Annotated in this window: 101 protein-coding genes and 1 riboswitch (1 of these 102 running past the window's edge); of the genes, 26 read left to right on the top strand and 75 right to left on the bottom strand. The window is 53.4% G+C overall.

Annotated elements, in window-relative coordinates; translation table 11 throughout:
- On the bottom strand, positions 1–1,270 hold the 5' portion of the coding sequence (locus AAC086_RS04340) for an FGGY-family carbohydrate kinase (RefSeq protein WP_339775736.1). The gene continues 320 nt to the left of window position 1, outside the view; 1,270 of the gene's 1,590 nt are visible here — the first part of the coding sequence; the start codon lies at positions 1,268–1,270; its stop codon lies beyond the left edge, outside the window.
- 211 nt (positions 1,271–1,481) lie between these two features.
- Between AAC086_RS04340 and AAC086_RS04335 the strand changes: the two genes are divergently transcribed.
- The gene (locus AAC086_RS04335) at positions 1,482–2,201 is read left to right on the top strand and encodes an HAD family phosphatase (RefSeq protein ID WP_339775734.1); all 720 of its coding nucleotides are present in this window, start codon (positions 1,482–1,484) and stop codon (positions 2,199–2,201) included.
- Between the two features lie 75 nt (positions 2,202–2,276).
- Here the strand turns inward: AAC086_RS04335 and AAC086_RS04330 are convergent, their stop codons facing one another.
- The 15 genes from AAC086_RS04330 to AAC086_RS04260 all read right to left on the bottom strand — a co-directional run bounded on the left by AAC086_RS04330 (position 2,277) and on the right by AAC086_RS04260 (position 20,992).
- On the bottom strand, positions 2,277–3,071 hold the full coding sequence (locus AAC086_RS04330) for an alpha/beta hydrolase (RefSeq protein ID WP_339775731.1): 795 nt from the start codon (positions 3,069–3,071) through the stop codon (positions 2,277–2,279).
- A gap of 297 nt (positions 3,072–3,368) precedes the next feature.
- Positions 3,369–3,905: a TRAP transporter small permease subunit gene (locus tag AAC086_RS04325; RefSeq protein WP_339775729.1), complete on the bottom strand. Its 537-nt coding sequence runs from the start codon at positions 3,903–3,905 to the stop codon at positions 3,369–3,371.
- 56 nt (positions 3,906–3,961) lie between these two features.
- Entirely contained in the window at positions 3,962–4,936 is a 975-nt protein-coding gene (locus AAC086_RS04320) for a TRAP transporter substrate-binding protein (protein ID WP_339775728.1), read from the bottom strand.
- Positions 4,937–4,963: 27 nt separating this feature from the next.
- Positions 4,964–6,247: a TRAP transporter large permease gene (locus tag AAC086_RS04315; RefSeq protein WP_339775727.1), complete on the bottom strand. Its 1,284-nt coding sequence runs from the start codon at positions 6,245–6,247 to the stop codon at positions 4,964–4,966.
- A gap of 12 nt (positions 6,248–6,259) precedes the next feature.
- Positions 6,260–7,789: an amidase gene (locus tag AAC086_RS04310; RefSeq protein WP_339775726.1), complete on the bottom strand. Its 1,530-nt coding sequence runs from the start codon at positions 7,787–7,789 to the stop codon at positions 6,260–6,262.
- 116 nt (positions 7,790–7,905) lie between these two features.
- The gene (locus tag AAC086_RS04305; RefSeq protein ID WP_339775722.1) at positions 7,906–8,853 is read right to left on the bottom strand and encodes a LysR substrate-binding domain-containing protein; all 948 of its coding nucleotides are present in this window, start codon (positions 8,851–8,853) and stop codon (positions 7,906–7,908) included.
- Positions 8,854–9,518: 665 nt separating this feature from the next.
- Complete coding sequence (locus AAC086_RS04300) at positions 9,519–10,652, bottom strand: ribonucleotide-diphosphate reductase subunit beta (protein ID WP_339775720.1); 1,134 nt, start codon at positions 10,650–10,652, stop codon at positions 9,519–9,521.
- A 38-nt stretch (positions 10,653–10,690) separates the two neighbouring features.
- Positions 10,691–13,690 (bottom strand): ribonucleoside-diphosphate reductase subunit alpha, encoded by a 3,000-nt coding sequence (locus AAC086_RS04295; RefSeq protein WP_339775719.1) that lies wholly within the window; start codon positions 13,688–13,690, stop codon positions 10,691–10,693.
- Positions 13,677–13,894, bottom strand: a riboswitch (cobalamin riboswitch). Its footprint overlaps the gene before it by 14 nt.
- Before the next feature lie 129 nt (positions 13,895–14,023).
- Positions 14,024–14,854 carry a phosphodiesterase gene (locus tag AAC086_RS04290; protein ID WP_339775717.1) on the bottom strand — a complete coding sequence of 277 codons (831 nt, stop codon included), beginning with the start codon at positions 14,852–14,854 and terminating at the stop codon, positions 14,024–14,026.
- 20 nt (positions 14,855–14,874) lie between these two features.
- Complete coding sequence (locus tag AAC086_RS04285) at positions 14,875–15,978, bottom strand: ABC transporter ATP-binding protein (RefSeq protein WP_339775715.1); 1,104 nt, start codon at positions 15,976–15,978, stop codon at positions 14,875–14,877.
- Positions 15,975–16,799 carry an ABC transporter permease subunit gene (locus AAC086_RS04280; RefSeq protein WP_339775713.1) on the bottom strand — a complete coding sequence of 275 codons (825 nt, stop codon included), beginning with the start codon at positions 16,797–16,799 and terminating at the stop codon, positions 15,975–15,977. The genes AAC086_RS04285 and AAC086_RS04280 overlap by 4 nt, the downstream gene beginning before the upstream one ends.
- A complete protein-coding gene (locus AAC086_RS04275; RefSeq protein WP_339775711.1) occupies positions 16,796–17,581 on the bottom strand; it encodes an ABC transporter permease in 786 nt (261 codons plus the stop codon). The genes AAC086_RS04280 and AAC086_RS04275 overlap by 4 nt, the downstream gene beginning before the upstream one ends.
- Before the next feature lie 123 nt (positions 17,582–17,704).
- The gene (locus AAC086_RS04270) at positions 17,705–18,709 is read right to left on the bottom strand and encodes an ABC transporter substrate-binding protein (protein ID WP_339775709.1); all 1,005 of its coding nucleotides are present in this window, start codon (positions 18,707–18,709) and stop codon (positions 17,705–17,707) included.
- An 11-nt stretch (positions 18,710–18,720) separates the two neighbouring features.
- Positions 18,721–19,749, bottom strand: coding sequence for a LacI family DNA-binding transcriptional regulator (locus tag AAC086_RS04265; protein ID WP_339775707.1), 1,029 nt, complete (start codon positions 19,747–19,749; stop codon positions 18,721–18,723).
- A gap of 511 nt (positions 19,750–20,260) precedes the next feature.
- Positions 20,261–20,992 (bottom strand): FadR/GntR family transcriptional regulator, encoded by a 732-nt coding sequence (locus tag AAC086_RS04260; protein ID WP_339775706.1) that lies wholly within the window; start codon positions 20,990–20,992, stop codon positions 20,261–20,263.
- Between the two features lie 121 nt (positions 20,993–21,113).
- Here AAC086_RS04260 and AAC086_RS04255 point away from each other — a divergent pair, with 121 nt between their 5' ends.
- Positions 21,114–22,031, top strand: coding sequence for an aldose 1-epimerase (locus AAC086_RS04255; protein ID WP_339775703.1), 918 nt, complete (start codon positions 21,114–21,116; stop codon positions 22,029–22,031).
- 83 nt (positions 22,032–22,114) lie between these two features.
- On the opposite strand, the gene araD is transcribed toward AAC086_RS04255, so the two are convergent.
- The gene (gene araD, locus AAC086_RS04250; protein ID WP_339775701.1) at positions 22,115–23,842 is read right to left on the bottom strand and encodes an L-arabinonate dehydratase; all 1,728 of its coding nucleotides are present in this window, start codon (positions 23,840–23,842) and stop codon (positions 22,115–22,117) included.
- Between the two features lie 214 nt (positions 23,843–24,056).
- Here araD and AAC086_RS04245 point away from each other — a divergent pair, with 214 nt between their 5' ends.
- Complete coding sequence (locus tag AAC086_RS04245; protein WP_339775698.1) at positions 24,057–24,773, top strand: FadR/GntR family transcriptional regulator; 717 nt, start codon at positions 24,057–24,059, stop codon at positions 24,771–24,773.
- 146 nt (positions 24,774–24,919) lie between these two features.
- Here AAC086_RS04245 and AAC086_RS04240 read toward each other — a convergent pair whose 3' ends face one another.
- A complete protein-coding gene (locus AAC086_RS04240) occupies positions 24,920–25,843 on the bottom strand; it encodes a dihydrodipicolinate synthase family protein (RefSeq protein ID WP_339775697.1) in 924 nt (307 codons plus the stop codon).
- A 288-nt stretch (positions 25,844–26,131) separates the two neighbouring features.
- Between AAC086_RS04240 and AAC086_RS04235 the strand changes: the two genes are divergently transcribed.
- From AAC086_RS04235 to AAC086_RS04210, 6 genes are all read left to right on the top strand, one after another.
- The gene (locus AAC086_RS04235; RefSeq protein WP_339775695.1) at positions 26,132–27,034 is read left to right on the top strand and encodes an SMP-30/gluconolactonase/LRE family protein; all 903 of its coding nucleotides are present in this window, start codon (positions 26,132–26,134) and stop codon (positions 27,032–27,034) included.
- 431 nt (positions 27,035–27,465) lie between these two features.
- Positions 27,466–28,395: a 5-dehydro-4-deoxyglucarate dehydratase gene (kdgD, locus tag AAC086_RS04230; RefSeq protein WP_339775694.1), complete on the top strand. Its 930-nt coding sequence runs from the start codon at positions 27,466–27,468 to the stop codon at positions 28,393–28,395.
- A gap of 199 nt (positions 28,396–28,594) precedes the next feature.
- Positions 28,595–29,590 (top strand): TRAP transporter substrate-binding protein, encoded by a 996-nt coding sequence (locus AAC086_RS04225; protein WP_339775692.1) that lies wholly within the window; start codon positions 28,595–28,597, stop codon positions 29,588–29,590.
- 87 nt (positions 29,591–29,677) lie between these two features.
- Positions 29,678–30,223, top strand: coding sequence for a TRAP transporter small permease (locus tag AAC086_RS04220; RefSeq protein ID WP_339775690.1), 546 nt, complete (start codon positions 29,678–29,680; stop codon positions 30,221–30,223).
- The gene (locus tag AAC086_RS04215; protein ID WP_339775689.1) at positions 30,224–31,510 is read left to right on the top strand and encodes a TRAP transporter large permease; all 1,287 of its coding nucleotides are present in this window, start codon (positions 30,224–30,226) and stop codon (positions 31,508–31,510) included.
- A 44-nt stretch (positions 31,511–31,554) separates the two neighbouring features.
- Positions 31,555–32,349 carry an NAD(P)-dependent oxidoreductase gene (locus AAC086_RS04210; RefSeq protein WP_339775687.1) on the top strand — a complete coding sequence of 265 codons (795 nt, stop codon included), beginning with the start codon at positions 31,555–31,557 and terminating at the stop codon, positions 32,347–32,349.
- Between the two features lie 127 nt (positions 32,350–32,476).
- Here AAC086_RS04210 and AAC086_RS04205 read toward each other — a convergent pair whose 3' ends face one another.
- The 3 genes from AAC086_RS04205 to AAC086_RS04195 all read right to left on the bottom strand — a co-directional run bounded on the left by AAC086_RS04205 (position 32,477) and on the right by AAC086_RS04195 (position 34,963).
- On the bottom strand, positions 32,477–33,223 hold the full coding sequence (locus tag AAC086_RS04205; protein WP_339775685.1) for an SUMF1/EgtB/PvdO family nonheme iron enzyme: 747 nt from the start codon (positions 33,221–33,223) through the stop codon (positions 32,477–32,479).
- A 22-nt stretch (positions 33,224–33,245) separates the two neighbouring features.
- On the bottom strand, positions 33,246–34,469 hold the full coding sequence (gene nirK / locus AAC086_RS04200) for a copper-containing nitrite reductase (RefSeq protein ID WP_339775682.1): 1,224 nt from the start codon (positions 34,467–34,469) through the stop codon (positions 33,246–33,248).
- 62 nt (positions 34,470–34,531) lie between these two features.
- Complete coding sequence (locus tag AAC086_RS04195; RefSeq protein ID WP_339775681.1) at positions 34,532–34,963, bottom strand: pseudoazurin; 432 nt, start codon at positions 34,961–34,963, stop codon at positions 34,532–34,534.
- A gap of 154 nt (positions 34,964–35,117) precedes the next feature.
- On the opposite strand from AAC086_RS04195, the gene AAC086_RS04190 reads away from it, so the two are divergent.
- Complete coding sequence (locus AAC086_RS04190; protein WP_339775679.1) at positions 35,118–35,840, top strand: Crp/Fnr family transcriptional regulator; 723 nt, start codon at positions 35,118–35,120, stop codon at positions 35,838–35,840.
- 42 nt (positions 35,841–35,882) lie between these two features.
- Here the strand turns inward: AAC086_RS04190 and fhuB are convergent, their stop codons facing one another.
- Genes fhuB through AAC086_RS04175 form a run of 3 tightly spaced genes read right to left on the bottom strand, consistent with a single transcriptional unit; the run spans position 35,883 to position 39,592 of the window.
- Positions 35,883–37,883 carry a Fe(3+)-hydroxamate ABC transporter permease FhuB gene (gene fhuB / locus AAC086_RS04185; protein ID WP_339775676.1) on the bottom strand — a complete coding sequence of 667 codons (2,001 nt, stop codon included), beginning with the start codon at positions 37,881–37,883 and terminating at the stop codon, positions 35,883–35,885.
- Complete coding sequence (locus AAC086_RS04180) at positions 37,880–38,806, bottom strand: iron-siderophore ABC transporter substrate-binding protein (RefSeq protein ID WP_339775674.1); 927 nt, start codon at positions 38,804–38,806, stop codon at positions 37,880–37,882. The genes fhuB and AAC086_RS04180 overlap by 4 nt, the downstream gene beginning before the upstream one ends.
- Before the next feature lie 9 nt (positions 38,807–38,815).
- Positions 38,816–39,592 carry an ABC transporter ATP-binding protein gene (locus AAC086_RS04175; RefSeq protein WP_339775671.1) on the bottom strand — a complete coding sequence of 259 codons (777 nt, stop codon included), beginning with the start codon at positions 39,590–39,592 and terminating at the stop codon, positions 38,816–38,818.
- A gap of 289 nt (positions 39,593–39,881) precedes the next feature.
- On the opposite strand from AAC086_RS04175, the gene AAC086_RS04170 reads away from it, so the two are divergent.
- Together AAC086_RS04170 and AAC086_RS04165 are read left to right on the top strand one after the other, a co-directional pair.
- Positions 39,882–40,769: an SMP-30/gluconolactonase/LRE family protein gene (locus tag AAC086_RS04170; RefSeq protein ID WP_339775669.1), complete on the top strand. Its 888-nt coding sequence runs from the start codon at positions 39,882–39,884 to the stop codon at positions 40,767–40,769.
- A gap of 187 nt (positions 40,770–40,956) precedes the next feature.
- Positions 40,957–42,546: a YbaY family lipoprotein gene (locus AAC086_RS04165; RefSeq protein ID WP_339775666.1), complete on the top strand. Its 1,590-nt coding sequence runs from the start codon at positions 40,957–40,959 to the stop codon at positions 42,544–42,546.
- A gap of 78 nt (positions 42,547–42,624) precedes the next feature.
- On the opposite strand, the gene AAC086_RS04160 is transcribed toward AAC086_RS04165, so the two are convergent.
- From AAC086_RS04160 to AAC086_RS04145, 4 genes are all read right to left on the bottom strand, one after another.
- Entirely contained in the window at positions 42,625–42,858 is a 234-nt protein-coding gene (locus AAC086_RS04160; protein ID WP_339775664.1) for a hypothetical protein, read from the bottom strand.
- A gap of 67 nt (positions 42,859–42,925) precedes the next feature.
- Positions 42,926–43,375, bottom strand: a complete 450-nt coding sequence (locus tag AAC086_RS04155) for a hypothetical protein (RefSeq protein WP_339775661.1) — start codon at positions 43,373–43,375, stop codon at positions 42,926–42,928.
- 271 nt (positions 43,376–43,646) lie between these two features.
- On the bottom strand, positions 43,647–44,432 hold the full coding sequence (locus tag AAC086_RS04150) for an IS630 family transposase (RefSeq protein ID WP_339775658.1): 786 nt from the start codon (positions 44,430–44,432) through the stop codon (positions 43,647–43,649).
- Positions 44,433–44,452: 20 nt separating this feature from the next.
- A complete protein-coding gene (locus AAC086_RS04145; protein ID WP_339775655.1) occupies positions 44,453–44,707 on the bottom strand; it encodes a helix-turn-helix domain-containing protein in 255 nt (84 codons plus the stop codon).
- On the opposite strand from AAC086_RS04145, the gene AAC086_RS04140 reads away from it, so the two are divergent.
- Positions 44,706–45,737, top strand: a complete 1,032-nt coding sequence (locus AAC086_RS04140; RefSeq protein ID WP_339775653.1) for a GntR family transcriptional regulator — start codon at positions 44,706–44,708, stop codon at positions 45,735–45,737. The genes AAC086_RS04145 and AAC086_RS04140 overlap by 2 nt on opposite strands.
- On the opposite strand, the gene AAC086_RS04135 is transcribed toward AAC086_RS04140, so the two are convergent.
- From AAC086_RS04135 to AAC086_RS04045, 19 genes are all read right to left on the bottom strand, one after another.
- Positions 45,734–46,549, bottom strand: coding sequence for an alpha/beta hydrolase (locus AAC086_RS04135; protein ID WP_339775651.1), 816 nt, complete (start codon positions 46,547–46,549; stop codon positions 45,734–45,736). The genes AAC086_RS04140 and AAC086_RS04135 overlap by 4 nt on opposite strands.
- Complete coding sequence (locus AAC086_RS04130) at positions 46,549–47,445, bottom strand: N-formylglutamate amidohydrolase (protein WP_339775650.1); 897 nt, start codon at positions 47,443–47,445, stop codon at positions 46,549–46,551. The genes AAC086_RS04135 and AAC086_RS04130 overlap by 1 nt, the downstream gene beginning before the upstream one ends.
- Positions 47,442–48,143: an RraA family protein gene (locus AAC086_RS04125; RefSeq protein ID WP_339775649.1), complete on the bottom strand. Its 702-nt coding sequence runs from the start codon at positions 48,141–48,143 to the stop codon at positions 47,442–47,444. Before AAC086_RS04125 ends, AAC086_RS04130 begins: the two co-directional genes overlap by 4 nt.
- On the bottom strand, positions 48,140–48,952 hold the full coding sequence (locus AAC086_RS04120) for a creatininase family protein (protein ID WP_339775647.1): 813 nt from the start codon (positions 48,950–48,952) through the stop codon (positions 48,140–48,142). Before AAC086_RS04120 ends, AAC086_RS04125 begins: the two co-directional genes overlap by 4 nt.
- Positions 48,949–50,487: a serine hydrolase domain-containing protein gene (locus tag AAC086_RS04115; RefSeq protein ID WP_339775644.1), complete on the bottom strand. Its 1,539-nt coding sequence runs from the start codon at positions 50,485–50,487 to the stop codon at positions 48,949–48,951. The genes AAC086_RS04120 and AAC086_RS04115 overlap by 4 nt, the downstream gene beginning before the upstream one ends.
- Positions 50,484–52,151: an ABC transporter ATP-binding protein gene (locus AAC086_RS04110; protein WP_339775641.1), complete on the bottom strand. Its 1,668-nt coding sequence runs from the start codon at positions 52,149–52,151 to the stop codon at positions 50,484–50,486. The genes AAC086_RS04115 and AAC086_RS04110 overlap by 4 nt, the downstream gene beginning before the upstream one ends.
- Positions 52,151–52,966, bottom strand: a complete 816-nt coding sequence (locus AAC086_RS04105) for an ABC transporter permease (protein ID WP_339775639.1) — start codon at positions 52,964–52,966, stop codon at positions 52,151–52,153. Before AAC086_RS04105 ends, AAC086_RS04110 begins: the two co-directional genes overlap by 1 nt.
- Positions 52,963–53,907, bottom strand: coding sequence for an ABC transporter permease (locus tag AAC086_RS04100; RefSeq protein WP_339775636.1), 945 nt, complete (start codon positions 53,905–53,907; stop codon positions 52,963–52,965). Before AAC086_RS04100 ends, AAC086_RS04105 begins: the two co-directional genes overlap by 4 nt.
- Positions 53,908–54,012: 105 nt before the next feature.
- Positions 54,013–55,407, bottom strand: a complete 1,395-nt coding sequence (locus AAC086_RS04095; RefSeq protein ID WP_339775633.1) for an ABC transporter substrate-binding protein — start codon at positions 55,405–55,407, stop codon at positions 54,013–54,015.
- 593 nt (positions 55,408–56,000) lie between these two features.
- Positions 56,001–56,393 (bottom strand): DoxX family protein, encoded by a 393-nt coding sequence (locus AAC086_RS04090; RefSeq protein ID WP_339775630.1) that lies wholly within the window; start codon positions 56,391–56,393, stop codon positions 56,001–56,003.
- The gene (locus tag AAC086_RS04085; protein ID WP_339775627.1) at positions 56,390–56,584 is read right to left on the bottom strand and encodes a DUF1427 family protein; all 195 of its coding nucleotides are present in this window, start codon (positions 56,582–56,584) and stop codon (positions 56,390–56,392) included. The genes AAC086_RS04090 and AAC086_RS04085 overlap by 4 nt, the downstream gene beginning before the upstream one ends.
- Positions 56,581–56,808 (bottom strand): DUF1427 family protein, encoded by a 228-nt coding sequence (locus tag AAC086_RS04080; RefSeq protein ID WP_339775625.1) that lies wholly within the window; start codon positions 56,806–56,808, stop codon positions 56,581–56,583. The genes AAC086_RS04085 and AAC086_RS04080 overlap by 4 nt, the downstream gene beginning before the upstream one ends.
- Complete coding sequence (locus AAC086_RS04075) at positions 56,805–58,469, bottom strand: MFS transporter (RefSeq protein WP_339775623.1); 1,665 nt, start codon at positions 58,467–58,469, stop codon at positions 56,805–56,807. Before AAC086_RS04075 ends, AAC086_RS04080 begins: the two co-directional genes overlap by 4 nt.
- Positions 58,470–58,473: 4 nt before the next feature.
- Positions 58,474–60,342 carry an amidohydrolase gene (locus AAC086_RS04070; RefSeq protein ID WP_339775621.1) on the bottom strand — a complete coding sequence of 623 codons (1,869 nt, stop codon included), beginning with the start codon at positions 60,340–60,342 and terminating at the stop codon, positions 58,474–58,476.
- A gap of 123 nt (positions 60,343–60,465) precedes the next feature.
- Positions 60,466–61,143, bottom strand: a complete 678-nt coding sequence (locus AAC086_RS04065; RefSeq protein WP_339775619.1) for a hydrolase — start codon at positions 61,141–61,143, stop codon at positions 60,466–60,468.
- 260 nt (positions 61,144–61,403) lie between these two features.
- Entirely contained in the window at positions 61,404–62,240 is an 837-nt protein-coding gene (locus AAC086_RS04060) for an alpha/beta hydrolase (RefSeq protein ID WP_339775617.1), read from the bottom strand.
- A gap of 57 nt (positions 62,241–62,297) precedes the next feature.
- A complete protein-coding gene (locus tag AAC086_RS04055) occupies positions 62,298–63,269 on the bottom strand; it encodes an alpha/beta hydrolase fold domain-containing protein (protein ID WP_339775615.1) in 972 nt (323 codons plus the stop codon).
- Positions 63,269–63,826, bottom strand: a complete 558-nt coding sequence (locus AAC086_RS04050; RefSeq protein WP_339775614.1) for an AraC family transcriptional regulator — start codon at positions 63,824–63,826, stop codon at positions 63,269–63,271. The genes AAC086_RS04055 and AAC086_RS04050 overlap by 1 nt, the downstream gene beginning before the upstream one ends.
- Positions 63,827–63,908: 82 nt before the next feature.
- A complete protein-coding gene (locus AAC086_RS04045) occupies positions 63,909–66,413 on the bottom strand; it encodes a winged helix-turn-helix domain-containing protein (RefSeq protein ID WP_339775612.1) in 2,505 nt (834 codons plus the stop codon).
- Between the two features lie 350 nt (positions 66,414–66,763).
- On the opposite strand from AAC086_RS04045, the gene AAC086_RS04040 reads away from it, so the two are divergent.
- The gene (locus tag AAC086_RS04040) at positions 66,764–67,585 is read left to right on the top strand and encodes a M55 family metallopeptidase (protein WP_339775609.1); all 822 of its coding nucleotides are present in this window, start codon (positions 66,764–66,766) and stop codon (positions 67,583–67,585) included.
- 64 nt (positions 67,586–67,649) lie between these two features.
- Here AAC086_RS04040 and AAC086_RS04035 read toward each other — a convergent pair whose 3' ends face one another.
- The 5 genes from AAC086_RS04035 to AAC086_RS04015 all read right to left on the bottom strand — a co-directional run bounded on the left by AAC086_RS04035 (position 67,650) and on the right by AAC086_RS04015 (position 74,103).
- Positions 67,650–68,714 (bottom strand): P1 family peptidase, encoded by a 1,065-nt coding sequence (locus AAC086_RS04035; RefSeq protein ID WP_339775607.1) that lies wholly within the window; start codon positions 68,712–68,714, stop codon positions 67,650–67,652.
- A 23-nt stretch (positions 68,715–68,737) separates the two neighbouring features.
- A complete protein-coding gene (locus AAC086_RS04030; RefSeq protein ID WP_339775604.1) occupies positions 68,738–69,640 on the bottom strand; it encodes an ABC transporter permease subunit in 903 nt (300 codons plus the stop codon).
- A gap of 9 nt (positions 69,641–69,649) precedes the next feature.
- Positions 69,650–70,570, bottom strand: a complete 921-nt coding sequence (locus tag AAC086_RS04025; RefSeq protein WP_339775602.1) for an ABC transporter permease subunit — start codon at positions 70,568–70,570, stop codon at positions 69,650–69,652.
- Between the two features lie 69 nt (positions 70,571–70,639).
- Positions 70,640–72,184, bottom strand: a complete 1,545-nt coding sequence (locus tag AAC086_RS04020) for a glutathione ABC transporter substrate-binding protein (protein ID WP_339775600.1) — start codon at positions 72,182–72,184, stop codon at positions 70,640–70,642.
- 74 nt (positions 72,185–72,258) lie between these two features.
- A complete protein-coding gene (locus AAC086_RS04015) occupies positions 72,259–74,103 on the bottom strand; it encodes a dipeptide ABC transporter ATP-binding protein (RefSeq protein WP_339775598.1) in 1,845 nt (614 codons plus the stop codon).
- Positions 74,104–74,453: 350 nt separating this feature from the next.
- Here AAC086_RS04015 and AAC086_RS04010 point away from each other — a divergent pair, with 350 nt between their 5' ends.
- The gene (locus AAC086_RS04010) at positions 74,454–75,389 is read left to right on the top strand and encodes an isoaspartyl peptidase/L-asparaginase (RefSeq protein ID WP_339775595.1); all 936 of its coding nucleotides are present in this window, start codon (positions 74,454–74,456) and stop codon (positions 75,387–75,389) included.
- 18 nt (positions 75,390–75,407) lie between these two features.
- Here AAC086_RS04010 and AAC086_RS04005 read toward each other — a convergent pair whose 3' ends face one another.
- From AAC086_RS04005 to AAC086_RS03980, 6 genes are all read right to left on the bottom strand, one after another.
- On the bottom strand, positions 75,408–76,307 hold the full coding sequence (locus tag AAC086_RS04005; protein WP_339775592.1) for a LysR family transcriptional regulator: 900 nt from the start codon (positions 76,305–76,307) through the stop codon (positions 75,408–75,410).
- A 219-nt stretch (positions 76,308–76,526) separates the two neighbouring features.
- Positions 76,527–77,681, bottom strand: coding sequence for an iron-containing alcohol dehydrogenase (locus AAC086_RS04000; RefSeq protein ID WP_339775589.1), 1,155 nt, complete (start codon positions 77,679–77,681; stop codon positions 76,527–76,529).
- 302 nt (positions 77,682–77,983) lie between these two features.
- The gene (locus AAC086_RS03995) at positions 77,984–79,039 is read right to left on the bottom strand and encodes an isocitrate/isopropylmalate family dehydrogenase (protein ID WP_339775587.1); all 1,056 of its coding nucleotides are present in this window, start codon (positions 79,037–79,039) and stop codon (positions 77,984–77,986) included.
- The gene (locus tag AAC086_RS03990; protein ID WP_339775584.1) at positions 79,039–80,157 is read right to left on the bottom strand and encodes a 4-oxalomesaconate tautomerase; all 1,119 of its coding nucleotides are present in this window, start codon (positions 80,155–80,157) and stop codon (positions 79,039–79,041) included. The genes AAC086_RS03995 and AAC086_RS03990 overlap by 1 nt, the downstream gene beginning before the upstream one ends.
- 5 nt (positions 80,158–80,162) lie before the next feature.
- Complete coding sequence (locus tag AAC086_RS03985) at positions 80,163–82,142, bottom strand: tripartite tricarboxylate transporter permease (protein WP_339775582.1); 1,980 nt, start codon at positions 82,140–82,142, stop codon at positions 80,163–80,165.
- A 131-nt stretch (positions 82,143–82,273) separates the two neighbouring features.
- Entirely contained in the window at positions 82,274–83,290 is a 1,017-nt protein-coding gene (locus tag AAC086_RS03980) for a tricarboxylate transporter (protein WP_339775579.1), read from the bottom strand.
- A gap of 320 nt (positions 83,291–83,610) precedes the next feature.
- Between AAC086_RS03980 and AAC086_RS03975 the strand changes: the two genes are divergently transcribed.
- Complete coding sequence (locus AAC086_RS03975; protein ID WP_085595825.1) at positions 83,611–84,273, top strand: response regulator transcription factor; 663 nt, start codon at positions 83,611–83,613, stop codon at positions 84,271–84,273.
- Positions 84,270–85,670 carry a sensor histidine kinase gene (locus tag AAC086_RS03970; protein WP_339775576.1) on the top strand — a complete coding sequence of 467 codons (1,401 nt, stop codon included), beginning with the start codon at positions 84,270–84,272 and terminating at the stop codon, positions 85,668–85,670. Before AAC086_RS03975 ends, AAC086_RS03970 begins: the two co-directional genes overlap by 4 nt.
- A gap of 62 nt (positions 85,671–85,732) precedes the next feature.
- On the opposite strand, the gene tcuB is transcribed toward AAC086_RS03970, so the two are convergent.
- Together tcuB and tcuA are read right to left on the bottom strand one after the other, a co-directional pair.
- Positions 85,733–86,863, bottom strand: a complete 1,131-nt coding sequence (gene tcuB / locus AAC086_RS03965; RefSeq protein WP_339775574.1) for a tricarballylate utilization 4Fe-4S protein TcuB — start codon at positions 86,861–86,863, stop codon at positions 85,733–85,735.
- The gene (tcuA, locus tag AAC086_RS03960; RefSeq protein ID WP_339775572.1) at positions 86,847–88,235 is read right to left on the bottom strand and encodes an FAD-dependent tricarballylate dehydrogenase TcuA; all 1,389 of its coding nucleotides are present in this window, start codon (positions 88,233–88,235) and stop codon (positions 86,847–86,849) included. Before tcuA ends, tcuB begins: the two co-directional genes overlap by 17 nt.
- Before the next feature lie 118 nt (positions 88,236–88,353).
- Between tcuA and AAC086_RS03955 the strand changes: the two genes are divergently transcribed.
- Positions 88,354–89,034: a GntR family transcriptional regulator gene (locus AAC086_RS03955; protein ID WP_339775570.1), complete on the top strand. Its 681-nt coding sequence runs from the start codon at positions 88,354–88,356 to the stop codon at positions 89,032–89,034.
- A 95-nt stretch (positions 89,035–89,129) separates the two neighbouring features.
- On the opposite strand, the gene dmpG is transcribed toward AAC086_RS03955, so the two are convergent.
- The 5 genes from dmpG to AAC086_RS03930 form a co-directional block, all read right to left on the bottom strand.
- Positions 89,130–90,149 carry a 4-hydroxy-2-oxovalerate aldolase gene (gene dmpG, locus AAC086_RS03950; RefSeq protein WP_339775568.1) on the bottom strand — a complete coding sequence of 340 codons (1,020 nt, stop codon included), beginning with the start codon at positions 90,147–90,149 and terminating at the stop codon, positions 89,130–89,132.
- Between the two features lie 10 nt (positions 90,150–90,159).
- A complete protein-coding gene (locus tag AAC086_RS03945; protein ID WP_339775566.1) occupies positions 90,160–91,071 on the bottom strand; it encodes an acetaldehyde dehydrogenase (acetylating) in 912 nt (303 codons plus the stop codon).
- Positions 91,072–91,094: 23 nt separating this feature from the next.
- Positions 91,095–92,378 carry a TRAP transporter large permease gene (locus AAC086_RS03940; protein ID WP_339775562.1) on the bottom strand — a complete coding sequence of 428 codons (1,284 nt, stop codon included), beginning with the start codon at positions 92,376–92,378 and terminating at the stop codon, positions 91,095–91,097.
- Complete coding sequence (locus AAC086_RS03935) at positions 92,375–92,857, bottom strand: TRAP transporter small permease (RefSeq protein ID WP_085595653.1); 483 nt, start codon at positions 92,855–92,857, stop codon at positions 92,375–92,377. The genes AAC086_RS03940 and AAC086_RS03935 overlap by 4 nt, the downstream gene beginning before the upstream one ends.
- A 132-nt stretch (positions 92,858–92,989) precedes the next feature.
- Positions 92,990–93,997: a TRAP transporter substrate-binding protein gene (locus AAC086_RS03930; RefSeq protein ID WP_339775559.1), complete on the bottom strand. Its 1,008-nt coding sequence runs from the start codon at positions 93,995–93,997 to the stop codon at positions 92,990–92,992.
- A 212-nt stretch (positions 93,998–94,209) separates the two neighbouring features.
- Between AAC086_RS03930 and AAC086_RS03925 the strand changes: the two genes are divergently transcribed.
- On the top strand, positions 94,210–95,619 hold the full coding sequence (locus tag AAC086_RS03925; protein WP_339775556.1) for an FAD-binding oxidoreductase: 1,410 nt from the start codon (positions 94,210–94,212) through the stop codon (positions 95,617–95,619).
- Positions 95,620–95,703: 84 nt separating this feature from the next.
- On the opposite strand, the gene AAC086_RS03920 is transcribed toward AAC086_RS03925, so the two are convergent.
- Positions 95,704–96,483, bottom strand: a complete 780-nt coding sequence (locus tag AAC086_RS03920; protein ID WP_339775554.1) for an IclR family transcriptional regulator — start codon at positions 96,481–96,483, stop codon at positions 95,704–95,706.
- 117 nt (positions 96,484–96,600) lie between these two features.
- Positions 96,601–97,383: an IclR family transcriptional regulator C-terminal domain-containing protein gene (locus AAC086_RS03915; protein ID WP_339775552.1), complete on the bottom strand. Its 783-nt coding sequence runs from the start codon at positions 97,381–97,383 to the stop codon at positions 96,601–96,603.
- 166 nt (positions 97,384–97,549) lie between these two features.
- Here AAC086_RS03915 and AAC086_RS03910 point away from each other — a divergent pair, with 166 nt between their 5' ends.
- Genes AAC086_RS03910 through AAC086_RS03880 form a run of 7 tightly spaced genes read left to right on the top strand, consistent with a single transcriptional unit; the run spans position 97,550 to position 105,972 of the window.
- Positions 97,550–99,070, top strand: coding sequence for an ABC transporter substrate-binding protein (locus AAC086_RS03910; RefSeq protein WP_339775550.1), 1,521 nt, complete (start codon positions 97,550–97,552; stop codon positions 99,068–99,070).
- Between the two features lie 32 nt (positions 99,071–99,102).
- Positions 99,103–100,020, top strand: a complete 918-nt coding sequence (locus AAC086_RS03905; RefSeq protein WP_339775547.1) for an ABC transporter permease — start codon at positions 99,103–99,105, stop codon at positions 100,018–100,020.
- 1 nt (position 100,021) lies between these two features.
- Complete coding sequence (locus tag AAC086_RS03900) at positions 100,022–100,921, top strand: ABC transporter permease (protein ID WP_339775546.1); 900 nt, start codon at positions 100,022–100,024, stop codon at positions 100,919–100,921.
- A 16-nt stretch (positions 100,922–100,937) separates the two neighbouring features.
- Positions 100,938–101,966, top strand: a complete 1,029-nt coding sequence (locus AAC086_RS03895) for an ABC transporter ATP-binding protein (protein WP_339775544.1) — start codon at positions 100,938–100,940, stop codon at positions 101,964–101,966.
- The gene (locus tag AAC086_RS03890) at positions 101,963–102,934 is read left to right on the top strand and encodes an oligopeptide/dipeptide ABC transporter ATP-binding protein (protein WP_339775541.1); all 972 of its coding nucleotides are present in this window, start codon (positions 101,963–101,965) and stop codon (positions 102,932–102,934) included. Before AAC086_RS03895 ends, AAC086_RS03890 begins: the two co-directional genes overlap by 4 nt.
- A gap of 51 nt (positions 102,935–102,985) precedes the next feature.
- Positions 102,986–104,557: a gamma-glutamyltransferase gene (locus AAC086_RS03885; RefSeq protein WP_339775539.1), complete on the top strand. Its 1,572-nt coding sequence runs from the start codon at positions 102,986–102,988 to the stop codon at positions 104,555–104,557.
- A 17-nt stretch (positions 104,558–104,574) separates the two neighbouring features.
- Entirely contained in the window at positions 104,575–105,972 is a 1,398-nt protein-coding gene (locus AAC086_RS03880) for a M20 family metallopeptidase (RefSeq protein WP_339775537.1), read from the top strand.
- A 163-nt stretch (positions 105,973–106,135) separates the two neighbouring features.
- Here AAC086_RS03880 and AAC086_RS03875 read toward each other — a convergent pair whose 3' ends face one another.
- The 8 genes from AAC086_RS03875 to AAC086_RS03840 all read right to left on the bottom strand — a co-directional run bounded on the left by AAC086_RS03875 (position 106,136) and on the right by AAC086_RS03840 (position 114,772).
- Entirely contained in the window at positions 106,136–108,136 is a 2,001-nt protein-coding gene (locus AAC086_RS03875; protein WP_339775535.1) for a sigma-54-dependent Fis family transcriptional regulator, read from the bottom strand.
- Positions 108,137–108,235: 99 nt separating this feature from the next.
- A complete protein-coding gene (locus AAC086_RS03870; RefSeq protein ID WP_339775533.1) occupies positions 108,236–109,309 on the bottom strand; it encodes a 2,3-butanediol dehydrogenase in 1,074 nt (357 codons plus the stop codon).
- Entirely contained in the window at positions 109,306–109,674 is a 369-nt protein-coding gene (locus AAC086_RS03865; RefSeq protein ID WP_339775530.1) for a carboxymuconolactone decarboxylase family protein, read from the bottom strand. The genes AAC086_RS03870 and AAC086_RS03865 overlap by 4 nt, the downstream gene beginning before the upstream one ends.
- Positions 109,674–110,462 (bottom strand): glucose 1-dehydrogenase, encoded by a 789-nt coding sequence (locus AAC086_RS03860; RefSeq protein WP_339775527.1) that lies wholly within the window; start codon positions 110,460–110,462, stop codon positions 109,674–109,676. The genes AAC086_RS03865 and AAC086_RS03860 overlap by 1 nt, the downstream gene beginning before the upstream one ends.
- A gap of 98 nt (positions 110,463–110,560) precedes the next feature.
- Positions 110,561–111,673 carry an acetoin dehydrogenase dihydrolipoyllysine-residue acetyltransferase subunit gene (locus AAC086_RS03855; RefSeq protein WP_339775524.1) on the bottom strand — a complete coding sequence of 371 codons (1,113 nt, stop codon included), beginning with the start codon at positions 111,671–111,673 and terminating at the stop codon, positions 110,561–110,563.
- A gap of 2 nt (positions 111,674–111,675) precedes the next feature.
- Positions 111,676–112,683, bottom strand: a complete 1,008-nt coding sequence (locus AAC086_RS03850; protein WP_339775521.1) for an alpha-ketoacid dehydrogenase subunit beta — start codon at positions 112,681–112,683, stop codon at positions 111,676–111,678.
- A 72-nt stretch (positions 112,684–112,755) separates the two neighbouring features.
- On the bottom strand, positions 112,756–113,733 hold the full coding sequence (locus AAC086_RS03845; RefSeq protein ID WP_339775518.1) for a thiamine pyrophosphate-dependent dehydrogenase E1 component subunit alpha: 978 nt from the start codon (positions 113,731–113,733) through the stop codon (positions 112,756–112,758).
- Positions 113,734–113,758: 25 nt separating this feature from the next.
- Positions 113,759–114,772, bottom strand: coding sequence for an NAD(+)/NADH kinase (locus AAC086_RS03840; protein WP_339775516.1), 1,014 nt, complete (start codon positions 114,770–114,772; stop codon positions 113,759–113,761).
- Positions 114,773–115,343: the final 571 nt, after the last annotated feature.

The following is a 115,343-nucleotide window of genomic DNA, read 5'->3' as shown; positions in this document are numbered from 1 at the left end:
TCGCATTAAGCGCGTCAATGATATGGCGGGTGCCATAGGCGATGGCGCAGGCGGTGGCCCAGTACAGGTCCAGAAAGCTGTCTTCGCTTTGATCCAGCGTCAAGCCACTGATAACCCCTAATGCTTCCGGGTCGGCCAGCGGCGACCGGTTGCCGTGAAAATCGGGCAACAGGTGCAGGCGCGGGGCCAGATCGGCCTTTTCCATCATACGGGGGAGCAGCTTTTCCCCGGCCAGCCGGTGGGCATCGCGGCCGAGGTTGCGGGCGAAGGGGTGCAGGGCGCAAATATGGTCCAGCAAGGCGCCGGTTGCCGATTGCCCGCCTTCGTTGAGCCACAAGCCCGGTGCGACCGCGCCAAAATATGGCCCCCAAACCCCTTTGATAAAGCGCGGTTCGGCTGATAACGCCATGTGGCAGGTTGATGTGCCTGCGATCATGGCAAAGCGTTGATCAAGGTTACCGCCCAGATGTGCGCCCAACGTGCCAAGCGCCCCGGCATGGGCATCGATCAGGCCCGCACCGACCATACAATTGGGTGTAAGGCCAAGGTCGCGGGCGGCGTTGGCCGAAAGTTTGCCGACCGGGGCCCCAACGGCAACCGCAGGGCCATCTATGCCGACTTTTTCAATAAAATCATCCAGACCAACCTTGGTCAGAAATTCCTGGTTCCAGGGGGTGTCTTCGTGGGCAAGGTGCGTCCATTTACATGTTACTGTGCAGCATGACCGGGCATTGTCGCCAGTGGCGCGGAAGGCCAGAAAATCGGCCAGATCATAAGCCGCCGTCATTTTACCCCAAACCGTCGGGTTATGGCGTTTTAGCCACATCAGTTTGGGAATTTCCATTTCCGGTGACATGGTGCCACCGATATATTCCAGAACTTTTGATCCGGTGGCGGTGCATTGTTCGGCTTCACGGGTGGCGCGATGGTCCATCCACACAATGACATCCCAGTTTGCCGGGCCATCGGGCGATACGGGCAGGGGTTGGTCGTTCGCACCCCGAATAACAAGCGAGCAGGTGGCATCAAAACCAATGGCTGAGACCTTGCTGCCATCAACGCCAGATTTGATGAGTGCATCCTGAACCGACTTGCAGACCGATTGCCAGATATTTTCAGAATCCTGTTCGACAAAATCCGGGCGCGGGCGATTCATGGCAATCGGGTGGGATGCGCTGCCCAAAAGTTTGCCGGTGCCATCAAATATCCCGGCGCGTGCGCTGCCGGTTCCGACGTCGACACCAATAATTGCTGTATCTTTCAGGGTCATGGCGATATTTCCTCCCGCCTTTTGACATTGTTTTCTCAAACCGGCTTATAGCCGATTTAAGGCGCCCAACAGAAGGCCAGTGTGCTTTCATGCGCAATCGGGATGCAAAATGAACAAAAGATCGACTTCTGGTCAAATACTCATTTTTGTTGACGCCAATATTCTCGATTAGATAGGGTCTTGGGATTAAAAAATAACGTCCGAGAAACAAATGCAAACCAAACCCGTAGCGTCTGCGTTGCGTATTGAATGGCCCGCCGCGATCAAGGCGGTTCTGTTTGATTGCGATGGTGTGCTGGTTAATAGTGAACCGATCTCACTATCGACCCTGGTGGACGTTCTTGCCCATTTTGGCGCGCCGTTATCGCTCGAGGACGTGGCTCGCCGATTTACCGGGCGATCGAGTGCTGCGCCGATTGACCATATCCGCGCCGAAACGGGCCGCGATGTCAGTGCTGATTTCAAGCCCTATTTTTATGACCGCCTGTTTGTACGTTATGAAACCGAATTGCACAAGATTTCCAATATTGATGATGTTTTGGTGGTCCTGAAACAACGCGATATACCGTTCTGCATTTCATCAAGCAGTTCAGTGCGAAGGCTTGAAACCACCATGCGCATCACGGGGTTGGGGCACTGGTTTGACGGGCATATTTACAGCGCTGATTTTGTCAAGAAGGGCAAACCCGCACCGGACCTGTTTTTATATGCCGCAGGCGATATGGGGTTTGACCCGTCTATGTGTTTGGTGGTTGAGGATTCCGTTGCCGGTGTGCAGGCCGCGATTGCGGCGGGCATGATGTGTTGGGGGTTTGTTGGCGGCGGGCATTATGATGGTGCCCGCAATGATGCGCAACAACGCCTGATCGATGCCGGTGCCCATCAGGTATTTGATAATATGGCCGATCTTGCCGCAGTAATGACCTGCTAAAGTATGTACCAGGCGCACAACATGTGTTGTGTACCTGGTGGGGCAGGTGGCGGTGGCGACGTTGCCGTATTTTTTTTATGCCAGAAAATCCGCCACCAGATTGCCCCAGTTGCGAACGTCATTTACATGTTTGGCAACATGCAGTTTTGCCCCGGGAATAAGCTCGGCCAGGCGTTCGGCCGAGGCAATGGGGTGGGTAGGGTCGCTTTCCCATGCCAGTATCAGGACGGGTAAATCCAACTGGCGGATGGCATCGGGGCTTGGCAGGTCCGATTGGCCCGCCCCGCGCAGGATCGAGGGCAGCAGGTTGATATTTACCTCGACCGGGAATTCGGGCAGGTCGGTGAATATTGGCGGTGGTGCCATATTGGCAACCAGCGCATCAAGGGCGGGCTGGCCGTCGTGGTCAATGGTGGTGGCGGATTTTTCGTAAAGATATGCCTGCGCGCGACGGGTTTTCCATGCCGTTGGCGGTGCGGTTAAAACCAGTTTGGCAAAGCGGGCGGGGGCGGCGGTTGCCGCGTGCAGAATGGTGCCTGTGCCCATTGAACATCCCATGGCGCTGACAGGCTGGTCGGCGGATGTTTGATCGGCGATGGCTAAAAGGTCGCCCGCCAGATGCGACCAGGTAAAATGTGACGGGACGGCCTCTGCCATCGACCGGCCATGCCCGCGCGCATCATAGCGCACCAGGCGCGACCCCGCAGCGATAACCGGTCCGAAATCGTAAATGTTTTTTTGTTCCAATGAATAACTGTTCGACATAAGCCCGTGCGCCCAGATCAGGGTAGGCCCGCAGCCTTCTTCGGTCCATGCAAGGGTTGCATCATCGCGTGCAAGGCGGTGTTGAGCAATGCGTTCGGGTTTCATCGGGGCTGGTTCCGTAAGTGGGAAGAAGATATGGCCAAACAAAATGGGTCATATTAAAGGAAAAATGCTTGATCAAGACGGATACTTTAAGCACGCAGGCGGGATGAGGGCCATTATCATCTGCGATTGTTGTGGTTAAAACAACGCCAGATCGGTGTGCATGGACCAAATTCTGTCAGCAGGGGGTAAAAGTGCTGGATGCTTTCATATCTTCCGCTCCTTTTTCCAATCAGGAATCTAGCGCGGAAAACTCCAATTATAAACATTCCAGTTCAAAGGGTGCAGAGCCGTGACAGGTTAATCTAACTGTGTTTCGCTGCTGTCGTTATCTGTTTCTTCCTCATTTTGTGCCCAGCGGGCGGCAAGATGCAGGAGGATAATGATCATCGCCAGGGGAACCGAAATCGAAATCCATGCCATCGGAATGCCCAAGGTATCGGCTGTCAGCCCTGCCTGGCGGGCAATATATCCTTTGGCAAAACCGCCGCGCAAACCGACGAAACAGAAATAGAGTACCGGCAGGATAAAGGTGAGCACAGCTGCACTTTGCAGGGCTTCGGCAAACAGGCCCAGAATATGGGGGCGTTTGGGAAATATGCTGTGCATTAAAATGGCATCGGATCGGGTTTTGAACGACAAAGTCGCCCCTAACAGCCCGGTCCAGACCATGGCATAACGCGCGACGTCTTCGGTCCAGGCTGGCGGGGATGAGAAAATATAGCGTGCGACGATTTGAACCATTACGGTTAAAAACATCAGCCCAACGGCCATCACCGCGATACGGCGCACCGACATATGCACGGCGTTGCTGGTTTTTATGACAAACTGACGCATGTCAGATTTTTCCTCGGATCAATCGCGGGCTGCAGATGCAGCCCGCTTGTGTGCGTTTAGCGGTTGTCGTCAGACAAGTCGGTCCAGGTTTTGATGTCTTTTGGCGGCATCAGGCCGGAATCGTAAACCGGCAACGAGGCTTTGCGAAAGACGGCCCGTTCTTCCGGGGTGAGCCGCTGAACGGTTACACCTTTTGCTTCCAGCGCCTTTAGCCCGTCGACGGATGCCTCTTTGAGCCATACGCGTGCGGCTTTGTCGCCAGCCTTGACGGCGGCATCAACGGTGCTGCGATCTGCGTCGGACAAATCATCGTACCATGTTTTTGATACGAGAACGGCCCGCAAAGGCCATATCACGCGTGCATCCGAGTAGTTTTTCACAAAGTCGGTCTGGCCGAACATAACAGGTACCTGCGGCGAATTCAGATAGCCGTCAATCACGCCGGTTTGCAGGCTGGCGGGGACTTCGCCCCAGGGAACGATCGTTCCGTTTGATCCCCAGGCGTTATACATGGAGATCTGTGCATCATCCAGGGCACGCATGCGTAAACCGGCCATATCGGCAGGAGAGCGGACCGCTTTGGTGGTCGTGATGATGCCGGAAGCCGGCCCAAGGGGGACCAGAGACAACAGAAGCACATCCTGGCTGGCCATATTCCGGTTTACCTTCGCAAACACTTTTCCGGCGTCCAGTGCGCGATCCAGGTGGTCGATGCTGTCAAACAGATAGGGCAGGCGGACGCCGTAAATGAACGGGTCAACCTGGGCAATCGTGCGGACATCTGAAAGCGATACTTCCAAAAGCCCTGTCGAGAGCTGGTCGAATTTTTCGGCTTCGTTGCCGATGGCGCCGACGGGCATCTCGCGCGGGTCCATACCCCCGGCTTTCAAGGCATTGCTAAAGGTATTGATCCAGTTATATGAACCCGATGTTTTCAGATCAGGTTTGGTATCAAGGGCAATTTTTACCTCTGCCGAGGCTGCGGTCGTCATCGCCAGCAGGGCGACCAGCGAAAGAGCTTTGAGTTTCATAAAATTTCCTCCCGGTTTTTAAGATTTCTAATTGACGGAAAGGCCGAAGAAAGTCGGCACAGTCAGGCTGATTGCGGGCCAATAGACCAATGCCAACAGCAAAAGAATTTGGACAATGATGAATGGAAGTGCCGCATAAGCCAGCCGCCAATAGCTCAGTGATGTTAACGCCGAGACCACAACAAGGCATTTGCCGAGCGGCGGTGTTATTAACCCGACACAGAGATTGAAGCACAGCACAATCCCCAGATGGACCGGGCTGATCCCCTGTGCCATTGCCTGCGGGGCAAATAACGGGATCAGGAGTGTGAGTGCCACCGGCGTGTCCATGAACATGCCGGCTACCAGAAAAACGCCAACCAGAAAGAACAGATATTTTGTACCTGTCAGGCCAAAGGCATCAACCCAACTGGCTAAGGCCTGCGACCAGCCCATTTGACCTGCCAGATAACCCAACACCGAGATTGCCGCCAGAATGATAAAGATCGTTCCCGTCATGCGGGCGGTGGTCTCCAGGGCGTCAAAGAGCATTTTGCGGGTCAGCCCTTTGTAATAGTGCCCTGAGACAAGCGCGAACAGCACGGCAATGGCCGCCCCTTCTGTCGGGGTTGCCAACCCGAAAACCAGCGAGCCCAGGATCACCACCGGCAGACATAGGGCCGGGGCGGCACGGCGCAAACTTGGCCAGAATGCAGGCAGATCGTCGGTTTTACCACCGGGATGGCCTTTAACCTTGGCAATCCCGGCATTGAGAAACAGCAGTACCACGGCAAGCAACAGCCCAGGTAAAATGCCCGCTGCAAAAAGTGATGCCACCGAGACGCCGGTTAAACCGCCATAAATTATCATGATGATGGAGGGGGGAATGATCGGCCCGATCATTGAAGAGGCAGCCGTGATTGCGCCTGCATAATAGGGATCATATCCGCGTGCGCGCATTTCGGGCACAAAAGTGCGCGATAATGCGGAACAATCGGCAATGGCCGACCCGGAAATTCCGGCAAAGAAAACGCTGGTCAGAATGTTGACATGTCCCAGCCCGCCGCGAAAGCGACCGACGACTGACATGGCAAGGTCGATGAGGCAGCGCGTTACGCCTGCGCGGCTCATGATTTCGGCTGTCAGGATAAACAGCGGCATTGCCATAAACGAGAAAACATCGAGCTGCGCGAAAATACGTTGCGGCAGGATCGATAGAAACTGATCTTTGCCGACAGCGATAAAACTCAGCACCGACACCGCGCCCATCAAATAGGCAAATGTCGTGCCGCTGACCAGCAGGATGATAAAAATTATCGGGATGAACCACATCTTCGTTTCCTGTTACACCGCTGTAGGCATCGATGACGAGGCTACCCGTGCCGCACTGTTAAAAATCGGCGGATGCGTGACAATTGATCGCAGGTCCACGGTGGATTTGACGATGTTTTTCAAATCTGGTTGCGGGCGCGCAGTAAGCGGGTTTTGGGCGAAATGAGCCTCGATTGTTTTGGCGGCGGCCAACAGGCGTTCGTCTGCGCGTGTGGCCCCCAGCATTTGCAGACCAAAAGGCATGTTGTTGCTATCTCGCCCGCAGGGAAGCGTGATCGATGGTCCGCCAGCCATGGATCCGCGATAGGTCAGCGCGAGCCAGCGATAGTAAATATCCATTTCTTGCGCGTCGATGCGCGACGGATGTGATTGCGTCCAGGGGAACGGCGAGACCGGCGATGTTGGCAAAATGATAACGTCAAAATCATGCATCAGGGCATTGAACCGGCGCAAGATTATTGTTTGTTCTTTGTGCGCCCACGCGCGGTCCGCCAACGTCATTTCCATCCCGAGTGCGACGTTACGGGCAATGTGATCGCCGAAACTTTCGGGTGTTTCAGAAAGTGCCTTTCCAAAAGCGGCGACAAAGCTTTCGGCGCGCAAAATGTCAAAAGTACGGTCCATTTGGCCAAGGTTAAGATCGACAGCCTGGCATTCTTTGACATAGGGACGCAGCGTTTCGACACGGTCGCGCAAACAGGCGCGAATGTCCTGATCTACTGGCGCACCCCCGAAATCTTCGCTGTATCCAACGCGCAAATCTTCCAATTCGATTGCCGGGAGCGTGTCAAACCGTGCCGGGTCGGCCGGGGAGGAAAGAGGATCATTGGCGTCAAAACCATGACAGACACGCAGCATCAGGATCAAATCATCCATATTGCGTGCCATTGGGCCCAGTACCGAAATACCGGACCAGCCGAGCGGGCGTGTTGGATGAGCCACGACATCGACCGAGGGACGATAGCCCACCACCCCGCAAAGTGCTGCTGGCAGACGCAGCGATCCGCCGGTATCGGACCCGGTGCATAATGGCAAAAGATTTGCTGCCAGCGCGGCGGCCGATCCGCCCGAGGATCCGCCTGCGATCAGGTTCGGGTTAAACGGGTTGCCCGTTGCGCCCCAAACCGGGTTGCGGCTGTTGCCGCCAGCACCCAGTTCGGGCACGTTGGTTTTGGCTAAAATAATCGCCCCGGCATTGCGCAGTCGCGCAACCATTGGCAAATCCTGATCTGGAATATTGGCGCGGTTCAGGATGTTTCCGTGCGTCGTTAGCAGGCCCTTTGTGTCTTGCAAATCTTTTACGCCAATCGGCAGGCCATCCAACGGCCCCTTGGGCGTTCCGGCCTGCCAGCGCCGTGTGGCCAGGGCTGCTTCTGGTACGGCATGCTCGGCATCAATGGCTGTGAGCGCGTTAATTTTTGGATTGTTTTGTGAAATATGGTCCAGGCAAGCGTCAAGGTAATCGCTTGGTGTTACGCTACCTTTCGCAAATCCGTCCAGAACGGCACTGGCGGACAAAGAAACAAGCGCTGAATTACCCATGCGAACAGTCCATTTCATATCTGTATGCAAAAAACACGTAAGCCCTCCCAAACTATGCGTTGGATGAGGCTATACGGGCTCCTGCACCTGGAACAGTGAGAAATAATACTGTAACATTAACCAAAAGGAATGATTTTGAGATCATCGGTGGCCTGTTGCAGGCATTTCAGGAACAATGAAAGCGTCCCGTTTTGGGCCGTTTGATCCGTACGCCAAAAACAGCGAACCTCGGAGAGGAAGCCGCGCGTGTCCAATGGCAGAATCACCACATCGCCGCGCCCGGCGTAGGTTTGTGCCAGGCTGAAGGGCAAAAGGCCAAAGGCAGGCATGAGGCGCAAAATTTCCAGATTCAGCGTTAATGACGATGACGCAATGGTATTGCCGGGCGGCGTCAATCCGTTTTCGGCAAACAGGGCATCCATGGCCCTGCGTGCAACAGAGTTGGCCTGCGGCATGACCCAGGGTGATGATACGACATCGCCCCATGCAAGGTCAGGTTTGCGCGCCAATGGATTGTTGCGCCCGGTCACAATGACAACGGCCTCTGAATACAGCGTCATTTGCGAAATTTCGGCCAATTCCTGTGGTTGCCAAATGCGGGCAATTAACAAATCAAGCGCACCGCCTTCCAGTTCGGGAAACAGCTCGACAAAATGCCCTTCAGACACAACGACAGAAGCCATCGGCGCGCTGTTTTTCAGCAAGGCGATGGCGCCGGGCAACAAAACCGATGAAACAGAACTGACCGCCCCGATTGATACCGAGCCCGATACGCCGCTTGCCATGGCTTCTATGTCAAAGGCGGCCCGGTTTAACTGGTTCAGGACCTGTCTGGCATGTTCGGCCAGCCTTTTGCCCGCTGGCGTCAGATACAGTCTGTTGCGGTTGCGCGTCACCAGCGGCACGTCAACAATTCGTTCAATTTCGGTAATTTGTTTGGAGATAGCGGGCTGGGTGACATTTAAGGCTTCTGATACCCGCGCGATCAGCTTCAGATCTGCCAAAGCCGCAATGATGCGCAAGTGGCGCATGGTGATTGCGTTGTTGAACTCCTTTGCCGTCACCACCCGTCCTTCATTGTACTGTATTGAGGTCAAAGTGCCATACTGGCCTGAAAATTTATATTCATATCAGTCCTGTTTTTACATCAAAGGACCCGATTATTGTTTAATTTAACCCCGATTCAAATCGATTGCGAACTGTAATCAGCCTTTTTTCGCAGTGGTTTCGTGCTGATTTTGTCTGCTCGGGGTTGATTCCCGGGCGCGGCCCGGGCCATATTGGTGTCGCGCAGCGCGTGCAGGCGATGCCGGGTCATCAGCACATAGCGTCCGGACCCATTAAAGGGCTTTCCCAGTCGGTTTTGCGTGATTCACTGTCTCCAGCGAGGCCGCCGATGCCCTGGTGCGCGGGGTGCGCCACGGTCTGGACGAGGCCGGGAACCCGGAAATTGCGCGTGTGGTGTCCGGACACGTGCGATTGCCGACCTTACGCCACATGGATATTGCTGCTACTAGCCTGAGGGTCAGCACTCAGGGCTGGCGAGTTTCACCTGAATTTCCGGCAACCGCGCAAGAATTATATTTGGAATTCCAAAAAAGTCCAGGGACAGTTTGTGTGCTGCTGGTTGACCGTTTCAATCTGCATTGATGCGGGCAGGGTGTGCGGACTCAAAGGCGGCTGGCAAGGACTTTGTGCCAACCGCTTCTTTTTTCAGGCCAAACAGGGATCAATCCCAGCTTAGCGCCCCGCCATTCTGATATTCGATGACGCGGGTTTCAAAGAAGTTCTTTTCCTTCTTCAAATCCATTGCCTCGGACATCCAGGGGAACGGGTTTTCAACTTCGGCAAAGACCGGGGCAAGGCCAAGCTGACCACACCGACGGTTGGCGATGAAATGCATATACTGTTCGCACAGTTCGGCATTCAGGCCCAAAAAGCCATTGGGGATGGTATCGCGGCCATAGGCGGCTTCAAGTGCGGCCGCGTTGCGTAACATATCGCGGATTTCATCCCGAAATTCTGCTGTCCACAGATGCGGGTTTTCCGCCTTGATCTGGTTGATGACATCGATCCCGAAATTGAGATGGATGCTCTCGTCGCGCAGGATGTACTGATATTGTTCGGCAATACCGACCATTTTGTTGCGCCGCCCCAGCGACAGGATTTGCGCAAAGCCGGTATAAAACCACATCCCTTCAAACACCACATAGAACGCCACCAGATCACGCAGGAAATCCTGATCGCGGTTCGGGGTGCCCGTCGCAAAGCTCGGATCGTCCAGATGTTTGGTATAGTCAAGCGCCCAGGCCGCCTTGTCGGTGATCGAAGGCACTTCGCGATACATGTTGAAAAGCTCGCCCTCGTCAAGGCCGAGGCTTTCGACGATATACTGGAAAGTATGGGTATGGACCGCTTCCTCGAATGCCTGGCGCAAAAGGTATTGGCGGCATTCCGGGTTGGTCAGATGGCGATAGATCGCCAGCACGATATTGTTTGCAACCAGACTTTCCGACGCAGCAAAGAAGCCAAGGTTGCGTTTGAGCATCCTGCGTTCATCCTCGGTCAATCCGTCGCGCGATTTCCAGAGTGCGATATCAGCCTGCATGGAAACCTCGGTCGGCATCCAGTGATTGTTGCACCCCGCAAGGTACTTTTCCCAGGCCCATCCGTATTTCAGTGGCAAAAGCTGGTTCACATCTGCGCGCGAATTGATCATCGCCTTGTCGCTGACCGTCACACGGGCGGCCCCGCGATCAATCGTGCCAAGGCCGGTGGCATCCGGTGTCCGGGCATTATTGGATGCCATGGTGTCGGTTGTATTGCTGGTGGTGGGGGCGTTACTTTTTACCCAGTCAAGCATGGCTCTCGTTCCCGATTTTGATATTGTTTGCGCAGGTTCTATTGGCAGGCTTCGCATTCCGGATCATCGATCAGACAGGCTTTTCCCCATGTCGGGCTTTCGGGAATTGCACCGGTCGGTGCGGTTGAAACAGCATTAAGCCTGCCGTCTGTGCCCTTTAAGGTGGATTTTTCAACATGGGTGGCGGCACTGGATCGCAGGTAATAGGTGGTTTTAAGCCCGCGCAACCACGCCAGACGATAAAGATCATCCAGCTTCTTGCCCGACGGGTTGGCGATATAAAGGTTCAGCGACTGCGCCTGATCGAGCCATTTCTGACGACGTGATGCCGCTTCGATCAGCCATGCTGAATCGATTTCAAACGCAGTGGCATAAAGCTTTTTCAGTTCATCAGGGATACGGTTGATCTGACCCACACTGCCATCATAATATTTAAGGTCGGAAATCATCACCTCGTCCCAGATGCCGCGTGCCTTTAAATCGCGGACAAGGGCGGCATTGACCACGGTAAAATCGCCCGACATGTTCGATTTGACAAACAGGTTGCGATAAGCCGGTTCAATCGACTGGCTGACACCGCAAATGTTGGAAATCGTTGCTGTCGGAGCAATCGCCATGGTGTTGGAATTGCGCATGCCGATGGTTTTGACCCGTTCGCGCAAGCCATCCCAATTCAGTCGCGTGGTGCGATCAACATCAAACTCGGAGCGGGTAGCCGCCAACAATTCAAGGGAATCAATAGGAAGAATGCCTTGCGACCATAGCGACCCGTCAAAGCTTTCATACCGGCCGCGTTCCGCTGCCAGATCGACCGAGGCGGCAATTGCATGAAACGCAATGGCTTCCATGCTTTCATCGGCAAAGGCAATGGCCGCATCCGATGCATAGGGGATTTTCATCGTCTGCAACGCATCCTGAAAACCCATCAGGCCAAGGCCGACCGGGCGATGGCGCAGGTTGGAGTAACGTGCTTCGGGGATGGTATAGAAATTAATGTCGATGACGTTATCAAGCATGCGCATCGCGGTTTTGACCGTCTTGGCAAGCTTGTCGTGATCAATGCCGTTTTCGGTAACATGGGCGGCCAGATTGACCGAACCGAGGTTGCAGACCGCGACTTCGTCCTGCGACGTATTTAGCGTGATTTCCGTGCACAGGTTGGATGAATGCACCACCCCGCGATGGCCTTGCGGGGACCGGATATTGCATGGGTCCTTGAAGGTGATCCACGGGTGACCGGTTTCAAACAGCATGGTCAGCATGCGCCGCCAAAGGTCAACCGCCCGAACGGTTTTGCAATTGGTGATGTCGCCGCGGGCCGCTTTTTCTTCGTATGCCTGATAGGCCGTCTTGAACGCCTTGCCATAAAGATCATGCAGGTCCGGTGTATCGTCGGGTGAAAACAGGGTCCATGCCCCGTCATCGATTACCCGTTCCATGAACAGATCCGGCACCCAGTTGGCGGTGTTCATGTCATGCGTGCGGCGGCGGTCATCACCGGTGTTTTTACGCAGATCAAGGAATTCCTCGATATCGATATGCCAGGTTTCAAGATAGGCACAGACTGCCCCCTTGCGCTTGCCACCCTGATTAACCGCAATGGCGGTATCGTTGGCGACTTTCAGGAATGGCACAACACCCTGGCTTTCGCCGTTTGTTCCCTTGATATGTGCGCCAAGGCCGCGCACCGGGGTCCAGTCATTGCCAAGACCGCCGGAATATTTCGCCAGCAACGCATTGTCCTTTATCGACTTGAAAATGCCGTCTAGATCGTCGGGCACGGTGGTCAGGAAGCAGGATGACAATTGTGGGCGCAATGTGCCGGAATTAAACAGCGTCGGGGTCGATGCCATGAAGACGAAGCTTGAAAGCTGATTGTAAAATTCGATCGCCTTGGCTTCGCGGTTGATTTCGCGGACCGCAAGCCCCATCGCAACCCGCATGAAGAAGGCCTGTGGCAATTCGAAGCGGGTGCCTTTGATATGCAGAAAATAACGGTCATAAAGTGTTTGAAGACCCAGATATTGGAAATTCAGGTCGCGTTCCGGTTTGATCGCGGCACTGATTTTTTTTAAATCAAAGCGGGCCAGTTCGGGGTCGATCAGGTCGGCTTTGATCCCGGCTTTCAGGGCGGCGGGGAAATAAGTCGCGTAACGATCTTTCATTTCGGCCTGTGTTGCCTGATCCGGGCGACCGGTGATGAAACTGAGTGCTTCGAACCGCAATTTGTCGAGCAAAAGCCGTGCGCTGACAAAGGCATAATTCGGTTCGCGTTCGACAAAGGTACGTGCCGCCATGATCGGTGCCAAAGCCAGTTCCGCGATTGAAACGCCGTCATACAGATTGCGTTTGGTTTCTTCAAAAACCGGATCGGGAGAAACGCCTTCAAGGTTGCTGCATGCTTCATCGATCACAGTCGCCAGACGATCAAAATCAAGCGGGGCAAGTATGCCATCGGCCTGTTTGATATTCAGCGTCGGCTGATCGGCTTTCTTCTTTTTCTTGCGGGAATCAAGTTTGGCGCGTTCGCGCGCGCGGTCTTCACGATACAAAACATAGGCGCGTGCGACCTTGTGATGTTCGCTACGCATCAGGGCCAGTTCGACCTGATCCTGAATATCTTCGATCTGAAGGGTATGGCCGGGGGCCGCACGGCGCAGAAGAACCGATGTGACCTGTTCTGTCATGGCATCGACAATGTCATGAACCCGGTGCGATCCTGATGCTGTTTCTCCTTCGGTCGCCAGAAACGCCTTGGTCAGGGCATTCTTGATTTTTGCCGGGTTGAAGTCGGTCACCGATCCGTTGCGTCGGATGACCTGATGGCCGCCCGATGTGACATTTGCCGGTTTGGATACAGATTGGGAAACGACAGGATCGGAGGCGTCATCGCGCTCCGTTTCGAGAGTAAGAGACATCTTTAACCCCAAATAGTTGGGGGCAAAGGCCAAGCGGACGCGTGCGGCAATAAATGGCGGAATACCATCAGATTGCAAGCGTTCCACCGGGGCACCCCGCCCGAGAACGTAAAATATCAATCACGGCAGGTCTCCTGGCTTGCGGCTATGGCGCTGTCATCCGGCCTTCCCGAAACGCAAAATCGCTTCAGTGACCATTTGTGGATGCCAGCTCGCCGCTTACAGTTGCGGGGGCAGCTCCGGCATTGCCGCAGAAATCTGCAGCGCACCGTATTCCCTCTTAGCCTTCGAAAATTTCGAAGGACCGTGATGTCTATATTTTGGGGTCAATTAGCCTTAGGCGTCAATATATATGTTTTGTTGACAGCTTCGGGAGAGGGACCACCCATTTGTTGGGTTCTTTTACTTTCTTGTTTGGGTTGAGTGAAAATCCCGTCCCGAAAAATCCGTTATTTAAACAATCAGTTTGCCATCCGGCCCAAAAAACGGGTGCGGCCCGTCATATTGGTCAAGATAGACCAGGTGGGTCATTAAATTATGCTGCTCTGGATTCCAGATATGGAGATTGATCGCAGGCGGTTCCATGACAAATGCCGATGGACCGTCGGGGCGTAAGTCAAACGCGACCTGATGGGCAACTGATGGCCCGATAATGAGCGGTACCCCGGCCCAGATTGTGTGGATTGGACGATGCACATGACCACAGAAAATCGCCCGGATGTGGTCGCGATGTTCTGATATAACAGTTTCCAGTTTGGCCGATCCTCGACCCAGATTTTGTAGATCCATATGTCTGATTCCGGTCTGGATCGGTGGATGGTGCATGAAAATTACACAATTCCTGTCTTTCGCATCCACGAGTGTCTTACGCAACCATTCGAGTTGTTCTGTGCCTAACACCCCCCCGGGTTTGCCTTCATCAAGCGTGTCCAGCGCAATCAGACGCAGGGGGAAATCATCTACTATATAGTTGACGAACCCGGTGGCATCGATCACTGGCGTCGCATCGGGAAATGCAGCCCGAAGTGGCCCGCGACGATCATGATTGCCCGGCACCATGAAATAGGGGATTGTTAATTTCTCAAGGATTTCCGCCACCAGCGCATATTCATCCGATGACCCAAGGTCGCCAATATCCCCGGTAAACAGCACCACATCCGGTCGCGGTATCATTGTCATGACATGATCAACCGCTTTTTCGAGCGCACGGGCTGTATCTACCTTGCGATAGGCAAGCCGACGGCCCGCCCCGATATGCAGGTCGGTCAATTGTGCAATCAGCATTGTTATTCTGTCTTTCCCGATTAAATGGTACCAGTACCAGCCACTGCCGCAAAACGGGCTTTCGTTGCCGGAAATATCGTTAGCCGCGAGACATTGACCCGGCAATGCACATCCGACCCGACTTCTGTCAGATCATCGGCATGCGTATCGATCATTAGCGTATGTGCGCCAATCCCGGAAACTGTCAGACGCAGCTTTTCGCCCAAATAGGCAATCGCCTCGACGCGACCGGTGAAATGAGCATCTTTCAGATCACAGACTGACAGGCCATCCGCCCGGAAAAACACGTCTACCGAACCCGAATTGCAAATAATATCTCCAAGCGGTTCCGATATCACGGCTGGCTCTAAAATGTGGGGGCCAATATGCAACTTTCCCCCGTGCATATGCCCCGCAAGCTGGTTGGCTGCCCCGACAAAATCGGCAACAAACGGGTTTTGTGGCGTGCGGTAAATTTCGCGAGGGGTTCCGATCTGGGCAATTTCACCCTTTTGCATCACCACAATCCGGTCGCCCAGCGCCAGGGCTTCTTCCTGATCATGGGTAACATAAATCGCCGTAATGCCAAGTTGGCGCAATAGCGCATTAATTTCGGTTCGCAACCGCACACGCAATTTTGCATCCAGCGCGGTTAGCGGTTCGTCAAGCAATAAAACACGCGGTTGCACCGCAATAGCACGTGCCAGTGCCACACGTTGCCGTTGCCCGCCCGATAACTGGTCAATGCGCCGGTCAGCCAACATGTCAATGTGCATCATTCCAAGCATTGCATCCACACGTGCCTGGCGTTCAGGGCCGGAAACCCCGTTGACCTTAAGACCATAGGCAACATTTTGCGCCACTGTCATATTGGGAAACAGCGCATAGGATTGAAACACCATACCCACCCGGCGTTTTTCTATCGACTGGCGGGTTACGTCATCGCCGTCAAAGGTAATCATTCCCCCGACATCGGGAAATTCGAGCCCGGCAATCATGCGCAAAATCGTGGTTTTGCCGCATCCCGACGGGCCAAGCAGAACAATCGTTTCGCCACCCTCAATCGTCAAATCAAAGGGTGCCAGCGCGCGCGTGCCATCGGCAAAGGTTTTCGCGCAATTGCGCAGTTTGATTTGCGTACTCATAACGTATCCTCCGCCGTGTCAACGCGTTTGGGCCGGTGTTTGCCCCGTTCGGCAAGGGCCTGCATCGCGATAAGCAACGGCATGATCAAAACAAAGAAAATCAGGGTATAGGCACTGCCGATCTCAAGGCGCATCGAGGCATAGGCATCGGCAAGGCCAACCGGCAGTGTTTTGGTAAGGGGGGTATGCAACATCCAGGTCAGGTTGAATTCGCCGATTGATAATGTCACCACCATCAGCGCCCCGGCCAGAATGCCCGGCCTGGCATTGGGAATAATCACGGTAAAGAACCGCCGCCAAAAACCGGCCCCCAGGCTGGCCGCCCCTTCTTCGAGCATTTTTATGTTCATCGCCGCCATGACGGCTGCAACCGACCGCACCATGAAGGGCAGGGTAAACAAGACATGCCCGGTTAGAATGAAAAGCCAGCTTGACCGATAACCGCTGACCCCGCCATAGGTGATCAGCAAGGCCAGCGCCAATGCCAACCCCGGTATCGCCACCGGCAAGGTCAGCAATTCTTCAAACAGGCGTGTCATCCGGCCCGGTCTGCGCACCAGCACATAAGCCAGCGGCACACCCGCCACCAGGGTTACCGCCAGACATGTCAGTGCGATAATAACCGATAACAGGATGCTTGGAGCATAAAGGTCCCAAACCTCGAATATCCAGCGTAACGTCAATCCCGATGACAGTCCCTTGAACACATTGACGGTCACCCCGGCCAGGGCAGACATCACAATCGGTACGACGATAAAAAGACACAGCACAATTGTCAGGAAAAGCTGGGCGTAAAATTTCCAGTCACGCTGCATTTTCATGCTCCTCCACCGGTGCCTGGCGTTGCGGCATTCCCGACAAGGCATCGAACGGCGGTCAACACCACCCAGGTCAGAATGCCCAACGCAATGCTAAGTGCGGCGGCAACCGCCACGTTGGCGTTCCGGGTAAATTCGGTATAAATCACCATCGGCAAAACATCGATGTCGGTGGCAAGTGTAAAGGCGGTGCCAAATGCCCCCATTGCGGTGGCAAAGCAAATCGCCCCGGATGAAATCAGGCCGGGCATCAGACCGGGCAAAATAACATCCTTGACCACCCGCCAGGTTGGCGCCCCCAGGGATCGGGCGGCTTCTTCAAGCTGCGGGTCAAGTTTCTCGGCCGATGCCATCACCGCCAAAATCACCCGCGGGATCGAAAAATAAAGATAACCGATAAACAACCCGCTGATGTTATAGGCAAAGACAAGTTTTTCATCAAATAGCGCATCGGTTATGCTGCCAATAACACCCTGGCGCCCCGCCAGCATAATCACCATAAAGCCGACAACCGTACCGGGAAATGACAATGGCAGTGTTAACATTGCTGTAATGACATTACGTCCGGCAAACCGGTTGCGCACCAGAAACAACCCGCAAACTCCGCATAAAACGAGTGCGGAGATCGTTACTCCGGCCGACATTACAAGGGTTTGCACCAGACTGGCCAGGTACCGCCCGTTGGTGAGAATGACGAAATAGGTTGCCAGACCGTCCGGCCCGTCTGCCACCCGTATTGCCACAAATGCCATCGGGATCAAAAAAAATGCGGCGACAATGATCATGCCTGGTGTCAGCAATAGCGCCAGAATGGCAGGGCTCCCGACGCCCGGGTTTGCGGGCCTGAAAACAAAAGATAGAAAAGAAGGGCGCGAACGCCCCCCTTTTATAGGATGAGCCGACGACACTTATCGTACCTCGGACAGATAACGTTCGCTAAAACCGGCCTGGACTTTGGCCATTTTGGCGTAATCAACCGGCTGGGAACGTGCGTATTCGGATGCAGGCAGGAATTTGGCGGATGCTTCGGGTGACAGGGCCGATGCAATCACCGGGCGCAAAAATGCATTTGCCCAGTGGGCCTGACCGGCATCCGACATTACGTAATCCAGAACCATTTTGCCATTTTCCGGATGCGGCCCGTTTTTAACCAGGCTCATGACATAGGGAACCGCAACCGTACCTTCGGTCGGAATGACAAAGGCGATATCGGCTTTATCTTTGTATTTTGCACGATAGGCATTGAAATCGTAATCGATCAGGATCGGAATTTCGCCTGACAGAACACGGGCATAAGCCGTTTGTTTGGGTACAATCGGATCATTTTCTTTGAGTTTCTTGAAAAATTCGATCCCCGGCGTGAAATCATCCAGCGTACCACCCATCGCCCGGTTAATCGCAACAGCCCCGGCATAACCGACAAAAGCGCTTGAGGGATCAAGATACCCGACCATGCCTTTATATTCCGGCTTTAACAAATCCGACCAGCTTTGCGGCACTGCGGCACCGTCGAGTGCTGCGGTATTGACGAACAGACCAATGGTGCCGGAATGAATGGCAAACCACGCACCGTCTTTATCTTTCAGACCGTCCGGGATTTTATCAAAATTGGCCGGTTTGTAGTTGGCAACCACACCTTCCTGTTTTGCCTTGATACCAAACGAAACACCGTAATAGGCGACATCGGCAACCGGGTTGTCCTTTTCCGCCAAAAGCTGGGATAATGTCTGACCGGAATTTTTGTTGTCCTGGGGCACATCGATCTTGAGGTCGCGAGCAATATTTTTAAGCTGCCCGCCCCAATCGGCCCATTCCGGCGGACAGTTATAACAAATCGCAACATCATTTGCGAAGGCGGGCTGGGTGGCGGCAACAGCAAATGCCATACCCATGACAAGTTGTTTGAAACGCACTTTTGATCTTCCTATACTCGGGTTGATGAACGGCGCCGGAAGGGTCCAATGGATTCTCCGTCGCTTAGACGATGAGGCAGCAACAAACTTCGCGGGTTTGACTGCCCCGTAATCAGGCCGCGCAGGAATGCAAGCGCCTGCCGGCCCATCTCCTGGGTGGGCTGAACTGCCGAACACAATTTTGGCGTGATCAGCCCACCCACCGAAATTCCGTCAATTCCGCCAACCGAAACATCGCCAGGAACAGATAATCCATGTGCGCGACAGGCGTTAATCGCTGCAATTGCCAGCATATCGGTTGAACAGACAAGTCCGGTGACCGCATCCGGCCCGGACAACAAGCAGCGCAGTGGCTCGATCAAATCGGTTTCACCAAATGGCACCTGGACCAGATGCGGCGGTGCAATGTCGGCATCCTTAAGGGCATGGCAAAATCCGGCATAACGCTGGCGGGACCGGTCCGAACTTTCAAACCGGCCCGCGACCATTGCCAGCGACCGGTGTCCCTGGGCAATCATTGCACTGGCAATGTCATAGGCCGATTGCGCATTATCAACGCTGATCGCGGCAATATCGGCGCGGCTTGGCTGGTTGAACAACAATACGAACGGGATTTTTTCCGCCAGCAATAAATCCACCACAGGATTGTCATCGGCATTTGCCAGCGTGAGGATCAGCCCATCGACACGATTGTCCAAAAGAGCGGAAACCGCACCCATTTCTCGTTCCGGGTCATAATTTGAGGATGTCAACAGAACGGTCAGGTCTTCGGCATGTGCTTCCTGCTCGATTCCCTGTACCGATGTTGCAAAAACGGGGTTGGCAAGTGTTGGCACCAAAACCCCGACCGTGCGGGTATGACTCATCTTCAACCGTCGGCCATTGATATTGGGCCGGTAATTCAGATAGCGCATGGCTGCATTCACAATTTCAGCCGTTTGCTCGGGAACGTCATCAGGAAAATTGATGACCCGCGATACCGTTGCAATGGATAAACCGGATTTTCGCGCGACATCGCGCATGGTGGGTTTGGGTGACATGGGGAAACTCCTGTAACGTCCCCACAATACGGAAATTATAAGTCACTCTGATAACGCATTTGTTGCAATTTAATGAAGCTTTGAAACGTTTACATTGGCAGAAAACCAAGGTTTCCTGAAAACGTGATTGCATCAAAATTCCGCTTTTCCGTCGTATCGGGTGGCGCGTTTGGACAATGCCGGACAGGCAGGCGGTCGCGGCGGTATCGGCTTGCTAGGTAGAATGAAACAAGTCCGCGAAAACATTCTTTACGGGAAAATTTGCCTTTTTAGCCATCCCTCACACCTTTCGGGAAATAGGGTTCCTGATCGGCGTCGGGCGAATTATCGGTCTCTTTGATCTGTGCTCTGCGCCCGGAAAACTCTAATCTCCGGCACTCCAACGTTGGGTCTTAGAGCAAGTCTTGCAGAATGATTAAATGGCGAGGGGCAGGCACATAAAAACTACCTGTGCCCGATTCGATGGAAGGCAGGGAACGGTTTTTTCGGTGATCGGCAGGATAGTACCTGATCAGCGGTTGCGTAACAGGCTTTGATAGCGGGCCTGGCTTTGGCTCAGATGTTCGCGCATGGCTTCGCGCGCACCTTCGGCATCGCGTAGCGATATGGCATCATAAATACGGTGATGTTCCGCCAGAATTTTGTCCATATAGGCTTTCAGGTCTTCGACCTCGGCCGGTTTGCGGCGCAGCTGGGCACGCGGAATGGTTTTATCGCCCAGATATTCCAAAAATTCGCCATAGCGGCGGTTATTGGTGGCATCGGCAATGGCGCGGTGAAATTCGTAATCGGCCTTTTCTGCCGGGCTGCCAGACTGAACCTGAAATTCCATTTCGCGCAGGGCTTCGTAAATTTTTGCCTGTTGCGCCACCGAGCTTCGCGCGCAGGCAAGGCCCGCAGCTTCGATTTCAACGGCCATACGCAATTCCAGAATTTCCAGCACATCGGAAATCTGGGCAAAATCAACATCAAAGATCGACCCGCTGTTTTTACGCGGCACTGGTGCCAGCACAAAAACACCGGCCCCCTGGCGCGGTTCAAGCAAACCGTCGGCCTTAAGGGCGGCAATGGCTTCGCGCACAACGGTACGGCTAACCCCGAACTGTTCGGTCAGGGCCGGTTCGGTGGGCAGTTTTGACCCCGGCGTCAGATTGCCACTTTCAATTTCCCGACGCAGGCTGGAAATAACCTTTTCGGTCAATGAAACTTTACGGTGTGTTTTTTGCGGCGCACTATTGTTCATGGAATCTCTTTAACTGACATTTGCCGACCATCTGATTGGCAGGCGGTCTTTTGCCAAAACGGGGTAAATCGTTTATGGCTAAAGTCATCGTATGATTTAACGATATATGGGAACGATTACCATGCAAAAAAAGCCAATACAGGAATTGTTTTGGGAAAATGGCGATTTTCATGTGGGGTTCCTACCTTTTGGCGGGGCGATTACCCGGCTGGAATGGCGGCGCCCCGATGAGCTTGGATACGCACATTTGTTGCGGCCGTCTGACCAATCTGCGCTGGAATCGGGTAATCCATCATATCTTGGCTGTTTTCCCATGGTGCCGTTCGCCAATCGTATGGCATTTTCGCAGTTTCCATTTGATAACCGCACCATAAGTGTTCCGGCAAACCGCCCACCGGGGCCACATGCCATTCACGGGTTTTCATCGCGTGAGGACTGGGATGTGACCCAAAGCGATGAGGGTGCCCTGCGCTTTGAAACCCGCCATACCGATACGCACAATAACGGGTTTGATTATATTGCCTGGCAGGAACTGCGTGTGCAAGACGGGTTTCTGGAATGGGAAATTGGTGTGCGGCATCTGGCGCAGGGGGCCATGCCTTATGGCATTGGATTGCATCCGTGGTTTTATGCGACGGAAGATGTTGAAATCGAATTTATCGCCGAAGGTTGCTTTAATACGGACGGTGACATGCTGCCAGTCGCGGCTACGGTCGTTGATTTAAGCCGAGATTTCTCCGTGGCCGGGGCTGCGCGTCGGCATCGGGGGCTGGATTGCCATTATAGGGGTTGGGATGGGAGGGCGCGTATTTTCTGGCCCGAAGACGGTGTGGCTTTGTCGATTGGGGCATCAGAAACTTTGCGAAATTTACAGGTTTATTTGCCCAAAGATGGCGGTGCGGTGTGTCTGGAGCCGGTATCGCATGTGCCAAATGTACATAATCGACCGGAATTTAAAGAATTTGGCGATATTCTGGTGCTGGCAAAAGGACAAAACCTGATCGGCACCATAACATTGGCACCGAAACTTCTTGTGTAAAACCGATAGTGCGAAATGGACACTATTGGCAAGGCGTTCGCAAACAGGCCCGGTCTGGGGGGGGCCTGTTTGCGATGATCGGGTTAATGAATTTCAGGATCTTCGATGGGGGCGGTGCCGGTTAGAAAATCAAAATCGCAGCCTTCATCAGCCTGGGTAATATGGTTGGCATACATGCGGCCATAACCCCGGCCATAATCGCGGTTGGGCGGGTTCCATGTTGCAAGGCGGGCGGTGATTTCATCGTCGCCAAGATCCACATGAATGCTGCGGTTTTCGATATCGACCGATATCATATCGCCGGTCTGCACGGCGGCCAAGGGGCCGCCAATATAGCTTTCAGGGGCGACATGCAAAATGCAGGCACCATAGCTGGTGCCGCTCATGCGGGCATCGGATATGCGCAGCATGTCACGCACGCCTTGTTTCAACAGCTTTTTGGGGATCGGCAACATGCCCCATTCGGGCATGCCTGGCCCACCAACCGGTCCGGCATTTTGCAATACCAGAATATGGTCGGCGGTTACGTCAAGGTCATCACGGTTGATTTGGGCGTTCATTTCGTTGTAATCGCGAAAGACAAGGGCGGGGCCGGTGTGTTTTAACAGGCGCGGGTCGGCGGCACAGGGTTTCATTACGCAGCCGCGCGGGGCGATGTTACCGTATAAAACAGCGGTCGCACCGGCACTGTAAATGGCGTTTTCGACACCCCGAATCACATCGGCGTTATAAATGGGGGCACCGGAAATGTTATCGCCCAGGGTTTTGCCATTTACGGTCAGGCAATTGGTATCAAGGTGGCTTCGGATATTTTCCAGAAGGCCGATCAAACCGCCGGCATAAAAGAAATCTTCCATCAGAAATTCGCCCGATGGCCGCAAATTGGCAATAACGCCCATGCGCCGCGATGCTGCTTCAAAGTCTTTCAGGCCAATATCCAGCCCGGCCCGTTTTGACAGGGCGATCAAATGCGGGATGGCGTTGGTTGATCCGCCCAGCGCCATTTGCACGGTTAGTGCATTTTCAAACGATCCGCGGGTTAAAACATCGGACGGTTTGCGATCCTGCCAGATCATTTCAACAATCTGTTTGCCGGTATTGGCCGCCATGCGCGGATGGCCTGAATCCGGTGCCGGGATAGAGGATGCATTGGGCAGGGTGAAGCCCAGTGTTTCGGCAAGGGATGTCAGGGTGGATGCGGTGCCCATTGTCATGCAATGACCATAAGACCGGGCAATGCCAGCTTCCATTTCCTCCCATTGGGCCTGGCTGATATTGCCAGCTTCCTTTTCCGCCCAGTATTTCCACACATCCGAGCCACTGCCGAGTGTTTTACCCCCCCAATTGCCGCGCAACATTGGCCCGGCGGGCATCAGGATGGCGGGCAAATTCATGCTGATTGCGCCCATGAGCAGGGCCGGGGTGGTTTTATCGCAGCCGCCCATCAAAACAACCCCGTCCACCGGGTGGGATCGCAGCAATTCTTCGGTCTCCATCGCCAGCAGGTTGCGATAGAACATGGTGGTGGGTTTGACATAGGTTTCGGCCAGCGAAATTGCGGGCAGTTCCACCGGGAAGCCGCCAGCTTGCAAAATACCGCGTTTAACGTCTTCGACCCGGTTTTTGAAATGGGCGTGGCAGGGGTTTATGTCGCTCCAGGTGTTGATAATGGCGACAATCGGCTTGCCTTTGAAATCGTCAATCGAATAGCCCATTTGCAACATGCGCGAGCGATGACCAAAGGCGCGTAAATCCTCGGCCCCAAACCAGCGATGGCTTCTAAGCTGTTCGGGTGTTTTTTTCCTCTCCATGATCCCTCTCGATTCTTGTAAAATTTTGTAACAGGATGCTGATCGTCAAGGCGGTGTGGTTCAAGAAAAAACCGGTTAACAGGGCGTGAAATTATTTTAAATCCGGGCTTTGCACGCCGTTGACCTGGTTGTGGGGCCTTTACCCGCCTGTCATTTGGCGTTAACTTCCTGCAACGATAACTTACAAGATGACAAGTGGTGCGGGGGCTACGCCATGGCGGGGTTGAAACTTAAAATTCAGAAACGCGAAAAACTGGCAGATCAGCTATATGGGCAAATCCTTGAACAGATTGTATCGGGTAACCTTGCCGAGGGGGCCAAACTGCCGTCGGAAAACGAAATTTGCGCATCGTTTGGTGTCTCGCGCCCGGTGGTGCGCGAGGCCCTGCGCAAATTGCAAACCGATGGGCTGGTTTTTGCCCGCCAGGGGGTGGGGTCGTTTGTTAAAAAACGCCCGCCACAAGGCTTGATCGAATTTGCCCAGGCGGGCGATGTGGCTGGTTTGTTGCGCTGTTTTGAAGCCCGTATTGCCATTGAGGGCGAAACGGCCCGCCTTGCTGCCGAACGTGCCGGAACGCGCCATCACAAGGAAATCGAATTTGCCCTGCGCACGTTGGAACAGGGGATTGGCAGTGGCGGCATCGCCAATGAGGCCGATTTTGATTTTCACCTTGCCATTGCGCGGGCCAGTGGCAACGATATTTTTGTAACCATGCTGAATTCGCTTCATACCGTTATCGCCAGTTCGATGGGGGTTGCGCTCAGTATCACGCGGACGGGATCAAAGGAGCGGGCGCAAAAAGTGCTGAGCGAACACCAGCAAATTTTTGATGCCATCTTAAGCCGGGATTCCGCTGCCGCTGATTTGCTGATGCGGTATCATTTGATGCAGGCCCGCCAGCGCGTCACCGATCACGCCCGTGACAAATAAACCGTTTGGGGCGACATGACGCTTTCGCCGGGGCGATTGTCGTTAGCAAACCTTGCAGGCCCTGTTTTGATCGGGGGCGTTTTTAAGGAACCAATCCGCGTGCCGCCCCGCCGGTTGTTTGTCGTTGGGCACGCGGATTAAGGGTTTCAGGCCGCGTTATTGGCACGCAACAGTTTCTTTGCCGCCGTTTCCAGGTCGGCCAGGACATTGGGGTCGTCAATATTGGATAAAAACGGGTATATCGGCCCGGTATCGGCTATGCCTGCCAGCCGCACTGCTTCATGCAGGATGCGAAGCGGCGAATATGCGTCGCGCAAATCTTCCAGGGCGATAAATTTTTCGCGAATGTTGCTTGCCGTTGCAACATCGCCCGCCTGAAGGGCCTTGAGCATGGCGGTAGACAGGGCCGGTGCCACGCAAACCGAGCCAGAGGTAAAACCGCTTAATTTAAATTCCATCAAATGTTCAATTGCCGGGCGTTCGCCAATGCCCGAAATGATGCGGTCGGTGCCGACATAGCCCACCAGTTCGCTTAGGAAGGCATCAATCGACGGATTTTGGCGTACGACAGCATATTTGATGGCGCAGGCAACGCCGTCGGCCAAAAGGTCGGCGATCAGGCGCGGCGTTAGATAGGTGTCGGATTTTACATACACAATCAGCGGTTTGCCATAGGCATCGGCCAGGCGACGAACCCCCCCGGCAACCCCGGCAGGTGTCGCAGGGAAGTTTAGCGGCAGGGCCATGGCCGTTGGAAAGTCGCGATGTTTGAGGATGTTAACCTGATCAAGCGCTTTGCCGTAATCGGCACCGATGGAGGGGATGACCCAGTCATCTTCGCCAACCCAGCTTTCAAGCTGTGTCAGGACGCCGTCATATTCGCCAACTGAAATGTTATAAAAATTGGCATTACCCCCATACATGAAGGTGCTGACACCGCCCTGTTTCAGGTGGTTGACCAGTTTCCGGTTTTCCACGTCCGATACACTGAAATCAGCAGCACGCGCCAGTGGCGGGACGGAAAGGATCGATTTCCCCAGATCTGCCGAGGTAACGGCACTTGTTTTCATTGTAACCTCCGTGATGATTAGTTGTATTTTTAAATTACAAGTTAGCACTTGGCAATCCCTTTTCTGGCATTGGGGTGCCTGCTACATCATAATACGCGCTAACATGTTGAATTTACGTTTTATAAAAGTCATAGGGCATCGCGTCTTCACCAGCGGGAATTTTGCAATGCACGCGGATTTTTCTGTTTGGTTGTTAGAGATATACTAACAACATTGACAAGTGTTGGTACTAACGTCAGACATAAACGGATTTATTGTCTTATGATCTGATGAAAGCAGGAGGGCGGAATGTCGGTAACCAAACAGATGCAAATCCCCACGGTGGATTTTGCTGTGCGCGAACGCTTTGTGCTGGGTGAATGCCCGAACTGGGATGCTGACAATAACCGTTTATTATGGGCCGATATTGTTGATCAGAAAATCCATGCGCTGTCACTGGCCGATGGGGCACGGCAAAGCTGGAGCTTTGACAGTGAAGTGGGGTGTTTTGGCCTGACCGATAAGGGGCGATGGGTGGTGGCGCTGAAAAGTGACGTGATCCTGTTTGATCCGCAAACCGGTGCGCGCGAAAAGATTGCTTCGGTTGATGGCTGTAATCCGATGAGCCGCACCAATGACGGCAAAATTGGCCCGGACGGGGCGTTCTGGATCGGGACAATGGACCAGAATGCAGAAAAACAGCCTGTTGCAGGCTTGTACCGTGTTACCGGTGATGGCACCGTTGAGCACAAGGTGGGCGGGATTAAAATATCGAACGGGTTGGCATGGTCGCCCGATGGGCGGATAATGTATCATTCTGACTCGCGCGGGCCGTGGGTTAACCGGTGGCAATTTAACCCGCAAACCGGCGATATTTCGAAATGCACCCGTTTCCTGGACCTTGACGATACTTTGGGGCGCCCCGATGGTGCCGCCACCGATATTGAAGGATGTTATTGGAGTGCGGGGGTTTCAGCCGGGAATCTGAACCGTTTTGCCCCCGATGGCACTTTACTGATGTCAATTCCATTGCCGGTGCCAAGCCCGACCATGCCCTGTTTTGGCGGGCCGGACATGAAAACGATTTTCCTGACCAGTCTGACCGAAAATTATGATCAGCAAAAACGCGATGCTTATCCGCAGGCGGGCATGGTGTTGTCGTTACGCGTTGATGTGGCAGGTGTGCCGGTGAACAAGTTTCGCGAAGCATAATAATTATTTGCTCCCCGCAGCGGCGAATATCGTAGCCGCAACAACACCCAAACCGGACCAGAACGGCCAGCAGCCGGGCGACAAAGCGCCCTTGTTGCGGGCCGTTTTTAATTGGGCAGCGGCATAAGGGCAGGCGGGGCGGAATTGGCATGAGATTCAATGCAAAATTGATTGATGGTCGGGGTGTGTTGCGTTTCAAGGCCCCTGTCGGCAGGTTGTAAGCGATGTATCATCATACTATTTTACAAGATAATATGGGGGTTAGTCCTGTCATTGTGAGGATTAATGTTGTTAATATATTGATATATAATGGTAAATTTTGATTACTCGAACCCGGCGCAATTTTTTCGTCAAGATAATGATTGACATAAAGATATGATGAGTTGTTAAATTTGCCAACAAGAGCACAAAAACATTATCTGGGGATGGAAATGGATTTTTCCGAATTGAAATCGGCCATTGGTGCGGGGCTTTTGTCGTTTCCGGTGACAGCGTTTGATGCAGAACAGCGTCTCGACCTTGAGGGGTATCGCGCCCATGTGTCGTGGCTGGCGCAATATCGGGCTGCGGCCCTGTTTGCAGTGGGGGGAACGGGGGAGTTTTTTTCGCTCACACAGCGCGAAGTGGTCGAAACGGTGAAGGCGGCCAAAGATGTTGCCGGTAAAACGCCGATCATTGCCGGCTGTGGCTATGGCACCGCGATGGCAGTGGAGCTGGCCCGCGATTGCCAGGCGGCTGGTGCTGATGGATTACTGCTATTGCCGCAATATTTGATCGGGGCCGAGCAGGCCGGGCTGTTTGACCGGGTGAAAAAGGTGTGCCAGGCCGTCGATATTGGTGTGATTGTATATAATCGTGACAATTCGATCCTGAGCGCCGAAACCCTTGCGCGTTTGTGCGAAGAATGCCCAAATCTGGTTGGTTTTAAGGACGGGCATGGCAATGTTGAACTTGTAACCCGTGTTTGTACCCTGATGGGCGACCGGCTGAGTTATATTGGCGGGATGCCCACCGCCGAGGTCTATGCCAAGGCCTATAAAGCCGCAGGGGTTGCGACCTACTCATCAGCGATTTTCAACTTTTTGCCGACACAGGCACTGGCATTTTATGATGCGTTGTGCGCCGATGATGATGTGGCTATGCGCAAGATGTTGCGCGAATTTTTCTATCCTTATCTTGCCATTCGGGATCGCGGCAAGGGCTATGCCGTTTCCATCGTTAAGGCCGGTATGAAGGTTGTCGGCCGAGATGCAGGGCCGGTGCGGTCGCCGTTGACGGATTTGACGGCGGGTGAAGTTGCCATGCTGGCCGATGTCGTTGCATCGGCCTTTGGCAAGGATGTTGTTAATTATCAGCGATAGAAATTTGCCAGATGGCTGCTTGCGGTCCTCTGGCACCTGGCGGTGCCATAATAAAAATCCGGCACGTCATTTGTTTGGAAGACATAAAAACATCATCTTGTAATTACAAGTTACAAGTTGTACGCTTTTCTCACAACAAGAAGACCCTGAGCACGGGGAAGGTTAATCCGACGATGATCGTCACGGGAGGATTCCAGGAATGAACAACTTTCTTAAAACCACCACTTTAACTTTGGCGGCTGTTGCACTTGGTGCGACGCTTGCCGCTGGTTCGGCCTATGCCGGTGAATGGCGCGGATGGAACATTCACCCGCCGGGATACCCGGTAACCATCGGCATGGACAAGTTTGCCGAAATCATCAAGGAAAAGTCTGACGGTAAACTGACAGCAAAGGTTTATAACAATGGCGTTCTGGGCGACCAGCCCGACGCGATTCAGCAGGTGCGTCTTGGGGGCCTGGATTGGGCGGAATTTAACCTTGGCCCGCTTGGCGAAGTGGCACCAGAGGCCAATGTCGTTTCCTTGCCGTTTATTTTTAATAATATGGAGTCCATGCACAAGGTCATGGATGGTCCGGTGGGTGAAAAAATTTCGGCCGGTCTGGAAAAGGTCGGTTTGCAGCCGCTGGCATATTATGACTCGGGTGCGCGGTCATTTTACAATACCAAACACGCAATCGAGACCCCGGCCGATATGAAGGGGATGAAGTTCCGCGTTATGAGCAACGATTTGTATGTGCAGATGGTTGATGCCCTGGGCGGGAATGCAACGCCGATGCCTTATGGCGAAGTGTTTCAGTCGTTGAAACTCGGTGTTATCGACGGGGCGGAAAACAACTATCCGTCCTATGATTCCTCGGGGCACTATGAAGCGGCCAGGTATTATTCCGTTACCCAGCACCTGATCTTGCCAGAATGCCTGTGCATGAACAAAAAGCTTTATGACAGCCTGTCGGATGCCGACAAGAAAATTGTCAATGATGCGGCGGTTGAATCGGCAAAGGTTCAGCGCGTTGCCTGGGCGGAAGGGGCAGAAAAAGCCAGGAAGGAAGTTGAGGCTTCAGGTGTGAAGATCAATGAAATCAAGGACAAGTCTGCTTTTCAGGCGGCGATGAAGCCGATCTACGACAAGTTCATGAAAGAAAATCCTGACGTGGCACCGTTGGTCACGGCGATCCAGGAAGCTCAGAAATAAACGGGTTTATCTGATGCGGGCGGCGACAAAATCGCCGCCCCTTTTTGTCGATTTCCTGATTAATCCTCATTTCCAGATGGCGGCGCAATGCTGACGCAATGTACCCGGATGCTTGATCGCCTTGGGGCGGTTTTGTCAAAAATTTTCAATCTGATCGGCGGTATCGCACTGGTTTTGCTGATCCCCAGTTTTGCCTGGCTTGTCTATGGGCGCTATGTCCTGAACTCGACACCAACCTGGGTGGAGCAGGTTTCCCTTTTATTGATGGTTTTCATCACTTTTCCGGTTGCTGCCGCCGGGGTACGGGCAAATAACCATTTGGCCGTTACCTATATCCGCGATTCAATGCCGCCGCAGGTTTCGGCTGTTTTGGCGATTGTCAGTTATATCGGCATGGCGGTGTTTGGCTATTTCATGGCCGAAAGCGGCCTGATGCTGGCCCGTTTCAGCTGGACCAAAATCATTCCGATCATTCACATTTCGGATGGCTGGCGGTTCATCCCCATGATCATTTGCGGCATTGGCATGGTCTTCTTTTCGATTGTGCATATCCTGCGCATCCTGTGTGGCTGGCAGAAAATTTCCCAAAGTACGTTTTACAGTGACGACCTGCTTGACGAGGATGCGAATTAAATGGGCATGACACTTCTTTTAGGCCTGTTCGCGCTGGGCATTATTATTGGTATGCCGGTGGCCTTTGCCTTGGGGCTGGCGGCCTTGTCGGCGTTCTTTTACGAAGGATTGCCCCATTTTGTTGCCTTTCAGCGCCTTTCGTCGGGTGTGGGGACCTTTTCGCTGCTTGCCATTCCGTTTTTCATCTTTGCCGGTGAATTGATGTTGCATGGGGGGATTGCCAACCGTCTGGTGCAATTTGCCACGGCCCTTGTCGGCAGCCGACGTGGCGGGCTTGGCATTGTGAACGTGTTTTCATCCATGCTGTTTGGCGGCATTTCGGGGTCTGCCGTGGCCGATACATCGGCGCTGGGATCGATCCTTATTCCGATCATGAAAAAGGAAGGCTATCGGGCAGATTATGCGGTGAACGTCACCGTGACATCATCGATTGCCGGTATCATGATCCCGCCCAGCCATAATATGATTCTGTATGCCGTCGCGGCTGGCGGGGGCATTTCGATATCCAGGCTGTTTATGGCCGGGGTTGTGCCGGGTGTGCTGATGTGCGTGTTGCTGGGCTTTGCCGCCTGGATTGTGGCGGTGCGCCATGGTTATCCGTCTGTACCGTTTCCGGGCTGGAAAGTGGTCGGGCAAACCGCGATCCGGGCGTTACCGGGCTTTTTTACCGCCGTTATCATTGTCGGTGGCGTGTTAAGCGGTATTTTCACCGTGACGGAATCTGGTGCCATTGGCGTTGCCTATGCCCTGGTTGTAACCGCCATTGTATATCGGGAACTTACCTGGGATGGCTTTATAACCGCGGTTCGCCAGGCGTCAAAAACAACCGCCCTTGTGATGATTTTGGTCGGTTGTGCCGCAGCCTATGGCTACATGCTGGCTTTTTATCAGGTACCCGAGGCCCTGGCCGGTTTCATTACCAGCTTTACCAAAAACCCGACGATGATCCTGCTTTTGATTAACGTGATGTTGCTGGTGGCCGGGATGGTGATGGATATGGCGGCCCTGATCCTGATTTGCACACCGATCTTTTTGCCATTGGCGGTTCAGTTTGGTATGGACCCGGTTCAATTTGGCATGGTTTTGATGATGAATTTGGGCTTGGGTCTGTGTACGCCGCCGGTGGGGTCGTGCCTGTTTGTGGGCTGTGCCATTGGCGGGGTTAAAATCGAAAAAGCGGTTTTGACGATCTGGCCGTTTTATCTGGCAATTTTGCTGGCGTTGGCATTGACAACCTATGTCCCTGCCGTGTCACTGACATTGCCCAATCTGGTTTTCGGCAATTGATTTTTTGCTGATGTTTGACTGAAATTTTCGAACAGGGGATCGTTATGAAACGGCTTCTCATCACCGGTGCTGCCGGTAATTTAGGTAAAATTCTGCGCGAGGGCCTTAAGGGCTATGCCGATGTGCTGCGCCTGTCTGATATTGTCGATATGGGCGATGCCGGGTCAAATGAAGAAATCGTCAAATGTGATCTGTCAGACCGTGCTGCTGTGCATGAATTGGTCAGGGATTGCGATGGTATCGTGCATTTGGGTGGCATTTCAATTGAAGCCGCATTTGATGATTTGCTTCAGGCCAATTTCCTTGGCACCTACAATATTTACGAAGCGGCGCGCAAACAGGGCGTCAAACGCATTATGTTTGCCAGTTCCAACCATGCCATCGGCTTTCACAAACGCACTGAAATGCTTGATGACAAGGCTGAATTGCGACCCGATAGCCTGTATGGCGTAACCAAATGTTATGGCGAGGCCCTGGCAAGTTATTATTACGACAAGTTCGATGTTGAAACGGTGAGTGTGCGGATTGGTTCGTGCTTTCCAGAACCCAAAGACCGCAGAATGCTGTCCACCTGGTTGAGCCCGCGTGATTTTATTGCCCTGATCGAGGCGATCTTTAATGCGCCAATGACCGGCCATACCGTGATGTACGGTGTTTCGCCTAATAAAACCGTGTGGTGGAACAACGATCATGCGGCTTTTATTGGTTGGCAACCCCAGGATAGCTCGGAAGCATTCCGCGCGGATATTGAAGCCCAATTTCCAAAAGAAGACCGCCATGATGCTGCGGTGATTTATCAGGGGGGCGGTTTTGCGGCCCGCGGCCATTTCGAGGATTGATCGTTTTCGGGTTTCGGACCCGGCCAGGTTGCCGACCATGTGCAACATAAAAACATAAAAGCCTGCCTTCATTAAAGGCGGGCATTTATGCTGTTTGTGCCCAAAATCGCCAACAACAGCGATGATTTTATTCGGGTTTTGTCTCTGTCACCAGACGGAAACCAAGATGTGCAGGCGGCGCACCAACAGCGCAACCGCCCCGTGCCGGGTCCCTGACAAGATAGGGAATAACCGCAATATGTTCTCCGGCCACAACATAAGCGGGGCATCGGTTGTTATTTGCGGGTGCGGTGTTGCCCGCATAACAATCGTTGGTCCATTCCCATACACTGCCATCAAGGTCGGCAATGCCTTCGTCGGAAGTTGAAAAACTGCCCTGATCGCGTAACGCGCGCGGCGTTAACCCGTCGGTAAGATAGGCCGAAGCCCACCTTAAGTCGGGGTTGGTAAAAATCGGATCGTGCTTTTTGGGCAGGGCATCGCGTGCCATAAATTCCCATTCCGGTTTTGTTGGCAGGCGAAAAAAGTGCCCGGACTTGGCATTCACCCAGTCAAGATATTGTGCAATATCAAGGCGGTTCAAACCGGTTGCAGGCACTTTTGCCGGATCGTGCCCGGCAAAGGCGCGCAGGCCTTCACTACAGGCACCGTCGTTATGGCATATATTCCACTCGGCGACGGTTATTTCGTATTTTTGAACATAAATTTTATGCCCGTCGGGCAAGGTTACCGGGCGTTCAGCCATTTGTGGAACATATCGTAAATCGATGCTGTGTTCTTTACATGCAGCCCCAACCAACGTGAATACCGCCAGCAACCCGGCAATGCCGATGCGTTTTGCAAGGAAACCAGGTTTGCTGGCGGCGGTTTTCATGTGTGATACCGTGCTTTGTGGTTCAGGCCGTAATCGGGCGTGGTGCGGCAACCTGTTCCATCAAATTATTGTCCCATTCACCTTCGACAACAAAATGGGCGGTGGCTCCCAAAAGGGCCGCTTCGATCAGGTTGTGGTTTACATAGGCGTAGACGCCCGGTTGCTTGAAGGTATACATGGCCGCACCGGCGCTGCCGCCACGGATGAACCAGGTTTCAAGCCCGGTTTGCGGCGCGTCGCCAAAAGAACCGGTTTCCCAGACATAATCACCATGACCGCCAATCATGTGGGGCCGTGTATCGCGGTTTGCCTGATTGTGAATGATCAAAACCGTCTCACCGACCTTGGCCCGCAACGCATGGTCGCCGGTTAATGCGCCGACGGCACCATTGAAGACAGAGTGGGTCGGAACAAGGGTGCGCATCGCATCGATGCTGTCGGCATAATCATCGCCTGCGACCCGATAGGTTTTATAATCGCCATTTTCGTCGCGCGGCAGATAATAATCCTGTTCGCCGATATAGGCGATGCTGTCATAGACAAGCGCCTTGCCATCGCGGTCCTTTAAGCCGTCACGCGGTAAAATCATGACGGCACCATTCATGCCATGTGTCACATGATAGGGGATCATGGCGCCGCCGGGCGCACAATGATAGGTGAAAACACCCGGTTTTATGGCCTTAAAGCGCAGGATTGTTTCTTCACCAGGATAAACATGGGTCAGCCCGCCGCCGCCAAGGGCACCTGTTGACGCATGAAAGTCAATGTTATGTTCCATTGCGTTTGTTGCAGGGTTGCGCAAGGTCAGTTCGATATAGTCTCCCTCATGGGCAATGATCATGGGGCCGGGGACCGACCCGTTATAGGTCAGTGCCCAGATGCTGGCTCCGGTATCTTCATCGACGGTCATCAGTTTTTCATCAATCGTCATGGTGACGTCGATGATTTTCGGACCCCCGGTTGCCACCTGGTCATGTTTGGGGGCGAAGGGCGGTGCAACCAGCTCCTGTTTGACGCGGGTATAGCCGGTCAGATCGGCGGGTTTGGCCTTGGCCTGGCTATCGGCTTCTGCTTTGGCCAGATGAACCGGTACATTGCGCGGCGTTACCAGTTTCGGGCGGGCGGCAAACGGCTGGGCGTGTGCGCCAGTGCTCATCGCTGCTGCGGCGGCCCCGGCCAGAAAACCACCCCGCAGGATGTTGCGACGATTGATTTTCATGTCTTCGGGGTTAAACAGTTTACGCATGGATGCCTCCAATAGTTCGATGTGGCAGTGCTGTTTGACAGCCTTGCCGGAATGGTCGGAACTTAAAGTTTCGAGAGCTGGGCTTCGAAACGCGCCTTGGCCCTGGGCGGGATACGGCCAGCCAGGAAGTCAGCCGGTGCGGTTGTTGCGCCACCGACAACAACTGTCATCACCATACCCATCGCGTAATGGGGCTTGCATTCGATCGCATAAAGGCCTTCAGTATCAAAGGTAACGGCAATTTCCTTGCCCAGGCGCCCTGTGAACGGTTCGGCGCTATCGGGGGTCATGCCTTTGATGCTTTGGGCATTGTGGCCTTTGTCGGTGGGGACAAATTTAACGATGTCTCCAGGTGCAACCCGCAGAAAATCGGGTTCAAACACCATTGTCTGATCTCCGCTTTTGTTGAGCATTTGCACTTCAAAGGTTTCAGCCATTGCGGTGCCACCCATAAGAGCGGCAAATAGAAGTGCCGTTGTGATTGTCCGGAACATTTTCGTACCCTTTCCTCGTTCTTTTTTGGTTTGATCGGGTGAAAATACGCGGTAATGAGATACAGACTTTGCGCTAGAACAACCTTCGTTGCGAATTTTGAAGCGACAGATACAACATGGTATGGTGGCTGTTGTGCACAGCAAGGGAGAGGTCATGGAAGCGCATCTTGAACACACGTCATTGGCCCGGCTTGATGAAAGCCTGCTGACGCATATTCCGCCGTTTTCGTTGCTTCACCACGATCAGATCCGCGAGATTATTGATCAGGCGACGGTGCGCCGTTATGTTGAAGGGACTGCCGTTTTTCGCGAAGGGGACCCGGCCTACCGGTTTTTTATGGTGCTGGATGGCTATATTCGGGTATTGCGCGTAACCCCGGGCGGCGAACAGGTTATTTCGCTACATATTCCCAGTGGTCAGTTGTTTGGCTTTGCAAAGGCGATTGGGCGCGATACCTATCCGGCCACGGCGATGACGGCATCCGAGGCGATTATCCTGAGTTGGCCGATGCAGGTTTGGGACTATTTTGTCACCAGTTATCCGGGATTTTCATCCGAGACATATAAAATCGTTGGAGAACGGATGGGGGAACTGAACATGCGCGTTGTTGAAATGGCAACGCAGCAGGTTGAACAACGCGTGGCCAATACGCTGTTGCGGCTGGTTAACCAAACAGGACGCAAGGTTGAGGGCGGCATTGAAGTTGATTTTTCCATCACCCGGCAGGATTTATCGGAAATGACGGCAACGACATTGCATACAATCAGCCGCCTGTTAAGCGCATGGGAAAAACAGGGGCTGGTGAAAAGCCGCCGCAAACATATTGTCGTTAGCAACCCGCAGCGCCTGGTTGTTTTGGGTCAGGATCATGGATAGATTCTGACCCTTCGTGATCGGTCATATTAAAGGAAAAGTGCTTTATTGCCGCCGTGCAGATAAAATCAGAAAATAGGCGGTGCCGATCAGGGCAGCGATGAGGCCGGTTGGTAATTGTTGCGGATAAAGCATGTTGCGCGCCAGCCATTCCGCCACCATCATCACATTGGCCCCGATCAGGATGGCGCCGAGAAGATGTGCACCGGCCCGTCTGAAACCGGCAATGCGGGCCAGATGTGGCGCCATTAAACCAACAAAACTGAGCGGCCCGACCAAAAGGGTTGAGACCGCAGCGAGAATGGCGGCCCCGGTCATCATTGCCAGGCGAAATACCGACATACCCAGCCCCAACGATACCGCCTGTTCGGCCCCCATTGACGCAAGTTCAAGCGGTCGTCGTGCCAGCAGGGTCATCACGGTCAGGGCAGCGGTTATCATGGCAACAGGGATCACTTCGTCCATTCGGGTGAAATATGTGGTTCCGGCCAGCCATGAAATCAGCATGGTTGCCTGTGTCCCGCTATGCGTCAGGGCGATACGCACGACAGCGCCAAGAATGGCCGTGATCGCCAAACCGTTTAACAACAGATAATGCGGCGCGTGATTGAAATTACGGCAAAGCCCCAGCAACACCATCAATGCGACAATACCGCCGACAGCGCCAATCAGCATCAATTCGGTACGGCCTTCAAAACTGAAATAAACCATGGCCACGATCATGGCCAGCGCCGTTGCCGAACTGACACCGGTAATTTCCGGGCTGGCCATGGGATTATGCCCGACCCGCTGGATCAACGTGCCCGATACAGCAAGGGCCGCCCCGCAAACGACAGCGGCAAGGGTGCGTTGGGCGCGGTCGCCAATGGTGCTGGTAAAGGCAAATAAATCCGAAATCGCGGTAAAAACAACATGCCCCTGCCCATCAAGCGATACCAGCAGCGACAATGCCAGCCCCAGCACCAGCCCGGTAAACAGAATGGTCATTAACAGATTTTTCGGGGCCAGATGATAGTTTGCCGGGTGATCCTGGCTGTTGGCATTGCCATCGGGCATGATCCGCGCTTTGCGCAAAATAACAATAACAAAGGGTGCGCCGATCAGGGCGGTGGCCGCTCCGGTTGGAAAAATATCGCCACCAGTGCCTGCAAACTGGCGCATGACATAATCAATAACAACCAGCCCGCAGCCGCCCACCACAAGCGACATGGCCAATAGCGATCTGGATCGGGTAAAGCCGACAAACCGCAACGTCGCGGGAACGGCAAGGCCAATAAAGCCGATCATGCCAACGGCCGATATAATGCTGGCGGTGATAAAAACGGCGACGGTCAGAATGATCAGTCGCAGCCATTTAACCGGGGCGCCCAGCGAATTGGCTGTATCGTCGCCCAATGCCAAAATATCAAGCGGGCGCACCAGTGCAAAAATGGCGATAATGCCCAGCACCAGCCGGGGGGCGAGATAATAGCCGCTGTCCCAGCCATTTTGGGCAAGGTCGCCCGCGCCCCACATAAAAATGGAATCCAGATATTGCTGGTTGAACAGCATGAAAATTTGGGTTGCCGAATGTAGCAGCAAATTAACAATCATGCCCGCCAGGATCAGCCACAGGGTGGCGTTGCTGCGCCCCGATGCAATCAGATAAACAATGCCCAGTGCAATCATGCCACCGGCAAGGGTGAAAACATCCTGAAACGGGGCAAGGCTGGCCGGGGCCATCACCAGAAAAACGGTTAAGGTCAGTTCAACCCCGGCCCCAACGCCCAGCGTTGTTGGCGAGGCCAGCGGGTTGCGAAATATGGTTTGGATCGCACCCCCGGCAACAGCCAGCCCGGCACCGCACATAAAGGCCATAACGGTGCGGGGCAGGGTACTGAAATGAAAAAATATCTGGTCGAACCGGGTTTCGTCGGGCGCAAACAGGGCCTGCCACCCATTGCCATCCTGCAAGAAAGGGGCAAGATCGGCAAAGATAGTGGTAATGGCCAATAAGCCAAACAGGACCGGAACAAGGATTGTGGCGCGGGCCGGGCGCATCATCATTTATAGGGGCCATTTTCAATTTGGGTTGCCAGCAGATCGGCAAAACGCATGGCCGAATATAGCCCGCCATATGTCCAGACTGCCGGTAGCTGATAGACTTGGTTGTTGCGGGCAAAACCCTGCATTTTCCAAAGCGGCGACGATACAATGCGCTGGCGCACGGGGGCTGGTGTTGGTTCAATAAAGGCGACGGTATCGTTGGCAAAAGGTGCCAGCAGTTCCAGCCCGCCACGGGCAAAGCCCCAGCCGGTTGTGTCGCCGTTATACGCTGTTGGAATATTCATGGCAGACAAGACGGTATTGGGCAGGGATGGCGGCCCAAAGACATTGATCTGGGCGTCGGAATTAATCCGAATAACGGCAATGCGTTGCTCGGGGCCAAGAACGGCCCGGATACGGTCGCCGTCATGTGCCAGTGTGTCGTCAAGCTGTTGCAATATTTCCCCGGCACGGTGTTCGCGCCCGGTAATGGCGGCAATTTCGCGGGTGGTTTTGCGAATGCTTTCAAGGGCTGGCTGGTTGTTGTTATAGGTCGAAATCACCATGGTGGGCGCAATGTCGGATAAGGCATCATAGGCCATGGCCAGTTCCTTGCTGATCAGGATCAGGTCGGGCCTGGCCTTGCGCAGGGCTTCCATATTCGGGGATTGGCGTTGGCCTATATCGACAAAACGGGCGGGCAGGTCGGGTTTTACCACCCATTTGCGGTAATCTTGCGGGTCGGCAATGGCAACCGGGTTTAAGCCCAGGGCAATAACAGTTTCGGTCAACGACCAGTTGGTCACCGCGATGCGGGTCGGGGGCGTATCGAAGGTAACGCTGCCCATTTCATGACGATAGGTTTTGCGCTCGGCGTGGGCGGGTATTGTATGGAATGCCATAGCGCAAAGGGCGATGACAGCAAGCAGAAATGGACGGCGCATTGTGGCCCCTTACGCGATGTAACTGATGGAAATGTTGGACCGCGGCAGGGTGATGACACCGATGTCGGCGTCATAGATTTTCTGCAAGGTATCGGCGTGCATGAAATGGCGGGCATCGCCCTGCCAGCAGGTTGTGCCGTTGCGCAGTGCCAGAATATGGTCGGCGAAACGCCCCACCATGTCGATATCATGCAAAACGGCAATCACGGTCAGTCCGATGGTGTTTTTAAGGTCTGAAATCAGGTGCAAAATGTCGCGCTGATGGCCGACATCAAGCGCGCTTGTCGGTTCGTCAAGCAGCAAGGTCGGGGCATCTTGTGCCAGCAGCATGGCCAACCATACCCGTTGACGTTCGCCGCCAGACAGGCTTGAAACCAGCCGGTCGGCGAAGTTCTCGACATGGGTCAGGGCCATTGCGTGATCAATTTTTTCAAAATCAGTTGCGCGATAGCGGCCAAATGCGCCGCGCCACGGATAACGGCCGAACCCGACCAGTTCCCGAACGCTCAGATGCGGCGGCACTGTCGGGCTTTGCGGCAAATAGGCAACCTTGCGGGCAAAATCGCGAATGGAATGTTCGCCTAGTGCAACCTTGCCCATATGAATTTGTCCGTCAAACTGGCGGTATTTACGGGCAAGAATTTTAAGAAGTGTACTTTTGCCCGATCCGTTATGCCCGACAATGGCCGAAAACGCGCGTGTTGGAAACGACACGGAAATGTCGGATAGCAGGGTTTTGGCTGTTTTGCCTTCGGTGCGAAAGCCAACATCCTTCAGATCAAACATCGCATATAAAACTCGGTTGGCGCATGGCGGCATTACGGGAAACCGGCACATGGACGCTGTCAGCTGTGATTGTGAGAATGCTTATCAATAACGCGCCGTAAATGCAACCGAGTTGCGATTGCAGATAAAATTTGCTGGTAAGGGCGACGTCTAATCTGTTTTATGGTTTTTATATTTTAGGTGCCGCGCGCAATGACGGGCGAGATGTTGCTGTTTGTGCAAAAGTCCGGTTGCGCATATGGATAAGGTTCAGCAAGAAATGAACCATCGGGATGATCAGGGAAACGTCATGACACAGATAAACATGCCACTGCCAGAGCTTCGTTGCCAGTTGGGCGAAGGGCCTTTTTGGGATCAGGGCAGGGCCACATTGTATTGGGTGGATATTATCGGCAAGCGCGCTTTTGGGTGGCACCCTGCCAGCAATGACTTGAAAACCTGGCCGTTTGATAAACTGGTTTCGGCGATTGTTCCGCGCCAAAAGGGCGGGTTTCTGGTTGCGTTGCACGATGAACTGGCATTTTTTGATCCGGTTGACGAAAAACTGACACCGTTTGTTGCACCCGATCACGACAATCGCCAGAACCGGTCAAACGAGGCCCGGGTGGACCCGATGGGGCGGTTTTGGCATGGCACAATGCAAAACAATATCGGTCAGAATGGCGAAGATGTTGCCATAACCGAACATAGCGGCACGTTAAACCGGGTTGATGCCGATGGCACCGTGACACGGTTTGCGGCGGATATTGGCATTTCCAATACCTTGTTATGGTCTGCCGATGGTACCAAAATGTTTTTTGGCGACACGCTGGCCAACCGCATGGATGTTTATGATTTTGACATGGCAACCGGGCACGCCAGCAACCCGCAGCTGTTTTGTTCGGTTGAGGGCCGTGGCGGCATGGATGGCTCGGCGATGGATTGTGAAGGCTATATCTGGAATGCACGTTATGGCGGGTCCTGTGTGATCCGGTTTGATCCAAAAGGTGATATTGACCGCATCATTGATCTGCCTGTTACCAATCCGACCAGCTGTGTTTTTGGCGGACCGGATATGACCACCTTGTTCATCACATCGGCATCGGCGGGAACATCGGGCGAAAAACCGCACGAAGGGGCGCTATTGTCGATTGAAACCGGCATCGTTGGGGCACCTTGTCATGCCTTTGCCGGTTAGGTTGAATATGACCTGGCGCTAAATGTGCGTTGCCAAACAGGCTGGCGGGGTGCTGGCCGTTTGATCATGTCAGTTTTGTAATGTTTTAGAAAAGAAGCAACTTTGCCGTTTTTGGTCTTGGTTTTCTTGTCTTTTGCGATCAACATTAGGCGCGGGTCTAAAAGAACGAGCAAGTCTGAGGAAAAAAATGAAGATCTCACCTTTCCAATGGGACAAGGTGCGCGTTGTTATGGCGTTGGTTGCGGTTTCGTTGATTGCAGCGTGCGATGTTTCAATGCCACGAACCGACACAATTGCAGGGACGGTTTCGTATCGCGAACGCATTGCGATGACGCCGTCCAATATCCTGACGGTAAAGTTGCTTGATGTTTCTCGGGCGGACGTGCCCGCCCGCGTGATTGCGGCAAAGTCTTTGCCGGCGACCAACCCGCCGATGGCCTTTGAACTGCCTTATCAAACGTCCAGGATCGACCCTGGGCGTCGTTATGCGGTGGAAACGGTTATTTCCGATGGCGCTGGTAAAAATCTGTTTCGCAATGAAACATCCTACCCTGTTCTGACGGTCGGAAACCCCGATGCCGTTAACATTAATGTTGTGATGTTGCGTCAGCCACCCGGCATCGAAAAGTCGCATGAGGCGAAAAAGTCGGCCACCGATAAACTGATTGCATCAATTGATAAAAGCCTGTCAAAATACCGTCGAATTGCCGGAAAATATTCAAAAGACGAAGGCAATGGCAGCTTTGAAGCCTTTGTCGCCGACGATGGAACGCCGGTTTTGATCCGTCAAAATCGCGATCTGGGTGATTACGGATCATCTGATATTTCGTTTTACTTTCGCAATGGGGCGTTGCTGCGGTTTGATGAACGGGCGAGACGGGCCAGTTTTGGCAGCACGGATGCAAAGACGTCTGCTGCCAGTGCGGGGGGGATTGAGTATCGGTTGCTGCTTGATTTTGCCAAGGGCAAATATCAAACTGGCGAGAAAAGCATAGATCACCAGCTCAGCGCGCCTGATAAAACCGAAATCAGCAATGCACAAACCCAGGCCAAGCTGGTGCAAACACGGTTAAAAACCGAACTTGCGGCAACGGAAATGTCCGAGCCCGTCGGGCGGCAGACATTTGTCTGCGATAATCAATCCCGGTTTTATGCCACGTTTGATCAGGAAAAAGACCAGGTTCGGATTGAATTTTTAGGCCGCGAGCCGATCTATCTGCCCCATAAACGGGCCGCATCGGGCTTTCTTTATGCCAATGACGCCTATGAAATACGAGGTAAAGGGCAAAATGCCATATGGTCGTCCTTGGCCGATGGCAATAAAACCGGTTGCACTGTCTCGGCGCAAATTGCCGGGCTGGCATTGGCACCGGGTGATTTTCCGATGGTGACGGTATCGTCGCTGATGCAAACGGGTAATTCGGAATGGACCCGTTATTTTGACGACATGATGCCCGCGATCAAGGCGTGCCTGGGTCGTTCAGTGGGCGATTTGCCATCTGTTTTAAAAGCATGGCCGATGAATCACGGTACGGTTGGGGTTCGGACCATCAATATTAATGGGGGCCGGTATGATTGCCTGGCACCGTCAAATGGTCTGGGTGACATCCATGTTGAAGCCGTGGAAGGCCCAACCAACGTTCTGCCCGGCGAGCGCGATGTCTTGTTTACCCCCGCATCGGGCGCGTATCCCGCCGATGATTGCTACCAGCACAAAAGGCTGGAAAAAGACGGCGTATTTATTGGCTGGCTGTCGCGCGATGCCTGCGAAAGCTGAGTATTGAGTGGTCTTCTTTTTGCATGGTGTGGGTTTGACGATTGCCAATCCCAAGGCCTATGCTGCCATAGGTGCGGTTTATTCGGCACATATGAGCATGCCGGCGCAAGCCGGGTTGGGCGTTGCGGTAAAGGTGATGGTTTTGATAACTGTCATCGTGATCGCAAATACCACCTGGCTCGCATTCGGGGTGACGTTCTTCGCTGTTTTATCTAATCCGGTGCCTGGCAGAGCAATCAATATTGTCTTTGCCGTTCTTTTGTTCTGCTCTGCTCTGTCGGAATGTCTCTGATGGACAATTTCTTCAAGCACGCAACATTCTGTGCTGTCGAGGTTTTTCGTGGTTAGAGCATGTTTCCTTTAATAAGACCCATTTTGTTTAATTTTGACGTGTCGTTTGGCAAGGCACGGCGCGCTGCGCGATGCGGCGCATCGGGCAAGCGGTGTAACGCCGCCAAACGCCGTCAAAATTAAACCCTGCGGGCCAGCGCATTTTGCTGCTCGGCGACGTCGAAATCCTTGTCCGTAACCCCGTTACGCCCTGCGGACTTCTCCTTGCTGAGCAGCAAAATGCGTTGGCAAAACGGGTCTTATTAAAGGAAATATGCTCTAGTTTTGCTTTTTCGAAAGCCCTGAATTTCGGCATGGCTGAAACGTCTTTTACAGAGATCATTTCTTTGGAAAGGGCATTCGGGTGTTTACAAAACGCGAACAATCGATTGATGCGCTGCGTGCTTTTGCGCTGTTTGGCATTCTGGTGGTAAATCTTCCATTTCTTGCGATTACGGATGGATTTGCAGGTGTCCAGTGGCAGGTTGGGGGGCGGCATGGCCCGATATTATTGCCGCAGCGATTATTCAGGACGGGTTCGAAAGTAAATTTATTCTTATATTTTCTGCCTTGTTTGGCTTTGGCGCATGGCAGCAGTTTCAGCGATATGGCATCCGGCCTTATGTTCAACGATTGCTATGCCTGGCTGCGTTTGGTGTTTTAAATCTGGTGTTGCTTTTTGAGGCAGATATTTTGCTGCCTTATGCCGTGATAGGCACGGGACTGATACTTGTGCGCAAGGCGGATGTAAAAACTTTGTTATACCCCTCTCACCGCAAAACCCGAAAATTCTGATGTGAGATGATGCGGAAATTGTCGGAGACCTGATCGCGGAAATGATGCCAGTTTTTGGGGATTGTTTTGCGGAAAAAGAGCATTATTGCCTGCGCGAACTGCTTTTGCGTCGGGTAGAACTGATTATGGGTGACATGTTCATGCATGACGGCCCAAAGCCGCTCTATCGGGTTCAAATGCGGACAATAGGCGGGCAGTTGGATCAATCGGATGCGGCATTCGGGGCGGGAAAGCCATCGCCTGACTTTTTCGCACCGGTGATAGGGTGCATTGTCCCAGATAACGTAAATGGTTGATTTGGTTTTATTTCTCGCCTCGGTTTTGGACAGAAGCCGCACCGCGCTATCACCATCAACGCTGAGCGGTTCAACAAAAGGCGCGTCGAAATTCTCCAGGCAAAGTGCCCCATGAATATTAACGCACCCCCGCCCGGCGGTGGTCTTGATGGCGGAGTTTGCGCCCTTGCGCACCCAGCCACACGCTGGCTTTGTTTGATATTCCGGATGAACCGCATCGGCAAAATAGACGGTCTCGTCGGCGGCCAGCGTGTTCAACAGGATTTCATAAAGCGCGATGAATGCGGCCTGCTTTTCTTCGTCCGCCACACGGGGCAGCGGTTTCGGCTTGCGATATTCAAAACCCGGACGGCGGAGCAGCTTCAGGCAGCCCGAATGGGCATACCTGACCCCGAATTCAGACGCGATATACGCCCTGATCTCCTGCGCGTTTCGGCAAAAACGCTCATCAAGCCAAGCGGACAAAGCTGCCTCCTGATGCGCCGTCAACTGCGATATGCCGCTTGCCAGCCATCTATTGCAAGCTGTTCCCAGCCGTCGCGCCGCCAGGTCTTGTACCAGCCCCGAACCGTATCGTCGTCAAGATAGAGAACTTCTGCAATCTCGGCGCAGGACTTGCCCTTGTCCAATAACAAGATCGCGTTCGCGCGCCGCGCAATACCATGATCCTCCCGCTGACGACGTACGCAGCGTTCCAGTTCAAGGCGTTCGGCCGAGGTGAGAAAATGTGAGTGAATCATGGTTCATAAAGAATCTATAAAAGCCCAAAGGTCACACAATAATCGGATGTTCAATGACTCGGAGTATAGTGTAAAGTCCAGACAAGATTATATGCGCCTAAAATGCAGGAGATGTGTGTTGCCTGATGACATTCTTGAAAAGCCATTGAGTGACCTTCAGGCAGAGCTGGCGCGGAAAGTTTTTAATTTAGCGCAAAACGGTCACTGGGAACCCGATGAACATGTATCGGAAACAAAACTGGCCAAGGAACTTGGGACATCGCGTTCGCCCGTGCGCAGTGTGTTGCAATTGCTTGAACAGTTTGGTGTTTTTTCAAAGGTTCCCAATGTCGGGTTTCGTTTTGTGGGGGTACCGGCGCAGCATTTGGATATTGAAGCGCATTTGCCGCGTTCGGAACTGGAAGATTTATATGAAAAACTGATGATTTCCCGCGCTAACGGAGATATCGGCGTAGAGGTTTCAGAGGCAGAGTTAGCCGAGCAATTTGGCCGGTCGCGCGGAATAGTCAGGCGTGTGATGATGCGGTTTGCCAATTCCGGTTTGGCAGAACGTCGAACAGGTCACGGTTGGCGTTTTGCCGAAACACTGGATCATCAGGATGCGATTAATGAAAGCTATGCCTATCGCATCATTATAGAATGCGGTGCTATTCGTGAAAGCAGTTTTGAACCGGTCCTTTTGCAGTTACAGGATTTACGAACCGAGCAGACCGCGATTTTACAGCGCCCTTTATCAGAAACGTCTGGTAGCGCCTGGTTCGACGCTAATGCCAACTTTCATTCTACAATTGTATCCTGGGCAAATAATCGTTTTTTAAGCGAAAGTATCCAACGGCAGAACAATTTGCGCCGGATGACGGAGTTTGCCGAGTTTACCCGGCTAAGTGAAGAACGTGTAAAAAAGTCGGCGCGGGATCATTTGGCAATTCTTGATGCCCTTGAGCGTGGCGATAGAAAATATGCGGTTGATATTCTCTATCGCCATCTTAGTCGGACGTCTTTCGATGGCCGTGATCCGCTTGGGGATTAACGTGTCAGAAAACGTGTTAGAAAGTCTTTTACCGCTCCCTGGATTTTATCACCTTCATGCCCGGCATTGGGGACAATGGCCATTTCCGAGGGCACGCCAATCGCCGACAGGCTTGTCGCCAGGCTATTGATCCGTTCCATGCGGGTGTGACCGGAATCGTTAATTCCGTCCATCCAGAAGGTTGATTTTTCGCCGACCATGGTGCCCTCGGGTGAGGTATCATTTGCACCAATCACAAGCTGCACGGCAACATTTTGCATAATTTCGGGCCGCAGGGGTGCGCCCAATTGTTGTTCCATATCTGCGGTGCCCACCCACCAGGGCGTGCTTTCATCGGCAATGGTAACGGTGCCTGGTGCGGCGATTGAAATGGCTGATAATCGGTCAGGGTGACGCAATAAAAAGCGGTGGGCAAATTGGCCGCCACCGGAAAACCCATGCATTATGAACTTTTCGCTGTTGAGGCGAAAAATGCCGGATACTTCGTCGATCATGTCGAGCAGAACCGTATCATAGGCCACATCGCCATAGCGAAGATGCTTGTAATTGTTAAAATCGTTCAGGCCTTCGATCCCGCAGGGAAACAGCGGCGCTAGTAATGCGCATTGTTGTTCTTCGGCGAAATCGACAAACTGATCACGCAGTTCATAGGCGTTGCGCATGCTGCCATGGATCAGCACGACCAGCGGATAGGTTTTTTTACCTGCTGGATCATAATTTTTGGGCACATAGGTGCAGTAGGAAAAACGCGGATCGCTTTGCAATGAAAACATGGCACTGCGGTCAAGGCGATAAAAATTCAGTTTTGCCATCAGCTTGTTTTGTCCTTTGCATAGGCCGCCAATTTTTCGCTCAGCCGTGTCATTACTGCTTTGAATGTGGCAAAGTCAGCCGCTTTTTCGCGGGTGGTTTCATCCATATACATGCGGCGGTTGATTTCGAATTGCACCGAATGGCGGCCAATTGCCGGGTTGGAATAGGCCTCAGTCAATTCGGCCCCTCGAAAGGGTTTGTTCATTTCAACCACAAAGCCTTCATCGCGCAAAATCTCGCATAACAGGTCGGTAAATTCGCTTCCTGCCGAACGCCCATAAAGATCGCCAATGCAAATATCGGGACGCGACGCGTCCTTTCCGTCCGAAGACATGGTGTGACCAATATTGGTCATTGAATGACAATTGATATGATAGACGGTGCGAAACTGGCCGTAAGACGCATCAAGCAACCGGCGAAGGGCGCAGTGATAGGGAAGCCAATAGGTGAGGATGCGGTTACGCGCCTGCGCAATGGTAAGCGGGCGGTCATACATTGCGGTGTCGTCCCACGCCTTGCGCCAGATAAGGCCCATGCCGCGTTTGGCGGTGTTGCTGGAACGTGTGGGATAGGGCCACTGCCCGTCAACCATGCTGACATCCATATCCGACAGGGACCGGTTTACATCAAGGAAGCTGCGTGGGAACAGGGCACGTAGCAGGGGGGCACCATAATCGGGTGCGGCGGCAAATAAGTCATCAACATGGGTGTCTGCTGATACACGCACGGCATCCGCATCGACAGCAGGATGAAAATCGACCGGAAGGTCAAGGCCGCTATGCGGGCTATCAAAAACCAGTGGCACCAGGGGGGCTTTGGGCGCGTCAATGCTTAAAACGCCGGGAATATCTTCCGGGACGGGAAGCAAGGGAAGGTTAAACTCGGGTGGTGTCATGATGTTTTTGTCTCTGTATCCGCGTTTGCGCCGATGGCCTCGTTGATCTGTTTAATAACGCCGGTAATGTCGCCCAGGCGTTCACCGTTTTTCAGACGCGCCATGGTGCGGGCGACGCGGCCCTGGCGGGCAATACCGGCATCGGCTTCGTCTTCTGCTTCGTCGGCAGGCAGAAAAACCACGCCAGATGCGTCGGCCAGAACGATATCGCCTGGTAATACAGGCGCATTGCCACATGCGATGGGGCGATTGAACGTGCCGCCCAAATTCAGCCTTTGTGTTGTTAACGACGATGCCCCGCGGCACCAAACCGGCAGGCCTTCATCGAGAATTTCGTTGATGTCGGTTACAGGTCCGTCGATGACGACACCAACAGCGCCGGCCTGTTTTACCGCACGCGCCACCGCCCCGCCAAGGCAGGCATGGCGGTCGTCGCCCAACCGGTCCACGACCAGCATGTCGCCGGGGCGGATTTTGCTAACCGCGTAATGCATCAGCGTGGAACACATGGGCGGCAGGGCCAATGTGACGGCGACACCGGCCCGTACCACTTGTTTGCTATCGAGCGCCTGAATGGCCCGATTGGCAAATCCGGTTAGCCGGACGTGGCCAAGGGTGGCTGTTTCAACCTGCTCCAGCTTTGCCCGCAAGGCTGGGTCAAGCGGTGCCGGTAAAGGATCAATACGATAGCGGGTCATGAAGCCTCCGGCATAATCGGGTTTTTAGGGTCAGCACGAAGCAAAGAACGGATAAGGCGGGCTGTTATGCTGACGATATGCCGGGTCAGTTTTTCGCCATGCTGCGCAGAGGCTAACGCTGCCAAGCCGGACAGCAATCCGTTCTCATCAATGTCTGTGGCATTCAGCGGCAGGTTAAGGGCGATACCCTCAAAAGTAACGCCAGACACACCACGCACAGGGAAACCAAGGGCTGTTTTGCGGGGTGTTTTTTCTGTTCGAAGGTCCATACGGCACTGTTCGGGGTATAAATGCAGGGCGACTGAACTGATTGGTTCACCGCCATGTCCGCGTACGGTAGCATCGCCAAACAGGGTTTCTAACAGGCTGTCGGGGATTGTTTTCCAAATATCAAGCGACGGCACCATAATGCCCCGATCACGGCGAATATCGCGCACGACTTGAGAGATCAGGGATGCGTTTGTGGTATGGCCGTTAAAAATCAGAAGACGGTTAAGGTCGTGGTCAAGCAGGCTGTCGAGCATATCGCGCAAGACCGCCTTGAAGGTTTCAGGACGCAATTGTATGCCACCGGCAACATCCCGAAAAAAATCGGCGTAACCAAAGGGGAGCCCGGGTGCCACCAGCGCACAGGGGCCTGCATCCTCTGCCGCCATGACCGCAAGGCGTTCGGCCAGTCGGTAATCGCCCATCGGGCAATGGGGGCCTTGCACTTCCTGCGATCCAAGCGGAACCAGAATGAGTGTTGGTTCCTGTGTTCGCGCGGCAAACTCAGCCGCCGTCATGTCTGCGATGCGGTTCTTTGTCATGATGCGGTTTCTTTTTGACGGGCGTTTTGGCTCAGGTGCCCTTTTATTTCGGGCAGGGACAGAATGGACGAATTGACATTCACCTGCCGGGACATCCGCACGATACCATTGCGCAGTTTACAGCGGACTGTATCGCGGAATGCGGTTTCGATGAAGGCCCAGTCGAATGTCAGGGTGTGCCAGCCGTCATCATCTTTTTTTGACCATGCGCCCCATGCTGCCACAGCAAAGCCAGCATCGGGTTCATAGGCATGGTGCAGCCGTGCACCGGTCATCGTTGTGACGCTTTCAACCCTGTGGCCCAACCCGGCCTGAATGCGATGCACCCCGCGATGGTCTTCTAAAACAAAGACAATATCGCGACCTGATTGTTCCAGACGAAGGGCTGTGATGCCCTGATCATTGGGTTCGGTTGTGTAAGTTCCAGCCCAGTTTTGCGGGGCATGCGACCAGCTTTCGGCTGGCGGTGGGCAAAGTTCAAGCATATTGATACGGTCTGGCAGATCGGGTTTGTCCCAGGTGCCAAGGGCAGGGCGCAGCACATCGTGGATAAGGCCATGAAAGCGACGATCATTATCGTCCATGCCCGCGGTGAAGGCGATGACAGCCTGTTCATTGGGCAGTACAATACAGGCTTGGCCGAACAGGCCCGTCGCCGCGTAGCTGTCATGGGGGCCTCGCCACCATTGATAGCCATATCCTTCGCGCCGTTCCGGGGCGGCGTCGCCCACGCTTTCATCGGGGCCGAGATAATGCTCGCCGGTTAATACACCCAGCGAGACATCGCGCAGTTGCATGCCGGTGGCGGCTATGGCCCAGTTTTCCGGCAAAATCTGATCACCGTTCCATTTGCCATGCTGCAAATGCAAAATCCCGAGTTTGAGCAGGTCAGATGTCCGGCAGGTCAGGCCATTGCCGCCGCTATTAATCCCTTCCGGGCTTTTGTCCCAGCAAATATTAGGTGACATTTGCAAAGGCGTAAAAACGCGATCCGTCAGGTAATCATGGACCGTGCGCCCCAAAGCGCGCTGCACAATGGCCGAGAGCATATAGCTGCATGCACTGTCATAAATGAAAATTTCGCCCGGCGCATAGACAATGGGTTGTTTAAGGAAATCTTCGACCCAGCTTGTTTTGAGTTTGCGCCACGATCCGCCGGAAATGCCGCAGGCATGACCGCTGGTCATTGTCAGCAGATGGCGAATTTGCATGGCTTCGATGCCACTGGCGGCCGAATTTTCAAATTCCGGGAAAAAGTCGATCACCCGGTCCGTCAGGTTTAGTTTGCCATCCTCGATGGCCAGTCCGACCGCCATCGAGGTAAAACTCTTGGTCACAGAATGCATCATATGCAAGCGATCAGGCCCGTAAGGTGCCCAATAGGCCTCGGTAATCAAGGCACCGTCATGCCAGACCAGCAGGCTGTGCATTTCAATACCGGCGCGTTCAATTTCATCAAGCACGGTTAAAATGATGGCAGGGTCTGTTTTGTGACTTTCAGGTGTTGCGCGGATCAGTCCGTCTTTATGGCTCATCCTAAAGCCTCCGTTCTCAGATTGGGGTCGTCAAAGCGCCAACTTAAAACAACGCCGGTTTCCGTGCGGTTCAGCTTGGGAATTGCCGAGAGCAAGGCGCGTGTATAATCGCTTTTGGGTTCATCAAATATCTGGTTGCGCGCCCCTTCTTCTGTGATCTTGCCATCGCGCATAACAATTACGCGGTCCGCGAGTTGTTCCACCACGCCCAGGTCGTGGCTGATGAACAGGCAGGAAAAGCCGTATCGATGTTGCAGGTTGCTTAAAAGCTCCAGCACCTGTGCGCGCACAGTGACATCAAGGGCCGAAACGGCTTCGTCGGCGATCACGAAATCAGGACGCCCGATAATAGCCCGGGCAATGGCAACACGCTGGCGCTGCCCGCCGGACAGTTCATGGGGCAGGCGGGCGAGATGGGCCGTGCTTAACCCGACTTCCTCAATCGCGGTACAAATGCGGTCGTCTCGTTCGGATCGGGAAAGATCTTTTTCGTGATACAGGGCTTCGGACAGGGTGCGCCGAATGGTAAAGCGCGGATCAAGCGATCCAAACGGGTCCTGAAAGATCATTTGGCAATTTCGGCGATAATCGATCCAGGTGGCATTGCCTTTTTTAACCGCGTGGCCGCGAAACAATACCTCGCCTGCACTGGCCTTGATTTGATGGGCAATGGCCTTTCCAAGGGTGGTTTTGCCAGAACCCGAAGCCCCAACAACGGCCACAACCTCGCCGCGTCGCACCGTAAGATTAATGCCGTGAAGGGCCTTTTTCTGATCAACCTTGCCAAACAAACCCGACCGGGATTTATATTCGACCGCCAGATCACGGGTTTCAAGGATGGGTTGGTCGGTATCATTGAAAAGGCGAACAGGCCCGCGTTCAGGCATGGAGCGCAGCAGGTTGCGGGTATATTCGTGTTGCGGTGTTGCCAGAATATCGGCTGTTTGGCCGGACTCAACGATTTCGCCCTGGCGCATCACAAGCAGGCGTTCGCAATAATGGGCGACCATGGGTAAATCGTGGCTGATCAGGATTAAGGCTGTGCCTTCTTCTTTTGTTAGCTCCAGCATCAATTTTAAAACGCTGCGCTGGACAAGGGCATCCAGGGCGGTGGTCGGCTCGTCGGCGATCAGCAAGGCGGGTTTAAGCAACATTGCAGATGCCAGCATGATGCGTTGGCGCATGCCGCCGGAAAATTCATGGGGATAATCATCCAGCCGGTCTTGCGGGGACGGAATGCCCACCCGTTCCATTATTTCAATGATCCGGGCATGACGTTCTTTTGCATTTAGTTTGGTGTGTTCTTGCAGCGGTTCGTTAAGCTGGCGACCAATTGTCATGGACGGGTTAAGGGACGTCATGGGTTCTTGAAAAACCATGCCGATCTTGGCCCCGCGCAGGCGGCGCAGATCCCTGGCTTTCATGTCCAGCACCGAACGCCCCTGAAACAGAATGTCTCCGCCATAGGGAACCACAACGCCGGGCTGAAGCCCGAAAAGCGAGCGGCCCAGCATGGTTTTTCCCGATCCGGATTCCCCGACAAGGCCTAAAACCTCGCCGGGTTTCAGATCGAAGCTGGCGGCTTTGACAATGCGGTTGTCAGTGGGGCTGACCAGCCCAAGGTCGAGCGCTTGCACACTTAACAAGATTTCGGTGTCAGTCATCACAGGCCCCTCATCCGTGGGTCAAAACGGTCGCGGACATAGTCGCCAAACAGATTGATGCCCAGCAAAGTCATCGAAATACACAGACCCGGAAAAATACCAAGCCAGACGGCCTGTTCCATATAAGGCCGTGCGCCCGCCAGCATATTGCCCCAAGTCGGTGCGGGTGGCGGCACGCCAAGACCGAGAAAACTAAGCGCACTTTCGGTCAGCAAAACAGAGCCAAACATTGATGTCGCGATCACGATCACCGGTGCCAGGCAGTTTGGAATAATATGGACAAGCAAGGTATACCCGGCAGGGTGCCCCATCAGACGGGATGCCTCGATATAATCCTGCCCGCGCAGCGACATGACCGAGCCCCGAACAACCCGTGTGACCGTAGGTAAATAGGCCAGGCCAAGGGCGATGATGACACCGGAAATGTTGGTGCCCATGATGGACAGCAAAGCAAGGGCCAGCAGCATGGACGGGAAGGCAAGAAGCGTGTCGGTAAACAGCATAACGGTGCGATCCACCCAGCCCCGGCAATAGCCCGATAGCGCGCCAAGGATCAGCCCGAAAAAGACCGAGCACAAAACCGTCAGCGTCGAAATCGAAACGCTGGTGCCCGCAGCCGCCATCAGGCGCGATAAAACGTCACGGCCATATTCATCGGTGCCCAGCCAGTGGCCCGGCCCCGGGGGCAAAAGTTTGTCTTGCAGGTGAATGGCCAGCGGGTTTTCCGGTGTCCAGAGCAACCCTGACAACGCCACAACAAGGAAGAAGGCGACCAGGCTGCTTCCCAGAATTTGGTTTGTTCTACGCAAGCTCATTGGGCTTTTATCCTTGGATCGAACAGGGGGTAGCACAGATCGATAATCAGATTGACGACCACATAGGTCACCGCGACAAAAAGCAGGCAACCCTGCAAAACCGGGTAGTCGCGACCGAAAATGGATTCAACAATCAAACGGCCAAGGCCGGGAATGGTAAAAACCGTTTCGATAACAGCGACACCGCCCAGTAAATTGCCCAGAATAAGACCCAGCAAGGTCCATGTTGGGCCAAACGCATTGCGGGCAACGTGCCGGGTCAGGATGGCGGTGTCTGAAAGGCCCTTGGCGCGCGCATGGGTAATGTAGTCAAGGCGCAAAACATCAAGGGTTGATGCCCGTGCCATGCGGACCAGAATGCCGGTTTCGTGCAATACCAGCGATGCCACCGGCATGATCAGATAGAGAAATCCGCTCCAGAAATTCTGGGCGATAGATACATATCCGATAACCGGTAGCCAACCGAGTTTAAGGCCGAAAAACAACAGCAGCATCAAACCACCCCAGAAGGTGGGGATCGACATCAGCATGGTGGCTGTAAAGACAACGCCCAGATCAAAGCCGCTGCTTTGGCGCCAGGCAGCGACCATACCCAACGGTACAGCGATGAGTGCGGACAGTGCGACGGCAATCAGTACCAGTTGTGCTGAAATAAAGAAGCGATGCAACACAAGCTGTAAAACCGGTTCTCCGGTGGTGATGGAATGCCCCAAATCGCCATGTAACAGGGCCTGGAACCATAGAAACATTTGGGTGGGAATAGGTTGATCCAGCCCGAGATGGCGGCGCATGGTGTCGTAAACCTGCTGGTCTGCGTTGTCACCCAGCATCAGCGTGACCGGGTCGCCCGGGATCAGCCGGATCAAGGCGAAAACGGTAATTGAAACCAGAATGAGCGTCGGTATGGCTGTGAGCAAACGTGCAACTATGAATCTGAGCATTATGCGCCCCTGTTTGCGTGTTTTGCGTTTAACGCGGGGTCTGGTTTTTAGGAAACCAGCGCCGCGTAAAGCGGTTGTTTTTTCTTGTGAGATTTGTATCGCGGATCATTTTTTAACCGCGACACCCCATAGGCGGGTAAAGCCGTTCCAGGTGCGATAGCCCTCGATATTGGCATTGGTAACAGAAACATCGATGCCGTTTGCCAGCATCAGCATGGGCACATCATGTAAGAACAATTCGTGCAACTGATCAAACAGGGCCTGACGTTTTGGTCCATCGGGGGTTTGCAGGACGTCGTTCAAAAGGGCGATGGCTTGCGGATTATCCCAAATCGCACTGCCACGATCTTTTTTAGACGCCGTTACCGCGCTATAGGCCAGGGCCGGGTCGGCGCGGTTGGAATAGTTAAAGGCGGAAAGCTCATATTTGCCATTGCGAAAACGGTCAAGCTGGGTTGCCCATTCAAGAACTTCAATCCGGACATTGATGCCGTTCATTTGCAACATTGCCTGGGAGATAATGGCAACATTTTCGTTAATCGGGTTTCGCCGATTGGTTTGAATGACGATTTCCTGGCCTTTATATCCTGCTGCCTTAAGCAGGCCAGCAACATCTTGCGGGGCATAGTCGATCCGTTTGTCCTGTATCGCGTCATGATAAACGGATCGGGTCGCAACAAGCGACGCATTGGGCGTGCCAAGACCATTGGTTGCGGCATCCACGATTTGCGGAATATCAAGGGATTTGGCAATCGCCAGACGCATTTCACGCGAAGACAGGACCGGGTCAGTGGTTTGCATTAAAAGCGTGATCATCCCGCCATGCGGTTCTGCCACGACCTTAAAGGCAGGGTCGTTCATAAGGTTTTTGGCTTCGCTGGGCGGCAGATAGGGCAAAATATCCAGATCGCCACTGCGAAGGGCGGCAACGGCGGTTGATTTATCGGGCGTTACGATCAGGTTGACATCATCGACCAGCACCTCTTTGCGCCCGGCATAGCCATCAATTTTGTCACCAACCGGGTTATAGTCTTTGAACTTGGTCAGATGGATCCGTTCGCCGCGTGTCCATTTGTCAAAAACAAACGGGCCGGTGCCGATGGGGTGATCCCAGGTGCCGTCTTTTGCAAAGCTGTCGGGGTGCATGATGGCCATACCGCCGCATTGCGACTGCGCGGTATATTTTAAAAACATCGCATCGGGTTTGCTAAGCGAAATGACGACTGTTTGAGGATCCGGGGCTTCGATCTTTTCAATTGCGGCCCCGCGCGAGCCGTCAAAAAATGAAGCGCAGTTAAAGGCCGGTGTGGCGCGCAGCGTATTCAGGCTTTGTTTGGCAATGGCCGCCGTCAGAGGCGCGCCGTTATGAAATACAACATCGTCGCGCAGGTGAAAGGTGTAAGTGGTGCCGTTGTCTGAAACATCCCAGCTTTTGGCAAGCATTGGTTTAATGTCGCCGCCTTCGCCAAAGGCAACCAACCCTTCACCGATATTCATCATGACGGAATCTGAAAGGGAATCACGGTTTACCCCCGGTTCAGAACTGCGTAAATCAGCGGAAATCTGAACGTTGAGCGTTTGTGCGCAAAGGGAAGAGGCCCCGAAAAGCACGGACCCTGCAAATGCGAAATGAAACCATAAAGCGTTTTTTTTCATGAAGCCTCTCTGTTGGTTTATTCTCATCGTTGTATTTCAGTTGCACATAATACAATATTGAAAATACAAGACAGGTCAAACGAAAAATCTGTCATGCCAGCAATTTGCAGCTTTGCCGGTCGGATGAGCCGTCTTACTGGCTGGGGGTAGTCGTTTTGCCACGCATGTATGGGGCGTAAATAGAACAGGTTTTGTGCCATACACGGTTGGTCTTTCCATGACGGCGACCTATTTTTTTAGTCAAGGCCGTATTTGTGAAACGGGCGAGAACGATTGCGAAGGAAATGTAAAAAGTACGCCGGGCGTCTTCTATTAGGCACATAAAATAAGGGAAGTTATTTCTGGGGTTGTGCCATCAGAGGCCAGATTGCAAAACAGACCTCCAACCAGGCACGTTCGCCTGAGTGAGGCCTGTTTTGGTTTCAGCGCGGGAATATTCAGTCCTGGCAAAGTTGTTTGTGCAGCAGCCCAACCAACAGGAAGCCCGCCACGATCGAGACATGTTCAAGTGCGGTTGTAACCTGGTGGATTTGTTCGATGCCCGAAAAGTTCCAGAAATCGTGTGCGATCAGGGTGGCCGCAATGGTAAAACCAGCCAGGAACAGGCACGAAGTCCGGATGAAGAAACCTGAAATCAGGCACAGGCTTGCCAGAATTTGTACGGTAATTGTTGCCACAAGGCAGACTGTCGGAAAGGGGAGGCCGATGGCCTCCATCTCGGCCATTGCGCCGGACCAATCCATCAGCTTTGTCGTTCCGCTAAAGATAAACACGGCAACAAGCAACATCCGGGCGATCAGAAACGTTCCGTAATGTGACGTTTGCCTCATTGTCCAATTCCTGTCATCGCAACAATGTTCGTATTTAAGACATAGTCGGTTGCAAGGAACCCGGTCGTCATAGCAACAACCAGCAATGCGCCGACAAGTTTGGGCGGTGCCGGCAAGGGAACATCAAACCATCTGCACCCTGCGCCAATCACCAGTCCCATGCCGAGGCCCAGAAGAATATCGGAAATCATGGCTTTTCTCCTGCGCTTGAGGGGTGACCGGTCGGGCCGCCGCACATGGTTCTTGTTTTGCAGTCGCGATGGGCAAAAAAACGATCAATCAGGATGTAACCCGTTGTCATTGCCACCACCAGCAGCGCCCCGATAATCACCGGCGGGGCCGGAAGCGGCAGGGATGCGAGACGGCACACCACCCCGATGGAAAGTGCCACTAATATTCCAAGAAGGGCTTTCATTGATCAGACCCTTTCGATGTAGCGGATTTGGATTTAGCCGGGATGGCTGTGCCCAGAAGATGGGTGACAACCGGTGTTGTTTCGGGTTTTAGGAGAGTGCGGATTTCATCCTGGATGACACGATCAGACCCTGAAACCCGTTCATGATGCCGCAGATGGTTAAGCCACGATGTTTCAAGAAAATACTCGCTGAACTGATCAGGATGTTCGGCATCCTGCATAAGGCCCCAGCGATAGGCACCAGACCGCTTTCGCGCCTGTGACAGGGCGGTGGCGAGCACAAGGAACCGTGCGTGGTTTTTAGCGGGCACATGATACATGATCATGGTCATGGCGGGGCTGCGGTCATGGGCGTTTTCATGAACCACAACCGGTGCAGGCCAATGGGCGGAAGGGGCAAGGTCCAGTTTTTCGCCCAAGCCCAGTTTTAATCGCCACGTAACCGGGATCAGAATAACAGCGCCGGTGGCTGCAATGATCAAGGCGGCGGGTATCCCGGCGGCTTGTGCAACCTGGCCCCAGATAATGCTGCCCAGCGACATCGCCCCGAAGAATATTGTAATGAAAACAGACAGCCCCCGCGCCCGAACCCAGGATGGCAATGCCGTTTGCGCCGATGCGTTAAGGGTTGAGAGAACCGCAATCCAGGAGGCACCGGCCAGCAAAGACCCGGCCGCCGCAGCGATCAGGTTGGGAACGATGGCAAAAACAACCAGAACACAGGCCGTACCAAGTGTTCCCGCCGCGGCAATATTGTCCGGGCCAAAGCGCCGCCGCAGCCTGGGCAGCACAAGGGCACCCAGAACCGCGCCAACACCAACGGCCCCAACCAGAATGCCGTAACTGCGTGCATCGCCGCCCAAGGATGTTTTGGCAATTAGAGGCAATAATGCCCAATATGCCGATGCGAATAAAAAGAACGCAACCGCACGCCCAATGGTCGCCCTGAGCGGGGCACTATGCAGGGCATATCGCGCCCCGGCCATCATTGCGGCAATAACATGTTCGCGCGGCAGGGCTGAGGTGGTTTCGGATGTCATCTTCCAGGTAAAAAGCGCAATCAGAATGCCAATAAAGCTGACGGCATTCAGGGCAAAGGGCGCGTAAATGCCGATGGAAACAATAATAACCCCCGCCAGTGCCGGACCAATTGCCCGACTGACATTGATGCCGGTTGAGTTAAGCGCAATTGCAGCTTGCAAGGCGTGCCGGGGAACAAGTGACGGCACAATGGCCTGCCATGCCGGGGCAACAAAGGCAGTACAGGTGCCTAAAATAAAGGTTGCCCCGATCAGGACGGTGGGTGTTGCGGCGTCAAGGTAAACCAGCAGCGCAAAGGCACTTGCCGTTGCCGCCATAATCACATTCACCAGCATCAGCAATTTGCGCCGGTCAAACATATCGGCCAGCGCCCCGGCCAGCAGTGCGAACAAGAAGACGGGCAGGGTTGTTGCCGCCTGCACCAGCGAGACCGCAGACGGGGATGGATCAAGCGATGCCATCAGCCAGCCCGCGCCGACATCGTTCATCCAGGTGCCGATATTGGAAACCACCGTTGCGACCCACAGAATGGTAAAAGCGCGAAAGCGAAACGGTGCCCAGGGAGAAGAAGGCGTGACGGGCACGCCGTCATTTTGGTTGGGTGTTGCAAGATTTTTCATCGGTTTATACCGCAAAGCACGAACAGCCAAGTGCGCCCCAGAAGGCATTCTTGTCGGCTGCGGGGATGGGGCGGGTCCAGGCGATCTGGTGGTCATGGCCGTGCATACCGCAATGATTGCCACATCCGTCATGGCAGGCGCGTTCATGTGTCTGGATCGGAGCGTTCTGGCGCATGGCGGGGCTGGCCTCGAAGTTGACTGGGCTCCAGGACGGGCTTGCCGGGGGCAGGGCGGGTGACAGGTCCTGGAATTTGTCCTGTGCAAAGACGATTTTGCCGCCAACCATGGTCAAAATGGACTGGATCTGTCGGATGTCTTCGGCAGGCACCGTCATATAGTCGGCAGAGAGAACTGCGAGATCGGCATATTTGCCAACGCCCAATGTGCCCTTGTTGGCCTGTTCGCCCGAAAACCATGCCGATCCTTCGGTCCACAGACGCAAGGCCTGTTCGCGGCTGACAAGTTTGTCGTCGTCATAAAGCGCAAGGCCGCCGGTGGTTTTGCCTGTGGTTAACCAGTAAAGCGCAACCCACGGATCATAGGATGCCACCCGGGTGGCATCGGTGCCGGCACCCACTGGCACACCGGCCTCGAGCATTTTCTTGATCGGCGGGGTGTCTTTTGCGGCGTCGCTGCCATAGCGATTGACAAAATATTCGCCCTGATAGGCCATGCGGTGCTGAATGGCGATGCCACCGCCCAATGCCTTGATGCGGTCGATATTACGCGCACTGATGGTTTCGGCATGGTCTATGATGAAACGGGTTTCAAATGGCGCACGCCCGTTAACCCGTTCAAACACACCCAGAAACCGATCAATTGTTTCATCATAGGTGGCGTGAATTCGAAACGGCCAGCGATTGGTCGCCAAAAGTTCAACAACCGGTTCAAGTTCTTTTTCCATCACCGGTGCCAGGTCCGGTCGTGGTTCAAGGAAGTTTTCAAAATCGGCTGCGGACCATGCCAGGTTTTCACCTGCCCCGTTCATTTTAAGCCAACTGTCACCGGCGTCGGGTTTGGTAATGGTCATCCAGTGTTCGTAATCGGTTAATTCCTGACCAGCCTTTTGGGCAAACAAATTATAGGCAATACGCACCGTAAGCTGGTCTTCGTCATGCAATTTGCGAATAACGTCATAGTCCTCGGGGTAATTTTGCCCGCCGCCGCCAGCATCAATCACGCTGGTAATACCCATGCGGTTCATTTCGCGCATAAAATGGCGGGTTGAATTGATCTGGTCATTAAGGGGTAATTTGGGCCCCTGTGCCAAGGTGGAATACAGAATAAGGGCAGATGGTTTGGCAATCAGCAAACCGGTCGGATCACCATTACCATCATGTTCAATTTCACCACCGGGCGGGTTGGGGGTTTTGCGATTAATGCCCAGCACCTTGATTGCTGCCCGGTTCAAAAGCGCGCGGCCATAAAGATGAAGGATGAAAACGGGTGTATCGGGTGCGGCCTTGTTGATTTCATCAAGGGTTGGCATCCGCCGTTCGGCAAACTGAAATTCCGACCAGCCGCCAACAACACGCACCCATTGCGGTGCCGGGGTGCGGTCGGCCTGATTTTTTAGCATGGTTAAGGCATCGGCAACGGAGGGCACATTTTCCCAGCGCAGTTCCATATTGTAATTCAGGCCGCCACGGATCAGGTGGGTGTGGCTGTCATTCAAACCGGGAATAACCCGCTTGCCGCCCAGATCAATGATCTTTGTGGTGCTGTCGGCCAAGCGCATGATGTCGTCATTGCGGCCAATTGCGGCGACCACGCCATTGGTAATGGCGATGGCTTCAGCCTCGTTGACATGAGGGTCGAGGGTTGAAACCTTGGCATTGTGAAGAATGATGTCGGGAGATGAAGTCGTTGTCATTACCGGGCTCCAGTCAAATTCGCGAGGCCTGAAAAGAAAACAGAATGTCGAGAAGGGATACGGGCAGGGGAGGGCGTGCTGAAGGAAGGGCGCTGCCAGGTGGCAGACGCCCCTGGTCAGTGATCAGTTGGCAGGTTTCGGGGGCAGGGTTTCGCCGTGATTGGCACGTTCCGGGGCTTTGTGAACCATGGTGTAGGCATAATCGACACCCATGCCATAAGCACCGGAATGGTCTTTGACGATTTCCATGACGGCATCATAGGTTTCGCGGTGTGCCCAGTCGCGCTGCCATTCCAGCATCACTTGCTGCCAGGTAACCGGAACAACGCCAGCCTGGATCATGCGTTGCATGGAATAATCATGGGCTTCTTTTGACGTGCCGCCCGATGCATCGGCTACCATGTAAATTTCGTAATCGCCTTCGGCCATGGCGGCAAAAGCAAAGCCGTTATTGCAAACTTCGGTCCAAAGCCCTGAAACAATGACTTTCTTTTTGCCATTTTTAGCAAGGGCTTCGCGTACTTTAAGATCGTCCCATGAATTCATCGAGGTGCGTTCAAGGATCGGGTTTTCCGGAAAAACTGATAACAGTTCGGGGTAGGTGTGGCCGGAAAAACTTTCGGTCTCAACCGTGGTGATCGTAGTGGGAATGTTGAAAGCTTTGGCCGCCTTTGCCAGTGCAACGGTATTGTTTTTCAAAACCTGACGGTCAATCGACTGAACGCCAAAAGCCATCTGCGGCTGATGATCGATGAAAATGATCTGGCAATTGTCTTTGGTAAGAAGTTCCGGGCGGTTCATTTGCATTCTCCTGTTGGTTTGTCTGGTGAAGAAGCCGTCGGCTGCTTCGTTGTTGCAAACCCACAATGCCCTGAATATTGCCTGCCGTATTGTATGAGCCTCACGTCGTGAATTGTATGATTTTCAGGTTTGGAAAATAATGCAAAATTTGTTCAAAAGTTGTTTTATTTCAGTATTTTACGATTAAGGTTTTTGACAAAAAACAGATACAAAAAAGGCCGGCGCAAACAGCACCGGCCTTGCCGCAGAAGGGAGGGTTTTTAGCCTTCGATAAAGGCCAGAAGCAACGTGTTGATGGCGTCTTTGTGGGTGGTGCAAAGCCCATGCGGTGCCCCGGCAATAATTTTCAATTCGCCATTGGGGAGCAATTTCATTGCTGCCTTTGCCGTGGTTTCAAGGGGCACAATCTGATCATCGTCACCATGGATAACCAGGGTTGGAATTGTCATTTTCTTCAAATCTTCGCGCAGGTCGGTTTCCGAAAATGCCTTGATGCATTCATACTGGGCCAGAATGCTGCCTTCCATACCTTGCAACCAGAAGGTGTCGCGAAGGCCTGCGGAATCTTCGATTTCGGGGCGATTAAAGCCGTAAAAGGCGGTCGGGAAATCTTTGTAAAGCTGGGCACGGTTTTTTTGCACAGCTTCGCGAATGCCGTTAAAAACATCCATAGGTACACCGTTGGAGTTCCAGTCGGTTTTGACCATGATGGGTGTTACTGCACCAATCAAAACGGCCTTGGCGACACGTTCGGTCCCGTGACGTCCGATATAGCGGGCAACTTCACCGCCACCAGTTGAATGGCCGACATGGATGGCATTTTTCAGATCCAGCGCCTGAACCACTGCGGCAAGGTCGTCGCCGTAGTGATCCATGTCGTTGCCAAATCCTGGCTGCGATGACCGACCGTGACCCCGGCGATCATGGGCAACAACACGATAGCCTTTTTGCGCCAGAAACAGCATCTGATCTTCAAAGGCGTCGGCGTTGAGCGGCCAGCCATGGCTGAAAACAATCGGCTGGGCATCTTTGGGGCCCCAGTCTTTGACATAAAGCCGGGTGCCGTCGGTGGTTTCGATATCGTTGGAACGGGTCATTTTCGGTTTCCTTATGAAAAATAATCGGTTTGAGTCGGGGTGGAAAGGGATTGGCATTTACCCCCCGTCGGGGAGCGATTGCCGGGTTTTCGGAAATCTGTTTGGCAAAGGGTGTTGCGCGTCGGTCGTGGTAGCGGTGGTAAAAGCAGCAAAAATCTCGCCGGTTATCATCCTGTGGGCGGCGGCGGTGACCGGCCCTTCCATGACCGGGGCCAGCCAGCAAAAATCGTGGATCGCGCCCAGAAAACAGGCGGCTGTCGTTTCTATCTCGGCCGTCACAAGACGCTGAACAAAGGCTTCGGCGGCGGGGCGAAAGGGATCAACACCTGCGAGAATGATCAATGTGGGCGGTAACAGCCTTAATTGTTGCAATGATGGGTTGAATTCGCGCGCGAGTTTGGCGGAACCCGGGGATGTCAGGCAGTAGCGCGCGTCATCGTGGTGCGCGGCGGCAATGACCGGTGTCAGTAAAACAAGACGGGTCGGCCGGGGAATTGGCGCATTTGTGATTGTGCTCAGACAGTCGACGACCATCGGGCTGCTGTCGCCATCGGTCACCATTACCCAATTATCAGGATCAACATCAAAATATGCGGCTTCGTGATGCAGGATGTCGAGGATCGTGCGTAGGGACGTTACACCTTCCCTGCTTGCGGCATCGGCCTGTATTTCGACAAAGATCAAAACCGATTGCGTGACTTCTGCGAATTTCAACGCGGCCAAACCATGGGTTTCCCAATTGCCGGTGCCGTCTGGTTGATTGCGGCAGACATAGAAAACAAAGGGATTTTTGGTGCCCTGCAGGCCCGCAGGGTGCACATAGCGCCAGCTTGCATGTGTTGCTTCGCGCCTTTCTACCGACAGGCAGCTTTTTGTATCGGGCGGGCAACCCACAAATTCCTTTAGGGCAACAGGACTGTTTTCTTCAACCCGGTCAAGGAAATCGCGGATTGTCGGGTCAAGCTGACGGTGTTTGTTTGCCGCGATAATGTGAACGGGGCGGAAGGTGAAATCACCACAGGGTGCCATTATATCCTCCCGGTTTTGAAAGTGTGTGCCGGTTGGTGCTGGTCATTGGCATGTTTGCACGAACGGCGCCAAATACCGGGCGATACACCAAACGCCGCCTTGAACCGGTTATTCAGATGTGCCTGATCGGTAAATCCACATGAAAATGCAATTTCATTAATCGCAAGATACGGTTCGGTTGCCAGCAACTGCTTTGCGCGCATCAGGCGCTGTTGCATGATATAGGCCTGTGGTGTCAGGCCAACGGCATTCTTGAAGGCGGCCAGAAAATAACCGGCACTTAACCCAACCAGATCCGCCATTGCCTGTGTCGATATCCGGTCTTCCAGTTTGCTTTCGACATAGGCTTTGATTTTTTGCAGCCGCCACCCGGATAAGCCCCGGGTCGATTTTGGCGGGTTCTCCAAAGCCTTGGGTGGCGTGGAAAATGCCTGCCAGTTCGCACTGTATCGGGCGATGATGTCATCACTGGAAAACAGGGCATCGATTTTGCCAAAAGACACCGGCAGGGTGAAATGCCAATTGCCAATTTGTGCAGCGAGCTGATCGGAAAGCATTTGACGTATCTCCATCATGCGACGTTCGCGTTTGATGAAGAGAGCTTGCCTGTACCGGCCTGAAAATGTGAGTTATGCGTTGTTAAAAGTTGTTAAGCTGTGCAAACGACTTTGAAATCCATTTTATATCAGATGGTTGGCAGTTTTCCCCTGCGACGGATTGCTGCGCAACCATAAACATTTCGCGCTGCATTGTGCTGGAATTTAACGGAATATCGCGTCGCCCCTCAAGGGCGGCTTCGTACCCGTCGGCGAAATGCCCCCAGTGATCCAGTCCCTTGGCAGTGGTCCGCGCCCTAAGGGCTTTAATCCACTGTCGGGCCAGATCATATTCCTTGTTGGCAATTGCAACCGGAATACATCCAACGCCAAGCCCGTAACATATGGAAAGGGTATGACCGAGATCGAAGGCATCCGCAGCGCAGATGGTCGCCATTTGCAGGGCGTCTTTTGGGGTGCCGGTAAGCCACTTGATCCGCATGAGCAAACTCATCACGGCAATCTTGCCGTCCACCTGGGCGTGGTTCGCATGGTCAATACGTACCGGGGCCTTGTCTGCTTCAATGACCCGTTCAAGGAGCATTAATGCCGTGGCATGGTCGCCGTCAAAATGCGATGAAAGTGCCTGCATATGCAGGCCCGTTGCCCGATTTGCGACGCTGTCGTCGGGCAGAAGCTGTGCCATAAATTCATTCGCAGTCACAAGGCTTTGCGCATAGGCACCAAACAGAATTTGTTGCGCCCATATGCCCCATATTGCGCGCAAAACAAGGGCTTTGTCATTGCGCGCCTGGGCTATCAACAATGCCTTTTCAAAGGCATCGCGCATTTCATCAAAGGGTCCCTCTTTGTGCCAAAGAGCGTGCCCATAAGCTGCCAGAAGTTCAAAAGATCGATCACATGCGCCGTCATACCTGATCTCGGAGAGGAAACGGCGGGTATGGCTGATGAATTCACCGGGAAGGGACATGTGAAACCAAAGCGACGAACTTGCCGCAAGCACATCCTGGCCCAGCGAGATGTCGCCGTCCTCGCTCAGTCCCCAATCAATGGCGGCACGAACGTCGTCGATATACCGGCTTCGGATATCAATGCGCGCACGGGCTGTTTTCCCTTCCCATGCTTCCTTTGTATCGGAAAAATGCGATGTGATATGTTCAGCGTGTTTTCGACGTACATTGTTGGCCTCGCCTGACGAAACCAGCTTTTCCATGGCATATTGCCGGGTGGTTTCGAGCAGGCGGTAATACATCTCACCGCCGACAGATTGCGTCATCAACATCGATTTTTCGACCAGATCGACCAGTTCGTCGAAAACAGTAAGATCATCAATATCGCGGCCAGACGCGACGGCCTGGGCATCGGCAACCGTAAAGGAACTGCGAAAAACGGATAAGCGGTTTAACACTTTCCGAGCACTCTCGCATAGCTGGTCATAGCTCCAGTCCAGGGTCGCCCGCAGGGTTTTGTGACGTGGAATGGCCGTTCTGCGACCCTTTGATAACAGGTCGAACCGTTCTTTCAGGCCTGCAGCAATTGCGACAGCGGTTAATGCATTCATTCGGGCAGCGGCAAATTCGATGGCAAGGGGGATGCCATCAAGCCGATTGCAAATATCCGCAACGGCAACATGGTTTTCCGGGCCCAGAACAAAATCGTTCCGAACCGACTGTGCCCGCTCGCAAAATAACTGCACAGACGGGAATGTGCCGATAAATTCCGGCGTGTTTTCGGCACCAACCGGCGGTAGTTTCAAAGGGGCCAGACGATGAATCCACTCGCCTTGTGCGCCCAGCGGTTCCCGGCTGGTGCACAGGATCATCATGTCGGGCAAGGCAAACAAAAGGCTTTCGACAATCCGTGATACTTCCTCAAGAACATGTTCGCAATTATCGAACACCATCACGCCGGGTTTCCCCTGAAAAGCACCGATCAATGTTTCGATCAAGTCCGCCGTGGATGCCGTCACGCCCAGCGTTGTTGCGATGGTTGATGCAACACGGCCATAATTATCAATCGGCGAAAAATCGATGAAAAAGGTGGCGCTGCCGGTTCTTTGCGCGGTGACCCGCCCGACAGCGACACTAACAGTTGTTTTGCCGATGCCGCCGGGGCCGGCGATTGTGATAAGTCGACGTTTGATCAGTTCGTCAGACAAAGACGCAATGGTTTCATCGCGACCGATGATGCCCTCAATGCGCGCGGGCAAATTGATATTGGCGTGATCCCTGGTGGAGGGCGGATTTGAGGTAAAGCTATCTGCGCGGCTGACAGTCAGCGCCAGGCGGTATCCGCGGCCGGCTTCATTAACAATCAGGTGGTTCCCGTCGTTTGTCGGGCCCAGAACTTTTCGCAAGGCAGAAAGATGCACCCGGATGGCACTGTCATCGATGGTTTGATCGGGCCAGACCTGGCTTAGCAGTTCTTCGCGCGATACCAGTTCACCATTGGCGTCGGCCAAAACAGCAAGCAAACTCGCCGCCCGACCCCCCAGTTTTAATCGGACCCCGTCACGGTTCAGCAACTTGTGCGGCATTTCAAGTTCGAAGTCACCGAACTTCAGCACATAATGTTTACAATGTTCCATTTACCAAAGTCCGCCTTGCCCTGGTGCCCGAATTGCGTGCTTTTTTCATCATACCAAAAAAGCGTTCCATATTTGAGCAATTATAAAGCAATTGATTATTTTGTAACAGAGCAACAGTAAGAGACTGTTTTATTTGTTAAAATGATGTCGTTCCTGGTTCAGGGCGGTCATTGCCAATCGTCGATTTCTCCCTTATGGGGGGAATGATGCGACGGCATGAGAAGCTGGCCCTTTGGTTGGTGATCTGGTCATGCAGATTGGTATGGTCCATGTCGGATCGGCATTGGTGAAGGAGGATCGAGAGGCACTATTCTTGTTCACAATTTCAATACAAAGCAGGAGGCTGGAACGTGCGGATTTTTATATCTGTCGATATTGAAGGTGTTGCCGGGGTTTGCGAAACCTTGCAGGGGCGGCGTGGAAATCCGGAATATGAGGTTGCACGTCGGCTGATGACCCAAGAGGCCAATGCCGCGATTGCGGGTGCCTTTGAGGGGGGCGCGACCGAGGTAACGGTGGCGGATTCCCATGGGCCGATGCGTAATATCATTGCCGAAGATCTTGATGAGCGCGCACGCCTGGTTTCCGGCAAGCCCCGACCTTTGTCGATGATACAGGGGATTGAGGCGGACCATGATGGCGTGCTGTTGATCGGTTATCATGGTGCGGCATCCAGTTATGGGGTGCTGGCGCATACGGTAAGCGGCATGGCGTTTCACTCAATCGAGATTAATGGCGTGCGGGCCGGTGAGCCAACCCTGTTTGGCGGGTATGCCGCGGAAATTGGCGTACCATTGCTTGCCGTTAGCGGTGATGATTGCCTGGCAAAGGAAATTGCCGATCAGTTTCCCGCTGCCCGCAACATTATCGTTAAACAGGCATTGGGGGCATCTGCAATTAACAGCCTGTCACCCCAAAAATCTCGCGAACTGATTACCCGCAATGTCAGCGAGGTTGTGGCAAGTGCAAAATCAGCACCTGTGCAAAGCCCGTGCAAAGCGCCACTTACAGTATCAATCCGGTTCCACAAACAGCTTTATGCCGATGGCGCAGGGCTTTTGCCCATGATGGAACGGTGTGATGCCCATACGGTAAAATTTGTTACCGACAACCATGCCGATGCGATTAGCACGATTTCGGCATTGTCGCTGATCGTCAACGGTTTGCAATAACCGGTTTTACGACGAATGAAATGCCGAATTCCCCATCCAGGTTATGGGGAATTCGGTTCCATCTTCAGGCCGTTTTCTGTGTGAAAAAGGCCGCGAATTCGGGTAGAATTTTGCCGCTATAGGCTGGTGTTGCCCGCCCATGCCACATGGCATTCAGCACCGCTTCCTCAACGGCTTCAACCGTGCAGTGGAAAAAGGCGTTCATACAGCTTTCAGATAAAAGCTGTGCATCATATACAACCTCACCGGATCGCGATTTTACATTCTGTGTGGAAAAGGCAACGGCAATGTCGCCGCTTTGATTTCCTAAATAACTACCAAGCCGACCCAGGGCGGCGGATGATCTTTTGCAAATTCGCGTCAGTTGCCGGGAATCAAGCGGGGCGTCGGTTGCCAGAACAATAATGATCGATCCTTTATCGGCGGGCTCAGCCTGTGCCGGGTTAAAGGATATCGGTTTTTGCCCCATGATCCGCAATTCGGATTTTTGACCAAAATTGGACAGAACAAGTGCGCCAAGGTGATAGCTGTGCTTGCTGCCTTTGCCGTTTTTACCTGGCAACCTGACCATGCGTGAGGCCGAGCCGACCCCGCCTGCATAGCCAAATGTTTTCATACCCGTTCCGGCCCCCACCGTTCCTTGGTCGAACTGGCTATTGGCAGCGTCAATTGCCTTGTCAACCATGGCTTCGGAAACATGAAAGGCCTGAATGTCGTTTACAACCCCGTCATTGCATTCCAGCACAAGGGGATTGATGGTGGGCAGTTTGCGCCCAACCTCGGGGTTTTGGGCAATCGTGCGTTTGATTATGGCCTTGGTGCAATCGGCCACGGCGAATGTGTTGGTCAGAATAATCGGGCTTTCAATTTCGCCCAGTTCGGCCACCTGTACCAGGCCCGCACTTTTACCAAAGCCGTTTAAAACAGCGGCCCCGGCATGAACCGGTTGTTCAAACAAATTGCCACTATGGGGCAGGATGGCCGTTACACCGGTGCGGGCCGTTTCGCCGCTATTATGGGTGAAATGACCGACGGTCACACCGGGAATATCGGTAATCAGGTTGGTCGGGCCGGTGGGATGCACCCACCAGTCCGACGCGCTGGCTATGTTTCGGAATTTTTCTGTCATGTTTTTACGGTGCAAAAGCAGGCTTATTCTTTGTCAAGTTTGGGATCGAGCGCATCATGCAAGCCATCGCCCAAGATGTTGAACGACAAAACAGTAATGAAAATTGCGATCCCGGGGAACAGGGTCAGATGCCATTCACCTGCCATCATGTAATCGCGACCGGTCGCTAGCATCGCACCCCATTCTGCGGTCGAGGGTTCGACACCGAGACCAAGGAATGACAGGCTGGTCGCCGTAATGATCGATGTTCCGATCCGCATGGTGAAATAGACGATAACGGCCCCCAGAACACCTGGCAGGATATGACGGAACATAATGATCATGTCCGATGCCCCGGCGGCACGGGCCGCTTCGACATAGGTGCTTTCCTTATGTGCAAGGGTGCCGGAACGCACAATACGGGCAAAGGCAGGGACACTGAAAATCGCCACTGCAATGATCACGTTGGTCAGGCCCGGGCCGAGAATGGCAACAATGCCAATGGCCAGCAACATACCGGGAAAAGCGAACAGAACGTCGGATACCCGCATGGTGCAGGCATCAAGCCAGCCGCCATAATACCCGGCAAAAAGGCCCGCCAGAACGCCGATCACGGCCCCGACAGAAACCGAGGTAAAGCCGATAAACATCGACAGTTTGGCCCCGTTCATCAGGCGGGCAAAAATATCGCGGCCAAATTCGTCGGTTCCGGCCCAATGCAGCGCGGTTGGCGTTTGCAGGGTGTTCATATAGTCAAAGCCATCGGGCCCGAAGGGTAAAATAACCGGCGCAAGGAAGGCAACGACATACATCAGCAGCAGGAAAAGCCCCGCCGCCACAGCAACCTTGCGTTTGGAAAAGCGTTTCCAGAATTCTTTTAATGGGCTGGTTGCCGCTTCGTCAAGGGCCGGGGCCGCATCAATGACGATATCGGTTTGTTGCGTCATGACGGTATCCTAGCTATAGCGAATTTTAGGATTGATCAGCCCGTAAAGGACATCAACCAGAAGATTGATCAGCAAAAATTCAAGCGAGAAGATCATGATCTCTGCCTGAACGACGGTGTAATCGCGAAAGCGGATCGCATCGAGCAGCAGCGACCCCATACCGGGCCAGCGAAAAACCTGTTCAATGACAATGGAACCGCCCAGCAAAAAGCCGAACTGAAGGCCTGCCATGGTGACAACCGGGATCAGGGCGTTGCGCAGGGCATGTTTCCAAATGACGATTTTTTCCGTCAGTCCTTTGGCCCGCGCAGTACGGATATAATCTTCACGGACAACTTCAATCACAGCCGAGCGGGTAAAGCGCGCCATGATGGCGGCAACACCGGCACCCAGCGTAATCGAGGGCAAAACCAGATCCGACGGGCTGTCAAAGCCACTGGTGCCAAACCAGCCCAACTGAACCGAGAAAAACTGCATGAGCAGCAGGCCAAGCCAGAAGGGCGGCATGGAAATACCCGATACAGCGGCAAACATACCGGCATGGTCGCCAATACTGCCGCGTTTAACCGCCGAAACGACACCGGAAATCAACCCGAACAGAACCGACCAGCCAAGCGAGCAAAGGGCCAGCCATACGGTTGGCATAAAGGCCCGACCGATCATGGTGGTGACAGGTTCGTGGGTGCGCAGCGATACGCCCAGATTGCCGGTCAGGATATTGCCAATAAACTGAAAGTATTGCTGATATAATGGCGCATCCAGGTTAAGGGTACGGCGAACGGTTTCGACCTCTTCCAATGTGGCAGTGTCGCCTGCAAGCACGCGGGCAGGATCGCCCGGCAGGGCGTGCACAAATAGAAAAACGAATATCGAAATTAGAAAAAGAACCGGGATAAGGGCAAAAAGCCGTCGCAGAAAATATTGAACCATTGGATGCTCTTGGTATCAGCGGTCCGGTATCACACAAAGGCGATACCGGACCCGTTGTTTCAGTCAGGCTTATTTGTCGAAGGCAGCATGAGCGTACTGCATGGTGCCATCAGGCATCGGGAATGCACCGGTCAGGCCTTTTTTGCGACCTGCCAGGGCATTGTCCACTGCCAGCCAGACAACAGGTTTGTCTTTCCAGATTTGTTTCTGGGCAACTTCATATGCCGCAGCACGTTTTGCCGGATCGGCGGTTTCGAGGGCATCATTGATGGCCTTGTCGACAACCGGGTTGGAATAGAACGCTTCGTTATACATGTTCGGAATCCAGCCTTCGGTCGCATAAACCGGGCGCAAGTGCCAGTCGGCATCACCGGTTGAGGGCGACCAGCCGCCAATAACCGTGTCAAACTCGGCGGTTTCCGGGGTCAAGCTTGACCCAAACAGTTTCTCGGCGCGGGTTGCGCCTTCCAGGGGAACGATTTCAACGTCAACATTGATTTGCGAAAGCTGCTGTTTGATGAACTGAAGCATGCGCACTTCGGTCGAGTTGTTACGCGCCCAAAGATTGATCTTGAAGCCATTCTCATAACCGGCTTCTTTCATCAGTTCTTTGGCCTTGGCAACGTCGGTTGACAGTGCCGGGGTCTGGGTTGCATGGAATTGCGTTGCCGGGGCAAGCGGTGAGTCCGGCACAATGGCATGGCCGCCATAAACAACCTGGGTAAAGGCCTTCTGGTCGATGGCAAGGTTAAAGGCTTCGCGGACGCGAACATCCTTGAATTCTTTGCGCATCATGTTCATGGCCATGACCCAAACTGAAATACCCGGTTTTTCAAGCACTTCGTATTTGTCGGATTCACTGACACGCTTCATCAGTTCGGCCGGAAGGATCGGCACAAACTGCACTTCGTCAGACATCAGCATGGAAACGCGGGTGCCGTTTTCAGCGACCGGATAGAAAGTCACTTTATCGACTTTCGGCCATTCGGAATCCCAGTAATTTTCGTTCTTTACAACAATCAGCTTTTCGCCCGGAACCCATTCCTGGAACTTGAACGGACCTGTGCCAACCGGATGTTTTGAAATGTCTTTGCCATATTTTTCAATCGCAGCGGGGCTTTCCATCACAACTGACGGATGGGCAAGCGTGTTGATCATGGCGCCAAACGGTTTGCTCAGCTTGATCACAACCGTGTATTCATCCGGTGTTTCAACGGACTCAACCAGTTTGAACAGGCTGTGCTTTTTCAGGTTCAGGCTGGCATCTGCCAGACGGTCAAGGTTAACTTTGACGGCGGCAGCATTAAAATCGGTGCCGTCCTGAAATTTGACGCCGTGGCGCAGCTTAAGGGTGAAGGTCCTGGCATCGGTGCTGCCTTCCCAACTGGTGGCCAGCTGCGGGACCAGTTTCATATCGCCATCAAATGCGATCAGGCGTTCAAAAATGCCATTCGCGACCGAATAATCGACATTATAGTTCGAATCCTGCGGGTTCAAGCCCTGGATGATCTGGTTCAGCGCGATGGACAGGTCAGCTGCCTGCGCAGCCTGATAGGTGCCAAAGGTGCCTGCGATCATGGTTGCACCAAGGATTGCGGTCTTCAAAAGTTTCATGTTTAATGCCTCTTTGCTGATCTATGGGATTGTTATTGTTGTTATAACCATCTTGTTTTGGATGGCTTGGACGTTTATTCCGCTGCGACAAAATGCTGTGGGGAGATTTCCTGAAGGGCAAGCCGTGCGGGCGGGTTGTTAATCGACCGCACCGGGCTTGGAACTTCGCCGGTAATCAGGGGCCGGTTTTCAATCCGAAATGCCGGATCAGGGATGGGGGCTGCATCCATCAGGCGTTGCGTATAGGCATGGCCGGGATTTTCAAAAACGTTGCGGCGGCTGCCGGTTTCAACAATTTGCCCCAGATACATCACGGCAATGCGATGGCTCACGCGCTCGACCACGGCCATGTCATGGGAAATGAACAACCATGCCAGGCCGAATTTTTCCTGCAAATCCATCATCAGGTTAATAACCTGTGCCTGCACCGATACATCAAGTGCCGAGACGGCTTCGTCGGCAATGATCAGTTTCGGGTTGGTGCCAAGGGCCCGGGCAATGGCAATGCGCTGGCGCTGGCCACCGGAAAAGGCATGGGGATAGCGCTTGGCATGTTCGGCTGAAAGACCAACCTGTTCAAGCAGCCAGACCGCCCGGTCCATGGCGTTTTTCGGGGTTTCCAGCCGGTGGATCAACATTGGCTCGCAAATGGAATAACCGACAGTCAGGCGCGGGTTAAGCGATGCATACGGGTCCTGGAAAACAAACTGGATCTGACGGCGCAGTTTTTGCAAATCGCTGTTTGACATGGCGGACATGTCCTGACCATCGAAATACAGCCGCGAAGATTGCGATTCAACAAGCTTCAATATGGATCGACCGGTTGTTGATTTGCCACAACCCGATTCTCCGACCAGACCCAGCGTTTCGCCGGGCCAGATATCAAGATCAATGCCTTCAACCGCGTGGACCCGTTTGGTGGTACGGCCTAACAAGCCTTCTTTGATGTCAAACCTTGTGGTCAGGTCGCGCACGGAAAGCAGCGGGGGGGTGCTGTAATCAATTTCCCGGGTTGCTGCATCGGGTTTGCGCGCCAGCGAGGCTGCCACTTTTTCACCGGGAATGACAAAGCGGGCAGGTTGGTCAAGGCCCGTCATCGATCCAAGTCGGGGGACGGCTTGTAAAAGGGACTTGGTATAGGGATGTTGCGGGTTGGCAAACAGCGATTTCACATCGCCTTCTTCAACCTTTTCGCCGCGATACATAACGATCACGCGATCCGCAATTTCGGAAACAACCCCCATGTCGTGGGTAATAAACAAAACCGACATGTTGTTTTCGACCTGAAGATCGCGGATCAGGCGTAAAATTTGCGCCTGAATGGTCACATCCAGGGCGGTGGTTGGTTCATCGGCCAGCAACAATTGCGGGCGGCAAGACAATGCCATCGCAATCATTACCCGCTGGCGCATGCCGCCAGAAAGATGATGGGGATAACGCTTTAACAGGTTGCGGGCATCGGGAATACGCACCTTTTCAAGCATGGCAAGCGCGATTTCGGTGGCTTCCGCACGGCGTTTTTTCTGATGGGTGATAATGGGTTCAATCAGCTGTTCGCCAATGGTGAAAACGGGGTTCAGCGACGTCATCGGCTCTTGAAAAATCATCGAAATTTCATCGCCGCGCAGGGTCCGCACGCTTTCATCATCAAGCTGGCAAATGTCGTCAAACGCGCCATTGCGACGGCGCAGTTTAATCGAACCGCTTGAGATTGAACCATTGCCAAATTCGATCAGACGCATCATCGACAGGGCTGTAACAGACTTCCCCGACCCGGATTCCCCAACAATGGCAACGGTTTCACCCTTATAGACGTCAAGATCAAGGCTTTTGACGGCTTTAACGGGATCGTCGTCATTGCCAAATTCGACAGTTAGATCGCGCACCGATAAGAGGGGGGATTTCGTCTGTTCTGCCATGCAAATTTCCCTGAAGTGTTACTGGCATCATTTGGCCAAATTTGTATTGCAGGTAACGTTACTGTTTTAAAACACGTCGGGCTAAAGCTGTTTTGGCAACATGTATGCCAATTTTGCATAGTTCGGCACAGTTCCGAATATGCGGTTTTTTATCCCCGCATGATCAGGTCATTCCGGTTTGGCTGTCTGCGGATGTATCGGTTTGTGTGTTAGCAAGTGCTTATAATTATGCCCAGCCTGTATGACTCTGCCCATGCGGCGAAAACGCGGCCTTGTTTCGTTTGAAGGCTCAGGACAATAGTGTCGGCAAATATGACACCTTTTTCCGGATTTTTGGTCGGAGTATCCTGATGACAAACCGTTTTTCTCTGGCATTGCATGGTGGTGCAGGCACCATCTTGCGGTCAAACATGACGCCTGAAAAGGAAGCCGATTATCGTGCGGGAATTCGCTATGCCCTTGCCGCCGGGTATGCCGTTTTGGAAAAACACGGTACTGCGATGGATGCGGTTGTGGCAACGGTATGCGCGCTTGAAGACAATTCGCTGTTTAATGCCGGGCGCGGAGCGGTTTTTACATCAGAAGGCAAACAGGAAATGGACGCGGCCGTGATGGACGGCGCGACGCGCAAGGTTGGGGCGATTGCAGGTGTGTTTGGCCCGCGTAATCCGGTTCGGGCGGCGCGTGCCGTTATGGATCATACCGATCATGTTTTCTTTAATGGTGCTGCGGCGGTTGAAATTGCGAAAAAGGCCGGTTTACCTTTTGAAAATGAAGACTATTTTCATACCGATGCGCGCTGGCAGGCATTGCAGGAAACCCTGCATTTACGGGCGCAAGGCAAGGAAAGCGATGATCCCGCCCGCCGACATGGCACGGTCGGGGCGGTTGCCCGCGACATGGACGGCAATTTGGCGGCGGCCACCTCAACCGGCGGCATGACGGCAAAGGCACCGGGCCGCATTGGCGATACACCGGTGATCGGGGCCGGGACATTTGCCGATAATGCAAGCTGTGCCGTTTCAGCAACCGGCCATGGCGAGGTTTTTATTCGGTATTGTGCAGCGCATGAAATTTCTGCGCGGATGCGTTTTGCGGGTCAGTCACTGGCAGATGCAGCAGAACATGTCGTGATGGAAGATCTGGCCAAAAATGACGGATCTGGCGGGTTGATTGCGGTTGATAAACTTGGAAATATCACGATGCCCATGAACAGCGAAGGTATGTATCGCGGGTGTGTGACAGAGGATGGCGCCTTTAACGTCTTTATTTATGCCGATGAATAGTTTCGTGCAGGTGCAGGTTTATTCGTCGGTAAGGGCGGCCCATAATTTCCGGGTGATGGACCGCTTGGTATCGGTTTTGCGGTAAATTTGAATATCCAGTTTATGCGACCAGCTATCGGCTTTGATTTCGACCAGTTCGCCACGCTGTATTTCACCCCTGGCACAGCTTTCCGGCACCATTGTTAACGCGCCGAATTCAAGCGCCATACGTTTGACAAATTCGGAGGTGGGGCTTTCGCTGATTTTCTTGAATTTTTTGCGCGACTTGGGGTTTTGCAAAAACATCAGAGATTCAATTTCGGCGAAATAGCCACTTTTTGAATAACCGATAAAGGGAATTTCGGTGTCCCGCTCCGGGTGTAACAGCGGTGTTTTGCCATCCTGGGCAAAGGGCGAAACAAGGATCATTCTTTCGCGCGCCAGGGTCAGCGCCTTGAACTGTGTGGTATCAAACAGGACAGGCGCATCCGGGCTGCAATATTGCAGAACAAAATCAATATCACCATCGGCAAGATGGCGAACCATATCGTGGAAATTCTCGGTCATGATATGGCTGGTAAAGGGTCCGATTTTTTCCTGAATGTTTTTTAACCAGGCGGGGATAAAGCTGATGCTAAGTGTGCTTGCTGCCGCAATGCGGATATCGGGGCGTTCAGTATGTTGTAACTGGTGAAACTGGGCGCGGTCGCGATAAATGTCGTGCAGGACGGTTTCTGCCGTATCGCGAAAAAGCCGCCCTTCTTCGGTCAAGGTGATCGGGTAGGTGCGCCGGTCAATCAGGTCGGTGCCAAGCCATGTTTCAAGGGCGCGAATACGGCGGCTGAATGCAGGTTGTGTAACGTTGCGTTCTTTGGAAGACCGGGAAAAATTACGGGTGCGCGCCAGTGAAACAAAATCTTCCAGCCATTTTATTTCCAATTGGTTTTCCCCCTCGCAACTGTGACATCCCATAGCCGCCCGGCCCGGCTTTCATTAATGAAACGCCGACACCGATATATTATATAATCCACCATTTCATGGACAGATAACGCCATTCGCAGGTGCGATGCAACATTCATCGCATTTGGGTATGACCGGTTAAAAACTCCGGCGATCCTTATGGGCCACCGGAGTTTTTTTTAAGAACCGGAGCGTCGTTCAGTAGACCTGACGATAAATGGCTTCGATGTCATCTATCGTCATATCGCGCGGGTTACTTTCGATCAGGCGATAGATTTTGGTAAAGACCTCCTTTGCCATTTCAGGCAAGGATTCTTCGGTGACACCAAGGTCACGCAGGCGGGTTTCAAGGCCGCTATCGGCGACCATTTGCGAGATCTGATTGACGAAGGCTTCGGCGGCTTCAGTGTCAGATGTAAAGTTCTGACCTTCAATCAGTGCGGGTGCCAATTCGGCATAAAGCTGTTTCGCGGCGGACAGGTTAAAGCGCAGGACTTGCGCCATCACCAGCGCATTGGCGTGGCCATGCGGAATATGGAACTGCGCACTAAGTGGATAGGCGATGCCATGAATGGCCGCAACAGAGGCATTGGCAAAGGCCATTCCGGCAAGCAGCGATCCTTGCTGCATGGCAGAGCGCGCATCCTTGTCACCCGGATTTTCAATTACCTTCTTCAGGTTTTTGCCCAGAAGGGACAGTGCAGCAACCGCCATCCCATCGGCCATCGGGTTTTTTCGTGTGCGGCTGGTATAGCCTTCAATGGCATGGACCATGGCATCAAGGCCGGTTGCCGCCGTTACTTTTTGCGGCAAACCATAGGTCAGTTCGGCATCCAGAAGGGCGATGTCGGGCATAAGTTGCGGGGTATAGACAACCTGTTTGAGATTATCGTTATCGGTAATCACAGAAACCCAGGTTACTTCCGATCCGGTACCGGCTGTAGTCGGGATCTGGATCAGGGGTAAACGATCGCCGCTTGCTTTATCAACGCCATAAACGTCTTCAATTGTTTGATCGCTGTTGGCAAGCAAGGCGACCAGTTTTGCGGTATCAAGCGCACTTCCGCCGCCAAGGCCAATAATGCCATCGGTCTGCCAGTCCTTTGTTTTGGCAATGGCTTGTTCAACCATTTTCTGGGGCGGGTCGGCGGCAACATCGGGAAAGACCTGAACCGCGATCCCGGCTGATATAAGTGAGTCTTCGGCCTTTTGAGCATATCCAAGGGCGACAATTCCCGGGTCACAAATGATGGTGACGCGATTAGCTCCCAGTTCCTTCATCAGCGGGCCACATTTTGCAATGCCCCCTGTTTCGCAAACAATGCGTGGGACACTTCGAAACACGAAGCTCATGATTTCTCTCCTTCTTCGGGAACAGTTGGTTTTTTGGCTTGGTGTTTAGTCCCATTTTTTTTAATTAATTGATTTATTTTAGCTTCCACCAGATTTTGCATTCAATATTTGCAATTGAATACGTCGAAAGCAAGGCCTTTTATGGTCCCGAGTGTTTGTTTGAAATCAGTGTGTTTTTGAGGTGGCAGGGTTTCTTTTTGGGGTGCCACGATCCCCGTTAATAGACGAACAGTCGAACCACATAGGTGTTCGGCTGTTCGAATTGGGTTTGTAAGAACTTTGGAGCTGCTGTCGCGAAAATTCTATAGATTGTCGATTACAGCTTTGCCAAAGTCGCTACATGACAGGTTTCCGCCCAGGTCTCTGGTGCGGGTTCGCGGGTTTTCCAGCGTTTTGATGATAGCGGCATCAAGTTTAATGGCTGCGTTTTGCAAATCGCTGCGGCCGGTTTGTGTTCCCTTCCAGTCCAACAATAGAACCGCCGATAGCAGGAGGGATACCGGATTGGCGATATCCTGACCGGCAATATCAGGGGCAGAGCCGTGTGATGCCTGCGCGATTGCGTTTTGATCCCCGACATTAAGGGACCCGGAAAGACCAAGCCCTCCGGCCAATTCGGCGGCCTCGTTTGATAAAATATCACCAAACATATTTGTTGTGACGATCACGTCAAAAGCATCGGGCGTTCTGATCAGAAGAGATGCCATGGCATCGACATGTTCGTCGCGAACTTCAAGTCCATCTTGCAGTGCAGCAGCCTTTTTAGCTTCGGCCAGAAACAACCCGTCGCTAAGTTTCAGGACATTGGCTTTATGTACAATCGTTAAATGTTTGCGGCGCTTTGCTGCCAGTCCTGCCGCAAAGGCCGCCACGCGATAGCTCCCCCCGCGTGTAACCTTGCGCATGGCAAGGGCAAGGTCTTCTGTCGGCATGACCTCGCCGGTGCCTGCGAACATGGTGCGGTCGGCATAGAAACCTTCAGTGTTTTCACGCACAATAACCAAATCCATGCCTGGTGTAAGTGCCAGAAGCCCGCTTATGGCGCGCGACGGTCGCACATTGGCATAAAGATCCAGCTTGATCCGCAATGCAGCAGAGGGATTGATCCCGCCTTGTTCGGCAGGCGGATAATGTGCGGTGTCGACCGGGCCCAGGATGGTCATATCGGTATTGCGGACCCGCTCAATCAAATCAGGCGTGATTGTGACACCATGTTTTTCCAGGGATGAAAAACCGACATCCTCTTCGGTAAAGTGAAGGCCAAGCGACAGGTTGTGATCAATTTTCTCAAGGACGGTTCGGGTTGCCGCCGTTATTTCCGGCCCGATCCCGTCGCCGGGTAAAAAAAGAACCTTCATTAAGCCACTACCTTTTTCATAATGTTTCCCGAGACCAGAACCTTGCCTTCAAACAAACGTCGCGCCGTACGGACCACCCCGCCGGAAATGACAGAGAGATTGGGGCCTGATCCGTCAATTGTCAGTTCTACAGCGATCTTGCCGCTGGGATGTTCAATCTGAATCCATTGCTGCGGCATTGCCTTCAGGTCGATCATGCCGTCAGCAACGCTGCCCGAAAGTGATGCGCAACTGGCAACACAAATTGCCCCGGTTACGGCATGGGTTGCGTGGCAATTATGGGGGACAAAATAGCGCGATGTGATGTCTCCGCCCTGGGTTGGTTGTGACAAAATAGCCATTTTGGGCACCACCTTGCCCGTGCAATCTCCCAGTCCCATCAGGTCGGAGGCTTTGCGCCGGATCGCTTCCATCCGGGCCAAAAGATCGGTATTGCCATCAAGTTCCGCCTTGCTTTCATGACCGGTCAGGCCAAGGTCGTGTGCGCGAAACATCACCATGGGAACGGCAACATCGATGCAGGTTACTTCCACCCCGTCGATATAATTGATCGGTTTTCCTGTTGGCAGCAGCCGACCTGTTTTGCTGCCCATGACGTTTTTGAAACGAAGGATCAGGGGGGCGGCAGTGCCTGGAACGCCATCTATGGCGGCATCGCCGTTATAGGCGACCCTGCCGCCTGGTGTTGCCACCAGCGCATCGACAAGGGCGCCAACATTGCGGTTGTAGATACGAACCAGCGTTTGATCCCCGGTAATGGGCACCAAGCCTGCTTCAATTGCAAACGGTGCAACGGCGGCGGTCATATTGCCGCAATTGGGGTTCACATCAACCTCTGCCCGGTCAATTGCCACTTGTGCAAACAGAAACTCCACATCGGCGTCCGGTCTGCTGGAGGGGGCAACGATACAGGATTTGCTGGTTAATGTGTCGGCCCCGCCAATTCCGTCGATCTGGCGTTTGTCTGGCGAGCCCATCGCGGCAAGCAATATCTGGTCGCGCAGGGCAACATCATCTGGAAGGTCACTTTCGAGAAAAATCGGGCCTTTCGACGTTCCGCCGCGCATCATGACACAGGGGAGCGAATATTGATCATTCAATATCGGGGTATTTTTCATAATGCTCACCCTAACGGCCAGGGAAGTTCAATCAGGTCCTGAAGCAGGCCACCTGGAAAATCGAGAACCAGCGACCAGGCCAAAAAGCACAAACCGCCAATCGCGATGGTTGTCAGCAGAAGGGTTCGTGCCCAGGCCGCACCGGCCTTTAACCGAAGAAAGGCAACAAAAAAGCCGATAATGGCAATCAGGAATCCAAATAGCGCGGTTCCGGCGACCAGCCCGCCAATCCAAAGCACATAGTGCCAAAGGCTTGCTGTCGGTTTTTCTTCGTGTTGTGCCAATTCGAATTCATGATCGAAATTCGCACCATGTGACGGGGATGCTGTGACCAGTTGCCAGATCAGGATGGCCGTAACCACAAACATGACAATCGAAACAGAACCGGTAAAGACGCTGCCAAGAAATGAATGCTGGGTTGCATCCCATATGCCGAGGGCGAAAATCAAAAGGATTAGCCCGGCAAACAAAATTTGCGGTGTCCGATTTGGTGTATGGGAATGGCTGCTTTCTTCTTCCTCGACCGGATTGACCGGGTGTTTGCGCATTCCCATCAGAATGGAAATGACTGTCAGCGCCAAAATGATCATTACGCCTGGGCGCACCAGAAAACCCCAATCATAGAATTGTAAGGCCTGATACAGATAAGTTTCGGTGTTGGATGCGAGGACAAAACCAATCAGAAATGCCGGGCGCGGCCACCCAAAACGTTTCATCAACACGCCGAAAACCCCGAGGGCCAACAGGGCGACCATGTCGGAAAGGGAACGTGTTGCCTGGAATGCGGCAAAACAGATAACAGTGATCATAAAGGGTGCAAGATAGCCGTATTTGATCGTCGTCAACCGCGAAACAAAAGGCGACAGCAAAAGCGCGCCACCCGCACCAACCACGTTGGCAATCGCCAAAGACCAGATAATTGTATAGGTAATGTCAAGGTCGCGACCAACCATGGCCGGGCCTGCTTCAAGACCAATCAGCACCATGCCGCCCAGAAAAACGGCCATGCTGCCCGAGCCGGGAATACCAAATAACAAGGTGGGGACAAGCCCGCCGCCTTCTTTGGCATTGTTTGCACTTTCCGGTGCCAGAACGCCGCGAATGTCGCCTTTCCCAAACTGGGACTTGTCCTTGGCCGTTTGCACGACATGGCCATAGGCGATCCAGTCAACCACACTGCCGCCAAGCCCCGGCAATGCACCAACAATGCTGCCAAGTACGGCACAGCGCAGACATAGCCATTTATGGCGGATCATATCACGAACGCCATCGCGCCAACCCGACCCCAGCGTGCCATTATCTGAAATCGAGCGGTTTTGTCGGCAGAGATCAATGATTTCGGGAAAGGCGAACATACCCAAACCGACAATGACCAGCGGCAGACCGTCCATCAGATATACGGAATCAAAGCTCATGCGGAGCTCGCCGGTTGCAGGCGCCCCGCCAAGCGCACCCAATAACAGGCCAAGACCGGCTGCAATCACGCCTTTGGGCAGGCTTTTACCCGCCAGCACGCCAACCATCGACAGGCCAAGAACCGCCAGCATAAACAATTCCGCCGACCCGAACGCCAGAATGAGCGGCCTTGCAATGACAACAAAGCCAGTCAAAATAACGGCCCCGACCAGCCCGCCGACCAGGGATGCCGAAAATGCGGCACCAAGGGCGCGCGCACCATGCCCTTTTTTTGCCAAAGGAAATCCGTCCAGCACAGTTGCCTGTGATGCACTTGACCCCGGAATGCCCATTAGAACGGATGTAAAGGTATCTGAAGTCGGGATAACGGCCACCAGGCCGATCAGCATGGCAAGGGCTGAAATCTGGTCCATGCCATAGATAAATGGCAACAGAAGCGACAGCCCGACAATTCCGCCCAGCCCTGGCAGGATGCCGACAATCATTCCCATCCCAACACCCAAAAGCAGATACATCAAATGTTGGGGCTGAGTGAAATGAGACAATGCTGTCATCATTGCATCAAGCATTTAAAAAACTCCGGTAAAAGGCAAAGTTCACCTGTTCCCTGCAAGCGACCAGAAGGTCGGCGGGTGAGAAAAAGAGGGGGTGGACAATGCCCACCCCGGATCAGGAAAAGGGAGACTTCAGGGTTTCAGTTTTAGAACTGAACCGAATATTTTTCGGTCAGCCATTTTTGAACCCATGCGCGCGCATCGTCAGGAACATTGACGGCCTGACGGAAAATGCGCTCGGCGGGTTCCCCGACAATTTGCTTGTATTTGCCAAGGGTGGCTTCGCGGTCGGCGAGAAAGCTTTCATCTTCGGTTGCGGCCTGTGCTGCGGCACGATAAGCCTCAACGATATTTTCAGGCGTATCTTTTGGCAGGAAAACCATTTTCTGTGCCGGGAACCCGGCGATGAAAAAGGCTTTATATGCTTCCCAGGCCGGACCAGAGGGTTTTTTACCCTTCATCATTTCATAAGCTTCGGGGAAGCTTGGCAGATCAGGAAACGAGGGGTCACGGATAATATTGCCATCGTCATCCATGGCACCCCACGAGAATAGTGGCACGGCACTGCCAATATCGACCAGCGGGGTCACATTGTTGATAAACGCGGAAGAGGTTTGATAGTCGATATTGACTTCGCCACGTTCAAAGGCAAGACGACCTGCACCACGGCCCTTCATGCCAAAGACGGCATCAACTTCAAGGTCGAGAAGGTCGAACGCAAGTAACGGCACAAGATCAAGCGAGGTTGCGCCCTGGCTGCCATAGCGCAACCGAACACCTTCCAGTGCTTTGATATCTGCCGCTGATTTAAGGCCAAGCTCGGCATTCACATAAACGACACCACCTGTCGGTGATGCCAGCACGACGCGCCAGTCGCGCATTTCATATTGAACCCGCTTGTCGCGAAGCAAATACGGAAACTGTGTCGATCCTGATGTGCCAATAGCTGTCAAGCCGTCGTGTTTGGCCCGTGCTTCAAACTGATTGGCCCCGGAAGTGGAGCCGCCACCTGGAATATTTTTAACAACCACAGTCGGTTTTCCGGGTAGGAAAACACTGAAATAAGGGGCCCAGAAACGCCCCCATGTATCTGTTCCGCCGCCTTCTCCGAACGGAATGATCAGTTCGACACGCTCGCCTGAAAAGTCGGCTTCCTGCGCCATCGCGGTTCCAGAAAGGCCAAAAACAACTGCCGCGGCAGCACATGCAGCCTTAAGTGAGTAATTAACAGTTCGTCCCCATAGCATTAGGCATTCCCTCCAATAATATTGTTATCTCTCAATCAGGAGGATGCGAACGGCACATGCGATGTACAGACAAACGATTTCCTCCCGATCAGGCGTTCGGCTGTTTTTGTTATTCCGGTCATTGCCGGAGCCGCCGTATGCCTGTGGAATGAAATCTAGTCGATAAATGCTGTCAGTTTGCTGTCGATGTTATAATTTTTAATTTCCGAACTGTTTTTCGGTGTTATCTAGGAAAGATGCGTATTCTTATCATTGAAGATAACCTTATTTTGGCCGATAAAATTGCCGCGGCGATGCGGCAAATGGATCATGCTGTCGATCTGGTGCATGATGGCGAAGATGCCTTGCGGCTTGTTTTGCAGGAAACCTTTGACCTTTTAATTCTGGATTTGTCGCTTCCGGGCATGGACGGGCTGGAAATTTTAAAGACCGTGCGGGTTCGTAAAATCAATTTACCTGTCATGATATTGACCGCGCGGGGAAACCTGGATGAACGGGTTGCCGGTCTGGATGCCGGGGCCGATGACTATATGGTTAAACCATTCGAGATTTGCGAACTTGAAGCACGTGCGCGTGCGCTGCTGCGTCGGAATGTCGGGGTGCGAAACCCCAATATCTCGGTTGGGAAACTGGTCTTTAATTCGATTGACCGATCCGTAAGCGTAAACGGCGATTTTGTTGCCTTAACCCCCCGCGAACGCGGGGTATTGGAAGTTTTATTGCTAAATATCAGTCAAGTGATCAGCAAGGAAAAAATCGCGCTGCATTTGTTTGGTTTTGACGATGAGGCCAGTGTGAAATCGATCGAGCTTTATATCAGTCGATTGCGTAAAAAAATTGCACTGGCCGATGTTGAAGTGCGGACAATTCGCGGCCTTGGTTATATGATTGACGAATGACGGAAAATATTAAGACGACGTCCCTGCGTGCAAGGCTTTTGCTGTGGCTTTTGTTGCCAGGGCTGATCATGGCATTTGGTCTGCTTGCCAAAAATTATCTTTCGGTTAGTGAAGTCGCGAACCGTATTCAGGACCGCCTTTTGGTCGCACTGGCTGTTACAATTTCCGAACATGCGATTAAATCAAGTGGCGACCTTTTATCGCGCGATATCGAACTGTTACTTGAGCAATTTACCCGCGAGAATACCTATTATAGGGTGCAGGGGCCAGATGGTGCCTTTGTGACCGGAGATTTCGGCCTGCCGCGTGCCGCCAAAGACCTGGTTTTGCAACCGGGTGTTCCGCATTTTTACAATGCCAATTATCGGAACGAGGATGTGCGCGCAGTGGCGATGAAATATCTGGTGTCGGATCCATCGTCGAATATTCACGGATGGGTCACGATTGATGTTAGTCAGACCCGCCGACAACGCGACACCCTTATTCATGATGAATTAATGGGATCGAGCACTGATTATCTGGTTTTGATGTTTATCAGCGGCGTTTTTGCATGGATCGGCGTAACGCATGGTCTTGCCCCCCTGCAACGCTTGCAACAGGCCATTCGCCGCCGATCCACTGATGACTTACGCCCCATCCGCCATGTGATGCCCAAAGAAGTGACCGATGTGGTGATGTCGCTTAATGCATTATTGGCCCGTCTTGAAAGTTCGATCACGGCCAATCAACGTTTTATTGCCGATGCGTCGCATCAATTACGGACACCGTTGGCAACCGTGCAGGCCGAGGCAGAGTGGGCTTTGCGCAATACCCGGAACGATGAAGACAGAGAGGCGCTTGAACGTATCGTTCATCAAACGCGCCAGACCGCTCGGCTGACCTCGCAGCTTTTAAATCTGGCCCGTGTCTCGCCCGAGGGACGCAAGGCCAGCTGTTACGAGAAGATTGATCTTCTAAGGGTTGCGACCAATGTGACATCGGAAATGTTGCGATCTGCCGCCCGCCATAACGTTGATCTGGGCTTTGAGGATCAAAGCGAGGGCCTTAGCTGCGACATTGAAACCGGTAACGAGGTGCTGTTGCATGAAGCACTGGCGAACCTGATCGATAATGCGATTACTTATTGCCCGGCGGGCTCTGTGGTCACCGTCCGGGTGATTGGCAGTGGGGCCGCATCGGGCCCGATGCTGGAAGTTGAAGATAACGGGCCGGGTATCCCCGAGAAAGACCGGGACGCCGTTCTTGAGCGGTTTGTCCGTCTTGATAGCAATAATAAACAAGGTTCCGGTCTTGGCCTTGCCATTGTCAAGGAAGTCGCCGAGGCGCACGAGGCGATTTTAAGCCTTGAAGACGGGCCAAATGGCAGCGGATTGCGGGTCCGTATTGCTTTTCGTTAACAGTTATAACGTCTGACGCAATAAGGACCCGCGTTTGATGACCGGCAACCATTCTGGCGGCTTTAGGATTGATTTTTGCTGTTGCAGACACCGACAATCGCTTTGTGGTCATTCTTTTCAACCGCAAAAACAATCAGTGCAATCAGGCGATAAAAACCGTGGACGAACTTTCCATAAGGCATCGACAGAAACAGGGTTAAAACCACGCCCAGATGAAGGCATAGGGCCATACCAACATATGAGGTGTCGCGAACAATCATCAGGCCAAGCCCGGTTATGCTGGTAAGCAATAAAAGGATGAGGAAACTGATATCCATGCCTTTGTTGGTTTTGCCTTTTGGCGCTGCATCGGCCTTTCTTTTAAGCGCAAGCAGACCGACGGGGCCGATGATGAGACCCAGACCACCAACAATACCAAACAGTTTAGGCAGGCTTAGAAACCCGTATGGTGCTTGCAAGTCAAAGCCATAATGCATGATCGTACCCGACGATGTCGCCGCAAAACACAACATGAAACCCCAGAACGTCATCTGATGGAGCCAGCGGCGCGCCATCGACGGGGTTTCATCGGGATAAGAACATCCCTGTCCGTTGCCACCATCAAGATATTTTAGCGACAAGGCATCTTTTATTCCCTGATAGACTTGGGGATAATCAAGTTTCAGTGGGCTTGGCAGTTGCATTGTGCGCCAAAATTTGGCGGTTGATGCGACCAGTGCCAATAAAACAAAACCGCCAACAGCGCCAAACAGCGCGGCGAGAATATTGTGGGGAATCACACCGTAAAAGGCAGTATCGTGAACGGCAAAAAAGTCGGCGCCGGTTAAAAGAACGGTTGCAGCAAAGAACGCGGTGATGACCACAATTGACAACAGGCTGACCCACAGGCCGTTATTGACAAACAATTTGCCCATGAAGCCAGGCCAGGCATAAATGCCATAGTTTTCCTGGCGCAGTTCAGCCATGGCAGCAGGCACATTAAGCTGGAATTCGTGCGGAGGAGCATATTGGCAATTGTGATAGCAGGCCCCGCAATTATGGCAAAGATTGGCCAGGTAATCGACGGTATCGGCATTAAATTCCAGGCGCAGTTCCATCGCCTGGAAAACAGCACAATGGCCCTCGCAATATCGGCACGCGTTACAGATGGACATCACCCGTGCGGCTTCGGTTGTTTTATCGGTTGAGCGCATAATCAGCGGCCTCGCTTCCTGCAATTCGTCCAAACACATTGCCAATCGTCATGCCGATGCCAGCCAGATATCCTTGGCCCAGCACGTTTCCGGCCATGATTTCGCCTGCGGCATAGATGTTGCGGCTTAGGGTGCCATCAGCCATTTTCATGCATGCTTTTTCGCTGACTTCGACGCCGAGATAGGTGAATGTTATGCCCGGGCGCAGGGAATAGGCACTATAGGGGGGCTGATCAATGCGGCGGGACCAGTTGGTTTTGTTAACGGTTAGCCCGCTGGTATGAAGACCATCCAATGTTGTGTGGTCAAAATCACCGGGTTGAACCGCGTTGTTGAAGTTCGAAACAGTTTGCGCCAACACTTCGGGATCCAGGCCGATTTTTTCGGCCAGTTCTTGAATGGTATTGGCAATAACGGCGGGGAATACCGGGGGCATGAAGCCGCCTTTGGCTTTTTGGTCTATAATCACATGGGCGACCTGGCCGGGCTGATCCGCGACCAGTCGCCCCCAAATGGCATAGCGTTTCGGCCAGAAATCCTCTCCCTCGTCGTAAAAACGCTTGGCATTTTCATTGACGACAATACCAAGCGATACACAATCAACACGGGTGCAAATGCCGCCATCAAATTTTGGCGCACGCCCGTCAATTGCAACGGCATGACACTGATTGGGTTCACCGATCTGGCTGGCACCATTGTCGAGCAACATCCTTAAAAGATCGCCCCGATTATAAGGCGTGCCGCGGATCAGGAAATTTTCGGCGATGTCGCCCCAGGCTTCTTTCAGCCATTCAATATTGGCTTCAAATCCGCCTGCAGCCGCAATAAAGGCCGTGGCGGACACCGTGTGCTCCCCGATGCGAAGGCTTTTGAATTCGCCATTTTGGATGTCGATGGCCGTTATCATCGCATCATAATGAACTTCGATGCCCAGTTTTTCAGCGTGGCGATAAAGCGCATTTAGCAGTTGTTTCCCACCCCCCATGAAAAACGCGTTTGTGCGGCCAAGGTGTAATGTGCCGCCAAGGGGTGGTTGAAACTGCACGCCCCTTTCTTCAAGCCAGCCGACTGCCTCGGCCGATTTGCGCAACGTCATGCGGGCAAGTTTTTCATTGGTTTTGCCCTTGGTGACGCGCATCAGGTCTTCCCAATATTCAGCTTCGTCATATGTGCCGCTTAGCACAGATAGCGGACCAACATGCAGGGGACGCAGATTGCGGGTATGGCGGGTGTTGCCGCCCCGATAGGGTCGGGGTGCCCCTTCAAGCAGGCAGACACGCGCGCCCTTTTCGGCCGCGACGATGGCGGCAATGAGCCCGGCTTGCCCGCCGCCCGCGACAAGGACATCGTAATGATCATGGAGTGTTTTCACGAAGACGTCACCTTTTAGTGTTTTGTTGGATACTCTTGTATACAATTGTTCACAAACTTGTAGTTTGAAGACGAATGTGTCAAGTTCAAACAGATAAAAACAATCAAGGTATCTGTTCATGAGCTCTGATTCCGTCGATAAGCAGCCCCGCGGCGAAGTCGCCTACCGGAAGCTTCTGGCAGCCATCCAGCATGGAGAACTCAAACCCGGGACGCGAATCCGCGAGGCGGAGGTGGCGGAAAGGTTTGATGTCAGCCGCACGCCGGTGCGTGATGCAATTCGTCGTCTTGAAAGTGACGGGCTTTTGATTCATGTGCCGCGCCACGGGGCCGTCATAAAGGAACTCGATCATCGTGAAGTGATCGAACTTTATGAAATCCGCGAGGTGCTTGAAGGTACGGCGGCACGCTATGCGGCGCGTCACGCATCTGAGCTGGAAATAGCCGAGCTTGAGGACTTAAACGAGCTGATGCTTAAAAACAGTCAGGATCAGATAAAGGTCGCCGAAATTAACCGGCTGTTTCACCAGGCGTTATATCGGACTGCAAACAACCGTTATTTGATTGCGGCGCTTAATTCCCTGTCAAATTCAATGGCGCTTTTGGGCGGGACGACGTTGCAATATGACGGGCGCCCGCAAAGTGCGTATGCTGAACATAGTGAGATCGTTGATAATATTCGCAACGGCAATGCCGATGCCGCTGATACCGCAGCGCGCCTTCATATTCGCAATGCGCAAAGGTTGCGCATCAAACTGTTGCGCAACGCCCGGCAGGACGATCCTCAAGTGACGTCATAATATACGATCAAAAATATGGTCCTGAAACGCGTAAGGCCCTGCGCTCAGATGATGGCAGGGCCTTACGATGATTCTACCGCAACAACGAGGCGGTTTCAGACGTTTTTAGACATTGTAAGGGCAAGATCTTCGATCATGTCTTCCTGGCCGCCAACCATGCCGCGACGGCCCAGTTCAAGCAACAAATCACGTGCCGGGATGCCGTAGCGTTTTTCAGCCCGTTCTGCAAAAAGCAGGAATGATGAATAGACACCGGCATAACCAAGGACGAGTGAGCCGCGATCCACGCGGATCATGCGATCCATCATCGGCACAACAAGATCCTCGGCGGCGTCCATGATTTTGAACAGGTCGATGCCGGTTTCGACCCCCATGCGTTCAAACACCGCCACGAGAAGCTCGGTTGCGGCATTTCCTGCACCTGCACCAAGCCCGGCAATGGCACCGTCAATACGGTTGGCCCCCGCTGTAACGGCTGCGACCGAGTTGGCAATGCCCATGCCCAGGTTGTGGTGCCCATGGAAACCAAGCTCGGTTTCGGGCCGAAGGGCGGCACGGATGGCGGAAATGCGGTCGGTGACATCGTGGGGCAGCATATGACCGGCGGAATCCGTACAATAAATGCAGTTCGCGCCATATCCTTCCATCAACAGGGCCTGTTCGACCAGTTTTTCCGGGCTGGCGCGATGTGCCATCATCAGAAAGCCCACGGTATCCAACCCGGTTTTGGCGGCAAAGGTAATATGCTGTTCGGCGCAATCGGCCTCTGTACAATGGGTGGCGATACGCACACCGGCGATACCGCAATCCATTGCCCGCTTAAGCATATCGATGGTGCCAATACCCGGCAGCAAAAGTGCCGAAACCCTGGCGTTTTTAAGATGCGGGATCACAGCCGAAAGATATTCCTCGTCGGTTGCGGCCGCGAAACCATAATTGAGCGATGCGCCGCCCAGACCATCGCCGTGGGTGACTTCGATCCATGGCATTCCGGCGTCGTCGGCGGCCTTGGCCACCTCGATCATCTGACTGATTGAAATCTGGTGGCGTTTGGCATGCATGCCGTCCCGCAGGCTCATTTCGTGAAGCGTTATTTTACGTCCCTGGATGCTCATCTGTCTCTCCTCAGCCACGTTCTGGCAATGTGAACGCACCGCAATCGGCCTGTTCAGCAAAAAGTTCGGCTGTCCGAAGGGCGGCGGCCGTCATGATGTCCAAATTGCCCGCATATTTCGGCAAGAAGTCGCCCAGTCCTTCGACCTCGAGATAGATCGATACCCGGTTACCGTCGAAAACCGGCCCGTTCACCAGTTTGTATCCCGGGACATATTTTTGAACTTCAACCACCATCGCATTGACACTGGCGATGATTGCAGCATGATCGGGCGCGCTTTTTGTCAGCACATGCACCGTATCACGCATCAAAAGCGGGGGTTCTGCCGGATTGACGATAATAATCGCCTTGCCGCGCTTGGCCCCACCGACTTTCTCGATTGCTGCCGCCGTCGTCGCGGTGAATTCATCAATGTTTTTACGGGTGCCGGGGCCGATGGACCGCGATGACACAGCCGCAACGATTTCGCCATAATCAACTGGCTGCACGCGTGAAACAGCCGCAACCATCGGGATGGTGGCCTGACCGCCGCAGGTCACCATATTGACGTTCATTTCCTTGCTTTTGGCATGGTCGGCAAGGTTAACCGACGGAATGCAGAATGGGCCAATCGCGGCGGGTGTGAGATCCACCATGATCACGCCAAGCGCGTTCAACTTGCGCGAATTTTCTGCATGAACGTAGGCCGACGTCGCATCGAAGGCGACCCGAATGTCGTCGGCGATGACATGTTCAAGAACCCCGTCAACACCGGTTGCGCAGGTTTTAATGCCCATTTCGGCTGCCCGTTTAAGCCCTTCTGATGCCGGATCGATCCCGACCATCCAGACAGGCTCAACCCAGTCGGACCGGTTCATTTTCATCAGAAGATCGGTGCCGATATTGCCTGGCCCTATGATGACGGCCCGCAATTTCTTCGTCATTTTACATATCCTTTAATATCAAGTTACATTCCAAAGAAGGCAGGCAGTGCCAACGTGAGGGCCGGTATGTAGGTTACGATCATCAAAACCATGATCATGAGCAGTGTCGGTATGATTGCCCCTTTGATCACGGTTTCCAGGGTCAGATCCGCGACACGTGCTGCAACAAACAGGTTCACCCCGACGGGAGGTGTAACCATGCCAATGGCCAGGTTAATGATCATCATGATCCCGAAATGCTCGGCACTGACACCTAGCGCTGTCACCAGCGGCAATAAAATCGGCGTCAGAATAATGATGGCAGCAATCGTTTCCATGAAGGTGCCAACGACCAGCAAGACAACGTTGATCGCCAGTAACAGAATCCATGTTTGATCCACGGTGGATGTAATGGCGTTGGCGAGCATGACGGGCACGCCTTCGATTGCCAGTGCGCGACCAAAAATGGTGGCCGTTGCAACGATCAGCATGATGGTGGCCGATGTCAGGGCTGATCCGGCGAAAATTCGGTACAGTTTTTTAAAGCTGAGTTCCCGGTAAACAAAGGCCCCGACAAATAGCCCATAGATGACACCGACAGCCGCGGCCTCGGTCGGGGTGAAAATGCCGCCATAGATACCGCCCAGAATGATCACAGGTACCATCAATGCCCATTTGGCATCATTGATGGTTGCCAATATCTCCTTGCGGGAAGGACGATAATCGCTTGGGGTTTGTCCATCGGCGCGCGATTTCCACCACGCATAGGCGATCAGTGTGAGGCCAATCAGCAACCCGGGAAGCACGCCCCCCATAAACAGCTTTGAGACCGACACGTTGGCCGATGTCGCATAAATGACCATTGGAATAGAGGGGGGAATGATAACACCAAGTGACCCGGAAGATGCGATAAGCCCGGCTGAAAAGCCCTTTTTATACCCGTCTCTTGCCATTGCGGGCAGCAGAATGGTGCCAACAGCCGCCACCGTTGCCGGGCCAGACCCGGAAATGGCGGCAAAGAAAATGCACGTTACAACCGCAATAATGGCCATGCCGCCGGTATAGCGGCCAAATAAAAGGCGTGCGACATTGATCAGGCGCTGGGACAATCCGCCTTGTCCCATCAGATCGCCAGCAAGAATAAAGAACGGGACCGCCATCAATGGAAAACTGTCAATTGATGTAACCAGCACCTGCGGCACATAGCTGCCGGAAACCTTGCCAGATACAATCAGTGCAACAGTTGAGGCAACACCAAGCGATACTGCAATCGGAACCGAGATAAAAAGAAGAACAGCCAGCAGGCCGAACAAAATGAGAGAGATCATTGCATCTCTCTTTCAGTACCGTTGCGTACCGCGCAGAAGATGGATTGCGCCAGGCGCACCAGCACCATGACAAAACCGGTAAACGGTGCAAGATAGACAAACGCCATTGGCATACCAAGCGATGCGGATTTCTGACCAAAACGAAAGGTTTTCTCGATCAGGAACCAGCCTTGATACATCGCGTAACAGACAAAAGCGGCAAAAATGGCATGTGTGAGGATGCGTAAATAAATCTGCCCTTGTGCAGGTAACAGATCGGCAAACATGGTCACACGAATGTGCGCGTTTTTACGAATGGCGTAAGCGACACCGGTATAAGTCATCCAGATAAACAAATACCGGGCCAGTTCTTCCGACCAGGACAAAGACGCCCCCATCACATAGCGCATGAAAATCTGGATACCGATGAGGAATGTCATCATGGCCATCAGGGCTACGGTGAAGGCCTCTTCAAAATGCTCATCAACAAGTTTAAGCATAAATCCCTCCCTTGCCAGCCGATCAATGATCAGGGTGACTGCTGTGGATCAATCCGCCATCTGGCGGTTTTGGAACAGGGACTGGAAAAAGGGCAGGGCGCCGTACAACGACGCCCCGCTTTTGTCAGGGGATTATTTTTTGGTCGCGGCAAGCAGGCGATCGACGAGATCAGCACCGGCTTTTTCTTTGACGAGATCAGCAATCGGAGCCGCTTTTTTGACGAACAAAGACAGTTCTTCGGGCGTCAGGGTGGTGAACTTTACGTTTGTCATCGCCGCTTCGGCTTTGTCGTCCGCTTCCTGTGCCAGTTTGCGCTGGTAGGCAGTTGCGTCTTTGACGGCTGCATCAAAAATTGCACGGTCTTCGGCACTTAATGTTGCCAGCTTGTCCGGGCTTGCCAGAAGCGGCCACGGTGAATAAATGTGATTGGTTTTGGTAATGAAACTCTGAACTTCGTTGAATTTCATGTCATAGAAAAGGTTGATCGGCCCTTCCTGTGCATCGAAGATTCCCTGCTGCAGGGCCGTGAACAGTTCGTTAAATGCCAGCGGTGCCGGGTTCGCACCTTCATCACGCCAGGTCGCAATATTGACCTCGTTTTCCATGGTGCGCATTTTCATGCCCGCCAGGTCATCCGGAGTACGGATTTCCTTTTTCGAGTTGGTCAACTGGCGGAAACCGTTTTCCCAATATGCCAGGCCGACAATGCCCTTGTCTTTGAGCGAATTCATGATGTCGGTGCCGATTTCGCCGTCCAGCACTGCGTAAGCCTGTTGGCGATTGCTAAACAGGAAGGGAATGTCAAAAGCAAAGAATTCCGGGGCGAAAGAAGCGACCGGTGCTGATGATGCGAAGGTCAGGTCGATGTTGCCCAACTGTACATTCTCGATCGCTTCGCGTTCACCACCAAGTTGCGAATTGGGGTAAATTTCCAATCCAATTCGACCATTGGTTTTTTCGCGCAGTTCTTTATCAAGAAATTCAAATGCCTTGTGTCCGGTCGATGTCGGGGCAGAAGAATGGGCTGCCCGGAACAGAATTTCCGGTTCCGCTTGTGCGTGGCTTGCGAAAAATGCACCTGATATCATAACTGAAACAGTAGTCGCGCGGATAATCTGCGCCGTTTTCTTGAACGACATCGTCGTCCTCCCTTTTTACCAAGGCACCTGGTTTGGCGTCCTTGTGTTTCCCGAATTGCTTTTTTGAGTTCCGAGCAAAGCTCGGGGCTTCTGTCTTTTCCAGAGCTAATTGACTTAGTAAAAATGCGTTTACTTGTCAAATTTTAAAATCTATTTTCACTATGTGATAAATTAATCAATAAATATGGTCCGTCCACGTCCCGGAGATACCAATGCAAGCCGAATTTTTGCCAGACGATTTCTATGCCGCACTTTTGGAAATCGTCGGAAGCACCAGTGTTAGACATGCCGACGACATCCCCGAGTCCGCCCTGCATGACTGGAGTACCGAGCGCGGCGGAAGACCTTGCGCGCTGGTCACACCGCGCGACACCGGTGCTGTATCTGCCGTGCTGCGATTATGCCATCGGCACAACATTCCTGTTGTGCCGCAAGGCGGACTTTCGGGCCTGGCGGGCGGGGCCGTTCCGTCGGAAGGTGCGGTGTTGCTGTCTTTGGCCCGAATGGATCAGATCGAGGAAATCGACCCATCTTCGAGCCTGATGGTCGTAGGGGCTGGGTGTATCTTGCAGCGTATTCAGGATGCGGCACAGAATGCGGGGTTTTACTTCGCCCTTGATCTTGGTGCGCGGGGCTCCTGCCAGATTGGGGGGAATATCTCGACCAATGCAGGGGGTAACCGTGTCATCCGTTACGGTATGACGCGCGATCTTGTTCTGGGGCTGGAAGTCGTGCTTGCAGATGGCACGATTTTGCCAATGATGAACCGGATGCCGAAAAATAACGCTGCCCTTGATCTCAAGCATTTGTTCATTGGATCGGAAGGAACGCTGGGTGTTATCACGCGCGCTGTAATCAGGCTGCATCCCGGTATATGTGGTGCTAATACGGCACTGGTTGCGCTGCCGGATTTCGACGCCGCCATTGGCTTGATCAACCATGCCCAACGCATGTTATCGAGCCGCCTGACCGCGTTTGAACTTATGTGGAATGATTATTATCTGGCCGTTATTGATGAAACCGGCCAGAAACCGCCCTTGGCTACAGATTATCCGCTTTATGCACTGATCGATATGCAGGGCGCTGACCCGGACGGTGAAAAATCTGTGTTTGAAGCGATGTTGGAAACAGCATTTGAAGAAGGTATTATTTCCGATGCGGCAATTGCCCAGTCTCACCGTGAAATTGAAACCTTCTGGTCGCTACGTGATGGCGTCTCTGAAATTCTGTCACGGCGCGCCCCGGCGATCAGCTTTGATGTTTCAGTGCCACTGTCGCGCATCGGTGAATGTGTTAATGAAATTCGTGCGGCTTTGGCACAGACTTTCCCCGAATTACCGGTGATCTTTTTTGGTCATGCGGGGGATAGCAATATTCATCTGGTGGCAGGCTCCATTGCGAAATGTGACCCATGTGATCCGACGGGCGAGAATATTGAAAGAACGGTCTACGAGATTATTCGTCGCTACGGCGGGTCGGTCTCGGCGGAACATGGCATTGGTTTGCATAAAAAACCCTGGCTTTCCTATAGCCGTTCGGAAACCGAGCTTGCAACCCTGCGCCTTCTCAAACAGAGTTTTGACCCGAAGGGAATTCTAAACCCGGGGAAGGTTCTTTCATAAGGACGAGCTCTTTTGACGTGTTTGTTCTAAAAAGCCGCCGCGCTATGGTGGCGGCTTTTGGGGGAAAGTGCAAATGGGTGTTGCTTATGCACCAAGCTCGTGCGAAATCGATTTGGCGATCCGCTGGACCAGCGGGATCAGATCCGTCATACGCGCCGGAGACATATATTCCATGGTCGATGAAACCGACACTGCGGCAATGATTTTGCCGGTTGCATCGCGCAAAGGGGCCGCGACGCAGCGAATGGAGGGGGCATCTTCACCCAGATCATAGCTATACCCCCCCGCCCGGTAGGAGGCCATCATGGCCAGCCAGTCCTTTTGCGACATACCGTCTGGTAACAGATGGCCATCTTGCTCATAGAGCTGTTTTAAAACCAGTTCCGGTTCATCAAATAACAGTGCTTTTCCTACACCGGTTGAAATAATCGGTTTGCGGCCGCCGACCCGCGAACTGATTTCAACCGGGCGTGCACCGGGTAGTTTGTCAAGATAGGTCACTTCCCATCCTTCGCGGCGCGCCAGATGAACTGTGTCATGCGTCAGACCGGATAATTCGTCCAGCCATGGTCGGGCCACCTGTACAAGGTCCACCCGCGAATAGGCTGTAAAACCAAGTTCAATCAGTCGCGGGCCTAAAGTGAAGCCACGCGACTTTTCGGGTTTGAGATAGCGTTGTTCCTGCAACACCGCAACAATGCGATGCACCGTGCTATAGGTCAGCCCTGTGACCGAAGCAATTTCCTGAATGTTACGGGGGCGTTCGGCAACAGCGTCAATAATCTGGAACCCGCGCACAAGCGTCTGACTGCGCTGAGCCTGTGGTTCATGTCCATCTTTCGACGGTTTGATTTTTTCTGCCATGTGCTCAATTTCCAAATCAATAATGGACGTTTCTATCAACAGCGGAAGCAAACATCCAGTGATCACAGGAAGCCGTTTCTTTACAGGATAAAGTATATCTGATGAAAATGCCCCTCCCTATGGCCGGGGAGGGGAGATGGATCGGGCTGTTTCGACGATATGTGGAACGATTTCGGCTTCGGCTTGTTCCAAAGTCCAGCGAATGATTGGCAATGAACAATGGATGGCCGCTACGGGGGTTCCATCCATTGTGCAGATCGGGGCCGCGATGTTGATTTCATCGGGCAGGACCTGGCGCAGGCTCATGCAATAACCTTTGTCGCGGGCGGTCAGGATGTTTTCAAGGATTTGGCCGCGATCCATTGTTGTCCAGGGCGTGTATTGTTTGAGCGGCCATTCATTTACGCATTTATGGATTGTTGCTTCGTCCTGGCGGCTCAGGATCACGCGGCCCGATGATGCTGTCAGGGCCGGTACCCGCCGACCGATGACCGAGGCACCGTAACTTGTTCGATAGCCCGGGATGCGCACGACATACATAATTTCCTGTTCGATCGGGCGGGCCATGTTAATGGTTTGCTGAATCTGACGGCTAAGTTCGATCAGGCGGGGCATGGCAAGCTGCACAAGGTTGTCAGACCATAAATAGGCATAGGCCATATCGAGATATTTCAACGATGGCTGATATCGCCGGGTTTCGGCATTTTTGTTGAGATAACCCAATTGATGCAGCGTATTCACAAAGCGCTGTGCAGCACTTTTATCCAACCCCGTTTCGCGCGCAATTTCGGAAAGGCCCAGCTCCAGCTTGTCTTCCGAAAAGACCTCAAGAATGCGCAAACCCTTTTCCAGAGACGCGACATAAAGTGTGTCTTGCCGCGGTTTTTCGCGATCTTTCAAGTTGAACCTTCCCCCATGCTTTCCAAGTAAACCGATCAGGATGCTTGACACATCAAGCCAGGCTTCTTATCGTTGATCGGTATACAGTAATCTGTATTACAATATAATACAAAATGTTTCGGCGAACAACGTCGTTACCAAAAAATATATATGTCAAGGAGGCATCATGAAGACGGTTCTTAAAGGGGCGAGTCTGTTCGCCCTGACAATGCTGGCTGTCGCAGGTTCTGCACATGCCGGTAAATCAGACGACACGCTTAACATTGCATTCACCAAGGAACTCGAAAACGTAGACGGCTACTTTAACTCAGCCCGTGAAGGGGTGATTATGCAGCGTACCGTCTGGGACAGCTTGTTATACCGTGATCCCGAAACCGGCGAATACAAGGGCAATCTTGCCACTGATTGGAAATGGGTCGATGACGTGACCCTTGACCTGGATTTGCGCAAGGGTGTGAAATTCCACAATGGGGCGGACTTCACCGCTGACGACGTGGTTTACACTGTAAACTGGGTTGCGGACCCATCGCATGGTGTTAAGACCCAGCGGAATGTCGACTGGATGAAAAGTGCCGAAAAGCTGGGTGATTACAAGGTGCGCCTTCATTTAAAGGCACCTTTCCCGGCCGCATATGAATATCTTTCCGGGCCGGTTCCAATCTACCCGCATGAATATTATGCCAAGGTCGGGCCGAGTGGCATGGGCCAGCATCCGGTCGGTACCGGGCCTTACAAAGTCGTCTCGGTCGATCCGGGCAAGCATTTCGTGCTTGAAAAATTCGATGGTTATTTCAAGGACAGCCCAAAGGGGCAGGCAAAGATTGGCCATCTTGATATTCGCACAATTCCCGACATCAATACCGAAGTCGCAGAGCTGTTTAGCGGCGGGCTTGACTGGATCTGGCAGGTTCCGGCTGATCAGGCCGAAAAGCTAAAGGAAATGGACCAGTTCACCGTTGCCAATGAAAGCACGATGCGGATTGGCTATATCGACATGGATGCCGCTGGTCGCACCGGCGAGAAAAACCCGATGACCGATGTTCAGGTGCGGCGTGCGGTGGCTCATGCCATTGACCGTCAAGCCATTGTCGACGGGTTGCTCAAGGGTAAATCCAGGGTTGTCGATGCTGCTTGCTTCCCGACCCAGTTCGGCTGCACCCAGGATGTGACCAAATACGACTATAATCCTGAAAAAGCCAAAGAACTTCTGGCAGAAGCCGGATATCCCGATGGCTTTACCATTGATTTTTATGCCTATCGTGATCGCCAATATGCCGAAGCCCTTGCAAACTATCTCAATGCTGTCGGGATCAAAACCAACTTTAAACTTCTGCAATATTCCGCTTTGCGTGAATTGCGCATGAAGCAGGGAACGCCAATGTCTTTCCAGACATGGGGCTCTTATTCGATCAACGACGCCTCGGCAATTGTCAGCCAGTTCTTCAAACTGGGTTCGCTCGACACGGCCCATGACGAGGAAATCAAGAAGTGGCTTGATGTTGCCGACAGCTCGGTCGATCCTGAAAAACGTAAGGAATACTACGCCAAGGCCTTCAAAAAGATTGCTGATCAGGCTTATTGGGTGCCGTTGTTCTCGTACAATGCCAACTACGTCTTTACCAAGGATCTGGATTACACACCGACAACGGACGCTATTCCGCGGTTCTTCCAGATGAGCTGGAAATAAATCTCCAGTAACCAGAAAACGGGGTACGGACGGTGTTGATTTACACACTTAAAAGGCTGGGGCTGGCCATATTGGTTGCCCTTGCCGTCTCGATGCTAAGTTTTACATTGTTGCATCTTTCGGGCGACCCGGCGTCGGCAATTGCCGGGGAGTCCGCCACCGATGCAGACATTGCGGCCATTCGCGCCTTTTACGGGTTCGACCGGCCATTGATCGTGCAATATGCCGACTGGCTTTTTAGTGCGGTGCGGGGTGATTTTGGTGAAAGTTATTACTTTCAACTGCCTGTTGCCCAACTGATTGGCGATCGGTTATCGATTACGATGACGCTTGGCATTTGTGGCATTTCCTTTGCCATCCTGACGGCTGTGCCTTTAGGGGTTGCCGCCGCCGTCCGTCCCAACAGCATAATTGACCGGGTGGCCCTGTTCATTTCGGTCATGGGGCAGGCCATGCCCAGTTTCTGGTTTGGCCTGGTTCTGGTTGTCATTTTTAGTATCAAGTTTCGGCTGCTGCCACCTTCGGGCACAGATGGCTGGCAAAATTTCGTTATGCCAACCGTGGTGCTGGGCTATTACGCGATGCCTGCCATTATGCGCCTGACACGGGCCGGTATGCTGGATGTTCTGAGCGCGGATTATGTTCGAACGGCGCGCGCCAAGGGTGCCAGCGAAATGCGGGTCATGTTCAAACATGCGCTGCGCAATGCGATCATTCCGGTTGTCAGTCTGTCGGCGGTGCAAATGGGGTTCATGTTGGGCGGGTCTATCGTGGTTGAATCGATCTTTGCCTTGCACGGCGCGGGGTATCTGGCGTGGGAATCGATTGGGCGTAACGACCTGCCGACGGTGCAGGCGTTGATCCTGATTTTCGCGTTGTTCTATATCGTTTTTACCTTTCTTTCCGATTTGCTAAATGCGTGGCTTGACCCGCGTATGAGGGTGGGCTGACATGGCAAAAACAATTGAAACCGTCGAAGTCGCGCTGAGCGGCCCGACACCCGGGCAAGTTTTGCGCGGCCGCATCTTTGGTCATCGCGGCCTTATGTTCGGTGGTTTGGTTCTGGCGGCAATTTGCATTATTGCGGTGCTGGCACCCGTACTTGCCCCGCATGATCCTTATACTCAAAACCTTCTGACACGTATGCAGCCCCCCGTCTGGTTCGACAAGGGGACGTGGGATCATCCGTTGGGTACGGATCATCTTGGCCGCGATTATATGTCGCGTCTGATTTATGGGGCGCGTATTTCGCTGATGATTGGCGGGATTGCGGCGGTGATTTCGGGCCTGATCGGCACCGCGATGGGGGTGGCCGCAGGTTATTTTGGCGGCAAGGTCGATACAGTGGTGACCTTTGTCATCAATGTGCGGCTTGCTATGCCGGTTGTTCTGGTGGCTTTGGCTGTGGTTGCTGTTTTTGGCGGATCGCTTCAGGTTGTCATTCTGGTGCTGGGGCTTTTGTTATGGGACCGGTTTGCCGTGGTGATGCGCGCCGCAACCCAGCAATTGCGATCGATGGAATATGTTAACGCGGCGCGCGCGATTGGCTGTTCGACCTGGCGGATCGTGTTTAGCGAAATCATGCCCAATATCGTCAACAGCCTGATTGTGGTTGTGACGCTGGAAATGGCCCATGCGATTTTGCTTGAAGCCGCCCTGTCGTTTCTGGGCCTTGGCGTGCAACCGCCAACCCCTTCGTGGGGGTTGATGGTCTCGGAAGGTAAACAGATGCTGTTGTTCGAGCCGTGGCTGATTACCATTCCCGGTGTTGCCCTGTTTGTTCTGGTGTTGGCGATTAATTTGCTGGGCGATGGCCTGCGCGATGTATCGGCCCCGGAAAACCGCAATTAAAGAAAGGAGAGAACCAATGGATAACATTCTCTCTGTACGCGATCTTAGGGTTGATATTCCGCTGGCTGGCGGAACCCTTCACGCGGTCCGAGGCTTGAATTTTGATCTCGCCCGTGGGGAAACCCTGTGTATCGTCGGGGAATCAGGCAGTGGAAAATCCTTAACATCGCTGGCGATTATGGGTCTTCTGCCCAAAATGGCCCAGCGACGTGCCGCGAAACTCGAATTTTCCGGTATTGATCTGTCTGCGGCAAAAAACCGGCAAATGCGTCGCCTGCGCGGCGACCGGATTTCAATGATCTTTCAGGAACCGATGACCTCGCTTAACCCTGCCTATACGATTGGCGATCAATTGACCGAGGCCTTGTTGCTTCATCGCAAGGTCGGGCGCAAGGCGGCCGAAGCACGCGCGATAGAGCTGCTGGAAAAGGTTGGCATTACCGCAGCGGCCAGTCGGCTGGGGCAATATCCCCATCAATTGTCGGGTGGGTTACGCCAACGTGTGATGATCGCGATGGCACTTATGGCCGAACCCGATCTGATTATTGCCGATGAACCCACAACCGCCCTTGATGTGACGATTCAGGCGCAAATCCTGCGCTTGCTGGTGGATTTGCAACGCGAAATGAATATGGCGATGATTTTGATTACCCATGATCTTGGGGTGGTTGCCCGCGTTGCTGACAAGGTCGCCATCATGTATGCGGGCGAGGTGATTGAATCGGGCAACTCAAAGGATGTTTTCACCGCACCGCAGCACCCCTATACCCGTGGTTTGTTGCGTTGTATTCCGGTTCCGGGCAAAACCAAACCTGGTGAACATTTAGGGTCAATCCCCGGCATTGTACCGTCATTAATTGGTGAAACACCGGGATGTGCCTTTCGCGGGCGGTGTGATGTTGCGATTGATGCCTGCGCGCATGACATCCCCGAACGTACTGGTGTCGAAGGCCACCTTTATCGGTGTGTGCATGACAACAGCCAAACCCGATTTTCGGCGTCTGGCGAGATCAACACCGCCAGCCAAAGCGAGGGCCGCCCATGACCTCCTCTCATGAAACACCTGTTCTCGAACTGAAAAATGTCTCGAAGACCTTCACGATCAAGCAGGGCATGTTTGGTAAACGCAAGGCGCTTAGGGCAGTCAACGAAGTTGATTTGCGTTTGAACAAGGGCGAAGTTCTTGGCCTGGTCGGGGAATCTGGCTGCGGTAAAAGTACGCTGGCACGTATCCTTCTGGGCCTTGAAAAACCGACCGAAGGTCAGGTTCTGGTGGATGGACAGGATATCGGCACACAGGACCGTTCCTATCTGGCACGCCGTATTCAGCCAATTTTTCAGGACCCGTATTCGTCGCTGAACCCGCGCAAAAGCATAGGCGATATTATTTCCCTGCCGTTGCGGGTTCATAAAGTTGGCAATGCCCGTGAATGGGACAAAAAAACCACCGACATCCTCGATTTTGTCGGTTTGCCCCAACGTGTTTTGCGCAGTTTCCCCAATCAGCTTTCCGGGGGGCAGCGGCAACGTGTGGCCATTGCCCGCGCGCTGATCATGAAGCCCGAGATCGTTATTTGTGACGAACCAACCTCGGCCCTTGATGTGTCGGTCCAGTCGCAGATCCTTAATCTTCTGGTCGATCTGCGCAATGAACTTGGCCTGACATATCTGTTTATCAGTCATAATCTGGCCGTGATCGAACATCTCGCCACCCGGGTTGCTGTAATGTATCTGGGCCGGGTGGTCGAGGAATCTGCGGCCGCCCCCCTGTTTGCCGAACCGCGCCATCCTTATAGTTCGGCCTTGCTGGAATCGGTGCTGACACCCGACCCGTTCATGGGGGTTCCCGAAACCCATTTGGGGGCGGTTTATCCCAACCCAATTGATCCGCCTAGCGGGTGCCATTTTCATCCGCGTTGTGCCAAGGCGATGGATATTTGTTCGACAATCGTCCCCCCTTGTTTGCGCGAAGAACTTCGCCGCGTCGAATGCCACCTTTATGCCGAAAGCTAGGGGGCGAGAATATTACCCGCCTGTCATTTGGCCCAACAACAAGCATTGATCATGGACAGTTTTTCCAATTCCCAAATCATTCGTAAACCCGCGACCAAAAGTGCCAATGGCGGGATCGTGGCCGCACAACACAAGCGCGGTGCGACCGCTGGTGCGGCCATTCTTGCCGATGGCGGCGACGCGGTTGATGCTGCGGTGGCCACATCTTTTGCCATGGGCGTTCTTGAACCATGGATGAGCGGCCCTGCCGGTGGCGGGGCGATGATGATTTATCGCGCCGATGAAGACCGTTTTTACACGGTGTATTTTGGGATGCGCGCGCCCGCAAACCTTAACCCCGATGATTATCCGCTTTCGGGCCAGGGAAGGGCGGGCGATTTGTTCCCGTGGCCGCATGTTGTCGAGGATCGCAACCAGATCGGCGCAACATCGATTGCTGTGCCTGGCACAGTGGCCGGGATGGAGGCCGCGCATGACAAATTTGGCAAACTTGCATGGCGTGATCTGCTAAACCCGGCGGTGAAATTGGCCGATGAAGGCTTGCATGTTGACTGGTATGCCGCCCTGATCATTGCGGCGAGCACACGCGATCTGGCAAAGAACCCGGCAGCGGCAAGAACTTTTCTTGAAGACGGCCAATGGCCAACAATTGCCGGATGGACCGCCCTTTCGGACAAGCGCATTGATCTGTCGGTGATGGCGGGTACCTTGCGGCGTCTGGCGGAAAAAGGACCGCGCGAATTTTATGAGGGCGACCTTGCCCGGCAAATGGCCGCCGAAATTCAGGATGCCGGCGGGTGCCTGAGCGCACAGGATTTACGCGATTATCGTGCCGAAATTCAAGCACCTCTTGAAATTGACTATCGTGGGGGCAAGGTCTTTGCACCCCCATACCTGACAGCGGGTGAAAATCTGGCGGAATGCCTGGAGATATTGGGGCAGCAGACCTTTCGTGGTGACCGCCCCGGGGCGCAGGCTTATATCGCCTATGTCGATGCCCTGCGCAAAACCTATCATCGCCGCTTGCACGAGATGGGCGATATTAATGATGACCGCGCGCCAACCTGCACCACCCATTTCAGTGTTGTGGACCGGCATGGCAATATGGTCGCGGTGACGCAGACCTTGCTGTCGATATTCGGTTCCAAGGTTGTGCTGCCCGGCAGCGGGCTGTTGATGAATAACGGTATTTTGTGGTTTGACCCGGAAAAGAACAAACCCAATTCGCTCGCACCTTCTAAACGCTGCCTGATGAATGTTTGCCCGGCACTGGGCGAGATGAATGGCCGACATTTTGCCATCGGGGCATCTGGCGGGCGCAAGATCCTGCCTGCCGTCCTGCAATTAACGTCTTTTATGATCGATTTTGGTATGACCCTGGAAGAGGCGATGCATCAACAACGCATCGACAGCAGCGGCGGCGATACCGTGATTGCCGATCAAAGCCTGCCAGAAGACATCCTTGCCAGCCTGCAACAGCATTATTCAACCGTAACGACGCGACGTTCGATGTTCCCTTATGCCTTTGCCTGCCCTGCCGGGGTTGAGCGAGACGGGAACATCAATTGCGGCGCGACCGAAATCATGTCGCCGTGGGGCGATGCGGTGGCGGAAAAAGCATAACAAAGGAACCCGTAAACATGACCACCCGTGAACAGGCAATTGACCGTATCACCCGTTATTTCGACGATGGCGACTTCCTTCGGGAACTGACCGCCCTTGTTGAAATCCCCAGCGAAAGCCAGAACCCGGCGCGCGCCGATCAATTGCAACGCTATCTTGACGAACAAATGATTCCGATGCTCCGCGCGATGGAATTTTCCACCCGTGTCATTGAAAATCCAAAAACCGGTTTCGGACCGTTTTTGTTTGCCCAGCGCCATGAAGGCGATGATTTGCCAACCATCCTGACATATGGCCATGGCGATGTGATTTTGGGGCAGGAAGGTGAATGGCGTGAAGGTCTTGCACCGTTCAAAATTACAGTTGAAGAAGACCGCATTTATGGCCGCGGGACAGCCGATAACAAAGGCCAGCATTGCATCAATTTTGCCGCCTTGCGTGCGGTCATTCAGGAACGCGGTTGCCTTGGCTTTAACTGTAAAGTGATCATTGAAACCGGCGAGGAAACCGGGTCGCCGGGGCTGGCAGAACTGTTTGAACAATACAAGGATCTGTTTGCTGCCGATGTTTTGATCGCATCAGACGGTCCGCGTCTTAGTGCGGATCGCCCGACCATGTTTATGGGCTCACGCGGGGCCATCAATTTTGCCCTGTCGCTGAAATATCGCGAGGGCGGTCATCATTCGGGCAATTGGGGCGGCTTGCTAAAAGATCCCGGTATGGTCCTGTCCCATGCGCTGGCAACAATCACGGATGTACGCGGGCAAATCCAGATCCCTGAATGGCGCCCCGACAGCCTGACGGCCCCGGTGCGTCAGGCACTGGAGGATTGCGCGATTACCGAAAACGCAACCGGTCCAAAAATTGACCCGGATTGGGGCGAAGAAAGCCTTAGCCTGGCTGAAAAGGTTTTTGGCTGGAACAGCTTTGCCATTCTCGCAATGAAAAGTGGCAATCCTGAAAAGCCGGTTAATGCCATTGCGCCGTGGTCGATTGCCCATTGTCAGTTACGCTATGTTGTTGGAACCGACGCTGATGACATCCTGCCTGCATTGCGTCGTCACCTTGATCGTCACGGCTTTAGCGATATCGAAATCATTCCTGCCGAAAAGGGATTTTTCCAGGCCACTCGCCTTGATCCCGATCATCCGTGGGTTTCATGGACCCGGGAATCGATTGTGCGCACGACCGGAAAATCGCCCGCCATTCTTCCCAATCTTGGCGGCTCACTCCCCAACGAGACGTTCGCCTATATCCTCGGCATGCCCACCGTGTGGATACCGCATTCTTATGCCGCCTGTTCGCAGCACGCCCCAAATGAACATATCCTTAAAGGATTAAGCCGCGAGGCTTTGCAAATCATGGCGGGCCTGTTCTGGGATATTGGCGACGGGGTGGACGTCCCAAAATCCTAACCTGGCTCTCGGGTAAGAAGAGCCGGGCATGTGCGCTTTTTCAGCTTTTCTTAAGGTGCCGGGTTTGGCCCGTCACCTCGACAAAACAAGGCAATCGGGCCGTGGTGCCCGATTGCCGCAAGAAAAGCATTACCGTCATTGTATCGTCGGCCATCTGTTCGCTTTAAATTCTGTTTACATTCGAAAACCTGTTTTGTTTGATCAGATGGCCCAGCCCCAGGCGTTGCAGGCGGCGATAGATGGTGCTGCGATTGACATTGGCGCGCCGGGCCGCCGCCGAGATATTGCCATCGCAGGCCATGATCAAGGTGCGAAGCGTTGCGGCTTCGTTTTGAGCGGTGGCTGGCGGCAGTTGGCATGAGGGATGGTTGCCATTGGCGGCAAACAGAGACAGCGCTACAGGTTGTGATCGGGCCGCCGCTGTGATTTCGGATGGTAAATCATCGGGTGTGACCATGGTGTCCTCACAAAGGGCGGCACATAACGCGCATAGATTGACAATTTCGCGCACGTTGCCCGGCCAGTCATGGGCAAGCAATATTTCCATGGCATCGGGCGTGAAATTTGGGGTGCCATCGGTTGTGGCGGCAATGCGCAGGATTAACCATTGTAAATCAGCCCGGTGACGTGCCGCTGGAATGTCCAGGGTAAGGCCATTGAGGCGGTAATAAAGATCCTGTCGAAATTCGCCGCTTGCGACCAATTGGGGCAGATCGCGATGAGAGGCAGAAATAACGCGAATATCAACCGGTTCGGCCCGGTTGCCGCCCACCGGCATAACTTCGCGCTCGGATAAAACGCGCAATAGCCGTGCCTGCATTGCCAAGGGCATATCGCCAATTTCATCAAGAAACAGCGTGCCGCCGTGTGATTCGCGGATCAGGCCCTTTTTACCCTTGCCATTGGCCCCGGTAAAGGCATTGGCGGTATGACCAAACAGTTCGCTTTCAATCAGGCTTTCGGGCAGGGCGGCGCAATTAATGGCAATAAACGGGCCGCGCCGTCGGCTGGCCATGTGCATGGCACGGGCAATGAATTCTTTGCCTGTGCCGGTTTCGCCGCGCAAAATGATGCTGATTTGCCGGTCCACCAGTTTGGCGGCCCGTTCGGCCAGTTTTTGCAAGGCCGGATCACCGCCGTGAATATTGTGCAACGGTGCCGGAAGCGAATTGATGACCCGCTGTTTTATTGCAGCGACAGGGGGGACCGAACGGGCAAAGGTGATTTCGCCGCTTTGGAGTTCGATCATACCGTCGTCGTTGCCGCGTGATCGCGACAGTTTTGGCAGATCTTCGGGATCAAAGGCAAAAAGGTCGGAAAAGGTACGACCCACTAAATGATCGGCGACGGTGTTATGATTTATGGCGCTATCAGAATGGTCGGGCAGGGATCGCAGCAAAAGTTTGTGCGCATTATGGGTCATGCCGCGAATGCACCCGTCGGTGCCAATGGCGATGGCCGCCATCGGGTCGACATCTAAAAACTCGGCCGAAGGATGAAGCCGCAAAATCCAGTCTTGCCGGTGGGTTCGAACCAGATTGGCCATTTCAATTCGCCGAACACAGGATTTCATGACTTCAAGGGTCAGTGCCTGGCTCATTTTATCTTGCGGGGCCTGAAGATGTGACAGGTCCAGCACCCCGATCAGCGTTCCCTGTGTGTCATGAATGGGAACTGCGGTACAGGAAAGCGGGGTTAGCGCCATGTCAAAATGATCGGTACGGTGAACAATAATTTCACGGCCCGTCATCAGGCAAGCCCCGACACCATTGGTGCCCACATGGCGTTCATGCCATTCCGAACCGGCGATCAGCCCGGCATGGCGCAATTCACGGTCGAGATCAGCATCGCCAATGGTATCAATCGCCAAACCCTGCGCATTGGTGAGCAGCAATATATATCCCATGGCGTTAACCCGGCGATAGAGATCCTCCATCCCGTGCCGTGCCATGCAGAGTAATTCCTCGGATTCCTGGCGATGATGGCGCAATTCCTGTTGGGTTACAATGCGTACGGCTTCGTACCGGGTTGGATCCAACTGGTGTTCGTTCAAACAGCGCCGCCAGGAAGCCTGCACATCCTCGTCGCGTTGTGAGCTTTTTTGCCCTTCTGCTACGCGCATGATTTCGAGGGTATGGGGCTGATTATTATTTAGCCTTCCCATCGTTTCCTCCCAATAATATGGGACGGTCAAATTATCATCTTTGACCGTCCCATAGCAAAGGTCTTGTGTGTCGATACCGCGACGGTGTGGCAGGAAGGATCAGGAAGCCAGATCAATCAGTATCTTAAGCTCGGACCCGGCGGGGTCGAGCAGGGCGTCAAATCCGTCGACGACTGCCCGGTCCAGCGTAATTTTTTTGGTCACCACGCGAGAGGCCGGAATTGCACCCGATGAAATCAGGTCAATGGTGCGCGGCCAGCTATGGGTCGGGTAACACCACGAACCTCGAATTTCGGCATCCTTGAAGGTCAGTTGAAAGAAATCAATGCTGCCCTTGCCGGGATGTAACCCGGTCTGAACAATGACCCCCTGTTTGCGTATCGCATCCAGGCAGGATTGCAGGGCATGTTCGTTGCCCACACATTCCAGGGCAATATCACAACCAACGCCGTCCTGGGTATGTGCCCGTACAACTTCGCCAACATCGTCGTTTTTCGGGTTGATGGTGATCACACCGGGTACAATCTCGCGCGCCAGTTTCAGGCGGGTTTCATTGATGTCAGACACAAACAGCCTGGTCGCCCCAAAGGCCCGCGCACACAGCAAAGCCAGCATGCCGATGGGGCCAGCGCCTGTGACCAGAACGCTGTTACCTGCGGTAATGCCCGCCCGGTCGCAAGCATAAACGCAAACCGCGGTTGGTTCGACAAGGGCGGCTTCCTCGTCGGTCATGCTGGCGGGGATTTTTTCGACGTTATAATCATTGAGCAATGCCATTTCCGACATGCCGCCCGAAATCCAGCTAAGGCCGACCAGCGCCAGACTTCCCGAAAGGTTAAACAAGCCGCGATCTGCGAAATATTCGTCATTGCGGGGCATGATCAAAGGTTGCACCGAGACACGATCACCAATGGCAACCTTGGTCACACCTTCGCCTATGGCGATTACTTCGCCGCCAAACTCATGGCCCAGAATTTGTGGCGATGTTGCCCCGGTATAAGGATGGGTGCTGGTGGGAATAAAAATCGGCCCGCTGGCATATTCATGCAAATCGGTACCGCAAATCCCCACATAACGGTTGCGGATCACAACCTGGCCCGGGCCGGGCGCTGGCGGTTGGTCGATATTTTCAATTCGCAGATCTTTGGCTGCGTGAAAACGTAGTGCTTTCATGCCGTTTCTCCGTTTTGTAAGGCGTCAAACAGGGCTAATGTCTTGGCGGCATAGACTGTGCCGGGCCCACCCGCCATTTCAATGCTAACGCTCAGGCTTTCGACCAGTTGCTGTCGGGTTGCCCCGTGTTTTGTTGCTTCGTTGATATGAAACAGAATGCAGTCTTCGCACCCTTTTGCCACGGCAATGGCAACGGCCATCAGTTCCTTAACCGCCGGGGACAGCTCGCCCTTGCGTGTGGCACCCTGCATAACCCCGCGAAAGGCGGTCATTGTTGGTTTTTCGGTGGCATAAAGGGCCATGGTGCGGGTATTGATGGTGTCGAGTTTTTTCAAAACATCGTTTCGGGTCAGGTCCTGTGTCATCAGATCAGCACCATGCCGCCATCCACCATCAGGCTTTGGCCGGTCATATAGTCCGACCCCGACGAGGCCAGAAAAATAGACACCCCAACCATGTCATCGGGACGTGAAGGCCGCCCCATCAGAATGTCGGCAGAAAAACCTTCAAAGGCTTCGTTGTCGCGCTCGGTTAATCCTTCATCGACAAAACCTTTGTCGATCAGTTTCCACATATCGGTGGCGACCACACCGGGGCAGATGGCATTGACATTGATTTTATGTTTGCCAAAGGCCCGTGCGGCGGCCTGGGTCAAGGCAACCACGGCAAATTTGCTCGCCGAATAATGGGCCAGGGGCTCATATCCCTGTTTACCGGCAATCGAGGCGGTATTGATGATTTTACCACCGGTTCCCTGGGCGATGAACTGCCTGGCGGCTTCCTGGGTGCCAATCAACACCCCCATGGCATTCACATCCATTACCCGATGCCAGTCATCTTCGGTGATGTCGTTAAATGATTTTACCTGGGCAATACCGGCATTGTTAAATATCGCATCAAGCTTGCCATTCTGTTCAACGGTTTTGGCAATCAGTTCGACCACACTTTGGCGTTTGGTCACATCCACAGCCATACCAATGGCCTTACCACCGGCACCAGAGATTTCTTCGGCGGTTTTGTGGGCTGTTTCGGCGTTGATGTCGGCGACGATGACGTGGGCCCCGGCCTTGGCAAGACCTTGGGCAATGGATTGGCCGATCCCCTGGCCCGCACCGGTGACAATGATAGACCGTTCTTGTACTGAATTGGACATGGTGTTTCTTCCCGGAATGTTTGGTTTTGATTGGGCAGGTCGTCGCCAGAGCGGGACGACCTGCCTTTTGTTTGTTTTGGGGGCTGTGCAGCGCAGAACTAGCCGATAACGCTGCTAAGTATTTTATTGACCTCGCCCGCATGTTCCATCTGCACCATATGACCGGCACTGCCAATCACATGGGGTGTTACCCCAGGCAGGTTTTTGGCATGGCTGGCGGGAATGATATTGTCATTCTCGCCCCAGATCACCGTGATCGGAATATCCAGGCTACCCAGGGTATCGGCGATGATGCTGGTTTGTGCGCCATCCTTGAACGCAGTCGCCGATAATTGCGTCAGGAAGTCCTGAACACCATCAAGGCGTTTGTATTTTAGCAAATCCTGCACCATGGCGCGCGATACCAGGCTTTGGTTATAAAACAGGTGGGTTAAAACCGGTTTTAAGTCCTTGCGTCCGGTGGCGTTGACAAAGCCGTCAATGTAATCCGCGTTAATGTCGTCGCCTAAACCGGCACTGCATATCAAGGCAAGCGAGACGACACGGTCGGGGTGATCAAGGGCGGTTGAACCAGCAACCAGCCCGCCCATGGAATGCCCCACCAGATGGGCGCGCGTGATCTGGCAATGATCCATGAAATCCAGCAAGGTTTTGGTGAAGATCGTTGGATCAGCAGGGTCAACCGATTTTACCGATTGGCCGTGCCCTGGCAAATCAAGGGCATAAACCGGGCCATGTTCGGCCAGGGCATCAATATTAAACAGCCAGTTATCCAGATCTCCGCCAAAACCGTGGATCAAAATAATCGGTGTTTGATCCCCTTCCGGGCCTGCCTGTTCGGTATAGCGAATTTTGCCCACAGGCAAATCGGCAAAATGATAGGCCGGGCCGGTATCTTCGTCTTCCTGATCATTGGCAGGCATTTCATAGGCACTGACATAGGTGTCAATATCGCCATCACTCACCGAAGACGGCGCCATGACGGCCAATAACGCCCGAACCGGATAGATTTCGCCCGCCACTCCGACAATCCGGCGTACGGTTCCGCCATCGGCGGCTTCAACCACATTGGTGATTTTGTCGGTTTCGACATCCATGATTTCATCACCGGGTGTAACCTCGTCACCTTCCTTGATGTGCCAGTCGGTCAGTTTGCCTTCCTGCATGGAAAGGCCCCATTTGGGCATCAGGATCGGGGTAATATCGGTCATGCTTAACCCTCCATGGTTTTTCTGGCGGCATCGGCAATGCTTTGGGCCGAGGGGATGTAAATATCCTCCAGCGATGGGGAAAATGGCACGGGTGAATGGGGGGCGGTGACCATCTGAATCGGTGCCTTCAGGTCATTAAACCCGTCCTGGGCGACATTCGCCGCAACATCTGCCGCAATCGAGCAGCGCGGATGGGCTTCATCGACACAAACCAGTCGCCCGGTCATTTCAACACTTTCCAGCACGGTATCCATGTCGATGGGGGACAGCGTTCTAAGATCGATGATTTCGGCTTCGATGCCGTCTTTTTTCAGCATGTCGGCGGCCTGTTCGGCACGCTGAACCATCTGACCATAGGTAACAATGGTGACATCGCCGCCTTCGCGCACAATGTTGGCCTCGCCAAAGGGGATGGTATAGGGCTCTTCGGGTACGTCACAGGTGCTGGCATAAAGGTTTTTATGTTCGAGAAAAATCACCGGGTCGTTATCGCGGATGGCCTGAATAAGCAGACCTTTGGTGTCATAGGCGTTTGACGGGCAAACAACCTTTAAGCCCGGAATATGGGTGAAAAGCGGGGTCAGCATTTGGCTATGCTGGGCGGCCGCGCGAAAACCCGCCCCGCACATGGCGCGGATCACGACCGGCGTTTGTGCCTTGCCACCAAACATATAACGGAATTTTGCCGCCTGATTAAAAACCTGATCCAGGCAGACGCCGATAAAATCGACAAACATCAATTCGGCGACCGGACGCAGGCCCGCCGTGGCCGCCCCGATGGCCGCCCCGACATAGGCGCTTTCTGACAGGGGGGTATCTAACATTTGATTGGGGTGTTTGTGATACAGCCCCTTTGAGACCCCCAGAACGCCGCCCCAGGCGTCGTCTTCGCCCGGTGCGCCCGATCCGCCAACGATGTCCTCGCCCATCATGATTACCGTGGGGTCACGGCTCATTTCCTGGTCCAGGGCTTCGTTTACCGCGTCTTTCATGCTAATAATGCGTGCCATTTTGCACTCCTGTTTTTTCTGTTTTCGCTGGCCGTTTCAGGGCCGTTTCCTCGGGCCGGTTGGGGCCTTGGCTCAGTTCACATAGACGTCGGCGGTTAATTTGGCGGCTCCCGGTTGGGGGGCGGCAATGGCCAGTCCGACGGCTTCATCAATCAGCTGGCCAACCTCGTCATCAATGGCGTCGAGTTCGGCGGCAGTGATGACACCGGCATCGGTGACTTTGGCGCGAAACAGTTTCAGGCAATCATTATGTTCGCGGTTATGGTCGTTTTCGCCAGGCGCCTTGTAGGTTTGGGCGTCGCCTTCGAAATGGCCGAAAAAACGCACGGTTTTGCATTCCAACAAAGTCGGGCCAGCCCCTTCGCGGGCCCGTTTGATGATTTCGCCCGCCGCCTCGAACACGGCAAAGAAATCAATGCCATCAACCGTCATCCCGGGCATGCCAAACCCGGCGGCACGGTCGACATAACTGTCAGATGCGGTTGCGTAATCAACTGATGTGGCCTCGGCATAGCCATTATTTTCGACAACAAAAATGGCTGGCAGGTTCCAGATCGCGGCTAAATTCATGCTTTCCAGCACGGTGCCCTGATTGGCCGCACCATCGCCAAAAAAGGTAATGCCAATGCCGTCATGACCCAGCTTTTGCGCGGCCAGTGCCGCCCCGCAAGCGAGCGGTGCTCCGGCACCGAGAATGCCATTGGCACCCATCATGCCCAGGCTAAGATCGGCAATGTGCATGGACCCGCCTTTGCCGCCGCAACAACCGGTGGCCTTGCCATAAATTTCGGCCATCATCGCCTTGACATCGACGCCTTTGGCGATGCAATGGCCATGGCCGCGATGGGTCGATGCGATCCGGTCACGATCATGCAAATGCATCATGATGCCAACGGCAGTGGCTTCTTCGCCTGCATAAAGATGAACAAAACCGGGGATTTCGCCACGGGCAAAATCCACATGCAAACGTTCCTCGAAATCGCGGATCGTTTTCATTTTGCGATAGGCATCCAGAAGCCGTTCTTTGGGTAACGGGAATGGACTGGACATGAGGATAACCTCCCTTTGTTTGTTTTCAGTTTCTGGTTTGGATAAACAGTCCTGTGCGGGCTGCAAAACGCATGCAGCCGGGCACATCGATGGTGCGAAAGGCATTGGTGACCAGGCGCACCGAAATGTCGTCATCCTGATCAAAGGTGACTTCGCGTTCGCCGTCAAAGGCAAGGGTGCCCGCAACGATAGAGGGGGAATGAACACTGTCTGGTGTCATGGGGGTGATAGACTGAATGCCGACTTTTTCGATCAGTCCAGGCGCGATAGGGGCGCTTAAAAACCGGTCGGCATCGGGCGAGAGAACGATATGGCGCCCTTCAGGCTGGTTGCGATCCACCGGATCGATCAACCCGGCGATAGACGACATGCCAATGGCACCGGGCAGGCCAAAGGTGACAAAAAGATCGCGGAAACTTTGCGTTTTCCAAATCGCGCGTGCACCCACAAACCGGTCATCGACCACCGCCATATCGACCAGGGCAATATGCCGGTCGCCATTAACCGATATTTCCAGCCATTTGTTTTGCACATAAGCCTGTTCGGCGGGAACTTTGCCCGTGGCGGCGAGGCCAACGGCAAGGCCGGTAATGGTTGGTTCGCGCAAATCGGGAAAGGCATTGTTGGTGCCGGTTGATACCCCGGCAATGGGAATATCGGCACAGGCCTGAATAACGACCCGATGCGTGCCATCCCCCCCTAAAACGATGATGGCGGCCACGTCCTGTTCGGCCATGATTTTGGCAGCACGCGCACTGTCGGTGGCGGTCATGGTGACGGGCATGTCAATATAGGAAACGCGCGGGAACCCGTGATGGCCCATCTTTCGTTCCCGTTCGATGCTGCGCATCAGATGAAACCGGATGCCACTGTTTTCGGGCATCATTAAAACATCTTCGACACCTGTTGCGCCAAGGGCAGCCAACATGCGCAACACAATGTTGGCACGGTCATTAATGGGCAGGTTGCCCGCATGTGATATGACCCGGCGAATGTCCCGGGCCGAGACCGGATTGGCAATTATGCCTATTTTTTTCATGGTTTCCTCAAACTTTCCTCCCTGAGGTAACGCCATGGATTGCAACTGTTGTGCCAATTAGGAATGATTATTTTTCAATAGCTTGGCTGTATGCCCTGTTGCATGGAATGCAACATGTGTTGCGCGATGACTGCTGCAACAGCGCCTTAATGCAACAGGTCCCACGCATCAAGGACGTTCAAAATGCAACTGCGCCCCGGGATGGTCAAAGCACAATAAGGCCTCACGCAAGGGTGGCGTTTTTTCGTTTGGTTGTTTTGGCAACTCGCTACGATAAAACTGCGGAAAGCTATTTCGGTTTCATTCCCCTCGGTTCAGTTCGTTTGATCGTGGCTCCTGCGGGCCTGTCTTCTGGTTGATGCCGTATCGTTTTGAAAGCGCTCTCAAGCTTACTTGACTATTTTGTGTCGATCGAAAGGGGTTTCTGTCGGTATGGTGCCGCCGTTTGTTCATAAGGCGATCCCGGATCCTCGACTGGAAAGCCGCCATTCACTTCCCGTCAAAGTTCGCGGTTTATGGTTGTTTTGCTAAAAAAACGTCATAAACGTCATTTTTGTTTAAAAAAGGTATT

The sequence above is a fragment of the uncultured Thalassospira sp. genome (assembly GCF_963976115.1).
GTDB lineage: Bacteria > Pseudomonadota > Alphaproteobacteria > Rhodospirillales > Thalassospiraceae > Thalassospira.
This window is presented reverse-complemented; position numbering and strand designations above follow the sequence as displayed.

Coding starts and splice junctions, on each gene's coding strand:
- AAC086_RS04335 (WP_339775734.1), top strand. CDS start 1,482: ATGCAAACCAAACCCGTAGCGTCTGCGTTGCGTATTGAATGGCCCGCC.
- AAC086_RS04330 (WP_339775731.1), bottom strand. CDS start 3,071: ATGAAACCCGAACGCATTGCTCAACACCGCCTTGCACGCGATGATGCA.
- AAC086_RS04325 (WP_339775729.1), bottom strand. CDS start 3,905: ATGCGTCAGTTTGTCATAAAAACCAGCAACGCCGTGCATATGTCGGTG.
- AAC086_RS04320 (WP_339775728.1), bottom strand. CDS start 4,936: ATGAAACTCAAAGCTCTTTCGCTGGTCGCCCTGCTGGCGATGACGACC.
- AAC086_RS04315 (WP_339775727.1), bottom strand. CDS start 6,247: ATGTGGTTCATCCCGATAATTTTTATCATCCTGCTGGTCAGCGGCACG.
- AAC086_RS04310 (WP_339775726.1), bottom strand. CDS start 7,789: ATGGGTAATTCAGCGCTTGTTTCTTTGTCCGCCAGTGCCGTTCTGGAC.
- AAC086_RS04300 (WP_339775720.1), bottom strand. CDS start 10,652: ATGCTTGACTGGGTAAAAAGTAACGCCCCCACCACCAGCAATACAACC.
- AAC086_RS04290 (WP_339775717.1), bottom strand. CDS start 14,854: ATGCTGATTGCACAATTGACCGACCTGCATATCGGGGCGGGCCGTCGG.
- AAC086_RS04285 (WP_339775715.1), bottom strand. CDS start 15,978: ATGAGTACGCAAATCAAACTGCGCAATTGCGCGAAAACCTTTGCCGAT.
- AAC086_RS04280 (WP_339775713.1), bottom strand. CDS start 16,799: ATGAAAATGCAGCGTGACTGGAAATTTTACGCCCAGCTTTTCCTGACA.
- AAC086_RS04275 (WP_339775711.1), bottom strand. CDS start 17,581: ATGATCATTGTCGCCGCATTTTTTTTGATCCCGATGGCATTTGTGGCA.
- AAC086_RS04265 (WP_339775707.1), bottom strand. CDS start 19,749: ATGTCACCCAAACCCACCATGCGCGATGTCGCGCGAAAATCCGGTTTA.
- AAC086_RS04260 (WP_339775706.1), bottom strand. CDS start 20,992: ATGAACAATAGTGCGCCGCAAAAAACACACCGTAAAGTTTCATTGACC.
- AAC086_RS04255 (WP_339775703.1), top strand. CDS start 21,114: ATGCAAAAAAAGCCAATACAGGAATTGTTTTGGGAAAATGGCGATTTT.
- araD (WP_339775701.1), bottom strand. CDS start 23,842: ATGGAGAGGAAAAAAACACCCGAACAGCTTAGAAGCCATCGCTGGTTT.
- AAC086_RS04245 (WP_339775698.1), top strand. CDS start 24,057: ATGGCGGGGTTGAAACTTAAAATTCAGAAACGCGAAAAACTGGCAGAT.
- AAC086_RS04240 (WP_339775697.1), bottom strand. CDS start 25,843: ATGAAAACAAGTGCCGTTACCTCGGCAGATCTGGGGAAATCGATCCTT.
- AAC086_RS04235 (WP_339775695.1), top strand. CDS start 26,132: ATGTCGGTAACCAAACAGATGCAAATCCCCACGGTGGATTTTGCTGTG.
- kdgD (WP_339775694.1), top strand. CDS start 27,466: ATGGATTTTTCCGAATTGAAATCGGCCATTGGTGCGGGGCTTTTGTCG.
- AAC086_RS04225 (WP_339775692.1), top strand. CDS start 28,595: ATGAACAACTTTCTTAAAACCACCACTTTAACTTTGGCGGCTGTTGCA.
- AAC086_RS04220 (WP_339775690.1), top strand. CDS start 29,678: ATGCTGACGCAATGTACCCGGATGCTTGATCGCCTTGGGGCGGTTTTG.
- AAC086_RS04215 (WP_339775689.1), top strand. CDS start 30,224: ATGGGCATGACACTTCTTTTAGGCCTGTTCGCGCTGGGCATTATTATT.
- AAC086_RS04210 (WP_339775687.1), top strand. CDS start 31,555: ATGAAACGGCTTCTCATCACCGGTGCTGCCGGTAATTTAGGTAAAATT.
- AAC086_RS04205 (WP_339775685.1), bottom strand. CDS start 33,223: ATGAAAACCGCCGCCAGCAAACCTGGTTTCCTTGCAAAACGCATCGGC.
- nirK (WP_339775682.1), bottom strand. CDS start 34,469: ATGCGTAAACTGTTTAACCCCGAAGACATGAAAATCAATCGTCGCAAC.
- AAC086_RS04195 (WP_339775681.1), bottom strand. CDS start 34,963: ATGTTCCGGACAATCACAACGGCACTTCTATTTGCCGCTCTTATGGGT.
- AAC086_RS04190 (WP_339775679.1), top strand. CDS start 35,118: ATGGAAGCGCATCTTGAACACACGTCATTGGCCCGGCTTGATGAAAGC.
- fhuB (WP_339775676.1), bottom strand. CDS start 37,883: ATGATGATGCGCCCGGCCCGCGCCACAATCCTTGTTCCGGTCCTGTTT.
- AAC086_RS04180 (WP_339775674.1), bottom strand. CDS start 38,806: ATGCGCCGTCCATTTCTGCTTGCTGTCATCGCCCTTTGCGCTATGGCA.
- AAC086_RS04175 (WP_339775671.1), bottom strand. CDS start 39,592: ATGTTTGATCTGAAGGATGTTGGCTTTCGCACCGAAGGCAAAACAGCC.
- AAC086_RS04170 (WP_339775669.1), top strand. CDS start 39,882: ATGACACAGATAAACATGCCACTGCCAGAGCTTCGTTGCCAGTTGGGC.
- AAC086_RS04165 (WP_339775666.1), top strand. CDS start 40,957: ATGAAGATCTCACCTTTCCAATGGGACAAGGTGCGCGTTGTTATGGCG.
- AAC086_RS04155 (WP_339775661.1), bottom strand. CDS start 43,375: ATGCCGCCCCCCAACCTGCCACTGGACACCTGCAAATCCATCCGTAAT.
- AAC086_RS04140 (WP_339775653.1), top strand. CDS start 44,706: ATGGTTCATAAAGAATCTATAAAAGCCCAAAGGTCACACAATAATCGG.
- AAC086_RS04145 (WP_339775655.1), bottom strand. CDS start 44,707: ATGATTCACTCACATTTTCTCACCTCGGCCGAACGCCTTGAACTGGAA.
- AAC086_RS04135 (WP_339775651.1), bottom strand. CDS start 46,549: ATGGCAAAACTGAATTTTTATCGCCTTGACCGCAGTGCCATGTTTTCA.
- AAC086_RS04130 (WP_339775650.1), bottom strand. CDS start 47,445: ATGACACCACCCGAGTTTAACCTTCCCTTGCTTCCCGTCCCGGAAGAT.
- AAC086_RS04125 (WP_339775649.1), bottom strand. CDS start 48,143: ATGACCCGCTATCGTATTGATCCTTTACCGGCACCGCTTGACCCAGCC.
- AAC086_RS04120 (WP_339775647.1), bottom strand. CDS start 48,952: ATGACAAAGAACCGCATCGCAGACATGACGGCGGCTGAGTTTGCCGCG.
- AAC086_RS04115 (WP_339775644.1), bottom strand. CDS start 50,487: ATGAGCCATAAAGACGGACTGATCCGCGCAACACCTGAAAGTCACAAA.
- AAC086_RS04110 (WP_339775641.1), bottom strand. CDS start 52,151: ATGACTGACACCGAAATCTTGTTAAGTGTGCAAGCGCTCGACCTTGGG.
- AAC086_RS04105 (WP_339775639.1), bottom strand. CDS start 52,966: ATGAGCTTGCGTAGAACAAACCAAATTCTGGGAAGCAGCCTGGTCGCC.
- AAC086_RS04100 (WP_339775636.1), bottom strand. CDS start 53,907: ATGCTCAGATTCATAGTTGCACGTTTGCTCACAGCCATACCGACGCTC.
- AAC086_RS04095 (WP_339775633.1), bottom strand. CDS start 55,407: ATGATGAATATCGGTGAAGGGTTGGTTGCCTTTGGCGAAGGCGGCGAC.
- AAC086_RS04090 (WP_339775630.1), bottom strand. CDS start 56,393: ATGAGGCAAACGTCACATTACGGAACGTTTCTGATCGCCCGGATGTTG.
- AAC086_RS04085 (WP_339775627.1), bottom strand. CDS start 56,584: ATGATTTCCGATATTCTTCTGGGCCTCGGCATGGGACTGGTGATTGGC.
- AAC086_RS04080 (WP_339775625.1), bottom strand. CDS start 56,808: ATGAAAGCCCTTCTTGGAATATTAGTGGCACTTTCCATCGGGGTGGTG.
- AAC086_RS04075 (WP_339775623.1), bottom strand. CDS start 58,469: ATGAAAAATCTTGCAACACCCAACCAAAATGACGGCGTGCCCGTCACG.
- AAC086_RS04070 (WP_339775621.1), bottom strand. CDS start 60,342: ATGACAACGACTTCATCTCCCGACATCATTCTTCACAATGCCAAGGTT.
- AAC086_RS04065 (WP_339775619.1), bottom strand. CDS start 61,143: ATGAACCGCCCGGAACTTCTTACCAAAGACAATTGCCAGATCATTTTC.
- AAC086_RS04060 (WP_339775617.1), bottom strand. CDS start 62,240: ATGACCCGTTCCAACGATATCGAAACCACCGACGGCACCCGGCTTTAT.
- AAC086_RS04055 (WP_339775615.1), bottom strand. CDS start 63,269: ATGGCACCCTGTGGTGATTTCACCTTCCGCCCCGTTCACATTATCGCG.
- AAC086_RS04050 (WP_339775614.1), bottom strand. CDS start 63,826: ATGCTTTCCGATCAGCTCGCTGCACAAATTGGCAATTGGCATTTCACC.
- AAC086_RS04045 (WP_339775612.1), bottom strand. CDS start 66,413: ATGGAACATTGTAAACATTATGTGCTGAAGTTCGGTGACTTCGAACTT.
- AAC086_RS04035 (WP_339775607.1), bottom strand. CDS start 68,714: ATGACAGAAAAATTCCGAAACATAGCCAGCGCGTCGGACTGGTGGGTG.
- AAC086_RS04030 (WP_339775604.1), bottom strand. CDS start 69,640: ATGACGCAACAAACCGATATCGTCATTGATGCGGCCCCGGCCCTTGAC.
- AAC086_RS04025 (WP_339775602.1), bottom strand. CDS start 70,570: ATGGTTCAATATTTTCTGCGACGGCTTTTTGCCCTTATCCCGGTTCTT.
- AAC086_RS04020 (WP_339775600.1), bottom strand. CDS start 72,184: ATGAAACTTTTGAAGACCGCAATCCTTGGTGCAACCATGATCGCAGGC.
- AAC086_RS04015 (WP_339775598.1), bottom strand. CDS start 74,103: ATGGCAGAACAGACGAAATCCCCCCTCTTATCGGTGCGCGATCTAACT.
- AAC086_RS04010 (WP_339775595.1), top strand. CDS start 74,454: ATGACAAACCGTTTTTCTCTGGCATTGCATGGTGGTGCAGGCACCATC.
- AAC086_RS04000 (WP_339775589.1), bottom strand. CDS start 77,681: ATGAGCTTCGTGTTTCGAAGTGTCCCACGCATTGTTTGCGAAACAGGG.
- AAC086_RS03995 (WP_339775587.1), bottom strand. CDS start 79,039: ATGAAGGTTCTTTTTTTACCCGGCGACGGGATCGGGCCGGAAATAACG.
- AAC086_RS03990 (WP_339775584.1), bottom strand. CDS start 80,157: ATGAAAAATACCCCGATATTGAATGATCAATATTCGCTCCCCTGTGTC.
- AAC086_RS03985 (WP_339775582.1), bottom strand. CDS start 82,142: ATGCTTGATGCAATGATGACAGCATTGTCTCATTTCACTCAGCCCCAA.
- AAC086_RS03980 (WP_339775579.1), bottom strand. CDS start 83,290: ATGGCGCAGGAAGCCGACTTTTCAGGCGAGCGTGTCGAACTGATCATT.
- AAC086_RS03975 (WP_085595825.1), top strand. CDS start 83,611: ATGCGTATTCTTATCATTGAAGATAACCTTATTTTGGCCGATAAAATT.
- AAC086_RS03970 (WP_339775576.1), top strand. CDS start 84,270: ATGACGGAAAATATTAAGACGACGTCCCTGCGTGCAAGGCTTTTGCTG.
- tcuB (WP_339775574.1), bottom strand. CDS start 86,863: ATGCGCTCAACCGATAAAACAACCGAAGCCGCACGGGTGATGTCCATC.
- AAC086_RS03955 (WP_339775570.1), top strand. CDS start 88,354: ATGAGCTCTGATTCCGTCGATAAGCAGCCCCGCGGCGAAGTCGCCTAC.
- dmpG (WP_339775568.1), bottom strand. CDS start 90,149: ATGAGCATCCAGGGACGTAAAATAACGCTTCACGAAATGAGCCTGCGG.
- AAC086_RS03945 (WP_339775566.1), bottom strand. CDS start 91,071: ATGACGAAGAAATTGCGGGCCGTCATCATAGGGCCAGGCAATATCGGC.
- AAC086_RS03940 (WP_339775562.1), bottom strand. CDS start 92,378: ATGATCTCTCTCATTTTGTTCGGCCTGCTGGCTGTTCTTCTTTTTATC.
- AAC086_RS03935 (WP_085595653.1), bottom strand. CDS start 92,857: ATGCTTAAACTTGTTGATGAGCATTTTGAAGAGGCCTTCACCGTAGCC.
- AAC086_RS03930 (WP_339775559.1), bottom strand. CDS start 93,997: ATGTCGTTCAAGAAAACGGCGCAGATTATCCGCGCGACTACTGTTTCA.
- AAC086_RS03925 (WP_339775556.1), top strand. CDS start 94,210: ATGCAAGCCGAATTTTTGCCAGACGATTTCTATGCCGCACTTTTGGAA.
- AAC086_RS03920 (WP_339775554.1), bottom strand. CDS start 96,483: ATGGCAGAAAAAATCAAACCGTCGAAAGATGGACATGAACCACAGGCT.
- AAC086_RS03910 (WP_339775550.1), top strand. CDS start 97,550: ATGAAGACGGTTCTTAAAGGGGCGAGTCTGTTCGCCCTGACAATGCTG.
- AAC086_RS03900 (WP_339775546.1), top strand. CDS start 100,022: ATGGCAAAAACAATTGAAACCGTCGAAGTCGCGCTGAGCGGCCCGACA.
- AAC086_RS03895 (WP_339775544.1), top strand. CDS start 100,938: ATGGATAACATTCTCTCTGTACGCGATCTTAGGGTTGATATTCCGCTG.
- AAC086_RS03890 (WP_339775541.1), top strand. CDS start 101,963: ATGACCTCCTCTCATGAAACACCTGTTCTCGAACTGAAAAATGTCTCG.
- AAC086_RS03885 (WP_339775539.1), top strand. CDS start 102,986: ATGGACAGTTTTTCCAATTCCCAAATCATTCGTAAACCCGCGACCAAA.
- AAC086_RS03880 (WP_339775537.1), top strand. CDS start 104,575: ATGACCACCCGTGAACAGGCAATTGACCGTATCACCCGTTATTTCGAC.
- AAC086_RS03875 (WP_339775535.1), bottom strand. CDS start 108,136: ATGGGAAGGCTAAATAATAATCAGCCCCATACCCTCGAAATCATGCGC.
- AAC086_RS03870 (WP_339775533.1), bottom strand. CDS start 109,309: ATGAAAGCACTACGTTTTCACGCAGCCAAAGATCTGCGAATTGAAAAT.
- AAC086_RS03865 (WP_339775530.1), bottom strand. CDS start 109,674: ATGACACAGGACCTGACCCGAAACGATGTTTTGAAAAAACTCGACACC.
- AAC086_RS03860 (WP_339775527.1), bottom strand. CDS start 110,462: ATGTCCAATTCAGTACAAGAACGGTCTATCATTGTCACCGGTGCGGGC.
- AAC086_RS03855 (WP_339775524.1), bottom strand. CDS start 111,673: ATGACCGATATTACCCCGATCCTGATGCCCAAATGGGGCCTTTCCATG.
- AAC086_RS03850 (WP_339775521.1), bottom strand. CDS start 112,683: ATGGCACGCATTATTAGCATGAAAGACGCGGTAAACGAAGCCCTGGAC.
- AAC086_RS03845 (WP_339775518.1), bottom strand. CDS start 113,733: ATGTCCAGTCCATTCCCGTTACCCAAAGAACGGCTTCTGGATGCCTAT.
- AAC086_RS03840 (WP_339775516.1), bottom strand. CDS start 114,772: ATGAAAAAAATAGGCATAATTGCCAATCCGGTCTCGGCCCGGGACATT.